The sequence below is a fragment of the Bacteroidota bacterium genome, from assembly GCA_039821555.1.
In the GTDB taxonomy this organism is placed as follows: Bacteria; Bacteroidota; Rhodothermia; order Rhodothermales; family Rubricoccaceae; genus JBCBEX01.
Genome location: JBCBNX010000001.1, coordinates 112,576 through 227,918, shown reverse-complemented (window position 1 = coordinate 227,918; position 115,343 = coordinate 112,576). Strand labels below are relative to the sequence as shown.

Here is a 115,343-nt window from a genome sequence, read left to right as displayed (position 1 = left end):
GATGAGCACGTCGCGGACGTACGCCTCTGGCTCCAGCAGCGAGAGATCGCGCGTGAACGGGAGCACGACGAAGCGGTCGAGGCCAAGTGCTTCGAAGGCGTCGGCGCGTTCAGCGAGCGTTGTCAGCAGCGAAACCGGCTTTGCGGCGAGCACCTCGCGCGGGTGCGGATCGAACGAGACAACGGTGGCCACACCTCCGGTTTGGCGGGCGTGCATGACGAGGTACTCCACGATGGCTTGGTGGCCCGTGTGGACGCCGTCGAACGTGCCGGTGGTGACCACGGAGCGGTCGTCGCGGCGGATCTGGGGAGAGCCGAATTGGCGCAGCAAAGCGAAGCGGTGGATTGGGTGGCTGAGCGCCGAGAAGGTACCGCGTCCGGTTGCGCTCCGACACCGGGCATTACGACCCGGCGGGCGGTTTTCCTACACGCTGCCGGTCCGAGAGCGTGGCGTGCGCGCCGACGTGGCTGAGTAGCCTGTCCCCTCACAGGTTTTCAACCTTTCTCGTACTCTCATGACACGTGCTCTCCGCCGACTTCGAGCGCCGCTGGCGTTCCTCGGCACCGCAGCCCTCGCGCTGCTGCTGGTCGTCGCCGCCCCTCAGTTTGGCGACGCCTCCAGTCACCGCGAAGCTCCGCTTATCGCGAACGATCCGCTCGCGGACAACACCGACCTCTACGCGTTCGTCTCCCCGGACGACCCCGAGACGGTCACCATCGTGGCGAACTACATCCCGCTCGAACTGCCTGAGGGCGGTCCGAACTACGTCACGTTCGGCGAGAACATCGCCTACGACATCCACATCAAGAACCAGGCGTCCTCCGGGCCGCTCGGCTCGGCGACGGATGACATCACCTACCGCTTCACCTTCGACCTCACCAACGAGGACCCGACCACGTTCTTCAACATCCGCCTCGGGCAGCAAAACCTGAAGGCGACCTACACGATGGAGAAGAGCACCAACGGGGGCGCTTCGTTCTCGACGGTCCTCTCCGACGGCATCGTGCCTCCGAACAACATCGGGCCGCGCTCCATCGAAGACCCGACCGTCGGGCTGGGCACCACGTACGCGCAACTGACGCAGGACGCCATCGCGACCTCGTCGGACGGCGTGCGCGTGTTCGCCGGGCCGCGTGACGATCCGTTCTTCGTCGACCTCGGCGGCATCTTCGATGTCGGCAACGTGCGGCAGGAGTTCGGGTCGAACCCAAGCAACGCGGCTATCGCGCGCGACGCCGTGGCTGGGTTCAACACCCACGCGATCGTGCTCCAGATCCCGATCTCGTCGCTCCAAAAGGACGGCCTCTCGGCTTCGCAGGCCGACGACATCCTCGACGGCGACTTCGTGATCGGCGTGTGGGCCTCGGCCAGCCGCCCCCGCGTGACGACGCTCTCGTCGGACGGCTCCGCGCCGACCGTCTCGGGCGACCTCGTGCAGGTCTCGCGCCTGGGCAACCCGCTCGTCAACGAAGCCGTCATCCCGATCGGCGACAAGGATCGGTGGAACGCCGTCACGCCCTACAGCGCCGAGGAGCAAGAGTTCGTGCAGTATTTCGCCAACCCAGAGCTCGCACTCTACATGGGCAACGGAGCCTTCGGCGCCGCCGTCCCTGCGCTCAGCGGCGACCTCGTCATCCCGACGAACTCCTACCCCGCCGTGGGCGACGTCGACGGCGATGGCTCCGACGGGTTCAACTTCAACAACGGCGCCGACGGCGTCTACGACCTCGTGGAAGCGGGCGTCGACTTCACCGGGACCGCGTTTGCCGTGCCGCTCCAGCCAGGCCTGGCCGGGCCGGGCCAGCCGCGCCTCGCGGACGTCTTCCCGATCTTCTACTACGGCGTGCCGAACCTCATCCCGTACCAGCTTGCGACGGGCAAGACGGGCGGGCCACTCTCGGCCGGGAAGCCGTTCATCAACAACTTCCTCCCGGTGACGGCAGCGCCAGACGGGGCCCTCTACGGCGGCGATCTGCTCCGCCTCAACATGGCCACGCCGACCACCGACCGCATTTCGGAGGAGTTCCGCGTAAACGCCCGGCAGGGCCTCATCCGCGCCGCCGTGCTCGGCCTCACTGCCGAGCCGTTCAACACGACGACGGACGTGGAATTCATCCCGCACATGGACGGCTTCCCCAACGGCCGCCGCCTGGAGGATGACGTGACGACGATCGCGCTGCAAGCGGTTGGCGGCCTCGTGCTCGCCGCCGTCGGGCTGCCCTTCGACGACGCGACGGCCGGGGACTACTCGGACCTGCTCTCGCCGACGCTGCTCTCCGAACTCGGCTTCGTGGCTGGGCCGACGCAGAACGACCTACCGTTGGACGACACCTTCCCGTATCTCGCGGCTCCGCACAACGGGTTCAGCTATGTGAAGCAGCTCACGGCGTCTGAGCCGCCCATCGCCAACGCCATTGACGACGTGGGCATGAATGTGCCGGACGGCTTCATCCTGGAGCAGAACTACCCGAATCCGTTCGCGCCGTCCACGACGATCTCGTACCGGGTCCCGGAAGCGGGCGACGTGCGCCTCGACGTGTTCGACGTGCAGGGCCGCTTCGTGCGGACGCTCGTGGACGAGCGCCTGACGCGCGGCACCTACGAGGTGGACTGGGACGCCCAGGACCTCGCGAGCGGCACCTATGTCTACCGCCTGATGGTGGACGACCGCACGCTCACGACGCGCAAAGCGACGCTGGTTCGCTAGCCCGCTCTTCGAGAGGCGGGGCCGCTGCTTTGTCGTGCGGCCCCGTCCTTCTCTACTCGATTCGCTGTAGCTCTCTCCGCCTCATCCCATCGACCCATGAATCGCCCCCGTATGTACACGCTCGGCCTCGTCGTCGCGCTCATCGCTATCGCTGCCGCCGTACTTATAGCACTTCGCCCATCCGACGCTCCCGATCTAGCCTCGGCCGCTGAAGCCGCCGATGCCCTCCTTCCCTCCTCGAAATTCCTCGACGCCGCCGAAGCCGTCTCGTTCTACGAGGCCGCACTCCGCGCTGACGGCGACAACACCGCCTACCAGATCGCGCTTGCACAAGCGCACCTCCAACTCGCCCGGACCGGCGACGAAACCACCCACGTCCCCGCCGCCGAGGCTGCACTCGCCGTCGCGCTCGAGTGCGACCCCACCAACGTCCACGCCCTGCTGCTTCAAGGCGTTGTCCTGAACAAGCTGCACCGCTTCGAGGATGCACGCGACCTCGCGGATGGTTTGCTCGCGCAGTACCCATCGCTCGCCGACGCCCACGCCCTCCGCATCGACGCGCTCGTGGAGTTGGGCGAGTACGACGAGGCCGTTGCCGCGGCTGACCTGATGCAGTCGGTGCGCCCAGGCCTCCCGTCCTACGCCCGCGTCGCTTACCTCCGCGAACACTACGGCGACACCGACGGGGCCATCGCCGCGATGCGGATGGCCGTCGATGCCGGGGCCGCAGGCACGGAGGAGCGTGCCTGGGCCGTGACTGAACTCGCCGCGCTCTACCTCGGCAAGGCGAAGGTCGACATCGCGCGCTTCCTCTACGAGGGCGTCCTCGACGAGCGGCCCTCCTTCGCGCCTGCCGTGGCCGGGCTCGGCCACGTCGCACTCGTGCAGGGCGACGCCCAAGCATCCATCGACTATCTCAACCAGGCCTACCGGCTCACCCCGAGCGACGGCTTCCTAGAACTCCTCGCCGACGCCTACGAGGTGGTGGGCGACACCGATGCCGCCGACCGCACCCGTGAGCGCGTCCTCGACGGACTCGCCGCTGCCCGCGCAATGGGCGAGATCGTGGACATGGAAGAGGCCGACTACCTCCTCGACCTCGACCGCGACGTAGAGCATGCGCTCCGCATGGCCAAAGCACAAGTCGAGCGTCGCCCCGGTCACCTCCACGCCAACGAGACGATGGCCTGGGCGCTCCTCAAGAACGGCCGCGCCGCCGAGGGCATCCCCTACATCGAGCACGCGCTGCGCCTGAACACGGGCGATGCGATGGTGCATTTCCGCGCCGCGCGGGTCTACGAAGCCGCCGACCAGACCGCCGAGGCGCAACGCCACCTTCGGATCGCGCTCGACGGCAACCTGCACATCGAGTCGGGGGCATCGGCCGAGGAGGCACGACGGCTGCTGGCTAGCCTCTCCGGCTCCTCGGCACCCGTCCGCTCCGCTCGCCTCGACGGTTAATGTCCCGCCCTTGGTCGCTTCTCACTCTGCCCAAGCCCATGTCACGCTCGCTTTTACTCTGCCTTCTGGTCGGTGTCTTTTACCTGCTCGGATCGCCGCTCGCGGCCCAATCGCTCACCGGTCTTGTGACCGACCTCGACGGCGAGCCGCTTCCAGGCGTCAACGTCGCCGTGGTTGGCACCGCAATGGGTACGAGTACCGATGCAGCCGGGCAGTTCGGCCTCGATCTCGTGCCGGGGACCTACACGCTCGCGGCCAGCCTCGTCGGCTTCGAGACGGCGCGGCGTCCGGTCGCGATCCCGGCGGACGCGGCCGATGGGGACGTCGTCTCGCTCACGATCCGGCTAGCTACCTCGTCGGTGCAGCTCGACGAGGTGCTCGCCACGGCCGACCGGCCCTACTCGGCAGCCTCGTCTCGGGCAGTGCGCGCGTTCGATCTTGGCGTGCGGCCCACCCGCTCGACGCAGGACCTACTGCGGCTCGCGCCTGGCCTCGTCATCGCGCAGCACGCGGGGGGCGGCAAGGCCGAGCAGCTGTTCCTGCGCGGGTTCGACGCTGACCACGGTACCGACGTGGCGCTCGCCGTGGACGGGATGCCGGTGAACATGGTATCGCACGGACACGGGCAGGGCTACGCCGACCTCCACTTCGTGATGCCCGAGACGATCGAGGCCGTGGACGTCTACAAGGGCCCCTACTTCCCTGGCTTCGGCAACTTCGCCACGGCAGGCGCGGTCACGATGACGACCAAGGACCACCTCGACGAGAGCCTCGTGCGGCTGGAGGGCGGCAGCTTCGAGACGGGCAGCGTGACCGGCCTCGTGCAGGTGCCCACGTCCGGACAGCACCAGAGCGCGTACGTCGGCGGCCACTTCCAGCGGTCCGACGGACCGTTCGAGGCGAGCCAGGACTTCCAGCGCTTCAACCTCTTCGGCAAGGTGCATGCCCACCTCTCGCCCGCCTCCACGCTTGCGTTCAGCGCGGGCGGCTACGGGGCCGGGTGGGACGCCTCCGGGCAGGTCCCAGAGCGCGCCATCGACGACGGCAGCATCACGCGCTTCGGGGCCATCGACGCACTCGAAGGCGGCACGACGACGCACCAGCACGCCAACCTCGTCTACACGCTCGACGGCCAGGGCGGGAGCGACAGCGACCTCCGGCTGCAAGCCTATGGCATCCGCTACGGCTTCAAGCTTTACTCGAACTTCACCTTGTTTCTGGAGAACCCAGAGCAGGGCGACATGATCGAGCAAACGGACGACCGCACGCTCTACGGCCTCGACGGGCAACTCCGCTTCCGCCGCACGCTGCCCTTCGGGATGAGCGGCACGACGACGCTCGCCACCGGCTTCCGCGCCGACGACGCGACGGTGTCGCTCTGGCAGAGCCCCGACCGCGTGCGCGCTCGGCAACTCGTCGGCGCCGACATCGCCGAGCGCAATTTCTTTCTGTGGGCACAGGAAGAACTTGTCGTCAACCGCTTCGTGCGGATGCTCGTTGGCGTCCGCGGCGACTACTTCACGTTTGACGTGGAGGACCGCATGGAAGCGTTCGCGGACGAAACCGGCCTGCCGCACGCGTCCGGCTATGCGCAGCAGGTCATCGTCAGCCCGAAGGCCAATCTCGTCGTGACGCCGGTGCGCGGGCTCGACCTGTTCGCCAACGCGGGCCTCGGCTTCCACTCGAACGACGCGCGCAACGTAGTGCTTGGTCAGCGCATCGCGGACCTCGTGCAGGTCCGAGAACAGGACGGGCTATCGTCCGAAGAGATCGAGGCCGAACTGACGGCGCGCAACTACGACGCCGCCCAGGCCGAAGTCACGACGCTCCCACGCGCCATCGGCACCGAACTCGGTGCGCGGTGGACCGGCCTCGGCGACCGTCTCACGCTGGGCGCCGCCGCTTGGCTACTCGATCTGGAGCAGGAATACGTCTTCGTCGGCGACGCAGGCACGACGGAGCTTTCCGGCGCAACGCGGCGCGTAGGTATCGACCTCGAAGCGCGCGCGCAGGTGCTCCCATGGCTCGCCCTCGACGCCGATGTGACGCTCTCCACTGGGCGTTTCGTGGACGAGCCCGCCGACGCTGACGCCATTCCGTTGGCCCCGACCCGCACCGCGCAGGGTGGCATCGTCGTTCGTCGCGACGGCGTCCGGGGCAGCCTCCGCGTCCGGCACGTCGGCGACCGCTCGGCCAACGAGACCGGCAGCGTCACCGCCGAGGGCGCGACCGTTTTCGACGCCTTCGCCGCCTACCGCATCCACGACGTGGAGCTGTCGCTCAGCGTTGAGAACGTGTTCGACGCGGCCTGGAACGAGGCGCAGTTCGACACCGAGTCGCGGCTTTCGGGTGAGGCCTCGCCGGTGTCGGAGTTGCACTTCACGCCCGGCGCGCCGCGCACGCTGCGGCTCGGCGTGACCTATTTGTTCTGAGGCCTCCTATCCAACCACCCGTGGGGGCCACGCGACCACGTCCACGGCTTCAGCGTAGTGGGCATACGGTGCCACATCGGGCAGGTCGATGCCCCACGCGCTCACGAGCGTGTTCGCCTCAATGCGGGCCTCCGCAGGCCTAAGTGGCCACGGGCGGTGGTGGATGTCGCCCGTGACCAGCTTGCCAAAGCGTTTAGCGAACAGGGCGTACCGCTCGGTGAACCAGTGTGTGAGACTGCTCGGCTCTGCCGAGACGAGGCTGTTCATCGGCAGGACGGTAGCGCGGAAGGCTGCTTCGGGGGCGCCTCGGTGCGTGCGGCGGCTGAAGTAGCGCACCACGTCAGACTCGGCCACTGCTGGGTCGGTGAGTTGGCTTCCTTTCATCACCGCGACATCGTGGGCGACGCTGATCTCGGCTGTGAAATAGGGCAGCCCGAAGCTGGCGCGTGCCGCCCACACGGCGAGGAAGCTCGCCGCGTCGAGGCTGAAGAACCATACGCCTGCGCGGCCAGTGGGCGCGTGACGCACGTAGGTCCGCACGTTGAACTCGCCAAACGTGTGCGTGCCCGGGACGAGCGGGAGCCCGCGCACCTTGGTCTGCTCCATCCGAAATGGCACCACGCCGATCCACGCCTCGCCAGCGTAGGTATCCACCTCCAGCTCGTTTGGGATGAGCGGGCGAAGCGCGGCGACGGGCACCGGCCAATGTAGAAACGTCAACGACGCCCACCGCATCGACAGCACCCACGGCGAAGACGGAACCGTCCACGGACGGTGCGCGGTAGCCGGGGGAGACAGGTCGAGCATCGGGCAAGGAAAGCAGAAACGAACGGGTCTTCCCGCCAAACCCATTCGGATCCGTTCAGGTTGCGCGGTACCATTCTCCCTGCCTCATTGATTGATCGCCTCACTGCCCCGTGTTTTTCCGCGCCACCTGGGCCGTTTTCCGGAAGGATGTGCAACTTGAGTTGCGCAGCCGCTACGCTATCAACGCGCTCGGCATGTTTGTCGCCGCGTCGCTGGTGCTGGTCCTGTTCGCGCTTGGGCAGACGGAGATCTCGCCGCCGGTGCGGGCCGCGCTGCTGTGGATCGTGATCCTGTTCGCGGCGTGCGTGGGGCTCGGTCGTGCCTTCGTCGCCGAGGAGGAACGCGGCACCACGCTGCTCCTGCAGCTGCATGTGCCGCCGAGCGCCGTGTATGCGGGCAAGCTCCTGTACAATGCTGCGTTGACCCTTGCCCTCAACCTGGCGGCCGCGGCTGGTTTCTTGCTCGTCACCGGGGCGGAGATCGCGGCACCGGGCGTGCTCCTGCTCACACTCGTGCTCGGGGCCATCGGCCTCGCCGGGGCCACCACGCTCTTGGCGGCGATGATCGCGCGGGCGTCCGGAGGTGCGCCGTTGCTGGCGGTGCTCGCGTTTCCGGTGCTGGTGCCGCTGCTCTTCTCGGTGGTCAACCTGACCGAGCGCGCCACGCGCCCCTTCACGGCGGGGCTGTGGACGGAGGCGCTGCCCGACTTGACGTCGCTCGTGGGCTTTGCCGGCCTCCTCATCACGGCGTCGTCGCTCCTGTTCGAGTACGTGTGGACGGAGTAGCCTCTCGGCGCTGAGACTGCTGGTCGAAGGTCTGTCGAATCGCGAAACGCGGAAGCGTCCGGGAGGTTGGTAGTTCGCGACAGACAGCGGACCCACCACCTACGACCTGTGACTGCCCACGACCTCCCCACCCCGCGCACCGGCTGGCCCTACCGTCTCCTCACGATTGTCGCCGCGATCTGGGTGACGGTGGTGATCGTCGTGTCACTACTCGGCGACATCGCGTGGCTGCCCATCCTAGAGCACACGGCGCGCAACCTCTACTTCCACCTCCCCTTGTGGCTCGCGCTGTTCGTCTTCTCGCTCATTGCGGCCTACCACTCCGTCCGAGTGCTGCAAAGCGGCCGACGCATCCACGACGTGCGCGCCGAGCAAGCCATGGTCGTCTCCGTGGGCGCGGGGCTGATGGCGATGGTGACGGGCGTCGTCTGGGGGCGCTTCACGTGGTATGTCGGCACCGACATCTGGTGGAACGGCGACCCGCGCCAGGTGATGGTCGCGGTGCAGTTGCTCATCGGTGGGGCCTATTTCGTGTTGCGCGGCGCGCTGGAGGAGCCGCGGCGCCGCGCCCGCATCGCGGCGGCCTATTGCCTCTTCGCCGCGACGACGCTCCCGTTCTTGATCTACGTGCTGCCGCGCCGCATGGCGAGCCTGCACCCTGGCGCGGAGGGCAACCCAGCGTTCAGCGAGATGGACATCGCCCCGCAAATGCGCATCGTGCTCTACGCGTCGCTCATCGGCTTCCAGCTGCTGTTCTACTGGATCTACGTACAGCGCGTGCGGGTGCGCGTGCTCGAAGAGCGCCGTCGCGATCGCGAGGAGGCGCAACTGGTAGGTGCACTCTGATCACGTAGCGTTGCAGCCTTGCACAGCCGACTGGGCTCCGCGTCCCGAAATCGCTGTGAAGCCGCCGCCGAGGCCGTGCAGACGGGCATCCTTGACGCGATCCTTTGGTACACGCGGCCCTCACTCCACCGCCTCCGATGTTGCTCTCACCGTCCTACTCGACAGACTACGACGTGCCCGTGACCCTGGTCGCGCAGGCCGACACGAGCACGGTGCAGGGCGAGACGACGCCCCCTACCGCTGCAGCGGACAGCACGGGTCCTATCGCCACCCTCGAAGACATCCCAGTCCAGGAGTTTGAGGGGCTCGACCGCATCATGCTCGCGGAGGATCGCCTCCCGGTCGTGCTCGCGGTCGTGCTGGTGGTCTGGATCGGGGTGCTGCTGATGCTTGCCCGGACGGATCGCCGTCTGAGCCAACTGGAGCGCGACGTCGACCGCGACACCTCCTCGTAACCTTTGCTCTTCGGTTCCATGACCCCCAAGACCATCATCGGTATTGCGCTCATCGGCGTGTTCGGCTTCCTGGTTGTCCGCAGCTTCGGGCAACAGGTCGGCGGCTACGAAGACTTTGCCACGGCTGAACAGACGGGCAACTACGCCCACGTCGTCGGCGACTGGGTGCGCGAGCAGCCCGTGAGCTACGATGCGTCGTCCAACCAGTTTTCGTTTTACATGACCGACGAGATCGGCGGGATACGACAGGTAGTCTATTTCAACCCCAAGCCGGCTAACTTCGAGGACGCCGAACGCGTCGTCGTCGAAGGCCGCATGGACGGCGAGGTCTTCGTCGCGGAGAAGATCCTTGTGAAGTGCCCGTCGAAGTACAACGATGGCGAATTCAGTCCGGGCGCCATGCCAGCAACCGCTGCGAGCTGACGTGTTTCGAGACGGTCCTTCTGCCCTACCGCCGAGTCCGCTTCCGGACCTGCCGCCGACGCCCAACGGCCATACCGAGGCGCGCCGCTTCGGCGAAGACGCGGATACACTCTTCCGCCTCGTGGCCGACACCGTTCCAGAGGTGCGAGGCTGGCGCGTAGGCAAACCGCAGAGCATCGAGTCAAGCCAGGAGCAGCGGCGGATCTACGCGCTCTACCGCGTCGGCGTGTTCCAGGACGACGTGCTGATTGCCATTGAACCGCTGTCCGATGGCGGTGCCGCGCTCTACCTACGCAGCACGAGCCGGACCGGCTACAGCGACCTTGGCGTCAACCGCCGGCGCTGTGCGGCCTTGCTCCAGGCGACCGAGGCAGCCCTCAACCGCTGACGCGCCCGCTTACCGGCCGAAGGTGTAGGAGACGCCGACGTAGGGAATCGGAGAGATTTCGAGGCCGCCCTCGCCCCAGCCGAACCCGAGGGCAAGGTCCCCGGCCACGCGGTCCCCGAAAAACCGCACACCTGCCAGCGAGCCCCCGCCGAATCCGCCGGACCCAACCCCGATGTAGTTCTCGGAGATAAGCTTGATCGAGTTCGACACCTGCCGCTCGTAGCCCGCCAGCACCAACGCCCCCTCGCCGAAATCGACATCTTCGTAGTCACTGGCGTAGACCCCGAATACGCCGAACGTGAAGGCGTTCGTCGGCGAGCCTGCGGTCAGCGCCGCGTAGACGGTGCCCGCCACGCCGGTACCGTCCAGGTCGCTGCCGACCGGCACGAAGGCGTTGGCCCCGACTGAAAAAGCCATGTTCTCCCCTCGAACAAGTTGGCCCTTCACGTTGAAGTTGAACAGCGTGAAACCACCCGTAGGGATCGACGAGGCGAACGAGAGGTCGAGGCGGTCCGTCGGGCTGTAGGCGACGGATGGGAGGATGTAGTAGCCCGAGATCCGCCCCGTGCCCGCTGCCATGGTCCGCCCAGTCGGAGCGATAAACAGGCGTGACGGGATTGGATCGTAGCGGCTGAACCCACGCTCCAAGAGCGGTCCGACTTCTTCGATGTTCGCGCGCGGGATCGTCGTTTGTAGCCCGTCATCGGTGGCGAGCACGATAGTGTCCGGCGTCTCTTCGAGAATGACGCCGACGAGGACCGTGCCGTTGGTGAGCGTCACCCGCTTCTTTTCCGAGGGATCTGTTGCGAGGCTCGCGTCTGTGTGAGCGGGCTCTTGCGCCCACGCAGGTGCAGCGACGAGCAGAAGCAGGATGAGCCGAAGCGTAGCGTAGACTTGCCGCATCTGAAGAGCCAATGCTGGGTGGGACAGGCGTGATGGCAGGGAGCCGCAAAGAATACACTCTGGGTAACGCGGCCTCGGCACTTGTCAGCAGCAGCCGATCCGATCGCGTGCACGGTACCTCCCCCGCCGCTAGTTTCTCGGTCCCCACCCTACTAGACGCTCTCGATCTCATGGACAACGCGGAAGCCTACCTCGAATTCTTCCTCAACGACATCGTGCCCGTGCTCGGCAACCTCGCGGGTGCCGCTGCCCTCCTTGTGGTGGGGTTCTGGGTCATCAAGCGGGTGCGCAAACTGGCCGAGGCCGCGCTGAACCGAGCCGGGTTCGAGCGCGCGATCGTGTCGTTTCTCTCGTCCTTCTTGGACATCGCGCTTAAGGTGTTTCTGCTGCTCATGGTGGCCGGCATGGTTGGCATCGAAACGGCGGCACTTGTTGGGGTGCTCGCCGCGGCGGGCTTTGCCGTGGGCCTCGCGCTCCAGGGCAGCCTAGCGAACTTCGCCGCAGGGATCCTCATCCTCGTCTTCAAGCCGTATCAGGCCGACGACTGGATCTCGGTCGAGGACCAGTTCGGCCGCGTCGAGACCATCCAGATCTTCTCCACGATCATCGTCACGCCGGGACTCAAGACGCTTGTGATCCCCAATGCGAAGGTCATCGACGGCATCCTGACCAACTTCTCGAAGAAGGGCCGCGTGCGTCTGGAACTCAACGTGACGATGCCCTACAGCGAGAGCTTTCCCAAGGTCGAGGTCCTCATCCAAGAGGTGCTCGCCGAAACGCCGGGCGTACTGGACGACCCCGCTCCGGAGATCGGCATCGAGGCCTTCGACAGCCACAGCGTTGTCCTCGCGGTGCGGCCCTACGCGGAGCCGGACGACTACTGGCCGGTGACGTTCGAGGTGCACCGCCGCATCAAGCACGCCTTTAGCGAAGCTGGGATCGAAGTCGCCTACTCTGAGGGCGTCGAACTCGGTCGCATCGGGCAGTGACGATGCACGATGCAGAATGTGGAGAGCGTCGTCAACAGCACCGATCTGCACGCGACCCTCGCACTTCGCGCTGAACCTGGTGCAGTGCCTGGGGTACCACAGCTCTCATCCTCGCACCCACTGCACAGTCCCCGATGTACCGCGACTTTCTAATTGACGGCCGCGACGACCTCGACCACCTCGCCCCGCACGAGCGCGAGGCCGTCGAGGTGTTCCAGAGCGTCTACGACCCCGAAATCCCCGTACCCATCTGGGACCTCGGCCTCATCTACGGCCTCGACACCAATGTGGAGGGCCAGACGGCGCACGTCAAGATGACGCTCACGGCGCCCAACTGCCCTGCGGCTGAGTTGCTGCCTCAGCAGGTCCGCTACGGCCTCGAAGCGCTCGACTGGTGCGACGACGCGACCGTCGAGATCGTGTTCACGCCACCCTTCAACCAGGAGATGATCTCCGACGAGGCCAAGCTCACGATGGGCTTGATCTAGGTGTGGAGGCGTGAACGTATGGACGTGTGAACGTGCGTACTCCTACACCTCCACACGTCCACTCCCGCATATCTCGCCATGCCTGCCCTCCCGCTCCCGCCGTCCGAGATCCCGCTCCTCGATGTCTCTGAGGACGAACGGCCGTGTTACCTCGACTCGGCCGCCACGTCGCTGAAGCCGAGGGCCGTCGTAGACCGCCTCGCCCGGTTCTACGCGTACGAGAATGCGCCCGTGCACCGCGGCGTCTACGAACTGAGCCAGCGAGCGACCGATGCCTATGAACAGGCTCGCCGCACCGTTGCAGCGTTTGTGCACGCCGAGCCGGAGCAGGTCGTCTTCACGCGTGGCACCACGGAAGGGCTCAACCTGATCGCGCACGCCTGGGCGATGGAGCAGCTTCAGCCGGGCGACGAACTCCTGGTCAGTCCGCAGGAGCACCACTCGAACTTTTTACCGTGGCAGGCCGTCGCCGAGCGGACGGGGGCGACGCTCCACTACTTCCCCCTCACGCCAACAGGGCTTGTGGACCTCGACGAGGCTCGTGCGCTGATCTGCCGCCGTACCAAGCTCGTGGCGATGGCGCACGTCTCGAACGTGCTCGGCGTCGAGAACCCGGTCCGCGAAGTGTTTGGAGCGGCCCGCAAAGTCGGCGCGATCACCGTGCTCGATGGCGCGCAGAGCGTCCCCACGCGCCCCGTCGACCTCGCCGACCTGCACTGCGACGCGCTCGCGTTCAGCGGCCACAAGATGCTCGGCCCGACGGGCATCGGCGCACTCGTCGTCGATCTTGCGCGGCTCGGACCGATGCAGCCCTACCAGACCGGCGGCGGTATGATCGAGCGCGTCTCGCTCTCAGCCCCAGTCTACCTCGACGGCGTCGCGCGTTTCGAAGCGGGGACTCCCCACGCCGCGGGCGCCATTGGCCTCGCCGCCGCGTGCGACTACCTGTCGAGCCTCACCTACGACGGCAAGACGGGGATGGCCGCCGTAGCCGCCTACGAGCACGCATGGGGCCTGCACGCCATGGAGCAGATCGGCGACATCGACGGGCTGCGGCTCATCGGGCCGCCTGAGGGGCACGAGGCCGAGGGCGGCATCGTGGCGGTCCAGATGGACGGCGTGCACCCGCACGACCTCGCCGTGCTGCTCGACGCCCAGGGCGTCATGTGCCGGGCCGGGCACCACTGCACGATGCCGCTCCATGCGCACCTCGCCAACGAGCCCGACGCGCCGCAGGTGGAGACGTCGCTGCGGGCGTCGGCCTACGTCTACAACCCGCTCGCCGATGCCGACCGGCTCGCCGATGCGCTTCGCTTCGCCGCCCGGGCGCTGAGGGGCGACCGCACGACCGTGTTCGCTTGAGCGCACCCCTGCCTCAGTGCGTGTCGATGTAGGACGCAGGCGCGGTCGGGAGCCCGCAGGGAGCCGGCACAGCCGGTGAAGAACACGGGCCGTGGGTTACGTGAACGCCGTCTATACAGGCTGACACCGACACGGCACGACGTATGGGAGTGTTGTCCTGGCCCTGCGTGACCAGCGCCGCTCGACCTTGCTGACTTCCCCCGACTCGATGTTCGATCCCTCCGCTTTCAGCCGCCGCCACCCCGATCCCGCCGCCGCTGAACGGGCGTTCCGCAAGCCTTCCACGACGGTGTGGCTCGGCAGCATCGCGCTGTGCACGGACTGCTTCGACGAGGCGATCGCCTTCTACGTTGGGACGCTGGGCTTCCACCTTCGATCGATGGCCCCGCACACCGCCGACAGCACGTTCATGCAGGCCTTTCTCGTGGACGCCGACGGCCAGGACGTGCTCGAACTCATCGAGGTGCCGCCGATGCCGCTCGGGGCTCGGTCGGTGACCCAGCTCGGGTTTCGGCTCCCCCAGCGAACGTGGCAGCTCCTCCGCGTACGCCTGCTCGCCCAGGAGTACCCGTTTACCGAAGTTGGCGACGCAGTCTTCCTCGAAGACCCGAACGGCGTCATGCTCAAGATGCAGTCGATGGGCTAGCGTAGTCGGTTACGTTGACCACGTGCGCATTGGGCTGGTCCACGCGTCCGTGCGATGCACCGCGAGCCCGTTGAATCGCGCGGCTAGATAGTCCACGAGGATGCGTTCGGTGACGCGCTCCGTCTCGTAGTGCCCGGCGTCGATGAGCGCCATCATTGGGGTGCCTTCGAGGTCGAGCACGTCGAAGAACGTGTGGTAGGTCACGTCGGCAGTGACATACGCATCGGCTCCCGCACGAAGCGCGTGTGGGATGAAGCGACTGCCCGACCCGCCGCACACCGCGACCGTGGACACCATCGCGGTATCGTCACCCACATAGCGCAGGGCCCCCGCATTCAGGCGGGCTCGCACGATCGCGAGGAAGTCGGCCAGGGGAATCGGGGTCGGGAGCGTGCCGACGACGCCGTAGCCTGCTCGCGTCGCCGGTTTTTCGAGCGCGAACACGTCGTAGGCCACCTCTTCGTAGGGGTGCGCTGCCTTCAGCGCCGCCACAACGCGCCCGAGGTCCCATCGCATGACTTCCACTTCGAGGCGCACCTCGTCCACGGCTTCTAGCGGTCCGCCCGCCGTGCCGATGGCTGGGTTGGCGCGCTCGGTAGGCCGGAAGTAGCCACGGCCAATGGAGGTGAATGCACACGCCTCGTAATCACCAATGCGCCCGGCGCCTGCCTCGGCCATTGCAGCATGGACTGCCATGGCGGCCTCGTTCGGAACGAACGTGACGAGCTTCACGAGGGCGTCGTCCTGCGAGACGAGAATCCGTCCGTCTCGGACCCCGAGTTGCTCCGCGAGCGCAAACGAGACGCCTGCCGGTGCCGCGTCGAGGTTGGTATGCGCGGCGTAGTAGGCGATGCCGGACTCGGCTAGCCGTAGCACGAGCGCGCCGACCGGGTCTGAGGCCACGAGTCGCTTCTGCGGCTTGAAGAGCAGCGGGTGATGGGTCACGATCAACTCCGCACCCAGCTTCTGGGCCTCCGACACGACGGCGGGCGTCAGGTCGAGCGCCACGAGCACGCCGGACACCTCGCGCGCGGCGTCGCCCACGAGGAGCCCCACGTTGTCGAAGTCGGCCGCCATGCCGCGTGGGGCCCACGCTTCTAGGGCGGCGGCGATGTCAGAGACGGTAGGCATAGTCGTGGTACACGAAGCAGGTGACGCAAGCGATGGTGCCTCAGTCGATTTCGCCGGTGTTGGCGGGGCGTCCGGCGAGTTCGATGCCTTCGCGTTCGTCGACGAGCGTGAGCAGCGCCGCGCCGATGACGAAGAACACGAGCACCACGGCGACGCCCGCGCGCTGGCTCTCGAACGTCGTCGTGAGGATGCCGAAGAGGAGCGGCCCCATGAACGCGGTCAGCTTGCCCGAGAACGCGAAGAAGCCATAGAACTCGGTCTCCTTGTCGTCCGGGACGAAGCGGCCGAGCAGCGAGCGGCTCGCCGACTGGTTCGGGCCGGCCGCGAGGCCCACGAGGATACCTGCCGCCCAGATCATTGCTTTGGTCTGCCCGAACACGGCCACGAGCGTGGCCACGCACAGGAGCGCGAGCGAGGCGTAGAGCGTCGTCTTGCCGCCGACCTTGTCGTCCACGAAGCCGAACAGGAACGCGCCGAGGCCTGCCGCCACGTTGAGGGCCATGCCGAAGAAGATGATCTCGTCGGTCTCGAAGCCGAACGTCCCCGCCGCGTAGATGCCGCCGAGCGCGAAGATGGTCACGAGGCCGTCGTTGTAGAACAGCCGCGCGAGCAGGAGACGGACGATCATCCGGTATCGCCCTAGTTCTCGAACCGTCTCCCCCATTTCGCTGAAGGCGGACGAGAACAACGCGGCCGTGCTCGGGCGATCCTCGGGCTTCGCCTCCTTGATGAAGAGGAACAGCGGGATCGAGAACACAGCAAACCACACGGCCACGAGCAGATTCGTCGCCCGGACATGCTCGGCGGTCTCGGTATCGAGGCCGAAGACATTGCCTTGCACGAAGAGAAACAGACCGAGCGCCAGGGCAATGAGACCGCCGAGGTAACCAAGCGCCCAGGCCGTCCCCGAGACGCGGCCGATGCGGTCGGGCGGTGCGAGGTCCGGGAGAAAGGCGTTGTAGAACACCAGTCCCATCTCGTAGGCGATGTTTGCGACAACGATGCAGACGAGGGCCGGGAGTACGTCGCCCGCGCCAAAGAAGAACGACGCCGTCGTGCCTCCAATGCAGACCACCGTGGCGATGCCGAGGTAGCGCTTGCGATGCCCGCCGCGATCGGCCATCGCGCCAAGGAACGGCGATAGAAGGGCCACGGCGACGGCGGTAATCGTGATACCGCGCGTCCAGAGCGCTGTCCCCTCGATCTCGTTCTCCGCGATGCCCTGCGTGAAGTAGGTGGCGTAGACAAAGGTGACCACGAGGGTGGTAAAGGCGCTGTTGGCGAAGTCGTAGAGACTCCACGACCAGACGGCGCGGCGATCGTGAGTGCGGGCCATGGGCGGGGGTGCGGGTGAGAGTGCCGAAACCAAAGTAGACGCCCGAGCCGGAGCAGGCCAAGCGCGTTCTTTAGAATGCGAAAGGAGTGTGGGCGGGTGCGTCGTCCCCTGCGCTTTCCATTGTGACGCATGCATACCTTGCGGCGGCCTCGCTATTGTCGCTCGCTCTCCCCACCGCAACGCTCCTTCCAGTCGCATGCTCACGCGCGAAGTCACCGTCCGTAACCGTGCGGGCGTCCACACCCGTCCCGCCTCAATGATCGTCCGCACGGCAGCGGGCTTCGAGTCGGAGTTCTTCATCCGCAAAGATGGCTACGAGATCAATGGCAAGAGCATCATCGGCGTGATGACGCTGGCCGCTGAGCAGGGGGCCACCCTCGAGCTGCTCTTCGACGGACCGGACGAGACGGCCGCCGCCGACGCCATGGAAGCCCTCTTCGAAGGCAGCTTCGGCGAGGAGAAGTAGTCGCCGTCCGCGCGCGGGCACTTCCTGGAGCCTGCACTGGGCTCTACGCCCGCCACGACGAGTGCAGCGCGCATGGTCGAGGCTGGCACGGCGCGTCACGCTGCTGGCTTGAACAATTAGGACGAGGCTAGGAGCGAACATCCAAGCAGTCCGGGCATAGACAGGGACCCTTCCGCACCCCACTTCTGTGTTCTATGCCGCTGGCCTTCGCCTCGTCGGAGTCTCGTCCGCCTGCCTCGCCCCGCGATCCTGAGGGTGCGCTGGTGGTGGCGCCGCCCGAACCTCACGTGACCGCGAGCGGGATGAGGGTGCTCAACGGGCTCGCCGTCGCACCAGGCATTGCCATGGGACAGGCGTATGTCTACGAGGCAGGCGCGTACCAGGCCACGCAGGAGCACATCGAAGACGGCGATGTAGAGGCCGAGGTGACGCGGTTCGAGGACGCCGTGGCGCGCTCCGAGCGCGAACTCCGCAAGGTGCTCGTCGTCGCGAACGAGAAGATCGGTTCTGAGGGTTGTGCCCTGTTCTCGGCTCAGCTGCTCATGCTGCGTGACTCGTCGCTCTACGACGCCACGATCGACCGCGTGCGTCGGGAGCACACGGGGGCAGGCTTTGCACTGCAAGCGACGATGGACCGCTTCCGCAACCGCCTGCAGGCCAGCAGCGACCCGCGCTGGCGAGAGCGCGCGGCCGAACTGCTCGACGTGCAGAACCGGGTGCTGCGCAATCTGAACCAGGACCGCGCCGTCTCGCACATCGACCCCGACCGGATTGTGGTGGCGGAGAACCTCACGGCCGCTGACATCCTGCTCTTCAGCCGCCAAGGCATCCGCGGCTGCGTGCTCGATTTCGGCGGCCCGACGTCGCACGTGTCGCTCATGGCGCGCGCTCTAGGGGTTCCGGCTGTCGTTGGCCTGCACGGCTCCGCGGCGGCCATCCGCGGCGGCGATACGCTCATCCTCGACGGCTTCTCAGGCCGGGTCGTCATCAACCCCGACGAGGAGACGCAGGGCTATTTCGCTCAGAAGCGCGCGCGCTACGAGGCCCTCCTCGAAGGCCGGGCAGACCTGCTGCCGCTCCCCGCCGAGACACGCGACGGATGCCCGGTTCCCCTTCGGGCCAATCTCGAATTCCGCGAAGAACTCCCGCAACTCGACGAATACGGCGCCGAAGGCATCGGCCTCTTCCGCACCGAGCTGCTCTTCATGGCGCAAGGCCAGGCGCTCGAGGAAGAGGAGCAGGCCGCGATCTACCGCGAGACGATCCGCACGGCTGCGCCGCACCCTGTCACGATCAGGCTCATCGATCTCGGCGGCGACAAGGTCTTGCACGTGGCTCGACGCGAGCCAAACCCGTTCCTCGGCTGGCGTGGCATCCGGTTGCTGCTCGACCGCCCCGAACTCCTGAAGCCGCAACTCCGCGCGATCCTGCGCGCTGCCGTGGAAGGCCCGGTGCGCATCCTGCTCCCGATGGTGACGGTGATCGAGGAGGTGCGCGCGTTCAAGAAGGTGATGAACCAAGTACTCGTTGATCTTGCGGGCGCTGGCATCCCCCACGGCCGCGACGTGCAGGTGGGCGTGATGATCGAGGTGCCCGCTGCGGCGCTCCTCGCCCCGCGCTTCGCCCAGGAAGTCGACTTCCTCTCGATCGGCACCAACGACCTCACCAGTCTGACTCTGGGCGTCGACCGCGGCAACGACTTGGTCGCCAACCTCTACCGCGAACTGCACCCCGGCCTCTTGATGCTTATCGCTCGCACCGTGGCCGCCGCCAACCGGCACGGCATCAGCGTAGGCCTGTGCGGTGAGATGGCGAGCAAACCGCGCATGGTGCCGCTGCTCGTAGGCCTCGGCGTGCACGAACTCAGCATGTCGCCCGCCTACCTCCTCGACGTGAAGCGGGTCATTCGGGCCATGACGCAGCTCGAAGCCGAGGCCCTCGCGCAAGAAGCCCTTGCGCAACCCAACGCCGAGGCCGTCGGCGAGCTGCTCGACCAGTGGCTCCGCACGCACAACCGCGAACTCGCTTCGCTCTTCGACGACGACGTGGTGTAGCTGTCCGGCGTGGTCTCTTCGAGCGCAGGTTGAAGCCGACGCAAAGCCGAACGTGGGCGGAAACGACGGCCCGGGGTGGCTGTTTGGGCGTTCGCATCGCCGACCATTTCCTCCACCGCCATGTATACGTCCGCCGACAGCTGTCCCGAATGCGGGGCGCGCCTCACGCCCCGCGCTACCCGCTGCGACCTCTGCGGGCACGACCTCACCGCCGGACGGATCGTACACTCCTCAGATTTGGACGCGGATGCGTCATCGAACGCCGTCGAAGCCGTGCCTCCAGCCCCGGAGAGCGCTGGCATTCCTCCCACCACACCGGTTCCCATGGACGCGCCCCTCGAACGCCCCGCTTCTCCTCCCGAGCGCACGGTGCAGTATTGCGGGCAGTGCGGTGCTGAGAACCCCCTCTCCGGGCGCTTCTGCACGATGTGCGGTGCCCCGCTAGCTGAAGGAGTTGTCCGGTTCGTTGCGCCACCCTCTGGTCCGCCGTCGGCGGCCACGAAACCAGCGGGCTCCAAGAAGCTGCTCGTCATGGTCGGGGCGGTCGCCGCTTTTGCCCTCGTGCTGTTTGCCGTGGACCGCCTCAGCGGTACACCTGAATCGCCTGTGGAGACGGAGGCACCGCCAGCGACTGCATCCGGAGCGGCCGGAACACCGCCCCCTGCGGCACCGGCACCCGTGACGGCGGACCCCCAAACCGAGACGCGCGCGGCGCAAATCGAAGCCGACATTGCTGCCGCAGAGACAGAGGCAGGACGCATCGGCAAGCGCATCGAGCTCGTGGAGACCTATGCTCGTGCCGGTCTGTACGGCCGCGCGGCCGAGGCACAGTCCGCGCTCGCCGAGGTCACGCAGACCGCGGCAGCCTGGGCCACCGTCGGGACGCTCTGGCTCGACCACATTCCGCAGGTCGGCGCAGACGAGCAGGCACCCGTCGCCCTCAGCGCCATCGACGCCTATCAACAGTCGCTTGCCATCGAAGACGACCCCGACGTGCGCGTTAATCTCGCGCTCGCCTACCAGTACGACCCCTCCACGCCGATGGGCACGGTCGAGCAACTCCAGACGGTGATCGAGGGCTACCCGGACCACCCCGAGGCCAACTTCAACATGGGGCTCATGCGCGCACGCATCGGCCGCCTCGACCAGGCAATCGAGTCGATGGAGCGAGTGATCGCGGTCACGGACCACGACAATCCCGTGCATCAGCGGGCCGAGCTAGAACTCGCGCAGCTACGCGGCCAGGCCCAGCAGCAAGGCAGCTAGCGTCCCCACTGCCCACAGAATCCATCGCGCATCGCCCTCGCTACCATGTGCACCTCTTCGCTGTCTGCTTCGCTCTCCCGTTCCTACGTGTTGGCTGTAGCGTTGGCCTTCGGAGCAGGCTGTGCGCCCGCTGTAGTGGTTACCGATGCGGAGGCGCCTGCCGAAGAGCCCACGTTGGTCGCTGGGCCGCTCCTCGCGCCGCCCGTGACAGAGGCACCTGGCACCCCGCTGCCGATGCGTCCTGACCTCCTCGCGGACACGCTGGACAATGGCCTCGCCTACTATGTGCTCCGCAACGCCGAGCCGCAGGACCGCGCTGAACTGCGCCTCGTCGTCAACGCAGGCAGCATCCTTGAAGCCGACGACCAGCAGGGCCTCGCGCACTTCCTGGAGCACATGGCCTTCAACGGCACCGCGCAGTTCGAACGCCAGGAATTGGTGGACTACCTCGAAGGCATCGGCATGCGCTTCGGCCCTGACCTCAACGCCTACACCTCGTTCGACGAAACCGTCTACCTCCTCCAGGTACCGACCGACTCCACGGAGATCGTAGAGACCGCGTTCGACATCCTCCGCGAGTGGGCCAGCGCCATCACGCTCGACCCGGCGGAGATCGACAAAGAGCGAGGCGTGATTCTGGAGGAGGAGCGGCTCGGCAAGGGCGCGCAAGATCGCATACAGCGCCAGCAGCTGCCCGTGCTCTTCAACGGCTCCCGCTACGCCGACCGCCTGCCCATCGGCACATCCGACGTGATCCAGAACGCACCCTACGAAGCCATTGAACGCTTCTACGCCGACTGGTACCGCCCCGACCTCATGGCCATCGTCGCCGTGGGCGACTTCGACCCGGCGGAGATCGAAGCCGAGATTATTGAGCGGTTTGCGCCGCTGACCAACCCCGACGACGCGCCGGAGCGCGTGGGCTACGGCGTGCCCGACGGTACCGAGCCGCAGTTTGCCGTTGCCAGCGACCCTGAAGCCACGGCCTCCGTCGTGGGCGTGCTCTACGGCCGCACTGTGCAGCCCGCCGGCACCGACTCGACGTTCCGGCGCGACCTCATCGCGGCGCTCTACAACCAGATGCTCAACGACCGGCTCCGTGAGATCGTGCGGCAGCCGGATGCGCCGTTTGTTGCTGCCTTCTCGTTCGAGGGCGGCTTTGTGCGCACACGCGAGCTTTACGGACTCCAGGCGATCGTGCCCGAGGGCGGCATAGAAATGGGGCTCCGCGCGCTGCTCACTGAAGCGGCGCGCGTCCGCCAGCATGGCTTCACCGCGACCGAATTGACGAGGGCGAAGACGGAGCTGCGGCGCGCCTACGAGCAGGCTGCCCGCGAAGCCGACAAGCAGGAATCGGGACGCATCGCCGGCGCTCTGGTGAGCTTGGCGCTCGGAGGTGGCCCCGTCGTCGATCCCGCGACCGAATTCCTGTTTGCTGACAACCTGCTGCCGGGCATTGCCCTCGCCGAGGTCAACGCCAAGGCCGAGACGCTGATGCCAGAGCGCAACAGGTCGGTGCTCGTGAGTGCCCCGGAGACTGAAGGCGTGGCCCTTCCCGACGAGGCTGCGCTCGCAGCGGTGTTTGCCGTGGTCGATGCGCTGTCCGTTGCGCCCTACGAGGACGGCGCCGCGTCCGAGCCGCTCCTCCCGACGCTGCCCGAGCCCGGGGCCATCGCCACACGCACCCGCTACCCGGCGCTCGACTACGCCGAGTTCACGCTCGACAACGGCGTCCGTGTCGTCCACAAGCAGACCGACTTTCAGAACGATCAGGTCCTCGTGCGGGCCTTCTCCCCAGGCGGCACGGGCCTCGTCGACGACAGCACCTACCTCGCCGTTCGCAGCGCGGTCGCGTTTGTGAGCCAGAGCGGCGTGGGCGCGTTCAGCGTCACCGATCTCGAAAAGAAGCTCGCGGGGCAGGTGGTAGGCGTTGCGCCCTACATCAGCGAGCGGGAAGAGGGCTTCCAGGGTAGCGCCAGCCCCGACGACCTGGAGACGCTCTTCCAACTCGTGCACCTCTACGTCACGGCCCCACGGCTCGACGCCGACGCCGTGACTTCGCTCACCCAGCGAATCCGCGCCTCCATCGCCAACCGAGCCAACAGCCCACAGGCAGCCTTTGCAGACACGCTCTCCGTCACGCTTCAGCAGGCCCATTCCCGCCGCCTGCCATTTGACGAGGCGGCCCTCGACGCGCTCGATCCGCAGGCGTCGTTCTCGTTCTACCGCGACCGCTTCGCCGACCTCGACGACTTCACGTTTGTGGTGGTCGGCAACGTAGACCTCGACACACTCCAGCCGCTCGCGACGCGCTATCTCGGGAGCCTCCCCACGCTCCCCCGCACAGACTCGCTCGTGGTGATCGAGACACCACCGCCACCCGGGGTCGTCGAGAAGACCGTCGTTCGCGGCGTCGAGTCACAGAGCCGGGTCGCGCTCGTGTACACCGGCTTCTTCGACGAAGACGACCCGGAGGCGCGCCGTGCTGCGGTCTTGCAGTTTGACACGATGGGGAAGGTGCTCAATACGCGGCTGCGCGAGGAACTGCGTGAAGAGCGAGGCGGAGTCTACGGCGTCGGCGTGAGCACGAGCGCAGACCGGGAGACGGGGGAGTATGCGCTGCAGATCGGATTCGGCTGCGACCCCACGCGCGTAGACGAACTCGTCGCGGCGGTGCAGGCCGAGGTGGCGGCACTCCGCGCAGCGCCTCCTGCCGCCACCTACCTCCAGCGCGTGCAGGAGCAGGCCCGGCGCCAGCGGGAGGAAAACCTACGGGACAACGGCTACTGGCTCTCCGTCCTCGAAAACGCCTACCGCTACGATGAATCCCCCGAACAGCTCCTCGGCAGCGTCGAGCGCCTGCACGCCTTGACCGTCGGGGATATCCAAGCAACCGCACGCCGTTTCGTCAACCCCGATCAGGTTGTGCGCGTGGTGCTCGTCCCTGAAGCGACCAGCGAAGAGGCGTCCGGCCGCGAGTAGCGTCACGCCAGTGCGTCTGAAACGAGGTCAAGGACACGTCGGTCGCGGGCCATGAGCGCATGCAGCGCGACAGGCACGGCTTCGTGGGTGCCAACGGGCAGGACCGAACTTCGCGCCGGGACGATCATCAAGTCGTAAGGCGTCCAGATCGAGTGCATGTCTACGTCGGCGAGCGTGTCGATATCACGGTCCAGATCGCGGAGGAAGGCACTCCCCGGCCGCATCTGCGCGATGCCGCGATTAAGGGGGAGGCGGCTCCAGAGCGTACCGCCGTGCGGGGTCGAAATCGTGACGAGGCGCCGCGTGCGATCGAGACCACCAAGGCGTTGGACGTAGTACCGCGCGATCAGCCCGCCCATCGAAAACCCGACGAGGTCAATCTCTGTAGCCGACGCGAACGTGTCGTCCAAGAAAAGGCGGAGGTGCTCCGCGAGCCGGTCGAGGCCGCCTCGTGCGGTTCGCGGCGTCAGCAGCGGCACATGCGTGGTGTGCCCAGCAGCGCCGAGGTGCGCCTGCATGTGGCGAAAGAGCCGGGGCGAGTCGAGGAAGCCGTGGACGAGCACGACGGGCGGGGCGGACGCGGTCACGGTTCCGAGCGAAGTAGTGGCGAGCGAAGTGGTAGTGAGCCAAGTAGTGGTGAGCCGAATCGCGGTGAGGCAGTATGTTGGAAACGTACTTCCGTGACCCCTCCCGGTGCCGCTCGGCGCTGAAGAAGGTGGGGCCATGATCTACCATCTGAACCGCCTCCTCACCCATGACACCGACTCTCTCCGACGCGGACCTCCAGCGTATCCGCGAAGCCGTCGCCACTGCAGAGACCCAGACGGCTGGCGAAATCGTCCCGTACGTCGTAGGTCGGTCCGGCAGCTACGACGTGGCCGTGTGGCGCGGGGCCTCCGTCGCGGCCGTCCTGGCGATGCTCTCTGGGATGATCGTGGCGGCGCTCTACGACGGTTGGGGGCTCGGCTGGCTCTACACCGGGTGGGGCATGGTCCTCGTCGCGCTCACGGCGGGCGCACTCGGAGCCTTGGCCACGGCCTACGTCCCCGCCCTGATGCGTCTCCTCGCGGGCGACGGCCTGCTCACGCTCAACACGCACCGACGCGCCATGCAGGCCTTCGTCGAAGAGGAAGTCTTCGACACGCGCGACCGCACCGGTATCCTCCTGTTCGTGTCCATGCTCGAACACCGCATCGAGGTCTATGGCGACGCAGGCATCAATGCCAAAGTGGACCAGTCGGACTGGGCTGAGGTCGTCGCGCGCGTCCGCAAGGGGATTGTCGAGCAGCGGTTCGCCGACGGCATGGTGGACGCCATCGCGCTCTGCGGCGAGCTACTGCACCGCCGTGGCGTCGAGATTCGCCCGGACGACACGGACGAGCTTTCGGACAACGTGCGCTTGCGCGATGAGTAGCACCGCGCACCGTATGGGGCGGCTGTGCAGTCTCGTGACCGCCATAGCGGTGGTGCCGTCGCTACTCGCCCAGGTCGCCGTCCCGCCCCTGACGGGACGCGTCGTGGACCTTGCCGACGTCATGGATACGGCCTCGGAGGCCCAGGTGACCTCGACGCTTGCGGCACTCGAAGACTCGTCGTCACACCAGGTCGCGGTCCTTACGATTCCTGACCTGGACGGCGAGTCCGTGGAGCGCGTAGCGACGCGCGTGTTCAACACGTGGGCGCTTGGGCAGCAGGGCCTCAACAACGGCGTCCTGCTGGTCGTCGCGCGAGACGACCGGCGGCTGCGCATCGAAGTCGGCGTCGGCCTCGAAGGCGTCCTGACCGACGCGGAGGCCGGCCGCATCATCCGCAACACGATGGTGCCGCGCTTCCGCTCAGGCGACTTCGCTGGAGGCATTCGTGAAGGCGTGCTCGCCATCGAGCGCGAACTCGTGGGGCAGATGCCGCAGGCCGGTCCACAGGCCGCGCTCGGCCGCGACTATGTCCCGTTCGAGCGACCGGCCACACCATGGGGCCGCATCTACTGGTTCGTCGCGCACGACACGGGGTGGTTCGGCCTTCTCCTGCTGCCGATCATCGGTCTCCTTCTCTATGGCCTCGGCTACGGGTTCTTCGTTGGCTCCTTCTCGATGGAGCAGCGCTGGCCGATGCTCCTCTTTCTCCTCGGGTTCGGCTCGTTGAGCCTGCTCGTTCTTTTCGTCTTTCTCGGCGAAGTCCTCTGGATTGCCCTCTACGACCGGAGCGTATCTGAGGGCGCCTGGTTGTGGAGTGCACCCGTTTCGCTCATGGTACTCGTCTTCTTGGTCGAGCGCTGGTTTTCATCTGCACCCGTGTGGCAGCGCTGGCGCGAAGCCAAACGCCGCGTGGTGCGACTGAAGGCCGAGGCCCGTGCCAACAAAGAGAACGTCACGATCTACACATGGGGCGAGACCATCGTCTACGATGGCAAGCGCGCCGCGGCCCGTGCGAACTCAAGGGGCGGCTCATCCTTCGGCGGTGGCTTCTCGGGCGGTGGCTTTTCTAGCGGCGGCTTCTCGGGTGGCGGCGGTTTTTCATCCGGGGGCGGTGCCTCTGGCGGCTGGTAACGCATTCAGATCTATGATTCAGCTTCGATTCGTGCTCGTTCTCGTGTTTGCGCTGCTCGGCGCCGCCGACGCCTGGGCGCAGCCCGATATCCAGCGCTTGCGTGACCGCGTCATGGACGACGCCGATATCCTCGCCCGTGCCACCGAGGACGGCCTTCGCGCTCGCTTGGCCGCGCACGAGGACTCGACCTCCAACCAAGTCGTCGTGTGGACCGTCAAGGCGTTGGGCGCCACCACCGTCGAGGAGTTGGCCAACCGTGCCTTCAACACCTGGGGGCTCGGCCAGGAAGCCACCGACAACGGGGTGCTCCTCCTCGTTGCTCGGGACGACCGCGAGCTTCGCATCGAAGTCGGTCAAGGCCTCGAAGGCGCGCTGACCGACGCGCAGGCCGGCCGCATCATCCGCAACGAGATCGTGCCCCGCTTCCGCAGCGGCGACTTCGACGGCGGTGTCACTGCGGGCGTCGACGCCATCCTCGGCTCCCTCGACGGGACGTACATCGCCCAAGACGAAGACTACTCGGACGACTTCAGCGACATGCCGCTCTTCTTCCGCCTGGTCTTCGGCGGGCTGTTTTCGGGTATCCCGCTCACGATGGCCTTCCTGGGCGGCCTGTTTGCGCCGGGCTGCGCGCGCTACTTCATGATGCTATTCTTCATCCCCTTCGTCGGGATCGGCACGACCGTGCTCTTCGGCTCGCCCACCGCAGGCATCGTCTGCGTGGTCATCTACCTGATCGTATTCCTCGTGTTGGATCGCTGGATCGCCAGCACCGAGTGGGGTCAAGACGCCCGTGAGAAAGCCAAGCAAGGAAAGTCGTCCAAAATCTACATCGGCGGCATTCCGATCACCGTCGGCGGCTCTTCGTCCTCGGGTGGCGGCGGTGGCTTTTCGAGCGGCGGCTTCTCCGGCGGGGGCGGCTTCTCGTCGGGCGGCGGCGCGTCGGGCAGTTGGTAGACACGTGTTGCCGGCGCCAGAGAGAGCCTGCCCCCAACGGCGACTCACCAGCCAATGATCTCCGGCGCGTCGCGGTCGTCACTGCGGCGGCCGCGGCGGCCCTCTCGCGCTTCTTGGTCTGAGCGGAACGCTGGGGCGACGGCGTCGGACTCGGTGGCACAGCCGCTGACGCTGCCCTCGAAAACCGTGTCCCAGCCGTTGTCTACCCGCCCCAGGATGCGGTAGCGGTTTGTGCCGAGCGGGCCGGACTGCCGGATCACGACCTCCGCCGCACCGACGCCGTCGAGGTCCAGGGCACCCAGCAACGAAAGCTGCCCTGGCGTGCGCGCAGGCCCCGAGTCTTCCCTCGTGACCTCGGCGAGGGGCGTGAGCACCTTGCCCGACACGTCCGGACGGGCGATGACGAACAGTCGCCAGGTTCGAGGCCCCACGTCGCGCTGCTCGGTAGCGTCGAATGTGCCAAGAAGTTCGTCGATGCCGTCCGCGTCGAGGTCAGCAGCGAGCAGGCGCCCCGGCCGCAGGCGACGCAGCGCGGCTTCGGGGGCATCCACAGCACGGAGCCGTTCGCGGGCGAAGGCGAGCATGAGCCGCTGCTCTTCGCCTGTGGGCAACCGCCCCACGAGTCCGCCACTGTAGACGCTAGACGTCGCGGCCAGCGTAGCCTCGGGCGATAGGGGCTGGCTGGCCCTCGACCGCCCCTTCACCGTGCGGCACTTCACCAAATCGAGCTCGGCCTCCCGAATCGGTGCCGGGACGCTGCCCTGGGCAGGGTCGATGACCCAGAGTCCGCGCCGCTCGTTGAGCAGCGCCTCACGGACGCCCCCGTCGAGCCGTGCTGATCGGACGGAATCACGGAGCCAGCTTGGTCCCAGCGTGTCCAACGAGTCGAGGTCGCGTGCGAAGGGCGCGAGCGGATCACCAATGCGCCCCTCGTAGACTACGGCGATGGGCTCGACGAACACACTGCGGTCGTCGATGGGAGGGCGTTCGTCCCGGGTGACGGCGTAGAGCCGGACGAAGCGGTCGCGCGCCTCGAAGTTGCCGCGTGCGCGGGCCAGCTCGACGAGTTGCCATCCGTCTGCCCCGCCGAGCGAGTCGGCGGACGTGTCGACGCGCTCGTAGTAGGCGAAGGCTTCGCCCTCGATGGTACGGTTGCGACTGGCGAGCGTGAGCGCCAACCGGCGGCGTAGCGTCCCCGCCTCCGCACTCACAGCGTCGTCTAGGATCGTAGCGGCTTGCACCTCGTCGGCCTCGACAGTCCACCGGCGCTCTCCGGTCTCGTCGTGGAAGAACACAAAGGCTTGCCCTACGATGTCAACGCGGGTCTGCGCGAGCGTCGGCGTGTCCGGTTCCCGCGCGTCCGGTTCTCCACAGCCGAAGAAGGGCAGCACCAGGAGGGCAATCAATAGGGAACGCACGGCGGTGGGAGTCGAGACGGTGGCGGAGACTAGACCAACGTCTCGGCGTCCGGTTTCGTGCTAGACGCGCACCTAGGCGACACGGCGGAGGATGGACTCCAGCCGCTCATGATCGTCGCCGAGGAGGCGAGAGAGCGTGCGCCCAGCGCTGCGGAGCGCGGCGACCGCCTCAGCGCCCTGGCCATAGGCACGGTGCAGGTGGCGCAGCACCGCCACAATGAGGTCGTCGGCGGGCACAGCCGGATCCGGGTGGCGGGCGAGGCTGCGGAGAAAGTCGAACGGCTCGCCGAGCGCGCAGACGGTGGCGTCGTGGCACGGGTGGACCATGTCGTGGAGGTCGGCAGGTCGTGGTGGGAGCGTCTGGCGGAGTCGGGCAGCCTGCTCACCTGGACGCGGCGCTTCGCGGTAGGCGAGGATGAGCGCGCGGAACGTCGTACGGATGAGTTCCTGAAGCTGCGGCATCTCGCGCTGGAGGGTGGCGCGGTCCATACCCAGCGCCATCGCTCTCCGACCCAGCTCCACGCTGCCCGTCTCAACGTGCGAGACGAGCGCATAAAGCACCGTGCCGTCCTGCGCGGGCACCTCGACCCAGCTCCCGAACGCTGGCGCTTGCCGCCCTCGGGCCACTTCAGCCACCACGTGCCTGGTGCTGGACTCAATGACTTCGGCGATGCTGTCCATGGTTGGGTGGTCGTCTCTGGGTGCACTATGCTGGTGTGGGGTGCGCCCAACTTACGCTTGCGCTCCACCTGCACTTTCCGCGTGTATACACGGTAGCCCCCCTCCCTATCGTTTCTGGTGCACACCCGCATGCCCTACCACTCATCCGTCCATTCCCATGCGCTCCCTCGCGTACGCTTTTGCGCTTCTCTGTGTCGCCACGCTCTCACTCGGAGCGGGCTGTTCGAGCCCGAGCACCGAGTCGGCGTCGCTTCCATTCGATGATACAGGTGCGGCCTTAGATGCGGCCGAAGCTATTCCGGTCTCGAGAGCAGAGGCACCTGCGACCCCGCCTCAACCTGAGCGGCAGCTCATCAAGACGGGGCGGCTCTCCCTTCGCGTGGACGACTACGACGACGCCATGGCCGCGCTGCGCGACACCGTGGCTCGATTCGACGCCTACCTCGCAGGCGAGCAGGAGCAGCGCCGCACCTACCGCATCGAGAACACCGTCACCGTCCGCGTCCGCGCCGCTGAGTTCGACGCCATGGTGGCCGCCCTCGCTGCGATCGCCCGCACCGTGGAGTCCCGTGCCATCGACGTGCAGGACGTGACGGAAGAGTTCGTGGACGTCGAGGCGCGCCTCCGGTCGCGCCGCGCGGCCGAGGAACGCTACCTCGCCATCCTCCAGCAAGCCGACGACGTAAATGACGTACTCGCCGTGCAGCGCCAACTCGACCAGGTGCGCGAGGAGATCGAGCGCGTCGAGGGGCGGCTGCGCTTCCTGCGCGACCGCGTCGGCTTCAGTACGCTCACGGTAACGCTTTTCGAGGAGACGGAATATGCCCTCACCGAAGGGCCTGGCTTCTTCTCCCAGGTCGCCGACGCGGTCGTGACGGGTTGGCGTGCCCTTCTCGACTTTGTGCTCGCTCTGCTGTCGGTGTGGCCGTTCGTCCTGCTTTTCAGTAGCGGCCTCTGGCTCTACCGTCGCTGGCGGCGACGAAACCCGCGCTCAAGGAAGCCGCGCCGTTCGGCCAAAGGCATCTCGGAAACTCCGATGAGCGCAGGCTAGCGCATTGAACCGGTGGGGGGCGCGGGGCTATCCTTCGGCACCACCAACCCACTCCCCTACTTTTTCGGATCATGGTTCAATGGCGCGGCCGCCGCAAGAGCGGTAACATCGTAGACGTACGTGGAGGGCAGAGCGGCCGTAGCCGAGGCGGTCGCCGCGGTGCCGTGGCGGGCGGCTCGCTCGGCTGCGGCACGCTGATCGTTGTGCTCATCGCCGTGCTTCTGGGTGCTGACCTGCAGTCGATTCTCGGTCTCGTCGGGGGGTCGCAGCAGCAAGCGCAGGTGGATCAGCAGCCCACCGCGACCCCGCCGTCCGACGACGCGGGCGAATTCACCTCGGTGATCCTCGCCAGCACAGAGGACATCTGGAATCAGCTGTTCCGGGCGAGCGGCTACCAGTACGCCGAGCCGCGCCTCGTCCTCTACACCGACCAGGTCCGCTCGGCCTGCGGGATCAATGGGGCGGCGACGGGCCCGTTCTATTGTCCCGCCGACCAGCAAGTCTACATCGACCTGAGCTTCCTGCGCGAACTCCAGCGGCTCGGTGCTCCCGGCGACTTCGCCTTTGCCTATGTGGTCGCTCATGAGATCGGGCACCACGTCCAGACGCTCACAGGCGTCTCGCAGCAGGTCAGCCAGGCGCAGCGCCGGTCGAGCCAGAGCCGCGCCAACCAACTCTCGGTGCTCCTGGAACTCCAGGCCGACTGCTACGCGGGCGTCTGGGCGCACTATGCCGACCAGGACGGCTACATCGAGCCCGGCGACATCGAGGAAGGCATGCAGGCTGCCGCGGCTATCGGTGACGACCGGCTCGCGCGCATGAGCGGTCGCCCCATCCAGCCAGACGGCTTCACCCACGGTACCTCAGCGCAGCGGATGCAGTGGTTCCGCACCGGCTACCAGACGGGCGACACCGACTCCTGCGACACGTTTCGATAGTGAGGGGCCAGAAGAAATCGCTCAACCCGCGACGTTTAACCAAAAAGCAGGTCGCCACGCTCATCGCTTCCGAGGGAGTTTTACACCCTGACTAGACGGCACGTCTTGCGCATACGTACCGTTCAGGATCGAAGAGCCAACCGCAGGTTTTCGGCCTGCCTGGTAGCCGCATCCTCTGTGTCCACGACGACATCGGTTCAGCAAAGGGACGGGGCGACATCTATCCGGCAGAGTACTTCGCTCGGCATGTCAAATGGGTCGAACGTGTGCGAGACCCTTCTATCCCCAATGGATCGGTAGACCATTGGTATCACTTTTCACGGCACAAAGCTTCAATCCTAGACCACGAGACTGAACTCGTCGAAGAGTCGGAGCAGCTTGTTGGATGTGCCTTGGATGGATCGTAAAGAAGCCTCGACGCAGTCTCTGACTTCGCTGAAGCTCAGGGCTTTGAGGAAGTCATTACCCACATTTACGACCACCTTGTTATCTACACGGGTGTGGTTTTGATGGGTCGGGTACGGGGGAACTAGCACCTCGAACAATGTTTGGGACGGACGTCGCCATTCGTAAAAGCCGCCGACGGTCGAGTCTTGATGCCAATCAACATTGTCTGGGAAAATCTTGACGGCCTCGATCCCATAGACCTGCGACGCTCTGCGGCGAACGAAGTCAGGCGTACCGCAGCGAAGCGTTTGTAGCGCCCTCTCGAACAGTTGCCAGCTCACAAGTCCGATGCTCTCTTCCAGAGGCATCATCGCGGCCTTCATACTACGATGGCCGTGTTCTGTCAGCTCGGAATAATCTGCTGACTTCAATCTGAACGTCGTCGCAGGTATTCTGCCCGCAGGTGCGCTACTCGTCCCTTTGTAGCCAGTCGGGCTGAACTCGCGAACCGAAACAGTGCCTTGCCGCTGCTATCCGGTCAGAATACCCGCTGCGTCGACGTAGACCCGTCTCTGGTGTGGCTGGTTTCCCGAACGGCGTTGAAGCGCCCCGCAGCGTGGTCGTAGCGTCGCTCCAGCACGTGTGTTTCCGTCTCGTCGATACGGATCCAGTTGTAGTAGTTCGTCCGTTTGCCTTCGGGTTCGCGCGAACGGTTGCTCGTGGCCGTCCCTGCGCTAGCAATCACAATATGCTGGCTCCATTCAGCTTCGACGCTCTCAGGCGTGAAGTCCAACTTGACCGACGAGACCGTCGATTTATGGATGTGACCGCATAGGACAAGGTTGATCCCGGACTCTGCGGCTGTGAAGAGTGTCTCGAAGCCGCCATCCGACACATCGTGGTCGTCGAGTGATTGCACGCGCGTGAGATGGTGATGCAACACGAGCACGCGGAATGCCTCGGTAGGCTGCCCTTCGAAGTACGACGTGATCCGGGCGCGGTGCTGAGCTTGGACGAGGCCTCCCTTGACCGTCTTTCCGTGCGCCGAGTTGAGCCCAAGCACGGCGAGCGGCGGCAGCCCTGATCGCGTGGCTTCGAACGTGGGGGCGAGGTCGTCGGTGATGTAGTGCTGGTACTTCCGCACCGGGCGATAAACGCGCTCGATGGGATTGTGCCACCAAGCCGTCACGTCGTGGTTGCCGGGCACCACGAGTACGGGAGCCGTGAATCTGTCAAGGAAGGCGCGGGCGGCTACGAATTGCCATGCGCGCGCGCGCTGCGTCAGATCGCCCGAGACCACGACCAGGTCCATATCCGCGTTGTTCACCTCATCGACGAGCGCGTCAACGATGGTCGGGCTATCGATGCGCCCGAAGTGGACGTCCGAGAGGTGGGCGAGGCGGTAGACTGCGGGCTCAGGCATGGCGTAAACACGCGAACGCGCCGCCTACGATCCGCAGACGGCGCGTGAAGAGGAAGCTAGCGCGTCTAGTTTGCGACGGACAGCTGTACGGGAACGGCCACCGTGCCCCAGCGCAGGTGCAGGTCGGCCGAGCTATCGCCCACGTTCACGAACGAGTACGTCAACTGCTCGACGTGGTCCAGCGAGGCGGGGGCCACCTCGACGCGCAGCTGGTCCTGGCTGTCGTCGTAGTTGTAGGCCCCCCATTGGTCAGCGGTCTTGTTGAAGATCACCGTCCACGAGTCTTCCGTGGGAATGGTGAAGAGCGCGTAGGTGCCCGCTGGCAGTTCCTCGCCTTCGACCATCAGCGGCCCCGAGGTTCTGATGACGGTGGCCTCGTTGGCCCCGGAACGCCAGACTTTGCCATAGGCTTCGAGCGCTTCGCCTTCGGGGCCGAAGAGCGTGCGGTCCTTCACGCTGGGGCGACCGTAGAGGACGGTCACGTCTGTCGTGCCGATGGTCTGCATGACCATCGCGTTGGGGCTGACGCGCGCTTCGTCACTGGCGCGCGCGGGCATGTCCTGGGCGAACGAAGGTGCTGCAACGAGCAGCAGGAGAGAAAAGAGAGCTAGGAGGCGCATGGCGGTTGGGGCAGTGCCCCGGTTGAGTAGGGAGAAGTGAATCAGGCGGGAGATGTACTAGAGGAGCATCGTCATGGGCTGTTCGAGGTAGCCCTTGACGGTGTTGAGGAACTGCGCGCCCGTGGCCCCGTCGATGGCGCGGTGGTCGCACGAGAGCGTCACTTTCATGCGCTTGCCAGCGGCGAGTTCGCCGTCCTGAACGACGGGCACGTCGCGGATGCCCCCGATGGCGAGGATCGCCGCGTTCGGGGGGTTGATGATCGCGGTGAACTCCTCGATGCCGAACATGCCGAGGTTCGAGGTGGTGAAGGTGGAGCCTTCCCAGTCCTGCGGTTGAAGCGTGCGGTCGCGCGCCTTCCCGGCGAGCTCGCGCGTGTCGGCGGCGATCTCGGAGAGGCCCTTGCGGTCGGCGTGACGCACGACGGGCGTGAGCAGGCCTTCGTCGATGGCGACCGCGATGGCGACGTGGACCTCCCTGTGGTAGCGCATCACGCCCTCGTCTTCGAGGTAGGACGCGTTCATGGCCGGATGCTGGCGCAGCGCGAGCGCACAGGCCTTCGTGACGAGGTCGTTGAACGACACCTTCGCCTTGCCCTGTGCTTCGCCGAGCTTGTTCAGGCGCGAGCGGAAAGCCATTGCCTCCGCCATGTCCACGTCGATGGTGAGGTAGAAGTGCGGCGCAGTGAACTTGCTCTGGGCGAGACGGCGCGCGATGGTCTTGCGCATCTGCGAGAGCTTCTGATCCTCGGCCCCAGCCGTCGGCGCGGGTGCCGCAACGGGCGCAGGTGCGCTCACCGGCTGGGCGACGGGCTGCGCCACCGGCTGAGCGACGGGCTGCGCCAGCGGCTGGGCGACGGGCGCTGCCTTCGCTGCAGGCGCGTCGCCGCGCATGGCGGCCTCTACATCTCTCTTGACGATGCGGCCTTCCGGCCCGCTGCCCGAGAGCGCCGCGATGTCGATACCGCCTTCCTCCGCCATCTTGCGGGCCAGCGGCGAGGCCTTTACGCGACCGCCGTCGGCCGCGGTCGGTGCGCCGTCGCCGCCCGGTGCTACCACCTCGCTCACGGGTGCAGCCTCAGGAGTCGCCGCGGGCTCAGGCGCCGCTTCGGTCGCCGCGCCGTCGCCGGAGCCACCGTACTTCGCAAGCACGTCGTCAGCGCTCTCGCCCTCCTTGCCCAGCACAGCAATCAGACCGCCAATCGGCACGCCTGAGCCCTCATCGACCACCTTCTTGAGCAGCACGCCGTCGTCGTAGACCTCTAGGTCCATGGTGGCTTTATCGGTCTCGACTTGCGCGATCACGTCGCCGGCGGAGACGCTATCGCCTTCTTCAGCGAGCCAAGCGACGAGGACGCCCTCCTCCATCGTGTCGCTCATTTTGGGCATTTCTACGGCAATAGCCATGGGAAGTCAGAAGTGTGAAGTTAGAAGTGAGAAATTGGAGGTCGAAACGAGAAGGGATGCAAGCTTGGAGGTGCGAGAGTGCGACGTACTTCCTACTTCACTACTTCCTACTTCTCAGTTCACATACAGCGCGCGCTTGGCCGCAGCGATGGTGTCGTCCACCGACGGCATCCAGGCTTCGATGAGGTTCTTGGCGTAGGGTGCGGGCACGTCCTTGGCAGTGACGCGCTGAACGGGCGCATCGAGGTAGTCGAAGGCGCGCTGCTGGATCTGGAACCCAACCTCCGAGGCGATGCCGCCGAAGGGCTGGCTTTCATCGACGATCACAAGCCGGTTGGTTTTCTTGACCGAGTCGATGACGGCGTCAAACGGGAACGGGCGAATCGTGCGCGGATCGATGACCGTCGCCTCGTAGCCCTGCTTGCTAAGCTCCTCGGCCGCTTCCATCGCGAGCCAGTACGACTTGGAGTGCGCCACGATGGTCAGGTCGTCGCCTTCGCGGGCGATGCGTGCCTCGCCGATGGGGATCGTATAGTCGACGGCGTCCGACACCTCGCCCTTCATGCCGAACATCAGCTCAGACTCCATGAACAGCACGGGGTCGTCGTCGCGGATGGCCGACTTGAGTAGGCCCTTGGCATCGTCGGGGTTTGACGGCGCGACGATCTTGAGACCCGGCACGTTGGCGTAGAACGGCTCAGTCGAGTTGGAGTGCGTCGCCGCAAGCTGACCGGCCGCGCCGTTGCCGCCGCGGAAGACAATCGGCACCTTGAGTTGGCCACCTGACATGTAGCGCATCTTGGCCGCGTTCGAGACGATCTGGTCGAACGCCACGAAGGCAAAGTTCCAGGTCATGAACTCGATGATCGGCCGCAGACCCATCATGGCCGCGCCGATGCCGAGGCCGGAGAAGCCGTTTTCCGAGATCGGCGTGTCGATGATGCGCTTGGGCCCGAACTGGTCGAGCATGCCCTGCGACACCTTGTACGCGCCGTTGTACTCGGCGACCTCCTCGCCCATGAGGAAGACGTTTTCGTCGCGCTCCATCTCCTCGGTCATCGCCGCCCGGAGTGCCTCGCGGAATTGAAGTTCAGCCATGTCTGCTTTATTAGTCGTAGGTCAAAGGTCGAAGGTCGCAAGTCTATGAGGCTGGAAGCAGCAACGATCTACGACCTGCGACCTCAGACCTGCGACTTCCGCTAGGAAATAAACGGGTAGTCGTCCTGGACGTACACGTCCTCGTACATCGTCTCGACGGGCGGGTACGGGCTGTTCTCGGCGAACTCGACCGCACCGAGCACAACCTGCTTCACCTCGTCGTCGATGGTGTCGAGGGCGTCGTTCTCGGCGAGCTTGTGCTCCAGCATGTAGGCCTTGAGGCGGACGATCGGGTCCTCGTCCTTCTTCGCCTCCATCTCCTCCTTCGTACGATACTTCTGCGGGTCCGACATGGAGTGGCCGCGGTAGCGGTAGGTCCGCATGTCGACCATGAAGGGCTTGCCTTCGCGTGCCTCGTCGGTGATGTCCTTCATGGCCTTGTAGACAGTGAAGACATCCATGCCGTTGATGAGTACGCCCGCCATGTCGTAGGGGTAGCCCTGCTTGTAGAGGTCAACGCTGCCGCGCGAGCGCTCGACAGAGGTGCCCATCGCGTACTGGTTGTTTTCGCAGATGAGAAGCGCCGGGAGTTCGTAGAGGGCCGCGAGGTTGGCGGCTTCGTGGAAGCTGCCCTGGTTGATCGCGCCGTCGCCGAAGTAGGTCAGGCTGACGCCGCCCGTCTCCTTGTACTTGCACGCAAACGCGAGGCCGACGCCGACGGGGATCTGCCCGCCGACGATGCCGTGGCCGCCGTAGAAGTGCTTTGAGACGTCGAAGAAGTGCATCGAGCCGCCCTTGCCGCGCGACGAGCCGTCGACCTTACCGAAGAGTTCGGCCATGCAGGCGTTGGCGCTCATACCGCGCGCAAGGCCGAGGCCGTGATCGCGGTAGGCTGTGATGATCGGGTCGTCAGGACGCGTGGCCCAGACGGAGCCGGTGGAGACGGCTTCCTGGCCGATGTAGAGGTGGAGGAAGCCTGAGATCTTCTGCCGCCCGTACATCTGCGCTGCGCGCTCCTCGAAGCGGCGCTGCATCAGCATGTTGCGGTACATGTCAAGCAGCGTCTCGACGTCGAGACCCAGCTCTTCGTGCGTGTAAGCGTCGACCTCCGTGTAGAAGCGGAAGTCGGCATCTCCGGGCGCATTGATAGCTTCGGCATGCCCCAGGTTGAGGCTCTGTCCTTCGATGGGGCTCGGCGCCCCGTCGCCGCCGACGGCACCGGGAACCGGATTCTCGGCAGCGGCCTTCCGCGCAGTGGTCCGTTTGGCGGGCGCTTTACGAGGAGCTGGCTTGCGCGTCGTCTTCTTGGCCGTGGTCTTTTTGGCCGTGGTCTTGCTCGCCGTGGTCTTTTTGGCCGCGGTCTTGCTCGCCGTGGCCTTGCTCGCCGCGGTCTTGCTCGCCGTGGCCTTTTTTGCCGTGGAGGTCGTCTTCTTCTCTGCCATTGAGGGAGCGGCGCTAGGTGATAACCGGTACAAGGGTGGCGCCATCGGACGCCGTCGAACACTCACGCAATCGTGTCCGAGATGTTCGCTATGGGCGAAGTCTAAATATACGAGGCGGCGGCGGCCCCTTTCGTTCATGTCCGTACGCCAGACGGTGGCGAGGGCCTGTTGCGAGGGCGAGCCGCTTCTGGGAACGTTTTCACAGGCTGCGCCCAGGCCTCCAAGTAACTCACTTCCTATTTTGGGAGTTCGCTCGCTCTTGCCCTGCTTGCGCGCAACGCGCTGTGTCTGCTCCTGTGCCCGTTCCCACCGCATCGCCTACCCCGCCTGACGTGAAGGGCGAGCGTTCACTAGTCGTGGTCCCGACCTACAACGAGGCGGACAACATCGAGCGTCTGCTCACGTTCGTCTGCGAACTCAAGCCGAAGGCTGTGGCCGACTTTGGCCTGGCTCTCGTCCGCCCCGTGACGTTTGACGTTCTAGTAGTAGACGACGGCTCTCCAGACGGGACGGCGGCGCTCGTCAGGCGCGTGCAAGCGGCGTACCCTGGACGCGTGCATCTCGTCGAACGGACGGGCAAGCTGGGGCTCGGCACCGCCTACGTGCGCGGCTTTCGCTACGCGCTCGCCCACGGCTACGACCACGTCTGCGAGATGGACGCCGACTTCTCGCACAACCCGGACGACCTCCCGAAGCTCGTTGCCGCTATTCAAGACGGCGCTGACGTCGCCATCGGGAGCCGCTACGTCGGCGGCGTTCGCATCATGAACTGGCCGCTCTCGCGCCTCGTGCTCAGCTACGGCGCGGGCGTCTACACGCGGGCGATCACCGGCCTCCCCGTCCTCGACGTGACGGCGGGCTTTAAGTGCTTCCACCGCCGCGTGCTTGAAGCGATTGACCTCGACCGGGTCAAGTCGAACGGCTACTCATTCCAGATCGAGCTCACCTACCGCGCGTGGAGGCAGGGCTTCAAGATTGCCGAGGTGCCTATCGTGTTCACAGAGCGCACGGAAGGCCAGAGCAAGATGAGCAAAGCCATCGTCCGCGAGGCCGCCTGGAAGGTGTGGGAGCTGCGCCTGCGGCAACTCGTGGGCAAGCTGTGACGATGCGTGCCTGGTGGCATGCGATGGACGTTCCCAGCACACGCTGTCTATTCCCTATCACACATCGAAGAACTTGCGCTTGAGCGCCTCCGCAAGTCGGTCGGGGAGCAAGTCTGCGGCCCACGCGCTGACCCGGTCGGCGAGGCAACCTACCGTCTGTCGCGGCGGCGGCGATGACGTCGCAAGTACATCTGCTATGGCGTCGGCAACGACGGAAGGCGGCGGGCCTGTACGCTCCCCTTCGAGTGTGACATTGAGGGCACGAGTGAGGGCCTCGCGGTAGTGGGAGTCGTCGCTGTGAGCCGGGGTGAACCGACGTGCACTACTAAAGCCCGTTCGCACGTCGCCCGGTTCGACGAGCGTAACCCGGATGTCGAAGGCGACGAGTTCGAGGCGTAGGGACTGAGCCCAGCCTGCCAGGGCAAACTTGCTGGCCGAGTAGGCCCCCTGGAAGGGCAACCCGATCCGCCCGGCAATCGAGCCGACGAAGACGAGATGCGCACGCTTCCCGCCCACCGCGTTCTGCGCCCGCATCGCAGGGAGGACAGCGCGGACGAGGCGGTGCGGCCCGAGCAGGTGTGTGTTGAGTTGGGCTTGCAGCTCGCCGTCTGTGGTCTCTTCGAGCGGCCCGACGAGCGACCAGCCAGCGTTGCTCACGACAGCGTCGAGGCGTGGTCCCTGCTCCAGCACCCAAGCAATGCCATCGTTGACGGACGCCTCCTCGTCGACGTTCATGGGTAGCATCATGAGCCCGTCCCGCACCTCGCCGAACGCGGCGGTTCGGCTCGTGCCGAATACCTGCCAGCCGTCTCGGGCAAGACGCTGCGCGGTAGCCAGGCCGATACCCGACGATGCCCCGGTGACGAGTACCGTTTTTTTCATAACGCGAACGCCCAGATTGTCAGCGAGCAAGACAGAGCCGACTGGCACACCCGCGTACCTTCCCGGAGTTTCTACCGCCGGATCCCATGCCTATCCCTGCTCTCGCCGACCGTAGCGCCGAGGTCGTCTTTCGCGGCTTCGAGAGCTACCGCCGTCGCTACCGCGTCCTGACACGCCGAGCCCGCACCCGCTTCGAGACGCAAGACTGGGCCGGTATGGGCAAGGACGCCACCGAGCGCCTCGACCTCTACAAACGCACCGTCGCCGCCGTCGAATACGACCTCCGCAACACGCTCGGCGGGGATATCGAGAACCACTACCTCTGGGCCAATATGCACGGGGCCTACGCCCAACGCAACAGCCTGCGCGACGACTGGGAACTCGGCGAGACTTTCTTCAACTCGATCACCCGCCGCATCTTCGACACGGTCGGCGTAGACGAGGAGATCGAGTTCGTGGCAAGCGGCATCAAGACGCCGCCGCCGCGGCCCGTCGTGCGCGTGTTCGAAGGCGTCGGCACCGTGCCGCAGCTGTTTGCCTCGATCCTCAAAGCCTACCCCTTCGACCTCCCGTATCGAGACCTCCGTTCTGACGCGGAAACCCTCGCCACACGGGTCAAGGCGCACCTTCGCCAACAGGAGGCCGTGGGGCACGTGGACCGCTTGGAGCTCATCGAGTCGGTGTTCTTCCGCGACCGCCGCGCCTACCTCGTCGGGCGGATCTACTGCGGGGCGTACACCTCGCCCGTCGCTATCGCACTAGCAAACGAAGACGGCGAGATCGGCGTGGACGCGTTCCTGCTCACCGAGGACGCCGTGTCGATCCTCTTCTCGTTCACGCGGTCGTACTTCCTCGTGGTCGCCGACCGGCCATACGACCTCGTCCGGTTCCTGAAAAGCCTGCTGCCGCGCAAGCGCGTCGCCGAGCTCTACATCGCGCTCGGGTTCAACAAACACGGCAAGACGGAGCTCTATCGTGACCTGCTGCGGCACCTCGCCCAGGCCGAGCGCTCAGACCCCAACGACCGCTTCGTGCGGGCACCAGGCCAGCGCGGCATGGTGATGACCGTCTTCACGATGCCGAGCTACGACTACGTCTTTAAGCTCATCAAGGACCGGTTCGACCCGCCGAAGACGGTCACCCATCAGGGCGTGAAGGATGCGTACGCCCTCGTCTTCCGCCGCGAGCGTGCCGGGCGGCTTGTGGACGCGCAGGCCTTCGAGCACCTGGAGTTTGACCGCGCCCACTTTGATCCAGTGCTGCTCGACGAGTTGCTCGTCGAGGCAGGACACATCGTTTCCGTGGACGGCGATCGCGTTCGGATCGGGCTCGCCTACACCGAGCGCCGCGTGACGCCACTCGACCTCTACGTTCGTCGCGCGCTCGACGAGACCGACAGTGGCCTGCGCGTGGCGGACGCCGAGATGGCGGTGGTCGACTACGGGTGGTGCATCAAAGACCTTGCAAAAACGGGCATCTTTCCCGGCGATCTCCTGCTCAAGAACTTTGGCGTCACCCGCCACGGCCGCGTCGTCTTCTACGACTATGACGAGTTGCAGCTCATGGGCACCGTTAACTTCCGCAAGAAGCCGGTGCCGCGTACGCTGGAACAGGAAATGGCCTCAGAACCATGGTATTCCGTAGGCGAGCATGATGTCTTTCCCGAAGAGTTGATCTACGGACTCGGGTTAGTCGACCCCCTGCGCCGTACTTTTTTGGCTGAGCACGCCGACCTCTTCACCCCGGAGTTTTGGCAGGCCGCGCAGGCGCACCTTGCGGAAGGCGACCTCGTGCAGCCGCTCCCCTACACCGCGCAGCACCGCCTTCGCCGAGCACCGCTCGCCGAACCTGCGGGCGCCGTTCCGTCTTGACTCCCTGACCTACGTCCGATCCTTCCCTGCCGATGGCTAGCTACACGCACCTCACGCCTCCGACCACTGGTTCGAAAATCACCATCTCCGGTGGCAAGCTGCACGTCCCCGACGACCCGATCATCCCGTTCATCGAGGGCGATGGCATCGGCCCCGACATCTGGAAGGCCAGCGAGCCCGTCCTCGACGCGGCCGTTGAGAAGGCCTACGGTGGCACGCGCAAGATCCACTGGATGGAGGTCTATGCTGGCGAGAAGGCCAACAACCAGTTCGGCGAGTGGCTGCCCGAGGACACGCTGACGGCGATCAAGGACTACCTCGTCGCGATCAAGGGCCCGCTCACGACGCCCGTCGGCGGCGGCATCCGCTCGCTCAACGTGGCGCTCCGCCAGAAGCTCGACCTCTACGCCTGCGTGCGCCCGATCCAGTACTTCGACGGCGTCCCTTCCCCGGTCAAGCAGCCGGAGAAGGTCGACATGATCATCTTCCGCGAGAACTCGGAGGACATCTACGCCGGCATCGAGTTCAAGGCGGGCACCGACGCCAACAAGAAGCTCCGCGACTTCCTCATCAACGAGATGGGCGTCACGAGCATCCGCTTCCCCGAGACGAGCGGCCTCGGCATCAAGCCCATCTCTGAGGAAGGCACCAAGCGCATCGTTCGCTCGGCCATCGACTACGCGATCGCCAACCGCAAGCCCAACGTGACGCTCGTGCACAAGGGCAACATCATGAAGTTCACCGAGGGCGGCTTCCGCGACTGGGGCTACCAGCTCGCGAAGGACGAGTACGGCGCCGTGGACCTCGACGGCGGCCCCTGGCAGACGATCACGCTCGACGACGGCTTTGAGATCACCGTCGGCGACGTGATCGCGGACGCGTTCCTCCAGCAGATCCTGCTCCGCCCGTCGAACTACGACGTGATCGCCACGATGAACCTCAACGGCGACTACCTCTCGGACGCGCTCGCCGCGCAGGTCGGCGGCATCGGCATCGCGCCGGGCGCCAACATCAACTACGTCACCGGCGCGTCGATTTTCGAGGCCACACACGGCACGGCTCCGAAGTACGCCAACCAGAACAAGGTGAACCCGTCGTCGGTCATCCTCTCCGGGGAGATGATGTTCCGCTACATGGGCTGGACGGAGGCCGCCGACCTCATCATCGAGGGCGTCGCGGGCGCGATCCGTGGCGGGCGCGTCACCTACGACTTCGCGCGCGGCATGGACAACGCCACGGAGATCTCGACGTCCGACTTCGGCCAGGAGATCATCGACAACATGGGCTAGCCGGCGCTACCTGTTCGCTGTCGACACACAGCCGGCAGTCGCCCAGGGTCGTCCTTTCGGGGACACTCGTTGCGACTGCCGGCTTCGCTTTTTGTGGCACCCGCTCGCCATCGAATTGATAGGTCGGCTGGGAACCCCATCGCTCTCAGTTTGGATACCACGTCATCCTTGAAGCAACCGCTCTTCTCTGGCACCGACCTCGCCTCCTCCAATGAAAGCCACCTGGAACGACGCCACCCTCGCTGATTCTGACGACACGGTCGTCGTGGAAGGCAACCACTACTTCCCCGCAAGCGCACTCGACCAGGCGCATTTTGAGGCGAGCAGCCACACGACCCGTTGCCCGTGGAAGGGTACGGCGCACTACTATCACGTGGTTGTAGACGGCCAGCGCAACGAGAACGCGGCGTGGTACTACCCCGAGCCGAAGCCTGCCGCCTCCGAGATCAAGGACCGCGTCGCCTTCTGGAAAGGCGTGCGCGTCTCAGCTTAGCACTATGGCATCCGACAACCCACGTACCGGTGTATCGCGGCGCTCTGCGCAGCCTGGGCGCTCTCAGCCATAGTTGAGTGCTTCCGGTCTATTCGTAGCGGAGCACCTCCGTTGGGTTGACCGTCGCCACGCGCCAGATCTGGCGAGCTACTGTCAGCGCCGCGATGGCGAAGAGCAGCGTTATCCCCGCGAGGAACGGGCCGAACGACAGCCCTGCGTGGTACGTCCAGATGCTGTTGAGCAGGAGCGGCAGCACGAAGAGGCACAGGGCCGAGGCCAGGGCGACGGCTACGAGGAGCAAGACGACAAACTCGCGGTTCAGGAGAACGCTGATCTGTGAGACGGTCGCCCCCAGCACCTTGCGAACGCCCATCTCCTTGGTCCGGCGCGTGATCGTGAGCGACACCATGGCGAAAAGCCCAACGGCTGCGATGAGCACCGCACCAAACCCGCTGTAGGCAAACACGACCACGATACTCCGGTTGATGGCGCGCGGCTCGACGCGTATCGAACTGTGCTCGTAGCTCGAATACAGGACGTCGGGCGCGTGCGCCTTCCAGGCCTCCTCCATGCGCGTCTCGACGGCATCCGTGCGACCGGGCTGCGTTTTGACCACGAGGTAGGGATACACACCTTCGCGGTTGTCGTTGGTCCGCGCGCGTAGAATGAAGGGGTCGATGTCATCCCAGGGACCATCCGAGAACACGTTGGCGACGACGCCTACGACGACGACCGCCGTGCTGTCCACGAGGAACCGCTCGCCCAGCGCAGCCGCGGGTGTCGTCCCCAGACTGAGGCCGTCGACCAGCGCTTCCGAGACCACGACGCCGTCTGAGGCGTCTGAATCGAGTCCATCCTCGTGGAAACGACCCGCGAGCAACGTCAGGTTGACGAGCTCGGCATACCCGGGCTCAGCCGCGTAGACTTCAGCGCGCAGATCGCTCTCCGCGCCGAGCGCTGCCACGGGCAGCGTGTTGTAGCGGTAGCTCAGGTGGGCATTCGTGCCGACCACGCCCTCCACGTCCGGATCGGCAAGAGCCGCTGCTCGCATGGCAGTATAGTCGCTCGGCGTGTCCGTGTTGATCGTCAGGAGGGCCTCGGTAGCGTAGCCGTAGTCCAAGTTATCCTGGTACTCCGCGTTGCGCAGGAACACCGCGCTAGTGATGACGGCCATCAGCGCTGCTGCGAACTGGAAGACGAGCAGCGTGCGTCCGAGCCAACCAAAGCGCGCCATCGGCTGCTGGCCCTTGAGGATCTCAACGGGACGAAAGCGGCTCACATAGGCGGCCGGCCATCCGCCGGAGAGGAGTCCCGTGAACAGCACAAGCCCCGCCAGGAACAGCAAGAACATCGCATTGTCCGCATACGAGATCTGGAGGTCAATGCCGAGCGTAGGCCACAGCGCGTTGTAGCCCGGCACGATCAGATGCGCTAGCAAGAGCCCGAGCCCCAGGGAAAGCGCGCACAGGATGAGGCTCTCGCCGAGGAATTGCAGGATCAGTTGCCGCCGCCCGCCGCCCAGCGACTTGCGTACGCCGATCTCTTTCATACGCCGCCCGGCGAAGGAAATCGAGGTGTTCATGAAGTTAAAGCACGCCATGAGCAAGACCAGGATCGCAATGATGCCAGGCGAGACAATGGCCGCCGGATGGACGCCCTGCTTGAGCCAGTAGTTGCTCTTCGACGGGGACGTGAGGGCTACATCGAGCAGGGATTCAGGCGCCACGGCGCGCAAGGGCCAGTTTTCGTTGGCCGCGTTCTGCGTTGGCACAAACCGACCGGCCGCTGCAGCGATCTGCGCAATCGCAGCGTCTTCTGCTTGAACAAAGGTCAGCGCCCATTGCGACCAGTCGTCCGCGGCGGTGTTATAGATCCGCTCCAGTTGCACGTACGGGATCAGCAGATCGAACTGGAGGCTCGACGCCGCCAGGATGGGCTCGGTCACTGCCCCTACAGTGAACGTCACGAGCGAATCGTTTCGGAAGCGGAGCTCGATGTCGGACCCGATGGGGTTGGCGTCCCCGAAGTACTTCTCGGCGGTCCGGGCTTCCAAGACCACCTGCTGTGGATCGTCGAGGGCTGCTGGACTGCCGTAGCGCAGCGGAAAGTCGAACATGGCCATCACCGACGACTCGGCGAACCGCCCGTTTTCCTGAAATACCTGGTCGCCCACGCGCATGTTCACGCCCGCCCAGTTTAGCCGCGCAGTCCGCTCGATGCCCGACACCTCAGATTCCAGCGTAGGTGCCATCGGCATGGGCACGACGCCCCACGTCCCGTCCCACCCGCTCGTCTCAACTTCGGCGTTGAGCAGGTAGATCTCGTCCGCGTTCTCGTACTGCGCGTCGAAGCCGTAGGCGAACTCGAAGTTCACGTAGGCCAGCACGCAGCCCGCGATGGCAAACGCCAGGCCGAGCACGTTGATGACGGTGTAGTGCGGGTACTTGCGGAGGGTGCGCCAGGCGAGGACGAAGTAGCTCTTCAGCATGGGACGAGCGGGGTGGCAGGCGTGATCGACACGAGAGGTGTGCGGGGCTATTCGGAAGGGGTGACCCTCAAGTTGCGCTGCGGTTGCTGTCGATCGTGTCGATGGCTTGCTCCGCTGCGTACCGCGCCGCATCTTGTCACACCCTTACCCACATATCTACGCCATGCGTTTCCCCTTTCGCCTCGTCGCCTCAGCGCTTGCGCTGCTCCTCGTCTCCGCGTGCGACGAGCCCGCCCCCGACAGTCCGGAGCTCTCTGGCCCGATCGTACTCGCTGACACGCCCCATGACCTCGTAGCCGTGATCGACTCAGCGGGATTGCGCGCTCACATCGAAGAGCTCGCGAGCGACGCCTACGGAGGGCGCGGCACAGGCACCCCGGGCGAGCAGATGACCATCGCCTACATCGCGTCGCAGATGCAGGCCACCGGGCTCGAACCTGGTGCGGCTGATGGGACCTTCTTCCAGCAAGTCCCGCTCCTCGGCTCCACGCCCGTCTCGGTCGGCAACCTCGCGCTCGTCCCCGACGACGGCGAGCCGGTCCTGCTTGACTTCGTGAACCAGTTCATTGCCTCCACTGACCACGACACGACCGCCATCAGCGTCGAGGGCGCCGAACTCGTCTTCGTCGGCTACGGCATCTCAAACCCCGGATATGAGTGGGACGACTACAAGGACGTGGACCTCACCGGCAGGATCATGGTCAGCTTCGTGAATGACCCGCCTGCAACGGAGGCCGAGCCGAACCTCTTCCAAGCCGACACGCTGACCTACAATGGCCGGTGGACCTATAAATATGAAGAGGCGCGCCGCCGCGGTGCCGTCGGGGCGCTGCTCATCCACACCGGACCGACGGCCGGCTACCCATTCCTGGTGCTCTCCGGCGGCGCCCGCGGCGAGCAGATCTCGCTCGCCACGCCCCCAGAGAACGCGCTCGACGTGAAAGGCTGGATCACGCAGCCCGTCGCTGAACAGTTGCTCGCCGCAGCAGGTCTGACACTGGACGATGCGTTCGCGATGGCCGCAACGCGCGAGTTCGAGCCGGTACCACTCCCCGTGCGCGCCTCGCTAGAGATGACGTTCGAGACGCGTCGCTTCACGGGCACCAACGTGATCGGCAAAATCACGGGCGATGCCGCGCCGGACGAAGCCGTCATCGTGACAGCCCACCACGACCACCTCGGCATCGATGCTGACCGCGTGGCGGCGGGCGACGACGGCATCTACAACGGCGCCGTGGACAATGCCTCGGGCGTCGCGATGCTGCTCGAAATGGCCGCTGCGATCGCGTCCGGCCCCACGCCCGACCGCAGCGTTTACTTCCTCACGCTCTCGGCGGAAGAGTCGGGCCTGCTCGGCGCGGCGCACTACGCTGAGAACCCCGTTTTCCCGCTCGTCAACACGATCGCCAACGTGAACGTGGATTCTGGCAACATGTACGGACCAACGACGGACATCGTCGGCATCGGCGCGGAGCGGAGCGAGATGCTTCCCTTGCTCCGGCAAGCTGCAGCGGGCGAGGACATGACCGTCACGCCGGACAACCAGCCCAATCAGGGCCTGTTCTTTCGTTCGGACCAGCTTGCCTTCGCCCGTGCAGGCGTTCCTGCCGTGTTCATCAACACGGGCGTGGACTTCGTTGGAAAACCCGAGGGCTATGCGGCCCAGGTCAAAGCCGATTACCGCCGCGAGCGCTACCACCAGCCTGCCGACGAATACGACCCCGAGACGATGCCTCTCGGCGGCCTCGTGCAGCAGACGAAGGTCGCGACGCGCCTCACCTACGGGATCGCTGACAGCGGCATCCGCCCGGCGTGGAAGCCGAGTGAGGCCTTTGCCGAAACTCGCGCTCGGGCCGAACGCCTAGCCGACATGTAGCGAAAGCCAGCGGCACCGGGCGCGCTTAGCTCTGCTCGCGTTGCCGCTGACCCGTCGTAGCCTGGTCCGAGAGCGGATCGAGCGGATCGAGGTCTAGGAGCGGCTCGTCGAGTTCGTCTAGCAGTTCGCCGGACGGACCCGCGAAGATGTCCTCGATCTCTTCGACGGACGCCTGCGTCTCCTCGACTTCGGAGACGAGTGTGTCGAGTTGAAAGGAGAGTTCTTCGGGGTTGCGCATCGTGAGCGACTGCTCGTAGATGTACTTCGTCACGTCCTCGATCGTCTCCAACTGCGCTTCGATGATGGCAAGGTTCTCGTGCGCCTTTTTGAACTTGCCGAGGCGCTTTTCGAGGATGCTGAGGCGGCGCTTCTTGATCGCGGCTACGCGCGGCGGGTCGTCCTCCATGTCCCGGCGCAGCCGCGCGATCGCGTTCACGACCTCGTCTTCCTCGGTGCGCCGCGCAAACTGCTTGTAGCGGTCCTGCAGCATGAGCAGGTTGAGGTAGCTATCGAGGAGCCCGTCGAGCTTGCCGAGGTGGTTGTCGAGGAGGCCCTGCGATGCGTAGGGCAGCTTCTTGTAGGACTCCTTGATCTGCTTCTCCAGCGTGCGGAAGCGGACGTAGCGCTTCTGGTCGTTTTTGCCGAGCGTCTTGAAACGCTCCGTGTCGGAGAGCGGCTTGCGCTGCTCGGCGATCTCGCGCGACTTCACGGCCCGTTGGAACCGATCGTTGCGCGGCATGATGCCGAGGTAGAGCAGTTCCATCGCCGCGGTGAACGTGAGGATGATCTCCGGCAATGCCGCGACGTCGTTGAGGAGGAAAGCGGCCACCATCGCCCCGATGAGGAACACGAGGTTCCAGGGCAGCATGAAGGCTTCCTTCGTGTAGTTGATCTTGTCGCTCATCGGATGAGGACGGTGCCTCCGTGGAGTGAGAAGGTGGTGGCGGGCGGCGTGTTAGCCCTAGTCTCGCTTGCGCCCGATGGTCTTTTCGGACGTGTTGGTAGCCTCCGGCGCGGCCGGTTTGGCCGGCTTCGATGCAACGTCTGGCTCGGGCCGTGCCGGTGCTGGCGAACGCCCAATGGTCCGTTCGGCCGGGTTGCTCGGAGCCTCATCGGACGTTTCGTTAGTCGGCGTCATCTCCGACACGGGCGTGCCCATCTCGGCTTTCATTTGGCGAATCAGCGCCGCCGCCTCGTCTTTCCGCAGCTTCTCGCGGTCGGCCTCGGTGAGGGCCTCCGGCTTCGGCGCACGCGCATGGGCGTCTTCCATCGCGATTTCGAGGCGCGCCTCCGTCATCGCCGCGTCTTCGGTGAGGCCGCGCATGGCCTCCTCGTACGTCGCGTCGAGGTCGGGACGCTGCATTGCGTTGAGCGCGTCGAGCACCTTTTTCTGGCGGGTCACGCCTCGGTGCTCATGCTTCAGCGCACGGAGCTTGCGCAGGTGCTCCTTTTCCTCGGCTTTGATCCGCTCGAATTCCTTCTTGTCCATCGGTTCGGCATGCTGCGTTCAGCTAGCGGCGGTCGGTCGTGTCGCTGACGACGCGTGGCCGTCAATAGACACCATACTATCGCCACTTAGGCACTATCGCCGCCGGCGGTACGCTGACGGCCGAGGGTCTTCTGTCCTTCGGAGGACACGGGCTCTTCCGGGATCTGTAGTTCGGGCTCCGTCGCAGCAGCGGCAGGTTCGCCGAGGCCCATCTCTAGCTTGAACTGCTTCACCAGTTCAGCGGCCTGGATGTTTTGCGCGTCCTCCTCGATCTGCATCGCTTCGGTGTCGATGGAGTCGAGGGCAAGCTCCATGCGCGCCTCGTTCTTGGCCGTCTCCTCGTTGATGCGCGTGAGCATCTCGTCGTGCGTCTGGTCGACCCCAGCCACTTCGAACTGCTCCAGCGTGTCGGCGATCTTGCCCTGCCACTGCGCACGCTCGTGGGCCCGGAGGGCTTCGCGGGCCTCGTTGATCTTGCGCTCGCGCTCGCGCATGAACGCCTTCTTGACCTCCAGAGCCTTCTCGTAGGCGCGCTTGGCATAGTCGAGTTGCTCGCCCGTGCGGGCCTGCGCCTCCTTGGTCTGTTGGAGCTGCATCGCGTAGTTCTGCGCGATGTCGTCACGCCCGGCCTGGATGGCGGCCTTGATCTTCGCGGTCAGGTTCTCGACCTGCTTAACGTACTTGTTATTTTCCTTTTGGAGGAGCACCACATTGGCCTTCACTGTCGCGATGTTCTCATTCATCTGCGGGACCTGGTCGTTCAGTTCCCGGATGTTCTGCTCCAGGATGAGACGCGGGTCCTCCATGGACGAGATCGCGCCGCCGAAGAGCGACTTGATGAGGCGAGTGAAGCGTTTCCAGATCGACATGGGGCAGGGATCGTGGGTCGATGGTCGTGGACGAGGGTCGGCGTCGGGGGTCGCCGCGCCGGAATGTACGGCGAGGGACGATGTGCTTCGAGGTTTTGCGCCCGTTGTTTCGCGTCAAGCGTCGGAAGAATCCGACCCCCAGCGCACGCCGTCGAAGCGGTCGAGCAACAACGGGAGCGGTCCAGGCGCGGCATCGGCGAACGCAAACGCGGCACCGATGGCGTCCTGATCCACGCGCGCGGTGTCCGCAGCATGGATCGTCGCAAGCAGTTCACCCGCTTCTACGGGATCGCCGACCTGTTTGTTTAGGGCGATACCTGCCACCGGATCGACGGCGTCTTCTTTGGTGCGCCGCCCGGCTCCCAGCCGCACGGCCGCCCAGCCGAGGGCCAGCGCGTCGATGCTGCTCACGAATGTGCCCCCGGGCAACGTATCGGGCGCCCTGACCTCCGCGACGGGTGCATTGCCGGGGCGCCTCTCAGGCGCTTCCAACGCGGCGACGTCGGCGCCCTGCGCGTCGGCGAGGTGGAGGAGTTTCTCGAACGCCGACCCATCCGCGATCGCCGCCTCGGCACGGGCGCGTCCGGCTTTTGGCGTGTCGGCAACGCCGCCGAGCGCGAGCATCTCCCCCGCCAGTTCGAGCGTCACGTCGAGGAAGCGCTGGTCGAGCCGGATAGCCTCGCCGCGCAGGCAGCGGAGCGCGCAGACGACCTCCGGCCAGTTGCCGGCTGCGGGCGCGAGCGGCTGTTCCATCGCGGTGAGCCGCGCCACCGTCGGTGTGTCGAACTCGAGTCCGATGCCCACGAGCGTCTCGGCGAGACGCCGCGCATCCGCCTCCGTCTTCATAAACGCGCCGCGCCCCTGCTTCACGTCGAGCACCAGCGCGTCGATGCCCTCAGCGAGCTTCTTCGACATGATCGAGGCTGCGATGAACGGAATCGACTCGACCGTCGCGGTCACGTCGCGGAGCGCGTAGAGCTTCTTATCAGCGGGCGCAATCTCGGCGGTCTGGCCGATCATCACCACGCCGATGCGGGCCAGTTGGTCGCGGTAGTCGGGGATGGAGAGGTCGGTCCGAAAACCCGGGATTGACTCCAGCTTGTCGAGCGTGCCCCCGGAGTGACCGAGGCCTCGCCCCGAAATCATCGGGACCGGCACGCCGCATGCTGCCACGAGCGGCGCTAACACGAGCGAAGTCCCGTCGCCCACGCCGCCCGTCGAATGCTTGTCGACCTTCACACCCGCCACGTCGCCGAGGTCGAGGACGGTGCCTGAGTAGAGCATCGCGCGCGCCAGCGCCGCCGCCTCCTCGCGGTCGAGCCCGTTTAAAAACGCCGCCATTAGGAACACCGCCATTTGGTAGTCCGGGACGCTCCCCTCGGTGTAGGCTGCGATCAGCGCCTCGATGACGTCAGGGTCGAGCCGGTGACCGTCACGTTTTTGGACGAGCAGGCGTACAGTGTCGAGCGGAGCATCCATGGGAAGCATGAGCGAGGCGAAGGTGGCAGGGCTAGAAGTGGAGTCAAAGCTACCCGGTTCTTCGTCGCAGCGTTTCGGCCTTGCAAAGGTCTCCGATTCATGGCATCCTCGGTTGGTGCCAGCCCGGAACGACTGTAGCTTTCGGAAGCGCTTTCAGGTTCACTTCCCCTCTGCAGATCTATGGCTACCGCACTCACGGCTTCTGACGCCGCACGTCCCGACACAGACGCGGCCGACTTCCTTCCGATCAATGGCACGGACTACGTTGAGTTCTTCGTCGGCAACGCGAAGCAGGCAATGCACTACTACGCCTCGGCGTTTGGCTTCGAGGTGATCGGCTACCGCGGCCCCGAAACGGGCGTCCGCGACCGGGCGAGCTACCTCCTGAAGCAGGACAAGGTTCGGTTCGTGCTCACCGCACCACTCGGTCCTGACGGCTTCGTGGCCGACCACGTGCACCGCCATGGCGACGGCGTGCGCGATATCGCTCTGTGGGTGGACGATGCCCGGAGCGCCTTCCACGAAGCCACGACGCGCGGCGCTATGCCCGCTCGCGAACCTGAAGTGCTCACGGATGAGCACGGCGAGGTCGTCGTGGCCGCGATCAAGACCTACGGCGACACGATCCACACGTTCGTCGAACGGTCAAACTATCACGGTCTCTTCCTGCCCGGCTTCGAGCCCGTCGACAACCCATTCTGGAAGCCTGCCCCGGTTGGCTTGAAGTACGTGGACCACTGCGTCGGCAACGTCCACCTCGGCGACATGAACACGTTCGTGGACTACTACGCCACGACGATGGGCTTCCGCAACATCATCGCCTTCACCGACCAGGACATCTCTACGGAATACTCGTCGCTGATGTCGAAGGTGATGTCGAACGGCAACGAGCGCATCAAATTCCCGATCAACGAGCCCGCCGTCGGCAAGCGCAAGAGCCAGATCGACGAGTACCTCGAGTTCTACCACGGGGCCGGCGTGCAGCACGTCGCGATGGCGACCGACGACATCCTGCACACCGTCACCGAACTGCGTCGCCGCGGCGTCGACTTCCTGACCGTACCGACGACCTACTACGAGACGCTCCAGGAGCGCGTCGGCACCATCGACGAGCCCGTGGATGAACTCGCCAGGCTGGGCATCCTGGTGGACCGCGACCCGGACGGCTACCTCTTGCAGATCTTTACCAAGCCCGTCCAGGACCGCCCGACGGTGTTCTACGAGATCATCCAGCGCCGCGGCGCGCGCACCTTCGGCGAGGGCAACTTCAAGGCGCTCTTCGAAGCCATCGAGCGCGAACAAAAACGACGGGGCAACCTGTAGTGTGAACGTTTGGAAGTATGAACGTGTGGACGTGAGCGTCCGTACTTCCACACCTTCACACGTCCACACTTTCACACCTGACCACATGGCTTTCTACGTTCGCCTCGGCGACGTCCCGCAGAAGCGGCACACGCAGTTCCGGCGGCCTGACGGCGCGCTCTACACCGAGGAGGTGATCGGCGCCGAAGGCTTCTCCGGCATCCAGTCGATCGCCTACCACCTCCACCCGCCCACGCTCGTCGACCGCGTGTTGGAGCCGGAGCCCTACGGCGTGGAGTACGTCGAGCAGGACTTCCTACGGCACCGCCACTTCAAGGGCGCCGACGTGCAACCGGGCGGCGGCTGGCTCACGGGCCGCCGCTACGTCATGGGCAACGCCGACGTCGACCTCGCACTGTGCCTGCCGACCGAACCGATGGGCGAGGCAGAGTTCTACAAGAACGCCTCGTGCGACGAACTCGTCTACGTCCACGACGGCGAGGGCCGCGTCGAGACAGTCCTGGGCACCGTGGCATTCCGCCAGGGCGACTACGTGCATATCCCGCGCACGCTCACGCATCGGTGGGTCTTCACCGGCGACGTCCAGCCCCGCCTGCTCGTCATCGAGGCGCCGACGCAGTTCCGCCCGCCCAAGCGCTACCGCAACAACTTCGGGCAGCTCCTGGAGCATAGCCCCTACTGCGAGCGCGACTACCGCCCCCCCACCGAACTCAACACCATCGACCAGGAGGGCGAGTTCGTCGTCAAGATCAAGAAGCACGGGCGGCTGCACCCGTTCGTCTACCGCTACCACCCGTTCGACGTGGTGGGCTGGGATGGCTACATGTACCCCTATGCGATCTCGATTCACGACTTCGAGCCGATCACGGGGCGCGTGCACCAGCCGCCGCCCGTCCACCAGATGTTCGAGGCGCACAACTTCGTCGTGTGCTCCTTCGTGCCGCGCCTCTTCGACTACCACCCGCTGTCGATCCCGGCGCCCTACAACCACTCCAACATCGACTCGGACGAGGTGCTCTTCTACGCCGAGGGCGACTTCATGAGTCGCAAAGGCATCGAGCGCGGCAGCTTCACGCTGCACCCCGGCGGCATCCCGCACGGGCCGCACCCAGGCACCACAGAAGCGTCTATCGGCAAGACCGTCACGCACGAGTTGGCGGTGATGGTCGACACGTTCCGCCCGCTCAACCTCACGAAGACGGCACTCCAGATCGAGGAGGACGACTACCAGCTCTCCTGGCAGCCCGAGCGGCACGACCACCCGCTTCCCGACGCCGCACCGATCCCTCCCGACACCGCCGTGTCCGGCGACGGCGCGATGCAGGAGGCCAAGCCTACCTCGTAGGCGAGACGTTCTCAGACGCGACGTTCTGAGACGCAGCGAGGGCGGCACCGCAGTTGGGTGCCGCCCTCCTACTGTCGGCCGTATCGGCTCAGGAGCAAGCACTATTCCCGTTCGTGCGCGCCGATGTCGTAGCCGGCCCCCTGCGGCCGGGCTGTGCCGTCGAAGTCGACAGCCGGGACCGCGTCGTACTGCGCAGGCGTGGCGCCAGCATTGAGGGCAAGGCTTCCAGCGCCGAGTTCGAGCAGGTCGCCCGTGAGCCGCGGATCGCTGCCCACGATGTTGTTGGTGCCGGTCGAGGATGAGCCCCGCTCGAACACCGCGCTGAAGTTGAAAAACACGTTGTAGTCCACGTCGAGTTGACCCTCGTCGAAGAAGTCGATCCCGTTGGCCTCGCCCTCGCCGACGAACACGTTGTTCGCCACCGAAAGCAGGTAAGGCCCAGGCTGCCCATTGGCCTGGAGCGTGATGAGCGAGCTCGTGTTTCGGGCGCGATCGTCCGGGGCCACGCGCACCGTGTTGTTCACGAAATCGAAGGGCCCAGTCCAGAGGGCGAGGTTGGTAAAGAAGAACCCCTCGAAGTGGGAGGCACCGTCAAACACGTTGTTGCGGACCACGAGCGAGCCCGAACCGTCGGTGCGACCAGGGCTGGCCAGCAGCACCCGCTCGCCGCGATCGGCCGTCGTCCGCACGAGGTTTTGCTCAAAGAGTAGCGACGAGGGCGCGTTGCCGACGCGCAAGCTGACCCCTTCGGCAGTGGTCACGAACGAGTTGCCGCGAATCACGCTTGGGCCGTCGTCCCCAGAAGTCACGGGTTGGATATCGACGTTGGCTACCGTGTTGCCGGAGAACGGCGTGCTCACACCAAAGTCGTTGTCGAGCACGGTCGCACTGCCCCCACGGACCGTCAGGCCGACGGGGTTCGACGGTGACCGCACGACGTTGTCAGTTGCCTCGATGCGGTCGCCCCGCAGCGTGAGGCTACCCACGAGATCGTTGTTTCGCACGACGACATCGTCCGCCTGAATCGACAGGCTCTCCCGCGCATCCTCGACGCGGCTGTCTTCGATGGTCGATCCGTCGCCGCCGAGGAAGATGCCTTGTCCCGTCACATCGGTGACGTCATCGCTCAGCCGCGCGGTGACGCGGCGCAGCACTGTCCTTGGGATGGTGCTCGTGAATGGCGTTCGGCTGCTGAACTGCGACTCGATCGTGAGGTCTTCGACGGTAGCCCCTTCGAAGCCGGACGAGGGAACGAAGGCACTGAAGAGGTTGATGACGTTGTTTCGAGTCGTGAGCACCACCTCGTCCTGGTCGGCACCGCTGAGGGTGACGTCTGGCGCGAAGAAGCGATAGCCGAGCACCGTATCGTACGTGCCCGCACAGGCCGTGATCGTGGCCCCCGTTGGGGTGGCGAGCAGGGCTGCGTCGAGCGACCGGCCCGTGGCGTTGGCACAGTCGGCCCCGTCGTCGTCCACGACGTAGGTGGCCTGCGCGTCTACGCGGTCGACCTTTAGCCGATAGGAGCCAGGTTGCCGGTCCACTTGCGCCCCGGAGGTCGCGTTGTTGACGACGAACAAGAGCGCAGGCCGGGCCGTCTCGCTTCGCACGCCGAGTGCCTGGACGAGATCGATGTCGTCGTTGCGTTCGCGAATGTTCGGGCCGATCGGGACTGTCGGGTTGGCCACGTCGGCGTCGGTGCCCTCGAACAGGAAGAGGCTGTAGAACGACCCGAGCGGCGTATCTCCCTCCGCCGTCGCCTCCACAACCAGACCGCCCTCGGGCACGTCCACAGCAAAGACGCCGACGTCGCTCGGCAGGTCGAGGTCCGCGACGAGCGTCGCCGTGCCCAGGGCGTCGAAGGCGAGCCGTGTTGGCGTGGGCAGCTGGGAGACGGCCAGGCGATAGGTCCCGCCCGCTGTCGGTGAGAAGCTCGCCGCCACGCGCACGTAGGCCGGGCTCCGCTCGCCGAAGCTCACCAGCCCTGAGTTGGCCCCAGACGTGCTGAACGGGAAGACGGGGCGCTGGTAGATGCCCTCGCTGTCGAAAAAGGTGGGGAAGGCGCCGTTGTATTGTCCACCGTCCGAGTCCGTGAGGAAGGCTCGATAGGTTCCCGGCTCTGCGTCGAAGCGGAGGTATTGGACCTCGTAGGCGTCCAGCGCGCCCTCGGTGAGGGCGCCCACGCCGAGGGTCGCCACGGGCTGAAGTGACAGGCGGACATCGCCGGTCTCCCGCTCGCTAATGAGGAACACCGAGTAGGTCCCCGTCTCCGGGAAGCGCAACAGTCGATCCTGCTGCGACCCGGTGGCCGAAGGCGAGAGCGAGAACTCACCCTCCGTAAGCAGTTGTGCGCTCGGCGTACGCACCACGAAGCGACCAGTAGAGCGGCCCGATACGCGCGGAACGAAGATGCTCGCTTCTTCGCCGGCCTCGGCTTCAAAGGTGTAGCCGAATGCTTCGCCTTCCGTCCCGATGGTGACGGGCTGGCTGATGGGGAGCGCACCGAGGTCCGTGCCCGCCAGCGTAGAGGCGGTCACGGTGAACTCTCCGACGCCGTCCGGAGCCACGAGGAGCTTATACGAGCCAGTCTTGGGGAGCCGAGTGAAGCTGGGCTCGGTGGTCGAACCGAACTCGAACCCGGCCACGGGTACGTTGTCTGGGTCGCGCAGCACGGCGTTCCCCCCCACTCCACTCGTCCGCGTGGCGTTGAGGAACACCGAGGTGCCTTCAGTGCCGTCGAACGTGTAGACGGTGATCTCGCCTCCGCTTTCGGCAGAGGCGCCGGTCTCGGTGAACGGGAGCGTGACCTGGACGGGCGTGCTCGTCGGCTGGGCAGGCAGCAGGTCAATCTCGAAGCCATCGCCGGTGCTCGTGACGGAAATGGAGCCAACGAGAAGGTCGCCGTTTTCGCCGAGGGCGGTGGAGGCAAGCACGACCTCCTCGTCGGTGGGCAGCAGCAATTCGGTGCCACCGGGGGGAATGAAGGTGCGGACCTCAAACACGGGCCCATCCTGGGACGCGCGCGCGGCTCCGCTGCGGCGGCCCCCTTTCGTCCAACACCCAACGGGGACACGCACGCATTGGCCGGTCGTGCACTGGAGCTCCCAGCACAGCCCAGTCTCGGGGTTCTCGTCCAGGAAATCGTCGCAGTTCCACCACGAGAAGTGGGTCACCTCGGCGCGCAGCGCGAGGCCCGTCGGGCTGGCGCTGCTCTCCACCACCGTCCCGAGGCCCTCTTGCACCCACAGCCCCGTCTCCTCGTCAACGCTCCAGAGCGCGATCTGCTCGCCTTCCTCAGCGCCCCCCGTGTAGATGGGTATTTCGACCGTGGCGCTCTTGCCGGGGGCGAGCTGTAGCTCCTGGCCGTTTTGCTCGAAGACGTATTCGACCGTGCCGTAGCTGGCGATGAGGCCGCGCTCGCCGTCCGGTTGGACCCCAGCGAACTGGCCAGGGAAGCCGGCCCGCTCGTTGTCGTCGGCCACGTCCACCGGGGTGACGAAGACCTCGATGTCACCGGAGACCGTGTTGCCTGCGCCGTCGACGAGCCCCTCGACCGGTAGCGAGACCATAGCCCCATCGGAGGCCATCATCGTCCCGCCGAGTTCAGCGCTCGTCATCGAGCGGCCCGACGCACGTCGGAAAAGCGTAGCCTCCACCAGACCTGTCGTTGTGCCAGCGGGGAGCGTCACCGGTAGCGTCTGCGCGGCGAAGCCGTCGGCGCGGACCCGTATGGAGCGCGGTACGCCCACGTCGAATGCGGCGAAGGCGGACTCGCCGAGCGCGTTGGTCTGCGCGCGCAGCACGGTGCCCACCACCTCAACCGTGGCTCCTTCAACCTCGTCGCCGTTCGTATCGACGACGCGGACCACCGTGGGCACCTGCGCTACCGGCGTCGGAAGCGCGCCTACCGTCACGGCCTGGGTGGTGCTGGACGTAGCGCCGAAGCGCGACGCCACGGTGAGCGTGACCGAGACAGATCCGCCGACGGCAAAGGTCTGGCTGACCTGCGGGCCGCCGCCCCGTCGCGTGCCGGTTGCCGTCTCGAACGTCCAGGAGTAGGTCAGCGGGCCCTCCCCCGTAGAGCCACGTCCGTCGAACGAGACCACCTCGCCCGCTTGCGGGCTCGCCGACACGGTGAAGGTAGCCGTCGGTGCATCGGCTGACGCCAGAGAGATCGCGAGACCGGTCGTCTGCCCGTTGAGGTCGAACGACTGCTGCGCGGAGACGAAGCCAGCCCGTCGGACCTCCAACGTAACGACACTGCCCACGGCCTGGCTGAACGCCCGCAGCGCTGCCCGCGATGCCGCTGACACTTCCTCTTGAGAGGCCGCCGCCGGGGAGCCATCGGCGGCGAGCGCCTTGACCTGTTCCATCGTCACATCGAGACGCCCGCCCACGGCGAGCACGAACCGCTGAGGCGCTGTGACCTGGCCGTCGTCGAGGCGCAGGCGCACGAAGTAGAGCCCTGCCGCAAGCGTCCCGCTCACACGCCGACCAAGCACATCGAAGACTTCCAGTTGAGGCTCCGTGCCTTGATTCAGGGGCAGCGTGTAGCGAAGCGTCAGCGCCTGCGTCGCGGCGAACGGGTTCGGGTAGATCGGCAGCACTGAGAATTCGGTCGGGACTGCGGCGGCCTCGTCCTCGCCATCAACCACGATGTCCGGGTCTGCACTGAATTCCCCCGCGGCGTCCGTGAAGATGCGGTCGGCGAGGACCTCGCCGGAGTTGGCGTCGAGGATGCGCACTTCAGCGCGGGCGACCGGCTGATTCCCTGACGTGGTGACGGTACCGCTGATCGGGATCGGCGCCGCGGATTGCGCGCGTAGGTGCGGAGCGAGGGTCAGCAGGCCCGCCACGAGAGAGAGGCCATACAGGGTTCGTCGTGCGCGCATGGATCGACAGGGTATGCTGGAGGGGGGTGCCGCTAGAAGGCGACGCTCATACTCTATGTACGCACTCTGCGAGGTGCCCGGGTCATAGCTGGCAAGTTTGGAACCGCTTTCGGATAGGTAGAGACCCAACGCTGCGGTCTGTCTGGCAGCGCGGTTCTGGTCCGAATTGGCACGGTGTCGTATTCTTGCCGCTCCCCCGGACTACCCGCTTCGTTCGCCTAGCGCCACCCATCGGTGGTTCTGCCCGTGTCCGCCGTTCCCACCGTCGCCATCGACATCGTCGTCGCTGGTCCCGACCACCTCGCCTACGCCGAAGAGATCTGCACCGTCATCGAGGAGGCGGCTCAGGCGCGACGTACGGGGATTGCCAAGCGGGATCCAGCCTACGTGCGCAAGAAGATGGAGGACCGCCGCGCCGTGATCGCACTCGCCCAAGTGGAGGGACATGACCGCCCGGTCTTCGCTGGATTCTGCTACATCGAGGCATGGACGCACGGGAAGTACGTCGCCAACTCGGGGCTCATCGTTCACCCGCGCTTCCGCAAGCTCGGCCTCGCCCGGCGCATCAAGCGCGCCATCTTCGACCTCTCCCGCGAGCGCTTCCCCGACGCCAAAATCTTCGGGATCACGACGTCGCTCGCGGTGATGAAGATCAACGCCGACCTTGGCTACCGGCCCGTCACGTTCAGCGAACTCACGCAAGACGAGGTGTTCTGGAAAGGGTGCCAGAGCTGCCCCAACTTCGACATCCTCACGCGCACGCAGCGCTCGATGTGCCTCTGCACGGGCATGCTCTTCGACTCGGACGACCTCGACATTCTCGATCCGGACGAGGACGGCGAGACAGGGTAGCGCCATGCGGATCGTCGTCAAACTCGGCACGAGCGTTCTGACCGGCGGGACGCCGCGGCTCGACCGGGCGCACCTGGTCGACCTCGTGCGGCAATGCGCCGCGTTGCAAGCCGAGGGCCACGACGTGCTCATCGTGTCGAGTGGCGCCGTGGCGGCGGGGCGCGAGGAACTCGGGCTCGGCGCCGGCGAGCATCCTGGCGGGGTGGTCGAGAAGCAACTCCTGGCAGCTGTCGGGCAGCCTCGCCTCATGCGGGTGTGGGCGCAACTCTTCGACCTCTTCGGCCTGCACGTAGGACAGGTGCTGCTCGCGCGCGACGACGTGGAAGACCGCCGCCGGTTCCTCAACGCCCGCGACACACTCGACGCCCTGTTTGCGCGGCGCATCGTGCCGGTCGTAAACGAAAACGACGCCGTGGCGACGGCCGAGATCAAAGTCGGCGACAACGACAACCTCTCAGCCTACGCTGCCGTGCTCGCCCGCGCCGACCTCCTGTTGTTGCTCACCGACCAGCCGGGCCTCTTCACGGCCGATCCCCGCACCGACCCCGACGCCGAACTCATCCCCGAAGTCCGCACCATCGACGTGACGCTCAAGATGCTCGCGGGCGGCGCAGGAACCACGCAGGGCACGGGCGGCATGGCTACCAAGTTGCAAGCCGCCGATGCTGCCCGACGAGCAGGCACGGACGTAGTCATCGCGGCGGGCCGAGCGCCGGACGTGGTGCTCCGCATCGCACGGGGCGAGGCTCTCGGGACGCGCTTCCCTGCGCTAGCAACGCCGCTCGCGAGCCGCAAGCGCTGGATCTTCGCGGGCCCTCCCCCGTCGGGTACGCTCGTGGTAAACGCCGGTGCAGCGCGGGCCTTGACCAAGGATGGCGCTTCGCTACTTCCCGTGGGCATCGTGGCCGTCGCAGGGACCTTCCGCCGCGGCGATGCCGTGCGTATTGTGCACCGAGCGTCCCGCGCCGAACTCGCTCGCGGCATCGCACGCTACGACGCGCACGAACTCCGCCAACTCGCGGGCCAGCAGTCTGCCGCCATCGTCGACCTCCTCGGCTTCACCCTCGGCGACGAGGCCGTCCACCGCGACGACCTCATCTTGGTCTAAACATCTTGGTGTAAAGGAGCCGCCCTCATTTGCTTTCTGACCTCCAAACGTCGATGTCGATTCCCATCCCAGAGATCACGCTCCACAAGCACGTCGACCCGCAGGCCCTCGGTCGGGCCGCCCAGGAGGCAAGCCGGGCCCTCGCTGTCGCCACCACCGAGGAGAAAAACGCGGCCCTCCACGCTATCGCGGAGGCGATCGAGCGGCATGCCGACACGATCCTCGCGGCCAACGCCCAAGACGTCGCCCGAGGCCGCGCCAACGGGCTGACCGACGCGCTGCTGGACCGCCTCCTGCTCACCCCCTCGCGCCTCCAGGCCCTCGCCAACGACGCCCGCAAGGTCGCCGACCTCCCTGATCCGGTTGGGCGTGACTTCGACCAACGGACCCTCGACAATGGGCTGCAGCTGAAGCGGCGGACTGTGCCCCTCGGCGTAGTCGGCGTGATCTACGAAGCGCGGCCCAACGTCACGGTCGACATCGCGACGCTGTGCCTCAAGGCAGGGAACGCCGCGCTGCTCCGGGGCGGCTCGGAGACGATCCGCTCGAACGTGGCGTTGGCCCGAGCGCTCGCCGAAGCGCTCGCCAGCGTCGGCCTCCCTGAGGCGTGCGTGCAACTCATCGACAGTACCGACCGCGCACTCGTGCGGGAACTGTTGCGCCTGGACGACTACGTCGACATGATCATTCCTCGCGGCGGCGCGGGCCTGCATCGGCTGTGCAAGGAGCAAAGCACCATCCCGGTCATCACGGGCGGCATTGGCATCTGCCACCTCTTCGTAGACGCCACGGCCGACCTCGACCGGGCGATCCCGGTGATCGTGAACGCCAAGGTGCAGCGCCCGAGCGTCTGCAACGCACTCGACACGCTGCTCGTCCATGAGGGCATCGCTGCGGATTTCCTACCCCGCGTCGCCGCTGCGCTCGCCGAGCATGGCGTTGAGGTTCACGCCGACGAGGCGGCGCTTTCGCATCTGGCCAACGTGGACGGCCTCGCGCTCGTGCCCGCAGGCGCTGACGACTTCGATCAGGAATGGCTTGGCCTCACGCTTGGCCTCCGCGTCGTCAACAGTCTAGACACGGCCATCGCCCACGTCCATGCGCACTCGACGCAGCACTCCGACGGTATCCTGACCGAGACGCCAGCGCACGCCGCGCGCTTCCTCAACGAGGTCGACTCGGCGGCAGTCTACGTCAACGCCTCTACGCGCTTCACGGACGGCGGGCAGTTCGGGCTCGGCGCCGAGGTAGCCGTGAGCACGCAGAAGCTGCACGCCCGTGGCCCGATGGGGCTCGACGCGCTCACGACGTTCAAGTGGATCGCCGAAGGCGACTACCACGTGCGCGCCTGAGGCTCAACCTCGCGTGGGCTGCGGGGCTAGCTCCGCGTGAGTTGCCGGTGGCGCACGCGCTTCGACGGGTCGGCGGCGTCGCCGAGGCGGGCGCGGCGGTCCTCCTCATATTCGGAATAGTTGCCCGGGTACCAGCGCGGCTCGATGGTGCCGTCGGGCTGCTCCTCGAACGAGAGGATGTGCGTCGCCACGCGGTCGAGGAACCAGCGGTCGTGCGAGATCACGACGGCGCAGCCCGCGAAGTTGAGGAGCGCCTCTTCGAGCGCCCGCAGCGTGTTCACGTCGAGGTCGTTGGTCGGCTCGTCAAGCAGCAGCACGTTGGCCCCCTCCTTCAGCGTCGCTGCGAGGTGTAGGCGGCCGCGCTCACCGCCGGAAAGCTCCGTGGTCTTCTTCTGCTGGTCTTGCCCGGCGAAGTTGAAGCGGCCGACGTAGGCTCGCGCGTTGACCTCGCGGGTGCCGAGTTGCACGAAGTCGCCGCCGCCGGTGATGGCCTCGAAGACGGTCGCGTTGGGGTCAAGCGGGCGGTTTTGGTCGACGTAGCCGAGTTCGACGGTCTGGCCGACGGTGAACGTGCCTGCGTCGGGATCTTCCTGCTCGGTGATCATGCGGAAGAGCGTCGTCTTGCCCGCGCCGTTCGGTCCGACGATGCCGACGATGCCTCCGGGCGGGAGGCTAAACGAGAGGTCGTCGTAGAGCGTGCGGTCGCCGTAGGCCTTCGCGACACCCTTCGCCTCGATCACCACGTCGCCGAGGCGCGGACCGGGCGGGATATAGATCTCCAGCTCAGCCTGACGTTTCTCCTGCTCCTCGGAAAGCATGCGCTCGTAGTTGGCGATGCGCGCCTTGCTCTTGGCGCGGCGGCCTTTCGGGTTCTGGCGCACCCACTCCAGTTCCTGCGCGAGCACCTTCTGGCGCTTCGACGCCTGCTTCTCTTCGGTGGCGAGGCGTGCATGCTTCTGCTCCAGCCACGACGAGTAGTTGCCCTCGAACGGGATCCCGCGTCCGCGGTCGAGTTCGAGGATCCACCCTGCGACGTTGTCGAGGAAGTACCGGTCGTGCGTGACGGCGATGACGGTGCCGGGGTAGCGGTCGAGGTGCCCTTCGAGCCAGGCGACGGACTCGGCGTCGAGGTGGTTGGTCGGCTCGTCGAGCAGCAGCACGTCGGGCTGCTGTAGGAGGAGGCGGACGAGGGCCACGCGGCGGCGCTCCCCGCCCGAGAGCACCTCGATCTTAGTGTCGCCGGGCGGGCAGTGCAGCGCGCCCATCGCCATGTCGAGCTTCGAGTCGATGTCCCAGGCGTCCATCTGGTCGATCTTCTCCTGGATCCTCGCCTGCTCCTCCATGATGGCGTCGAAGTCGGCGTCGGGCTCAGCGAACTTAGCGCTGACCTCTTCATAGGCCTTCATCAGCCCGACGGCCTCGGCGGCCCCTTCTTCCACGATCTCGCGGACGGTCCGGTTGGGGTCCAGTTCGGGCTCCTGCGAGAGGTAGCCGAAGGTGATGCCCTTTTCGGCCTGGATTTTCCCCTCGTAGTTCTCGTCCTCGCCTGCGATGAGGCGGAGCAGCGTCGACTTGCCCGCGCCGTTGAGGCCGAGCACGCCGATCTTGGCGCCGTAGTAGAACGAGAGGTAAATGTCCTTGAGGACGTGTTGGCCGGGGCGGTGGGCTTTACTCACGCCGACCATCGAGAAGATGATCTTCTTGTCGCTCACGAGAAGGCGGGGTTGTGTGCAGAGGGACGAGCCACACAAGGTAGCTCGAACAGCCGTGGAGCCGCGTCGAATACGGCACAGCCTGGGGCGAGCGCTGAACCTTCCGCTACCTCATTGCCTCATGCCTCTTCACGCATCCCGTCCACCCCGCGCGAAGAAGGCACGTAGTTCCGCCAGCGTACCAGGCTCAGCGGGTGTGTCGCGCACCACGCGGCCGTCGGCCATGACGAGGACCCGCGTGCACACGTCAACGACGTTGTCGAGATCGTGGCTGGACACGAGGACGGTGGCTCCCCGGTCCCGCTCGGCCCGGAGGAGCCCTTCTAGGTGGATGCGCGCGCCCGGATCGAGGTTCGCGAACGGCTCGTCGAGCACGAGCAGATCGGGCCGGCACAGCAGGGCCGCGACGATGCCGACCTTGCCCGCATTGCCGAGCGACAGATCGCGCACCAACACGCCTGGCTTGGCGACCGTCGGCCCTAGAAAGTCGGCGTAGGCCTCCGCGCGACGGTCGGCCTCAGCCGCGCTCAGCCCATAGCTCCCGCCAACGAGGCGGAAAAGCTCGCCGGGCCGCAGGTAACCGATCAAAAAGCTCGGGTCGAGGAAGGCGCTCACACGGGGCTTCCAGGCCGTCGTCTGGCTGACCACCATGCCATCGAGCGTGACCGAACCGGCCGTCGGACGGATGAGGTCGAGGACGAGCCGTAACAGCGTCGTCTTGCCCGCTCCATTGTTGCCGACGAGCCCGACTGTTTCGCCGGGTGCCACGTTGAGACGGTCGAGGCGCAAGGCTTCGGTCGCCCCGTACGTTTTCACTAGGTCTGAGGCGATGACCTCGACGCCACGAACCGGCGGCCCAGTGCCGCGTGGTCCCGCCAGTGCATACGCCGCGGGCCTGGGACTGGGGTTCTCGGTATCGGTAAGAACGTCGGCAGTTTGCGTGACCATCGGTATTGGAAGCGAAACGAGAGCAGTCGTCAGAGGACGGAGCGGAATCGGTTGGCGACAGCGTAGCGTTGCCGCGTGACCCGTGCCACGATGCCGCGCTGCCAGAGCGGGAGGACCAGCACGCCGATCGCGCCGAGTCCACCCATGGCTGCGAGTCCTACCTCGGGACCCATCAACACGTAGGGAGCCACGCCCATGCCGCTGGCTATTGCGAGGACGACCTGGGGGAGCAGCGCGTGGACGCGGGGACTGTTCATGAACTGGTCGTCCACATCGATGGGCTTCGGAGCCAGCGTGGAGCCTACCACGGCAACGGGCGCGAAGACGCCCGCGCCGAAGAGCACGGCGCACGCGAGCGGGCCGAGCACGCCTGGATCGACCGCGAGCATGGGCACGGCCAGTAGCACTCCGAGCACCACTACCGACCCGACGCCCAGTGCCAGTTTCGCCCGAACGAATGCCGAGAGCGCCCCGGGCAGCGTCAGAAGGCGGTCGTAGTGTTTGCTCGCAAACGGGAGGGCAAACTGCCCCGCCGAGATCGCCACCGTGGCCGTCGCGAAGAGCAGCATCGGCGCGGTAGGCGCGTCCGCGAGGAGGACGGCGCCAGCAAGTCCAACCGTCATCGCCACAGCGTTGAGTAGGATACCGCGTGGGTAGCGCGTGCGCCGCACGAGCCTCCATTCGAGGTCGAGGAACGCGCGGACACCTGGTTGCTCGAAGCCACGCAACGGGGCTGCTTCCTTACTCCGCTTCGCTTTCGTGGGCAGATCGAGGTAGAGGGCGTCCCGGAGGGTGCGATACGCGTAGCCGTTGATGAACACCGCTACGGCGCACAACATCGCGCTGGACACGAGGGCGTGGGGCCCAAGAATACCTCCTAGGCCGAGCTGAGCCGCTGCCATCGCGCAGAGCGTGCCGCCGACGACGGTCACGGTTTCCCGAGGCGCCACACCCAGTCGGGTCTTCCAGACCACCACAGCCCCGTGCGAAACGGCGATGCAGGCCGCCATGCCTAGCACAAACACGAGGGCCGCCTCACTGCCGTCGGTGTTGCGCACGGTTCGGAGCGCAAAGGGCACCACGAACGCGAGCGGTGCTGCGTTGAAGACGGTCACCGCCGAGCGGACCATCACGGCCCGCGCCACCTGAGGCCGCGACACGGGGAGCATCAGGAATGCTTCTATGCCCCGTGTGGGTACATCTTGGAAGAGGACACGGCCCATCGTGAGCATCACCAGGGCGGGCACGAGTGCGCGTTCCACAGCAACACGGGCCGAGAGCTCTGGGGCCCAGACCGAGAGCGTATCGGGGATCAGGAACCCGAGCGCCGCCGCTGTCAGCACGGCGTAGGCCACGCCGAGCGCGCGCAGGCTCGCTAGGACTAGGCGGCCCGAGCGGAACGGAGCACGCCAGAACGCGAGCGCCTGAAGGCGGAGAAGGGTACGAAACACGGCGGCGGCTTCCTGTTGGACCAACTACACCGGTATCGGCACCCGCTTGCCCAGATTTAGCCCCGACTGCCCTGGCCACCCTCCTCGTTCTTCGTGCCCGCCGCAGCCTTTGACCCACTCGTCCCGTAGAGGGCGGCATGCTCATCTCCTCGCTCGCCTTGCGCCTGTCTCCTTTGCTGACGTTCACTGCGTTTCTGCTCATTGCAACAGGCTGCGACGAGACCGACTCACCACCCCGGAATCTGCCGGTCCCGCCTCACGAAGCGTATCGGGATGCCTTGCTTGAGGCCGGACTCGGCTCGTCCTTGCTCGTACAACGCTGGCTTGACGCGGCCGAGGCCGCCCTCCTCGCCGACGATAGCAGCCCGCTTCCCTCGGCCCCGGGCCTGTCGTTTGGTTCAGCAGAACCGACAGCCTGGAGTGCCCGCCTTGACCTGAAGCGCGGCGAGGTGCTCCGCCTCGAAATCGTCCCAGTCCTGGATACCGACTCGGCGCGCGTGTTTGCCGACCTCTTCTTCGTCCCGCCCGCCGATTCGCTCCCGGTGTCGCAGCGGCTCTGGTCCGATGTCGCGTGGACGTACGCCGACTCGGCAGGGGCATCGCAGTCCGACACACTACGCTTGGAGCGACGTGCTCGGCGCGACGAAGCGCTGATGCTCCGCATCCAACCCGAGTTGCTTGCCCGTGGAACGGTAGCGGTGCGACTCGAAACGGCTCCGTCGCTGGGCTTCCCCGTGGCTTCGGTGAACGAACGGGCTATCCGCAGCCTGTGGGGCGCTCCGCGCGACGGTGGTGCCCGCCGTCACGAGGGCGTGGACATCTTCGCCCCCCGTGGCACGCCCGTGGTGGCATCGATGCATGGCCGCATCACGCGGGTTCAGGAGACCCCGCTGGGCGGTCGCGTCGTGTGGCTGCGCACCCGTGTCGGCTCGCTCTACTACGCGCACCTCGAAAGACAACTCGTGCAACGTGGCGAGCGTGTACAACCCGGCGACACGCTCGGCACGGTAGGCAACACAGGAAACGCGCGCACCACGCCGCCCCACCTGCATTTCGGCATCTACACGGGCGCAGGGGCCGTCGACCCTTATCCATACATCGTAGGGCGGCGTTCTTCCCCGCGAACCACTACACCGTAGCCCCAACGGAAACGATACCGTAGCCCCAACGGAAACCATACCGTAGCCCCAACGGAACCACTACACCGTAGCCCCAACGACTGCGGGCATGCCCCCCAAGGACGCATGCCCGCTCCGCCATCATCATGTGGGGCGCTAGTTGGTGCCCTCGGTCCCGGTGCGCGGGGCGAGAGAAAAGGGCTTGCGCGGGAGCTTCTCGTCGCGCTCTGCCGTGTGGTAGGCGAAGGTTGCGATCAGGGCTGCTGCCTGCTCCAGGTCGTCCTCAATGAGGTGATCGTAGGTGTCCATGGAGCCGTGCCAGGTTTGCTTGAAGTAGGCAATGCCATCCTGGATAAACTGGAAGCCTGGTAGGCCCACGCCGTCGAATGCCTGGTGGTCGGTGCCACCCGTGTTCGAGATGGTGAGCGTCTGCGCGCTCTCGTCGTCGAAGGCATCGAGCCAGGCACGGAAGAGCGGGCCAACGCCAGGGTTGTTCTGCTGATAGACGCCCCGGATGCGTCCGGTGCCGTTGTCGAGGTTGTAGTAGGCCGAGAAGTTGTCGTAGTCCGGCTTCGTGCCGACGACAGACCGGCCCTCCATCTCGGCAAAGTGGTCGGCAACGTAGCCGCGGGAACCATAGAGCCCCTGCTCCTCTCCTGTCCAGAGCGCGATTCGGATCGTGCGGCGCGGGCCCTCACCACGCTCGTCGTAGTATGCTTTAAGCAGACGCCCGACTTCCATGGCGACAGCCGTGCCGGAGCCATTGTCCGTAGCCCCTGTGCCGCCGTGCCACGCGTCGATGTGCGCACCTACCATCACGATCTCGTCGCCGATCACGGGGTCGGTACCACGGATCTCGGCAATCACGTTGTGTTCGGTGAGGTCTTCGTCGTAGAACGACGCCTCGAATTCAATGTCGACGGAGACATTCTGGTCGGCTTCGACGAGGCGGAGGAGGCGGTTGTAGTGCTCGTCCATGAGCACGAACTGCGGGATTGTCTCAGCGCCTACGTCCCACGGATTCGGGCGATCGTACCACGCGACGGAAGCGGGCGCCGGGACGCGGGCCGACATCACGCGGATGGAACCCGTGCCCCCGAGGTTCGACGGCTCCAGGATAGCCATCGGCGCTTCGCTGAGCACGAACACGAGTTGCTCCGCGCGGAAGCGGTAGCGGGCCAGTTGCTCGGCAGAGTAGGTACGCCCGCCTCCAGGACCCCCGGCAGCATTGGCCATCTTGAGCAGCCCCTCGGCATCACGCCGCACCGCGACCGGCTCGAAGCCGACCTCGATGTCACTCCGGCTGCCCATCAGGACAACCTTGCCCGCGAGCGTCCCCCGGTAGGCTTCCATCTCGTCGCGGTTCTCAGGGTTGAAGACGACAACCTCGCCTTGGGCGTCTCCGATGCTGGGGCTCCAAGCTTTCGGCAAGGCAAAGACAGGCATCGTTTGCGCGGCGACGTCCGGACCGTCGATGCGGGCCTGCATGGTGAAGCGCTCGATCTGCCAGCCGCGACCAAACTCGCCCCACGGCTCCTGCTCAGCCTCATAGCCCCACGACGCGAAGCGACCCTCCGCCCAGTCTAGAGCGGCGGCGAGTTCGGGCGAGGCGGTGAGCCGGCCCCCGTGCATGTCGGTGAGCCAGAGCGCGTGGTCCATGACCTGACCGCGCTCGGTGGCTTCGGTCTTGAAAAACGAAACAGCGGTGGTGTCAACAGGCTCTGGAGCCGTGACGGCAGGCTGGGCAAGCGCGAGGGGCGCTGCCACCGCCAGAGCGATGAGAAGCAGGCGATGCATGGTGTTGATTGGACTGTACAGAATGCGCGTGAGCGTTCGCACCGCCTGTCCGGACGGCAGAACGGGCCATGTACGTGAGATCGCGAGTTGCGGGCACTACGCTACCGTACCGGGCAGGCAGGGCACTTCGCAGGAATCTCTCCTGGCGTGCCGAGCCTGGCTCCAAGATTGTCCTGCGGGGACCTATTTGCGCGTGATCTCGATCTCGACGCGGCGGTTCGCTTGCCGCCCCTCAGCCATGTCGTCTGAGCCTACAGGGTCGCTATTGGCGTGCCCGACCATCTCAATCTGGCTACGTGGAACGCCCTGGTAGACTAGGCGCTGCCAGACACAGTGGGCGCGGAGTTGGGAGAGCGTCATCGAGCCACGTGGGTTTGGCCCCGTGTACGTTTCGCTCTCCATTCCATCGATGTGCCCGTGAATCGTCGCGCGGACGTTCGGGAAGCGCTTCAGAATCTCACCGACGAGGAAAGCCTGCTCGGCTCCGCTCGCGTCGATGGGGTGATCGCCTGAGGGGTAGTTGACGCGGGAGAACACGAACGAGCGCCCGGCAGGCTCGCTGCCATTGAGGTAGGCGAGCAGCTGTGCTTCCATCGAGCCTGGCGTGAGCGTGTAGTTGTCGAGGTCGAATCCGGAGGCCGCCGCACGAGGCACGACCGCGCCCGACACGTCAGGCGCGCTCGGCACCGCAGCAGCAGGCTCCGGCTCCGGCACGGGGGCTGGCGCAGGCTCCGGTTCGGGCGCTGGCGCAGGTTCGGGCACTGGCGCAGGTTCGGAAGTCGGCTCAGGGGCAGGCTCAGGCGTTGGCTCATCGGCGGCGGTCGCCGTCGTATCGATGCCCATACCGAGTTCAGCGGTGGTGGTGTCGACCTCCATCGAGTCGGCGGGCAGCGGGAGCGGAACCGCATCGGTGCTGCCCTCGGCCGCATCGCCATCGACGATGCCACTCGACTCTTCCCCGGAAACATCACCACACCCGGCGCACCCACGCAGGAACCACAGCAGCAGGAACAGCAGCAGAAGGGCGAGCAAGAGCGGCAGGAGCCACTTCATGCAGCCGCCGCCAGCCGCCGCACCACTCGTCGCGCCCGCTGCGGCTCCTGAGACTCCTCCTCCTCCGGCAGCAGCCACCGGCGTGACACGCTCGCGCGGGGCAGGCGCAGAAGATGCTGCTGCTGCAGTGCCACCAACGGCAGCAGCACCGGCTAGCGGGACCGCAGCGGCCCCGGTCTCCTCGTCGTCGTCTTCACTCAGCGGCACGCCTGCCACGCCAGCGCCAGTCCTGGCACTGAGACCCGTTGCCACAGCGCCGGCTACGGCGCTATCGCCGTCGGCGCTCTCAGTCTCCTCAGCTTCGTCGTCGCCCCCGGACAGGGCGGCTCCGGCGAGTCCCAGTGCGGCCGCGCCGAGAGCCCCACCTACTGCTTCACGCGGATCAGCGCGGACCGTAAAGGACTCCGTATCCGTTCTCGTACGCGTTTGATCTGCCAGGACAATGCCATACTGGTCGGCGAACGTCGGAGCTTGGCGGCGCAGAAACGCCATCGCTGCGAGCGCGGCGGCGGCACTCGGGAAGACGCGGCTGCGAGCAATCTCGCGGCGGTTGCCCGCTCGGAGGATGAAAAAGTGTTCCCCGTTCTCTTCCTTGAGTTCGTAGCGTCCCTCCTCCCCGGCGTTGCGGATCACGGCCTTGATGCCGTTGTCACGCGAAGAGCGGCCCGAATAACCCTGACTGAACAGAATGGGCTGGCCGCCCTCGTCGTTGAACAGGAAGACGAATTGGCCGGGACCTGCGCGGTAGGCGTCGAAGCCGGGTTCGTTGGTGGTACTGGTGAGCGTGAAGTCGTAGTCGTTGGCGTCAGAGCCGCCGCCGCGCCGCCTTGTCGTCTTCACATCCTGGTAGGCGGCTGGCGCGTAGCCTTGGAGGTAGCCTATCGCGGCGGTCATCGCGGCCGCCGAGGTGAACGCCCGGCTGCGGGCGATCTCCATGCCGTTGCGCGCCTTCACGATGAAGTAGGTCTGCCCACCCTCCTCAACCGTCTCGTAGCGCGAGTCGCGGCCCGCGGCTTCGAGCACCGAGCGCATGCGTTTGTTGCGCGGCCCGGCGGTGGCGTAATGACGCGTAAAGAGCAAGGGCTGGCCGTCGCCGTCGTTGACGACATAGTAGTACTCGCCGCCGTCTTCGAACGATTGTCCGCCCGTTGCCCGGCTCGCTCCGATGGCGTCGAAGTCGTAGTAGCTGGCGGGATCGACCTCGCGCATGGAGCGGAACGCGAGCGGCACCGACGCCGCGTCCGTCGTGGTGGTGGTGATCGTGACCTCGTAGTCGTCGCTGCGAGCGGCGCCTTCGAGGAGGGCGGCACCCAAGGCGTTTGCCTCGGTCTCACTCGCGGACGCTGGGCTCTCGGCCAGCACGCCGCCGTCCGCGTCGTAGACGCGTTGGATGTAGCCTGCGTCCGACTGGACGGCATCGTAGCCCTCGGCCTCTTCGATGGCATCCACCGTGGCCTGCACCGCATTCACGACAGCTTCTCGGTCGGCAAAGGGGCGGCTGGTCAGGAGGAGGCGGTCCTCGTCGCGCAGTTCGAAGACGAACTGCGCATCGGCACGTTGGCGGATTTCGAAGCGCATGAGGGCGGTATAGGCAGTGGGATGGTGGTATCCCCCAAACCTAGTGCTCCCGCCACAAAAATCGAAGCGGTGTTGGACTTAGCCCAACGATTGTGCGATTTCAAGCCAGACCGAGTTCCAATTGGGCCGAGCTAGGTCGATTCGGCGGAGCCGATGTCCGCAGGGTCGCCCTCCCGCGCAAGCGTTCTGTTCCAAAAGAAGACCATCGGAGCGAGCCCAAGGAAGCCAACGAGCGCCATCGCCGCGTTGATGAACGTAAGCTGTACCTGCTGGCGCTGGTACGGGACGAGCACCACCTGCTCGCTACCCGCTGTCATCACGATGTCCATCGTCTCTGGATCGCGCGCCTCCACGTCCTTGAGGAACGTGAGCGGCAACTCGACGGCGAGGCTCTCGGGCTGTGTCGCCTCCGGCGGTGTGGCCACGAGGCGTAGTTCGCCGTACGTGATCTCGGCACGTTCACGGGTGAAGACCTCGACGACCTCGGCGCTGACGGTGGTTCCCTCCCGCAGCACTTCCAGTTGCTCCATGCCAGCGCGCACGAGTGAGACGCAGATCGTCAGCAGCAGGAGCGGCAGCACCCACAGCGCACGAGCGAAGAGGCGGTTGGAGAGGATGTTCATGGGGTAGGCTGTCAGCGGTGGGCAATCGGCTTGCGGCTTCCTGTATGCCCACCCACGACCCCGGTGCCACCTCCACGGCTTTTTCAGCCTTGTGCTCCAGCATCTCAGTGGTCCAGCACTTCGGAGAGGCGGCGAATCCCACCGAAGCCCTGGACCACCGAACCACTGAGGAACACCGGCTAGGCTAGGTACAAATACGGCTTCCACGCATCGTCAAGCGACCCGAGGAAGTCGCGGATGAACATGACGTGGCTTGGGCGGAACGGCTTGCGCGCGAGCGGCATCTCCGCCTCGTCAGGCGTGCGGTTGCCCTTGCGGTTGTTACAGTCCACGCAGGCCGTCGCAAGGTTTTCCCACGTGTCCTTACCCCCACGCGACTTTGGCAGTACGTGGTCGATGGTGAGCTTGTCGCGGCGGCCGCAGTACTGACACGTGTGACGGTCGCGGCGCATCACGTTCTTGCGCGAGAGCAGGATGCGCTTGTAGGGCACACGGACGTAGACGCGCAGCCGGACGATGCTTGGGCACGGAAACTTGCTGCGCGCGGACCGCAGCGACATGCCCGAACGCACCTCGACGAGTTCGGCCTTTTGCAGCATCACGAGCACGACAGCGCGCTGGACGCTGCACACCGAGATGGCGCGGTAGTCGGCGTTGAGCACCAGGACGTGCCCGCCGAGAACGGTCGCGGATGAGAGCGTGCTACTCATCGCCGTGTCCCCATCGAAGGCCTCGCGAGCGGCGAGGGCGTGCAGGACCGACGTGGTCGAGAGCGGGAGCGAAGACGTAGAGGTCTGAGAAGAGTGGGCCTCCATCGTTAGAACGGGTGGGTTTGCGGAAGATACCGTCGGGTTGCCCCGTGGCAAGGGTCCGCGTGGATTATCAGAAGGTTAGCTAGCGGCGCGGTCGGGCAAAAAAAGACGCCCTCCGCACCGAGTCGTGCGGGGGGCGTCGCAAGCTGAGTGCGTCGCGCTTACTCCGTCGCGTCAGGCGCGGCGGGTTCCCACACTTGGGTACGTCCGAGCAACGAGATACCGAGATACCCCCGGACTTCGAGGTGGCCGTCGTCGTTGAGTTCCATCTTGGCCTTGTAGCGCTTGCCGCTCTTCGGGTCGGTGATGCGGCCTCCGGTATACTCACCGTCGCCGTCGTCGTCGGACATGCCGGTCAGGATGACGACGCCATCGAGTTCGAGTCCATCGAAACCCTCGGCGCAGTCGATGCAAAGCTGGTCAGTGTTGCCTTCTTCGCCGATGAGCGTGATGATGCGGCCGTTGAGCTTGCCATCGGCCTCGTAGACCTCGACGATGGACTTTTTGCGACCGTCCTCGTCATCGATGGTGTACCAGCGGCCAACCGGCGACTGGGCGAGCGCGGGGAGCGAGACGCCGAAGGCGAGCGCGGCGAGGAGCAGTGCGCGGAAAGAGAAACGCATGGGGGTGTTCGGTGGTGTCGAGAAGTCGAGGGAGCGCGTGGAGAACGCTGTCCCGCCGCAATCTAGTACGCGCGGCGGTCCGTCTCCAAGCAAGCCGCCCGCCCGTGCTCGAAAGCAACACGCGCCGCATGTCTCAGCATGGGCTCCATGTTCACCCTGCCACAAACCTATTCTCCAGCACCGGTCGCGCACCGCGAGCAAGGCTAGCGATGGATGGTCCACTTCTGCCGCTGGTCGGGCGCCGGGATGCGCCGCGCCCACCTCGGGCGCCGGATCGCGTTGACGAAGAACGTCGTCCCGTCGTAGCCCGCCCGGTACCACTGCCGCGTGTTGCGCGACTGGTAGTAGTCCACGTACGACGCCAGGCGCGTCGAGGCGACGAGTTGGTCGGCGAGCATTGCCTTGACGTGCCCCAGGAGGGCTTCGTGCTTGCGGTCGCCCGCCACGAGCAGACCCATGCCCTCCGGTCCGTTGCGGTCAAGCACCATGAGCGGGATGGAGTCGTTGACGACGAACCAGTATTCGAACTGGACGAACTCGCTGCCGCCGTACTGCTCTTGCTCCACCGCCGCAGCGTTGCGGGTCGGCGTACCGTATTGCATGGCTAAGCGCCCGCGCAGGTACAGCGTGGCCACCGAGTCCATTGGCGTGGGTAGCGATGTCGACATCCAATACGCTTCGATGTTTTGATCGAGGAACTCGCCTTGCTCGTGCGGCTCCACTTTGCGGAAGCGCACCTCCGTAAGGGGGGGTAGTGCCGCTAGCGAGTCTTCGATGGCCTGCAGCGAGTCTGCGACGCGCTGCGCCCGCGCGATCCGCTCCGCTGCGATCCACCCCGTCACCTCGTCTTCGTGAAGCTCCGGCGCGTCGATGGACACGGGCTCTGCCGAGGCTCCTTTCTCGTCGAGCACCTCGATCACACGCGCGCGCTCTCGTTGCTTCTGGAGGACCTTCACCACATCCTGCGCGGCTAGCGGCGTGGCTAAACCAACGGCAAAGATAGCAGCTAGAACACAGCGTCCCGAGAACGGCATGAGCAGAGAGAACAGCATGGTGGTGGAAGGTCGAGCGCGCTTCGGATGCCTACGGAGCACCCACCCATGTGGTCCCGCAAAACTCCGTCCATTCTCGACCGAAGGCAAGCCTCTGGAGTGCAAACGTAGCGCTGGGTACGCGCGTACGGACACCAACCAGACGAGCCGCACTCAACACTACACGCATGGGCTCGCTAGAGCACACGCCAGGCGTCACTCGTCTCCCATGGAGAGCACGGCGAGGAAGGCCTCCTGCGGCACGTCCACCGAGCCGACCTGCTTCATGCGCTTCTTGCCCGCTTTCTGCTTTTCGAGCAGCTTGCGCTTGCGCGAAATGTCGCCGCCGTAGCAGCGCGCGGTCACGTCCTTGCGGAGCGCCTTCACGGTCTCGCGCGCAATCACCTTGTTGCCGATGGCCGCCTGGATCGCCACGTCGAAAAGCTGGCGCGGGATGAGCTCGCGGAGCTTCTGGCCGAGCTTGCGGCCCATGTGGTAGGCCTTGTCGCGGTGGACGATGGTCGACAGTGCATCGACGGCGTCGCCGTTGAGGAGCACGTCGAGCTTGACGAGGTTCGAGGGGCGCTCGCCGATGAACTCGTAGTCGAAGCTCGCATACCCGCGCGAGAACGACTTCAGGCGGTCGTAGAAGTCGAAAACGATCTCGGCTAGCGGGAGGTTGTACTGCAGGCCGACGCGCTCCTCGTCGAAATACTGCGTGTTGATGTACTCCCCGCGGCGCTCCTGGCAGAGCTGCATCAGCGGGCCGATGTAGTCGGTCGGCGTGATGATCTCGGCCTTGACATACGGCTCGCGAATCTCGTCGATGCGGCCTGTCTCCGGCATCTCGGACGGGTTTTCGACCATCTCCTCCGTGCCGTCGGTCAGCGCCACCGTGTAACGCACGTTGGGGAGCGTCGTGATGATATCGAGGTCGAACTCGCGGTCGAGGCGCTCTTGGACGATCTCCATGTGGAGCATGCCGAGGAAACCGACGCGGAAGCCGAAGCCGAGCGCGGCGGACGTCTCAGGCTCGTAGCGGAGCGCTGCGTCGGAGAGTTGGAGCTTGTCGAGCGACGCGCGGAGGTCTTCGAAATCGGCGGAGTCGGTCGGGTAGATGCCCGAGAAGACCATCGGCTTGACGTCGCGGTAGCCGGGCAGCGGCTTCTCGGCGCCCTTGCGGCTGTGCGTGACCGTGTCGCCCACGCGGGTGTCCTGCACGTCCTTCACGCTGCCGACGATATAGCCGACCTCGCCGGGGACGAGCGTCTTCACGGGCGTCCGCCCGAGCGTCAGGTGGCCGATCTCCTCGGCGTTGTAGCGGGCGTCCGTCGCCATGAACGTGATGCCGTCGCCGTCGCGGATCGTGCCTTCGACTACGCGGACGTAGACGACGGAGCCCCGGTAGGTGTCGAACGCCGAGTCAAAGATGAGGGCTTGCAGCGGCGCCTCGGGATCGCCCTTCGGGGGCGGCACGCGCTCGATGATGCGCTCCAGCACCGCCGGGACGCCCTCCCCCGTCTTGGCGCTCACGTGTAGCACGTCGTCCGGGTCGCCGCCGATGAGGTCCGTGATCGACTTGGCCACGAGTTCGGGCCGGGCACTCGGCAGGTCGACCTTATTGAGGACCGGGATAATCTCCAGGTCGGCGTCGAGCGCGAGGTAGAGGTTCGAGATCGTCTGCGCCTCGATGCCCTGCGCGGCGTCGACGACGAGGATCGCGCCCTCGCAGGCCTGCAGCGCCCGGCTGACCTCATAGGTGAAGTCGACGTGCCCCGGCGTGTCGATCAAGTTGACCACGTAATCCTGGCCATCCTCCGCCGTGTAGTTCATGCGGATGGCGTGGCTCTTGATCGTGATGCCGCGCTCGCGCTCGAGGTCCATCGAGTCGAGGACCTGGTCCTGCATCTCGCGCTGGGTGAGCGTGCCCGTGGCTTCGAGCAGCCGGTCGGCCAGCGTCGACTTGCCGTGGTCGATGTGGGCAATGATGCAGAAGTTGCGGATGCGGGACTGATCCACGAGGCTAGAGACAGGCAAACGGAGAAAACGCGGGGTCCGAAAGATATCTCGGACCGCCGGACGGAGCCTCGTATCTACGATGTGAACCGAGGGAAGTTTGCGGCCTATCCCTTCCTTCTCTGAAGCCCTGCTGTCTGCGAGATCACTGCACAATCATCCGCCGTATCACGGCGTCGGTTCCAACTTGCAGCCTCAGTACATAAAGGCCAGCCGGCTGCGCTGCCCGGTCCCACCGTACTGCGTGCCTGCCCGTCGCGTGCATGCCTTCGGCGAGTCGGGCGACGGTCCGCCCCAATGCATCGTAGACCGTGAGCGTTGCCTCAGCCGGTGCATCCAACGCGTACGTGATCTGCGCCGCGTCCGCGATGGGGTTCGGATAGTGCTGCAATTCAAGGCCCATGTCCCGCGCGTCCGGTTCAGTGGAGACGGCCCCGTCGAGCGTGATCATGCGGATGCGGTTGACGGCGCCGATGTACTCACTGACGTAGAGCGTGTCCCCCGTGACGGAGGCGGCGATGCCGTTGGGGCTGCTAAACGTGGCCTCGGCAGCGGGGCCATCCTGTCGACCGTTTTCGCCACTACCGGCGAGTACGCGGCCGGTGCCGTCGCGCTCGAAGACGTGGATCTGGTTGGCCCCGAGATGGGTCGCGTAGAGCCGTCCGTTGGACCAAACAAGGTGCCCGATCGTGAAGGGCGCCGTCACGGGCAACGAGGCAAAGAGCGACTGCGTGCCGTCGGGCGTCATTTTGACGATAAGGCCATCGAAGATGTTGGCCGCATAGAGGTTACCCTCGTCGTCGAAGTCGAGCCCGACAGGGGCCGCGAGCAAGCCGCCTGCCGAGAACACGGAGACGGTGCCGTCGGGCGTGATCTTCGTGATGCTATCGCCGTTGCCGTTGGTGCTCGGATCGTTGCTCACGATGCCGAATTGCGAGACGTAGAGGTTGCCCTCGGCGTCAGCCACGATGTCGCTCGGCCCAGCGGGGACGACTGCGAACTCCGTGACATCGCCCGTGGGCGTGACACGGCTCACGGTGCCGTTCTGCGTATTGAGCGGCGTGAACTCGGTCACGTAGTAGTTGCCGTCCGGCGCGCGGGTCAGGTGAATCGGCCCAGTCAGCCCTGTGGCGAATACGCTCAGCCCACCCGCTGGCTCGACGCTGTAGACATTGGTCCCGATGAAGCCGCCGACGGCGAAAAGCTCGCCGGTGACCTCGTCCACATAGAGCCCGTCCATCGTTTGGGACGAGCGGAAAGAGATGCTGCTCACGGTCTGAGCGAGCGCGGCCGGAGCGAGAAAAACGAGGAGAAGCAGGAGACGCATAGTGGTCACTACGTAGGTGGTCGAGCATGAGCGCGGGCCACCTCGGCCCCACGCGCCGCGCAACGTAGGCGACTCACTCCCCAGCGACCCTCGCGCAGGGCCGAGCCGGACCCTGCTGGTGTAAACCGGCACGACAGGCCTCTGAAACGACAGGCCCATCTCCCGACCGCCCCGTGTGGCGTGTCGCTTAAAAACCGAGTTCGAGCACGCGCTGAAGGTGCTCGCGGTAGGTTCGGCTCATGTTCAACGTCGTGCCGTCGCGCAGAACCACCGTGTAGTCGCCGTGGGAGGCCGGGACTAGAGACTGCACGCGGTCGAGGTGGACCACCGTCGAGCGATGGATGCGGAGGAAGCGCCGCGGGTCGAGCCGGGAGGCCACACGCGTGAGCGAGGTGCGGATCAGATGTCGAGTTCCCCCGGCATGCACCGTCACGTAGTTGCCGCTGGCCTCGATCCAGTCCACGTCGGCGACCCGCACCAGGTCGACTCGGTCGGCGAGGCGCACGGCGAGGTGGTCGAGGTAGGGCTCCTGGGGGCGTACCGCGTCGAGCAAGGACGCTAGGGCCGCCTGGGTGTGCGCCTTGGCCTCGCCACTCGGCGAGCGCCCTCGGTGTTGCGCCTTGGCATGAGCGAGGGTCGAAGCGAACCGAGCCCGATCGTACGGCTTCAGCAGGTAGCCCGCGGCGTGGTGCTCAAACGCCTGGATGGCGTAGGCGTCGTAGGCCGTCGCGAAGACGACAACTGGCTCAGGACCCGGCGGGCGTCGCCGGAGCACGTCGAAGCCTGACAGTTCGGGCATCTGAATGTCGAGGACGAGCAGGTCGACGCGATGCTGTTCCAACACGTCGAGCGCCTCGAAGCCGTCGGCGCAGGTCGCCACGACTTCGATGTCGGGGTCCTCGGCCAGCCATCGTGCCAACTTCCGCAACGCAGGCGGCTCGTCGTCTACGGCCACGGTTCGGAGGCGACTTGTCGCGGAATACGCAGCGCTACCCATCGGCCGCGACCACGTCTGCGGTGACTGCCGTGTCTTTGACGGAGCGGTATGGAAAGCGGAGCCGCGCCACCACGCCTCCCTCAGCGGGCGCGAGCACGACTGAGGGCGCTACCTGAGCGGAGCCAGCGAACGCGGCCTCCAGGCGTGCCCGCGTGTTGGCAAGCCCGAGTCCCACCTCCCTTCGCTTCGAGGCGTCGGCCAGCCCTCCAGGAGGCGCCGAGTTGTACACCTCGATCGTGACCGCTGCATCGTCCCTTCGTCCTCGCACCTCAACGGTGGCCGGGCCGGCATGCCGCGCCACGCCATGCTGCACGGCGTTCTCGACGAGCGGTTGCAACAGCAGGTAGGGCACCGCCGCGTCCTCCACCACCGGATCGACATCGAAGTCCACGGTCAGGCGCGTCTCGAAGCGGTCCTGGACGATGCCGAGGTACTGCCTGCAAAAGGCGAGGTCGTCGCGCAATGGCACCACGGGCCGGTCTACTTGGTCGAGCGTGCGCCGAAGAAAACCGCCGAGCCGGCTGAGCATCCGATCCGCCGCCGCCGGGTCTTCGTGCAGGGTCGCCGAGATCGTGTTGAGCGCGTTGAAGAGGAAGTGCGGGTGCAGTTGCCGCGCGAGTACGTCGAGGCGGGCCTCAGCGAGTTGGGCGCGTAGGGCCGCCGACTGCCGCTCCTCGTTGCGGAGCCGACGCAGGTAGCCCTGGGTGAGCCCGACGCCGATCAGCAGGACGTAGACGAGGAAGCCGAACGGGATCCAAAAGCTCACGAGAATCTCCGAGCGTTCCGCGATGCGCGCGCCCAGCGTCTCGCCGAGGGGCATTCCTCCCGCCTCCACTAGCACGTACGCCGCTGCGTAGAGCCCGGCACCCAGAGCGTAGGCAGCGGCTCCCACGAGCAGGCCGAGCGGCAGGTGCAGGGCCCACTGCCACGACGGGCGGCGAAAAGCGTTGACGGATCGATGGGCCAGCCAGACGATCACAGGCGTGAGCATCGCCCATCCATTCCAGTAGGTCACCTCGGGCAGCACGAGATCGACAGCCAGCACGAACGACATGTCTGTCTGCGTCGAGCCGATCCACAGCCCACCCCACACCAGCGACAACGCCGTGAACAGAAGGGGCAGACGAGGCCAGTAACTACCCAGAAATGAGGAGAGCATAGACGTACGATTACGGAGCGCGGTAGGATACTGCCGTTGCTGATCCCTCGCGTCCAGGTCGTCCCGTATTGCCCTGCAGCTACACTGGGTGCTCATCCCGAGCCGAACAGATCCAACTGACCCCGTTGCCTGTCACCAGAGTCAGGGGGCATCGCAGCCCCCTGGACTGTGCGCCCGCCGTGCTTCCAGCTATCGCGGCGCTCGCGCTCAACGGCCTCGTCGAAAAACGGACGCGGAGTGTAGCCGTCTTCGAGCTTCTGCGCAAGGCGCGTGAGGTGGCGGGGTGCCTCCGCCCTATCCGTCTGCCCCAGCTTGGCACGTTCCACTGCGCCGCGCGCTGCGGTCGGCGGGCCTCATGCCCTGCTGGATCACCGTCCACTCCTCGTCGGCGATGGCGATGAATCCGTGGATGTAGAGTTGGAAGCCGTCCTGCGCCGCGGTGCTGTCCGCCTTGGCGCTGAGCATACTCGCGCGGGCGAGCGCGTCGCCGTCAAGGCCCGTCCGGTCGCCGTAGCAGACGAGTTCGTGCGGAGTCTGGAGCGAGCGCTTGCCCTTGCCGCCGCACACAATCAAGCCGAGGTCGTCCGCGCGCGGATTGAGTGCGGTCTTAAGCGCGCGAAGCACGGCGGTTGTCACGCCCGACGAGTTCCAGTCCATCCCGATGACCGCGGCAAAGCTCTGGAGCCAGAACGGATCGGAGAGCCGCTTCAGAAAGCCCTGCGTCCCATAGTCGGCAACGATCGTTTCGGTGACGTGCAGGCTCAGCTTCGTCATCCGCCGGAAGAGCCACGGCGGAATGCCCCCACCCTTGAGAGCGAGGTCGGCGGTCCCGGAACGTTGAGACGTGATGTTGGCCATCGGTGCGGTTACCGGGCGCATTCGCGCTGCCACGCCTTCCAGGCGAGCAGAAGCCGCACGACGCGCGACCGCTCGGGCCGCCACGCCTCGGCCATGTCCCTCATCCGCCGTTTCTGGCCGTTGCCCGGCTCGATGCCGTAGAGCGTGCCCATGATCTGCTTGAGGTGGTAGTCATCCGCGGGAAAAATGTCGGGGCGCTCCAGCGTGTAGAGCAGCACCATGTCGATGGTCCAGATGCCGACGCCGCGAATCTTTTTCAGCATGTTGCGGACCTCGGCATCGGACAACGCGGCCCAGTCGATGGCATCGCCGTCACGGATGAATGTGACGGTGGCTGCTAGCGCATCGCGCTTCTGGCGAGACAACCGCACGTCGGCGAGTCCGTCCTTTTCGAACACGCCGAACGTGTCGGGGGTGACACGGTCGAGGGCGCGGGCGAAGACGTGCTTTGTGCTTCGGTAGTGGATCTGCTGCTCGACGAGGCAGCTCACGAGGTCGTGGAAGACATCGCCTGTGCTCTCGTGCGGCAGGTGCGGCACAGTCTGTTCGAAGCGGGCGACGACGGGATCCGGCACGGTGCTAGGTAGCAGGCGTCCAACGACGCAGCCGGAGCGCGTTCGCGAGGACGAAGACGCTTGACAGCCCCATCGCAGCCGCCGCGAAGACGGGAGAGAGCAACGTCCCGGTGAGTGGATAGAGCACGCCCGCCGCAACGGGGATCAGGACGACGTTGTAGGCAAACGCCCAGAACAGGTTTTGCCGGATCGTGCGCAGCGTGGCCGTAGCGAGTCCAAGTGATCGGGTCAGTCCACGGAGATCATCGCCCATCAGCACCAGGTCCGCCGCCTCGATGGCGATGTCGGTGCCCGTCCCGATGGCAACGCCCACGTCGGCTTGCGCGAGCGCGGGCGCGTCGTTGATGCCGTCGCCCACGAAGGCGACACGGCGCGCCCCATGTTGCAATGCTTGCACGGCCTCAGCTTTGTCGGCGGGCAGCACCTCAGCCCGCACGTCGTCGATGCCAAGTCGGGCCGCGATCGCGTGCGCCGTAGTCGCGGTGTCGCCCGTGACCATCGCCACGCGCAACCCGAGGCCACGAAGCGACGCGATGGCGGCGGGCGTGGTCGGCTTGACTGGATCAGCCACCGCGAGGATGGCGGCGAGGTGCCCGTCGATGGCGGCGTAGAGCGGCGTCTTGCCCTCGGCGGCGAGGCGTTCGGCGACGGCCGCGAACGCATCCACGTCGAGTCCCTGCTGGGCCATGAAGCGGTCGGCCCCCACGACAATCGCTTGCCCTTCGATCGCACCGGCTACACCGAAGCCAGGCGTTGCCGTGAACCCGGAAACATCCGGAGCGTCCAGACCGCGCTCCTCGGCGGCCCGCATGAGCGCGGCAGCGATGGGGTGCTCGGACCGTGCTTCGACCGCCGCCACGAGACGCAGCACCTCGTCGTCCTCGAAGCCGGAGGCTGTTACCACGTCGGTGAGCGTGGGCCGCCCCTCCGTGAGCGTCCCCGTTTTGTCGAGCGCGACGACCTCGACCTCGGTGAGCGTCTGCAAGGCCTCGCCGCGACGGAACAGCACGCCGAGTTGGGCGGCTTTGCCCGTGCCGACCATCACGGCCGTTGGCGTCGCGAGCCCCATCGCGCAGGGGCACGCGATAATGAGCACTGACACAGCCGCCACGAGCGCATACGTCAGCGCGGGGTCAGGTCCGACGGCGAGCCATACGGCGAACGTCGACGCAGCGATGATGAGCACGATGGGGACGAACACGGCCACGACGCGATCCGCGAGCGCCTGGACGGCGGGCTTCGAGCCCTGCGCCGCCTCGACCATGCGGATGATCTGCTGCAAGACGGTGTTGGCTCCTACTTGTGTCGCGCGGAGCGTGAAGCTCCCGGCCTGGTTGACCGTTCCGCCCACAACTAGGTCACCCTCCCCTTTCTCGACGGGTACGGGCTCGCCTGTCAGCATCGCCTCGTCCACAAATGAGCGGCCCTCAACCACCGTCCCGTCCACAGGGACACGCTCCCCAGGTCGTACCTGCACGCGGTCGCCAACGACGACCTCGGCGATTAGCGTTTCCACATACTGCCCGCTTCGTTCGACTCGTGCGGTGTCGGGCTGAAGACGCAGCAGCGCGCGGATCGCCTCGGAGGTGCGGCCTTTGGCGAGGGCTTCGAGGTACTTCCCGACTAGGATCAGCGTGATGACCGTCGCCGACGCCTCGTAGTAGACGTGGTTGGCGCCCGGCGGCAGAATCGACGGGAGGAACGTGGCGACGACGGAGTAGCCGTACGCCGCGCTCGTGCCCAGCGCCACGAGCGTGTTCATGTCCGGCGCGCCGTGGCGGACGGCGGCCCAGCCGGTGCGGTAGAAGCGCAGCCCCGGCCCGAACTGCACGACGCTGGCGAGCGCGAAGAACACGAACCGCCAGGTCTGCATCGGGAGCAGCGCCATCAGCGCCTCGTGGACGGGTGGCACGAGCATCGCCCCCATGTCGAGGAGCACGATGGGTAGCGTGAAGCCCGCCGCGATCCAGAGGCGACGCTGAAGCGAGCGGCGTTCCTGCGCCCGCGCTTTTTGCTCGGCGTCATCTCGTGCTGGGACCACGTCGCTCACGGCCTCAGCGACCGAGATCACGTCGTAGCCCGCGTCCCGGACGACCTGGTCGAGGTCGAGGCGGGCGACCTCGGCGGGGCGAAAGCGTACCGTCGCGCGCTCCGTGGCGAGGTTGACCGTCGCCTCCACGACGCCCGGCACCTTGCCCAAGGCGCGCTCGACACGGCCAGAGCACGCAGCGCAGGTCATCCCCTGCACCGAGAGCGTGGCGGTCGCCGTGCCTGCATTCGGAGCTGTGACGCTCGTTGCATCGCTCTCCGTGACTGGCGACTTTGGTAGGGCGACAGGACGCATCGTGCTAGACTGGACCTGCGCTACTGCTTGACGGCATAGCCCTCCTCCTCGATCAGCGCCGCGAGTTCGGGCAAACTCGTTTTCGCCGGGTCGAAGTGGATGGTCGCCGAGCCAATCTCGACCGACTCGATCTCGACGCCGTCGCGCCCCGTGAGCGCGGACTCAACGGCACGGACGCAGTGGGCACAGCTCATGCCATCGATGTGGAGGGTCTGGACGTGCTTGGCGTTCATCGTGCCGAGGGGTAAGCGGAAGATGGCGTAGGTACCGAGACTGAACCGCTGCGACGCTGTCAGGGTCCATGCACATTCGGCTGGGCAGACTGTCGCGCATACGTTCCTGCGCGGGAGGTTGATTGGTCGTGGCGAGGCCTGGCTTCCTCTTCGCTGTGAGGGTCGTTCGCTGCGGCTGTGAAGCTTTCGGGCACCCCCCAACCGTGTGTCGTCTTTGGGGATATTGCGCCAACTCGCTGCCGCGGCACCACAGCCGCACCCTACCCTCCGCACCCCTCCCATGCGCTCGACGGGCACGTACCGCAAGCTCTTTCAGGTGCTCACGCCGAGTGAGCGCCGCCGTGTCTACCTCCTGGTTCCAGCCATTATCGGGATGGCGCTGCTGCAGGTGGCCGGCATCGGCTCCGTAGCCCCGTTTCTCCAGGTCGTCGCCGACCCCAGTTCGGTCGAGACGAATGTGTGGCTCGCGCGGGTCTACACCTACTTCGGCTTCGCGACCACGGAGGGCTTCCTGATGGCGCTCGGCTGCGTGACGCTCACGCTGCTGGTGCTCGGCAACGTGTTCAACACGCTCGTCGCGTGGGCGATGGCGCGGTTCACACAGATGCGTCGTCACTCGCTCTCGATGCGGCTGCTGAAGTCATACCTCTACCGCCCCTACCTCTATTACCTCCGCACCAACTCGGCCGAGCTTGGCAAGAACCTCCTCTACGAGGTCAACGAGATCGTCAACGGCATCCTCCAGCCGTGCATGGTGCTCGTCGCCCGTGGCGTGGTGAGCGTGTTCATCTTCATCCTGCTCATCGCGGTGGACCCGCTGCTCTCGGTGGGGGCGTTCGTGGTATTTGGCGGGGCCTACAGCCTGATTTACCTCTCGGTCAAGCGCAAGCTGCTTCGCACAGGCAAAGAGCGCGTGGCGGCCAACGGGCAGCGCTTCAAGATCGCGAGCGAGGCGTTCATGGCCGTCAAGGACGTGAAGCTGCTCCATTTGGAGGAGCCGTTCCTCGACCGGTTCTCGAAGCCGTCGCGCACGTTCGCCGAGCGGCTCGTCACCCAGAACGTGATCGCCAAGATCCCGCAGTACGCGATGGAAACGCTTGCTTTCGGCGGCATCCTGCTGATCGTACTCTACTACATCGCGCTCGAAAAGAACGTCGCGGAGATCATCCCGCTGCTCGGCGTCTACGCCTACGCCATCCTCCGGCTCAAGCCGAACCTCCAAGAGGTCTACATCTCGATGGCGAAGATCTCCTTCAACGACGCCGCGCTCGCCCGCATCTACGACGACCTGAAGGGCCAGGGCGACGCGATCAACAACCAGCGCCGCCGCCGCAAGGAGGTCGTCCGCGACAACGCCGTCCCGTTTGAGGGCGCCGTCGCGTTGCGCGGCGTGACATTCGGCTACCCCGAGAGCGCGCCACTCTTCCGCGATCTGTCGCTCACGATCCGCAAGGGCGAGTCAGTCGGCTTCGTCGGCCCGACGGGCTCGGGCAAGACGACGGTCGTGGACCTGCTCCTCGGGCTGCTCCGCCCACAGGACGGCGCGCTCGTCGTGGACGGGCAGACCGTCACCGACGACCTCCTCCCCGCCTGGCAGAAGCACTGCGGCTATGTCCCCCAGAACATCGTCCTCATCGACGACACGGTGGCCTCCAACATTGCCTTTGGCGAGGCCGAAGTCGACATGGACGCCGTCATCCGCGCGGCTAAAGCGGCCAACATCCACGACTTCATCAAGGACGGCCTCGAAGAGGGGTACGAGACGGTGGTCGGGGAGCGCGGCATCCGGCTCTCGGGCGGCCAGCGGCAGCGCATCGGCATCGCACGGGCGCTCTACCACAACCCACAGGTGCTCGTGTTCGACGAGGCGACCTCAGCGCTCGACAACGAGACGGAGCGCGCCGTCATGCACGCCATCGAGGCGCTGCGCGGCGAGCGGACGCTCATCACCATCGCCCACCGCCTGAGCACGGTTCAGTCCTGCGACCAGCTCTTCTTCCTCGAAAAGGGCACGCTCACCGCCTCCGGCACCTTCGACGAACTCGTCGCCGCGAACGAGCAGTTCGAGCGCATGGCACTGGCGAATGCATAGAAGCAGCGAACGCCGAAGGCCGAACGTCGAGCCTCTAGTTCCGCCTTCCCACTTCGACCCTCACACTTCGAAATGCCCCCTCTGAAGCAGACGTTGAAGTACCGCGCCGCGATCTTCCGCGAGCGTCACCTCCAGCCGTTCGTCTTCATCCACATCAACAAGACGGGCGGCAGCAGCGTCGAGAAGGCGCTTGGCGCGCGGTTCGAGCACAAGACGGCGCAGGAGAAGATCACGATGCTCGGGCGCGGCGTGTGGGACCGGAAGTTCACGTTCTGCATCGTGCGCAACCCGTGGGACCGCGCGGTGTCGCTGTTCCACTACCGCAAGATGACCGACCAGACGGGCCTCGCGGACACGGAAACAGGCTTCCAGACGTGGCTCTGGCAGACACTCCAGGACCAGGACCCGGCGTTTTACGACAAGCCTCGGATGTTCATGCCCCAGCACGACTGGATCGCGGACGGCGACGGCAAGCTCCTCGTCGACTACATGATGCGGTTCGAGAACCTGCACCAGAGCTTCGAGGAGGTCGCCCGACGACTCGGCAAGGACGTGCAGCTCCCCCACCTCAAGAAGTCGAAGCGCCGCGACTACCGCACCTACTACGACGACTCGAGCATCGACCTCGTCGCCGACTTCTATGCGGTGGACCTGGAAGCCTTCGGCTATACCTTTGAGGGCGTGACGGAAGCTAGCGCCACGAACGCATAGAGCCCCCTTATGTGTCATCCTGAACTTGATTCAGGATCTCTGACGACTGCAGTTTGACTAAGCATCGCTGAGATGCTGAACCAAGTTCAGCATGACAAGGGTGGTAGCTCCCCGCTTCGACGAGTAGACGTGCCGGATGCTTCCTTGACGAGTTCCGTCCCTATTCAAGTGTGTAGACGTCTGGGCGGCGGTCGCCGAAGAGGTGGTTGGTCGCCGTGAGTTGGCGCTCACGGGAGGCGTGCGGGTCGAACTTGGCGGTGAGCACCGTCGTCTCCTCGCGCCCGGCGCTGGCGATGGGATGGCCTTCGGGCGAGCAGATCACGCTCTGGCCGATGAACGTCAGCGTTTCGTCGCCAACCGACTCGGTCCCTGTCCGGTTGGCTGTGATCGTGACGACGTGGTTTTCGAGCGCGCGGATCGGCATCGAGCGCGGGCAATCCTTGCGCACGAGATTCGACGGGTGCGCGATCACATCGGCACCTTGCAAGGCAAGCGAGCGGGCGGCTTCGGGGAAGTACCAGTCGAAACAGATCATCACGCCAAGTCGATACGGCATGCCGTCGCGCGTGGTCGCGTCGAAGACACGGAAGCCGAGGTCGCCGGGGGCCGCCCAGTCCTTCTCGCGGTAGAAGAGGTGCACCTTGCGATACGTCTCCGTCGAGCCGTTGGGGCGCACGACAACGGCGGAGTTGTACCGCTTACCATCGTCGCCCAATTCGGGCAGCCCTGCCACGAACGTCGCACCCGTCGCAGCGGCCCATGTTTGCAAACGCTCCGTCGTCGGACCGTCTGGGATCGGCTCCGAAACGCTAGCTGAATCCTCGAGCGAGCGGAAGAAATAGCCCGTCGCGAACAACTCCGGCAGCACAACGAGGTCCGCGTCGACGCCGTCTAGCAGCGCCTCGACGCGGTCGAGGTTGCCCGCCACGTCGAGGTAGGCGGGGCCGAACTGGAGCAGCGCAGCGATCATCCGTCGGCCTGCAAGGCGGTGATGCAGACGACGTTGACGATGTCCTCGGCGTCGGCACCGCGCGAGAGGTCGTTGGCAGGCTGTGAGAGGCCAGCGAGGATCGGCCCGATGGCCTCGGCGCCCGACGTACGCTGGACGGCCTTGTAGGTGATATTGCCCGCCGCGAGGTTCGGGAAGACAAACACGTTGGCGTCGCCTTGGAGCGGCGAGTTCGGCGCTTTGCGGGCGGCCACGCTCGGGACGTAGGCGCTGTCGAACTGGAACTCGCCGTCGATTGTCCAGTCGGGGCGGCGCTCCCGGGCAAGTTTCACGGCGCCGCGCACGCGGTCCACGTCGGGGTGCTCCGCCGAGCCGATGGTCGAGAACGAGAGGAAGGCAATGCGCGGCGTCTCGCCCGTGAGCTGCTGGTGCGCGCGCCCCGCATCAAGGCCAATGGAAGCGAGTTGCTCGGCCTCCGGCTCGACGTTCACGGCACAATCGGCGAACGTGCAGACGCGCCCGTCGGGCATCACCATCAGGAAGAAGCTCGATACCAGCGCAGAGGCCTCGCCGACGCCGATCATGCGAATCGCCGCACGGATCACGTCGGGACTAGGGTGCGCCGCGCCGGAGACGGAGCCATCGACGAGGTCGTGTCGGACCATCAGCGCGCCGAACACGAGTTCGTCGGCGACGGCGGCACGAGCCTCGTCCTCGGTCGCGCCTTTGCGCTTGCGGAGGTCGTAGTAGGTCTGCGCGAACGCGTCGCGGTGCTCCGAGGCTGCGGGGTGAATGAGCGGAACGTGATCCGGGATCGTGACGCCCTCCTGCTTGGCGAGCGGCAGCACCACGTCGGGGTTGCCCAGGAGCACCGGCTGCGCGAGTCCCTCGTCGACGATCCACTTCATCGCATGGAGCGTGCGAGCATCCTCACCTTCGGGCAGGACGATGCGTTTGTTGAGAGCTTTGGCTTTCGCTTGAATCTGGTCAATCATATCAATCGATAGACGTATCGAAACCATGCGTATTGCGTGTTACGTGTTGCGTGTGTTCTTACTCAACACGTAACACGCAATACGTAACACGCAACAACGTGACAGCGCAGCGCTAGAGGCTAGCTAGCACACCCTGGATCGCCTCAAAGTCAGGCTGCACACCGGCGTTGGCCGTGATCTCGGCGTAGCGGATCGTGCCGTCCTGCGCGATCACGAAGGCCGAGCGCTTCGAGACGCGGTCGAGGTTCATCGACGTGAAGTCGTTGTCATACTTCGAGTCGTAGAGCGCCGACACCTCGGCGTTGTGGTCGGTGAGGAGCGGAAACGTCAGGCTGTTCGCCTTCTTGAACTCCTGCAGCACGAACGGCGAGTCGGTCGAGATGCCAAAGACCTGAGCGTTCGCGTCGGTGTAGGTCGCGAGGTCGTTGTTGACCGTGTTGAGTTCGGTGGTGCAGACGCTCGTGAAGGCACCCGGGAAGAAGAGCAGCAGCACGTTGCCGTTCTTCAGCGCGTCGGAGAGGGTGACGGCCTCCATGCCATCGGAGTAGAGCGTGAAGTCGGGGGCGGCGTCGCCAACAGAGAGGGCCATGGGGAGAGACGAAAAAGGAAAGGGAGACGGAGAAAGGAAGTGATAAGCGATTCGATATCTGGAGTCGCCCCCAATCGAACATCACCCATCAAAATTTATCATCGCTACCCGCCGAAGCGGATCGTGCGGATGGGCTCGACGCGGGCCGCGGCGCGCGCGGGCAGATAGGCGGCCAGCACGCACAGCACGAGCGCCAGCGTCGTCACTATGACGAAGTCGAGCGCGCGAAGTTCGACGGGCGCTGTGTCCAGATAGTAGGCGTCCTGTGGCAACGGAATCACGCCGAAGCGCTGCTGGACGAGCCCGAGCACCAGCGCGAGGCCTGCACCGAATCCAGCCCCGGCTCCACCGATGAGCAGCCCGAGCCAGAGGAACAGGCGACGCACCCGCTTGCGGCTCGCCCCCATGCCAAGGAGGATGCCGATCTCGCGGCTCTTTTCGAGGAGCAGCATGAGGAGCGCGCCGATGATGTTGAACGCGCCGATGAGCACGAGCGTCCCGATGACGAGCGGGATGATGCTCTGCTGGAGGTCGACCCACGCGAAGAGGTTCGGGTAGAGGTCGTAGACCGAGCGCACGCTGTAGGGCACGCCGAGGTCGAGCGAGAGGGTGCGGGCGTACGACTGCGCGAGGTCGGCGTCGCGGAGACGGACGTCGAAGCGCGTCACTTCGTCGTCGGCGAGGCGGAAGAGGCGGCGGGCGGCGTCGAGGTCGGTGTAGGCGAACAGCTCGTCGAATTCGGCGAGGCCCGTCTCGTAGATGCCCGCGACGTAGAACTGGCGAACGGCGGGCCGGGCGGCGAGACCCGCTGCAATACTCCCGACGGGTGGCTGGCTAAGGCTACGTGTCGAAAACGCGGTCAGCGGCTGGCCAACCTCCGCGCCGAGGAGCGCCGCGAGCTTGCTGCCGATGACCACGCCGGGCCGCCCCGCGCTGTCGGGCGCGAACGAAAAGCCTCCGGCGTCGTCGAGTAGGCGCTCTTGCAAAAACGGCTGCCCGTCCTCAGGCATACCGAGCAGCTGCACTCCGTCGATGTCGTTCGACGACCGCAAGAGCGCGAAGTCCGCCACGATGGGCACGGCCGACGCGACCTCGTCGCGGGCCGCCAGCGCTGTCTGGAGCGAGTCGGCGCGGTCGAGCGGACGGCTCAGGTAGGTCGTCACCTGGATGTCGGCCCCCACCCCGATGATCTTCGCGCGGATCTCGCGGCTGAAGCCGTTCACGATCATGAGCGCGAGCAGCAATGCCGCCACGCCAACAGCCACGCCCCCCACCGCGATGCCGGTCACGAAGCGCAGGAAGCCGCGCCCGCCCGCTCCCTCGGAGGTCGGGTCCCACAGGTAGCGCGCGGCGACGGTGCGTTCGAAAGACAAGTCGGTCGAAGGTCGAAGGTCGAAGGTCGAAGGTGGAAAAGGTGCGGCGCTTTGTTAGACAGATCAAGCCCGTCACCAATTCTCTCCGGTTCTCCCTCTCCCCGGTCCCCCTCAGCCTCCGCGCCCCCGCCGCTCCTACTATCTTTCGGCTCCCCCAATCCAGCCGCACCTCCGATGAACAACACCTTTTCGCGTCCGCCAGCTCCGACCAACGAACCAGTCCGCAGCTATGCGCCTGGAACGCCGGAGCGGGCCTCGCTCCAGAGCGCCGTACTGGCGATGCGCGATGAGCACCTCGAAGCTGGGCCTATCGTAGGTGGTGAGCACCGGACGACAGGGCGCCTTGGCGAGATGCGGCCCCCGCACGAGCACCAGCGCGTCATCGGCACGTTCCACAAGGCGCGCCCCGGCGATGTCACCGACGCCATCGAAGCGGCCCTCGACGCGCGGCACGACTGGATGCGCATGGCCTGGACCGACCGCGCCGCCATCTTCTTGAAGGCCGCTGAACTGATCGCCGGGCCCTATCGCAACACGATCAACGCGGCCACGATGCTCGGGCAGAGCAAAAACGCGATGCAGGCCGAGATCGACAGCGCGTGCGAGTTCATCGACTTCCTGCGGTTCAACGTCCACTTCATGACGCAGGTCTACGCCGACCAGCCCGTGAGCGGCCCCGGCCTCTGGAACCGCGTGGAGTACCGCCCGCTCGAAGGCTTCGTCTTCGCCGTGACGCCGTTCAACTTCACCGCCATTGCGGGCAACCTCCCGACGGCCCCGGCGCTGATGGGCAACGTAGCGCTCTGGAAGCCTGCGCCCACGCAGATGCGCGCCGCGACCGTCATTATGGACGTGCTCGAAGCGGCAGGCCTTCCCCCCGGCGTCATCAACTTTCTTCCCGGCGACGGCGCCGACGTGGGCGACCCGGTCCTCGCCTCGGAGCATCTCGCCGGGCTTCACTTTACGGGCTCGACGGGCACGTTCCAGCACCTCTGGAAGACGATCGGCAACCAGATCGGGCACTACCGCACCTACCCGCGCATCGTCGGCGAGACGGGCGGCAAGGACTTCATCGTCGCCCACGCGTCGGCGAACCCGGCAACCGTAGCGACGGCCATCGTGCGGGGCGCGTTCGAGTACCAGGGCCAGAAGTGCTCCGCGGCCTCGCGCTGCTACATCGACGCGGCGATCTGGCCTGCCGTTGAGGAGCACCTCCTCGCGCAACTCGCCGAGATCAAAGTCGGGCCGACGCACGACTTCACGAACTTCGTCAACGCGGTCATCGACCGGAAGGCGTTTGACAAGATCACGGGCTACATCGACCGCGCGAAGGCCACCGACGGCGTGTCCATCCCGGCTGGTGGCACCTACGACGACAGCGAGGGCTACTACATCGACCCGACGGTCCTCGTCGTGGACGACCCGATGTACGAGACGATGCGCGAGGAACTCTTCGGCCCCGTCGTCACGATCTACGTCACGCCGGACGGCCAGCCGTTCGCGGAGACGCTTGATCTCGTCAACCGGACGTCGCCGTACGCGCTCACGGGAGCCGTCTTCGCGCGCGAACGCGCACTCCTCGCCCAGGCCACCGACGCGCTGGCGGACAACGCGGGCAACTTCTACCTCAACGACAAGCCGACGGGCGCGGTCGTGGGCCAGCAGCCCTTCGGCGGCGCACGCGCCTCGGGGACGAACGACAAGGCGGGGTCCTACGTGAACCTCCTCCGCTGGGTCAGCTTCCGCACGCTGAAGGAGAACTTCAACCCGCCGACGCACTTCGCCTACCCATTCCACCAGGCGGACTGAGGGTAGGCCGTGAGCGACCCGGTTCTGCTCGGCCACCCTCCACCATAGTCATCCCCGCGCATGCGGTGACCCACGAGATCAGATCAACAGGGAGCCTGACCCGATGGCACCCAACCGGCTCGATCTCGCAGCTTTCTATTTCTGGCGCGCAGCTTCGCGGCTCTCCGAGCCACCGCGTCAACCGTGTGGGTCCCCGCGTTCGCGGGGATGACTGCAGAGTGGATTTGATTCTCCAGCCCGAAGCTCTATGGGAAGAGGTTTTCTGGACGTAGCGGGTCCAACAGCCCTGGCGGTGGCTTCCCCAGCGTCGCAATCAAGATGCGCGACCTCGTCGGTTCGACAGGATCGTACAGCACATCCACACGGGAGCCGATCCAGGAGCGGCAGGCGTTGTACCGTTTACGCTCGCTCCGAAGTGTGTGCACGCGTCCATCGACTTCTACGTCGAAGTCAGCAACGAGAACGCGACTCCAGTGACGCCCCACGCGCCTCAGCTCACAATCCACGACCAGGCCCGTTGCGACCACGCCTCGTTCATTCAAGATCCGAACATCTTCGCTGTCCGTAATGATACCTAGGCCGATGATCCAGCAAAGCCCGGCTAGTATCAGGACTCCAAGCAAACCGACGGCCCATTGAAGCGACTTCGGCCATGTCCCAATCTGTAGGTTCTGAATGAAGCGGTAGCGTGAGGGTAGCCACCCATCGGAGTTTCGGTCCTTGAGGAGTCGCATGGCGGTAGGTATGCACTTCGATTTACTCCGCTATCACCTCGTCCATCAGGAGCCATGTCGTCGCATCGATCTCGACCTCTGCATCGTCAGGGAGCGCGAGGAAGCCCTCGCCACCGGGCATCAAGACGCGCTGGGCTTCGCCGTTGACGGTGACTTCGACGGGCACCTCGAACGTCATGCCCTCGGGGAGCGGGCCGTCGGGGAGCACCCAGCGGAGAGCGAGTCCTCGGTCACGGGCGCGACTCACGCGCTGCGTCTGGAGGCGCGGCAGCCCGGCGCGGCGCAGGTAGACTTCCACGAAGCCGTCGAGGTCGAGGCCGCTCACCTCCTCGGCGATGCGGAGGAACTCGTCGGTGTCGGAGAAGCGGCACTGGCTGCCGTCGGTGACGAGCTCCATCGCAGGGTCGGGGTAGGCCATGCGGCGCAGGATGTGGTGGAAGACCTCGTCGTCGCCATCGGTGCCGCGCGTGAGCCAGCGGAGCGTGTGCATGATCCACGCGCCCTTGTAGTAGATGTCGCCGTCGGATTGGCCGTCTTCGGCGAAGTACATCTGCTTCGTCGTCCGGCTCTCGCGCGGCGCGACGGGGCGGCGGTTGTTGATGAGGCGGCGTTGCTGGAGGAGGTAGCGCCGGTAGCCGTCGAGGCCACCGTGGCGCTCGGCGGTGAGCGCCTGCGCATAGGTGCCGATGCCCTCGTGGATCCAGAAGTCGTTCCAGTCACGCGCGGTGACGAGGTTGCCCCACCACTCGTGCGCGAGTTCGTGGTTGTGCAGCCAGTCGAAGCCGAAGGCGTTGGGCTCGAACGTAGAGCCGTAGGAAATCATCGTCTGGTGCTCCATGCCGAGGTAGGGCGTGTGCCCGATACCGTACTTGTCGGCGCGGAACGGGTACGGGCCAAACAGTTCTTCGAAGGCGCGGAGGTCGTCTTTGAAGTAAGGCAGCAGCGCCTCGGCCTCTTCGGCGCGTTCGGGGAGCACGTAGAACGTGACTGGGATAGTCTCACCCGTCACGCTCGTGTAGGTGTCCGAGAGCACGCGGAACGGCGCGACGTAGGCCGTCACGGTGTAGTTGTTGATCGGCGTAGAGACGAACCAGTCGAACGTGCGCGTGGCCGGGCCGGCTTGCGGGTTCCCCTCGGCTTCGGTCTCGGTCGTTTGCCGCAGCTGCCCGTTCGAGGCGGCGATGAGGCCCTCGGGCACAGTGAGCGCGATGCGCATCGAGTCGGGCTCGTCCGAGGGGTGGTCTTTCGTCGGCCACCATAGGTCTGCGCCCTCGCCCTGGCATGAGACGGCCACCCAGGGCTGCCCGCCCACGGTCCTCGCCCAGGTGAACCCACCCTGCCACGGGGGGCGCTCGGCGACGTGCGGCTGGCCGCCGTACACGACCTCGACGACCAGCGAATCGCCGGCGACGAGGGTGCGTCCGAGGTGCAGCAGCAGGTGTCCGGCATCGCGCTGGATGCCGAGTGCGACGGGGCCCGTCGCCACGAAGTCGGCGCTGTGATCGAACGCCGCGCGCACCGCTAGCTTCGTGTCGAGGTCAAGGACCAGCACATCTACCGAGTCGCGGACGGCGGCGTGCACGGTCAACGTCCCTTCGATGGCTTCGGCCTCGGGGTCGATGGCGAGATCGAGGTCGTAGTAGTGGACATCGTAGGCCGACTGGCGCGGGTCAAGCAGGCCACCCGACGTGTTGCGCGGGTTGCTTTGCGCCGCAAGCGAGGCCGAGGCCGCCACGGCAAGGGTGATGAGCAGGCTGAAACGAGCAAACACGGGCAACGAAGTAGCAGCGAACAATCCCCGAAGGTACATCGTCGTCCTTCGCCCACTTTTGCGGCCCGGTAGCTAGGCGACCGCCGAATTGGTAGCCGACGTGCTAGACGTAGGGAGCCAAAGCGAGAACGTCGAGCCGTGCCCGAGGCCTTCGCTCTCGGCCCAGACGCGGCCGCCGTGCACCTCGGCGATGCCGCGCGCGACCGTCAAGCCGAGGCCGAGACCGCCGTGCGTACGGGTAAGCGCCTGCTCGACCTGGTAGTATTCCCGGAAGACCGCTTCCAATTGCTCGTCGGCCAGCCCACAGCCCGTGTCGGTGACCTGGAAGAGCACACCACCGTCCGCGGCAACGGCCCGCAGGCTCACCGAGCCGCCGTCGGGCGTAAACGTGACGGCGTTGGTGACCAGGTGTTGCAGTGCGCGCTCCAGCTTTTCCGGCTCCGCGTAGACGTGCAGGTCGGCATCAGGTGGCTCGACGGTGACCGTCTGCTCTTTCATGGCTGCGTGAGGCTCCACCGAGGCTCGGGCTTTCCGCAGCATGCGGCTTGCTCGGACGAACCGCATCGACGGCAGCGTCCGACCAATCCGCAGCTCGTTGAGTTCGCCCATCACGTCGACGACTTGCCCCATACGCTCGGCCGACTCGACGATGACGGCCGCGTGGGTGCGTGTCGTCTCGTCCTCGGCGTCGTCGCGCAGGATCGAGGCGAAGCCGCGGATCGTGGCGAGCGGCGTCCGCAGCTCGTGCGAGGTGAGCGTGACGAAGTTGCTCTTCATCGCCTCGATCTGTGCCAGGCGGTCGTAGGCGTCGCGCAGGGCGGTGCGCTGGCGGACGTTGCGGATGGTGACGGCGGTCTGGTCGGCTAGGAGCGCCAGCAGGTGCTCGTCGCGCCGGTCGAAGTCACGGGGCCCGCCGTCGGCCGCGCGCTTGTTGAGCGCTTCGAGTACGCCCACGACCTGCCCTTCGATGTGCATCGGCACGCCCAGGAGCGACTGCGTCTGGAAGTTGACCTTCTTGCCAACGTCGCCGTAATGGCGCTCGTCGTCCTGCGCACGAGCCGTGTTGACGACGCGCCCCTCGCGGAAGATGGCTCCCGCGATGCTCCCGAAGAGCGGCACCGGGATCTCTGCGAGCGTAGCTGCATCCGAACCGGTCGCGGCCACGAAGCGCAGACGGTCGGTCGCGTCGTCGTAAAGCAGTAGCGAGGCAGCGTCGCACTCCAACAGGTCCGCCGCCGTCTCGATGATCGAGGTCAGGAGGGCCTGGGGGTCCCCGACCGCATTGAGTTGAGAAACGATGTCGAGCAGCTGTCGGAGGTCAGAGACAGAGAGCAGGCCTTCGGCGTGCTCAGCGGTAGCTTCCCCTGCGGCTTCTCCTGCTGCTGAAGCATCGCCTTCTACTACCCCAACAGCGCCTGCCTCCTCTTCTAAGGCAACGTCATCGAAGCTGAATGGCATGAAATCGTGGGTAGACATAGTCCCGGTGGTTCGGTGCAGGAGTTAGTAGCCGGCTGCTGTGGGCAGACACGCGGTGGCGACGGCAACGCGACGGAGGACCGTGCGGAACGGACCGTCGAGGTGAACCCAGCGGTAGCCCGGCAGCTGGTCGTCGAGGCCGAAGTCAAAGGTGCCGGGGGCAAACTGGAAACACGTCGCCGGAGTGGCCATCACGCGGACGGCGCGTCCGCTCGGGCCCGAGCGCGTCACGTCTAGTTGTTGGTGCACGTGTCCGCAGAGCACCGCTTCGACGTGTGGGTGGCGGTCGAGGACGCGCCAGAACGCGGCGGCGTCGTGCAGTCCGATGGCGTCGAGCCAGGCGGCGCCGACGGCAACGGGCGGATGGTGCAGCGTGACGAGGGTCCGGCGTCCGGGCGCGGCCCGTAGCGCTGCGTCGAGCCGCTGCAGGTCGCAGGCCGAGAGGCCACCGTGATCACCGTCGCGTACGCTCGAGTCCACCGTCACAATGCGCCAGGCATCGCGCTGGTTTGCCCCGCCTCGGCCCAGGTCCAGGGTGCCACCACGCATCCAAGGGAACGGAGCGAACGCGGCGGCCATGGCCTCGGCGTGGTCGTGATTGCCGGGGAGCCAGAGGCACGGACATCCCAGCGGGCGCAGCCGCAGGGCAAGGCGCGCGTAGGCTTTCGGCGACCCGTCCTGCGCGAGATCGCCGCTCAACATGACGGCGTCGGGGCGGCGCTCGGCGAGCGCAGCGGCGAGCACCGTCTCAAACGACGCCTCGGTCTCCCACCCCATCAAGGTGCGACGCGGATCAGCGAACAGGTGCAGATCGGTAAGGTGAAGTACGATCAAGGGGACACAGGGCTGCCCTCCGTCGCGGAAGGCGCGGAGTGGACCCCGTCCTCAGACAAAAACAGGGCCAAGCCGCGCGGCCTGCCCCTGCCGTGCCCGTGGCGCATGGCTTGGCCCGCTGCGCGAGCGTCACTGGGGGATATACACGCCCTTGCGCGTCGTGCCTGCCGGCAGACCGTGGCGCCAGATCGAATTGAGCGCGTTTCGTACAAGCTGCTCCCGCACCTCGGCGGGCGACGCGCCCGGGTTCTCCCAGAGGTACGTCAGGGCCGCGCCCGACACCGACGGAGTGGCCTGCGAGGTGCCATCGATCTCAGCGAACTGCCCCTGTGCTACGGACGAGAGCACGTCCACGCCCACCGCTACGATGTCGATGCGGTCGCCGTAGTTCGAGAAGGGCGCGTACATCCCGAAGCCCATCGCTGCACCGACCGTGATCGCGTCTTCGACATGCGCGGGCGAATAGAAGCGGGCGTCCGAGCCCGTATTGCCCGCCGCAATCACGACGGTCACGCCCAGATTGATCGCGTGCTGCACCGCCTCGTCCAGGGCGTTGTAGTCCTCGGTGCCCACGTCCGCACCGACGCTCATGTTGAGCACGACCGGCTTGTCGGGATTGCTCGTCTTGAACGCGATCACGTGCTCCACGGCCGTCACGAGGTCTGACATGAGCGCGAAGCCCTCCGGGCCGATCACGTCGAGCGAGTGGATGCGCGCTCCGGGAGCGACACCGACGATGCCGAAGTCGTTGTCCTTCGCCGCGGCGATGCCCGCGATGTGGGTCCCGTGCGTGGGGTCGAACGTCGTCGCGCCCTCGTGGATGCGGATCGCCTCGACGATGTTTAAGTCGGGGTTGTCTTCGATGGCCGTGTCGATGATGAACAGGTCGACGTCCACGCTGCCGCGGCCGTTGCCAGCCTTCGCCGGGCCCTTGTGGGCGTTCGCTGTGTAGACCTGCCACGGCGTAACCTGACCGCTGGACTCGCTGAGGTCGACCAGGGCCTCCTCGAAGTCGAACACGAGCGGCACGTCGGGCTCGATGAACTTGACGTAGGGCGTGCCCTGGAGCACATTGATGAGCGCATTCACATCGTCGGCTGACACGACGATGGCAGCACCTTCGAATCCATCGCGGTAGTATTTGCGACCGCGCACAGCCAGGGTGCCGAAGACCTGATCGAGCTCGGCCTCGGCTTGGTCCACGTTGGTCCCGTCTTCGAACGTGACCATGACACCGACGGAGTCCTGCTCGGCGCTGGAGAACGCGCGCAACACGGGGCTCGTGCCGGACGCATCGGTGCGATCGAGCAGGTCCCAGTGGCGCAGTTTCGACGTGGACGCGAGCGCTTCAGTTTGGGGTTCGATGCTTGCCATGTCGCAGCCGACCGCGACAAGCAGACCACCGATGAGGAACAGACGTACTGCGTGTAGGGGGCGCATATCTGTGGTGTGGTAGTAGGGGGATTGCGGAGCAACTCACTCCACCTCTCTCGCAAGCGTCTGGCCTGTCTCTCGCGCTGAGGGGTAGCCGGTCGCACCAGGCCCCGTATCCGCCATTTACTCGCACCGTTTGGAACGTCTGCTCTGGAGGGTCTCGCTTTGAAACCCGCCAGTCTCGAAGTGATATCGCCCTGTAGAGCGCTGGTGTACGGTGTTTTGAAACGATGAGGGTAGAATTGTGCACGGCGGCCACATCGTTCTCGCATGCGTTGGCCGAGTCGAGCGCCCTCCCAAGTTCTCAAGAGCCCATCGGATGCGAAGACGACGATCCCTAGCCCTCGGTCGGGATCGGCATCGTCCTTGTCCTCCCGATCGTTGATCTAGGAGCCTTTCGCCTCGCGTCGTGCACTGCTGCCCCGTATTGCCTGTCCACCAACCCGCCCGCGCTGGTCGGGTTTGGGTGTGGTATTTCCTGTGGCGGGGCTTCGGGTGGGCTGGGGCTCTGCTCACGCTTGGAGCAGTCGCGCTCGCTCCGGATCTGGCAGGGCAGCCCATGCCGACCTCGGCCCAGCCACGCACCAACCTGCTCAGCCCTGACAAGCTCCCCTCACAGTACCGTGCCACGCCGTGGACAAGCGACGACGGGCTTCCGCAGAGCAATGTGGACGCGCTCGCCCAGTCTACGGACGGCTATGTGTGGGCCGCCACCCTGGCTGGAGTCGGCCGCTTTGACGGGGTCGCGTTCGAGACCATCTCCACGCGCACGCACCCCTCGCTCCGTTCGAATAACGCCAACGCTCTTACTGGAGATGCGGCGGGAGCCCTCTGGATCGGCACGAGCGATGGGCTCGCTCGGCTTCTACCCGACGGCGAGCTCGCTGTCTTCGACACCACCCACGGCCTTCCTTCCGCTTCGATCTTCGCTCTGGCGGCGACTGACGCGCAGCTCTGGGTAGGCACCGAGGCGGGCCTCTGCTGGAGCGCACTCTCCGCCGACGTGCCCGCCTTCACATGCCGCTCGGAGGGACTAGCGGACCCTTACGTTGGCGTCCTCCTGCCCGCGACCGATGCAGACGGTCGCGACGGCGTGTGGATCGGCACGGGCGCTGGCCTCGCCTGGTTCGATGGCCGCAGCGTGACGACCTATGACCACCTTGGCGATAACCTGGCTGCCCCGGTCCTCGCGCTCGCTCTCGATCCCCAAGCGCCGCAGCGCCTGTGGGTTGGCGGATTGGACGGCCTCGCCCGGCTCGACCTGAGCGGCACCCAGCCGCGCACCGCCACGCCGATCCCTCAACTGTCCGCCGCGCGCATCGCCGACCTGGTCTTTGACACGGCGGGCTCTCTGTGGATCGGCACCGATGGCGATGGGCTCTTCCGATGGAGGGACGACGACGGGCCTGAGCTAGACCGGCTGACGGAGACTGCAGGCGAGGCGGTGCGTGCTATCGGCTCGTTGCTGCTGGATCACGAAGGCGGGCTGTGGGTGAGCGTGCTCGGCACAGGCCTTGTCCACCTACGGGACGCCAAGATGACGCCGTTCGGAGAGCCAGAGGGGCTAGAGGCGGCCGTCGCCTACTCGATTGCCGAGGGGCGCCGCGGACGCGTCTGGGTAGGCACCGACGGGGGCGGCGTGAGCCGAATCGAGGACGGCCGGGTGGTGGAGACGCTCCGCGCCGACGGTCCGTCAGGCCTCGCGAGTGACTTTGTGAACGCGGTCGTCGAGACGCGCGACGGGACGCTGTGGGTGGGCACCAACGGCGACGGCCTTGCCCGCTGCGCTCGCCCTCCCAGCGCAGAGGCGGGCCGTTGGCGATGCGCGTCCTTCACCATGGACGACGGCTTGCCGGACCCGTGGGTGCTCGCTCTCTTTGAGGCAAGCGACGGGACGCTGTGGATCGGCACCGATGCCGGGATCGTGCGCGCCCGCGGCGAGCGCCTGCTCCCCGGCGTGCTCACCGAAGCCGACGGGCTCGGTCGCTCCTCGGTCAACACCTTCGAGGAAGACAACGCTGGCGTGCTCTGGGCGGGGACCTACGGCGGCGGCCTCAGCCGGATCGAGGTCCGGGACGGCCTACCGACGGTCGCAGAAACCATCACCACCGACGACGGGCTCAGCCACGACCTCGTGCTGGACCTCCTGGCAAGCCGCGATGGGTGCCTGTGGATCGGGACCTACGGCGGCGGCCTCTCACGCCGCTGCATCGGTGACGACGGCGTGCCCTCCTTCGCCACCTTCTCCACGCGGGAGGGCCTCCCCTCCGACGGCATCTTGAGCCTGCTTGACGACGACACGGGCGCGCTTTGGGTCAACACTGACCGGGGCCTTGCCCATCTGCTCCGCGCGGACCTTCTTCCAGACGGAGACGGGCGCGTCCGCCTTGACCCTGACATTCTTGGTGTGGCCGACGGTGCCCGCAACGCTGAGGGCACAGGTGGTGTCGGCCCCGCTGCACTGCAGGCGTCCGATGGACGGCTATGGTTTCCCACCATCGACGGCGTTGTCGTGCTCGATCCGTCGGCGCTACCGTCGAACCGAGTCGCGCCTCCTGTTGCGGTGCAGCGGGTGCTCGTGGGCGGAGCGCCTCAGCCGCTCGGGGCGGCACGCGCGGGCACCCTGTCGCTGCCCTCCGGTAGCCGCGAGTTCGAGTTCGACTTCGCCGCGCTGTCGTTCTTCGCGCCAGCCGATGTGCGCTATCGCTATCGCCTCGACGGCCGCGACGACACCTGGAGTGAGCCGGTAGCACGACGGCAGGCGTTCTACACCGACTTGCGGCCCAGCACCTACACGTTTCGCGTGCAGGCCATGAACAACGACGGCGTCTGGAACAACCTAGGCGCCTCCGTCTCGTTCACCCTGCAGCCCTATTTCTACCAGACCACCTGGTTCTTCGTGGTGTGTCTCCTGCTTGGCGTCGCCGTGCTCTACGGCGGCTTCGCCATCCGCGTGCGCCAACTGCGCCGTCGTGCGGAGCACCTCGAACACGTCGTCACAGAGCGGACCCGCGAACTTGCCGAGGAGAAAGAACGCGTCGAGTTGCAGAAGTCTGTGATCGAGGAGCAGGCGGGCGAGCTCCGCGAACTCAACGAGCAGCTAGAAGAGCGCGTTCGCGACCAGCTCGCAGAGATCGTGCGCGGCTCGCGGCTCCGGAAGTTCTTCTCCAAGAAGGTCGTGGACCGCATCCTCACGGCCGACGAAGACGTGAGCGTCGTCAACGAACGGAAGCGCGTCACGGTCCTGTTCTCCGACCTCAAGGGCTTCACCCGCTTCTCGGACACGACCGACCCAGGCGTGGTCACGGGGATGCTCAACGCCTACCTCACCGAGATGGTCGCCCTCATCGAAGACCACGGCGGCACGCTCGACAAGTTCATGGGCGATGGCATCATGGCCCTCTTCGGCGCAGCCGACCAGATGCCACCGGAGGAACAAGCGCGGCAGGCCGTGCAGTGCGCGGCCGCCATGCAGCACGTGTTTCGTCGCCTGCGCAGACAGTGGGCGGCGGCGAATCTTCCGGCAAGCCTTGACCTTCGTGTCGGCGTCAACCAGGCCGAGGTCATGGTGGGCAATTTCGGCTCGGAAGACCTAGTGGAGTACACCGCCATTGGCCAGGGGGTGAACTTGGCGGCCCGCCTCGAGGGTGCCTGCACGCCAGGCCAAGCGCTCGTCTCGTTCCCTGTCTACGCGCTTACGAAGGCGGCCTTCCCCTACGCAGGAGAAAAGGCCTACCAGCTGAAAGGCATCGAGCGTGCTGTACCGGCCTATACGCTGCAGACGCACAAGATGGACGAGACGACGAGCCCCCAGCCTTAGACGGTCGACATAGCGCACCCGAGGCTCCCCAAGCAGGCGTCTGAGCGCGTTTAGTAGATCCGCACGTAGGAGGTGGCTGGCGCGAGTTCAGCGAGGGTCGCGGCCTCCTCGTCGCCCGAGTCCAGGGCCTCGCGCAATGCACTGAGGTCGGCCTCTGGTGGGCGGACCTTGACGAAATGGTCGGGGAGGTCGTCCACGTCCACGCGTAGTTCCACCGCTCGGCGCGAAGCCTGCTGGACGCGGACCGTGCCCAGACGTGTCTGCTGCTGCGTCTCGCCCCGCCGCTGCATCGAGTCGAGAAGGCGGTCCTTCATCCGCTGCGCCGAGTTCTTGAGGGCGCGCTCGGCACTCTGCAGCCGCTTGCGCTCCGCTTCGATGGCCTCCGCGCTCACACTCAGTCGACGGATCACAGCCACACACGCTTCGATCTTGTCCTCGCGGGCATCGAGGAGCGCGTTGTGCCGAGCCTCGGTTTCGTCGTCGACCTCCCCCCCGGCTTCCACCAACTCGCGTTCGAGGTCAGCGAGGTCGGCGTCGAGGTCGTACAGGTTGAGCGGACGGACTGGGTCGGGCACGGGTCGAGAGGCGTAGCTAGTACGATGCGGGTGCACCTAACCTACGCGTTCCTCGTCCTCGCGAGACACGGTGGAGGGTGGGAGCAAGGTGAAGACGGTCGGCAGGCCGATAAGCTGGATGCGGCGTGCCTGACTGGTCACTTCGCGGACGACGGTGTGGAGGGTGTGGTGCAGGGTGTTCATGCAGAACTGGGTGGATGGCACAGGTGCATCGCCGTCGGGTCGCGGACCCGGGTGCGGGACGATGCGAGCGAGTCACCCGAACCGGCACCTCCTCCGTGTCGGATCCGCTGACGGCCCCGCGCAACCGCTTCCATTACGTCGAATTAATCTGTCAGCGCTTCCGGCGCTACTTTTCTCCTTCCTGCCTTCGCATTTCCTCTGGTTTCGACGCGGACTGCGTTCCTACATATGGCGCCCTTCATCGGCATCACCACCTCTCTCAACGACGGCGAGCAGCGCCTTGACTCGGCCTATGTGCGTGCCGTCGAGACGGCGGGCGGCGTCCCCGTCATCGTCCCCATGGCTGGCGATGTGCGGGCGATGGCCGACCGCTACGTGTCACTGCTCGATGGCCTCGTGGTGACGGGTGGTCCCGCCGTCGTGCACGGGCTCGTCACCGACCGTGCTTGCCCGACGCTTCCGACCGACATCGACCCGACGCACCCGATCCGGGAGGCTGCTGACCAGGCGCTTCTTCAGCGCTTTCTTGCCACCTCGAAGCCCGTGTTGGGTATTTGCTACGGGATGCAGCTGATGAACGCGCTTCTCGGCGGGACGATCTACGCCGATGTCCAGCGGCAACGCACAGGAACAGCCGCGCACAGCGTGAAACGTGGCGGGACCATGCACGCCGTGGAGCATGCGAGCGGTTCGACCATGGCGGACGTGCTCGGCGAGCAGGTGGAGGTCAACACCCGGCACCTACAAGCCGTGGCAACGTGCGGGGACGGATTGGTGGCGACAGGCTACGCACCAGACGGTGTCGTTGAGGCGTTGGAAGGAGACGACGGGCGACTGCTCGGTGTCCAGTACCATCCCGAGCGACTCGGCGCGGTCGGGGCCCCACTCTTCGCACACGTGGTCCGGCGCGCTGCTGGTGCTGTCTAGCCCACCGTGCAGCCTCGCAGAGCGCGGGAACGGACTGGATCGCTCTGCCGTCCACGAATCACCTCGGAGAGCATGCCGTTTCGGCTCCGTTTTTTAGGCTCGGTACTGAATTTGCACGTACGAACGCTGGAGGATTCGCGTAGATTTCTGCCAGCAGGATAGCCCTCCCGACCCGCTCGCCTGCCCTTTCCTTCTCCTTCCGCATGCACCACGACGCTCCCGCGCCTTCGGACGCCCCATCTCCTGACGCTTCCGTCCCATCGTCCGCCGCGTCCCCGGACCCCTCTGCATCGGCTCCCTCGATTAGCCTGCCTCTGGTGCTCATCGTGCTGGGGCTGTTGGTCGGCATCGGGGCCTTCGCGGCGCACTTCGGCCAGTTTGACCTGAGCGCGGCCCTCGCTGCGAACCTGGGCGAGGATGGCATCTTCGAGGACGACGACGACGAGCCGCTCCCGCTGATCGGTTTCGACCCGGACAGTCCGTTCATGTTCAGCGGCCTACCTCTGCATCCGGACCAGATGTACCCGGCGGTAGCAGCGAGTGTCTTCCTAGCCGACCCCAACGAAGCGTCCTTCGCCCAGCAACCGCGGTCGGTCCGCGAGTTTCGACAACTGCTCGACCTGTACGAAAAGCGCCAGGGCCAGGACGACAACTTTACGATCCGCGTCTTCGACGGACGCTCGAATGAGACGTTGGAGTTGCACGAACTGGTCGCCGAGCGGACCCGCTACGAAGACAGCGGCTGGGCGAACTGGGACCGTATCAACCAGGTGCGTCGCACCGAGACGCGCCGACTCGTTGACAAATATGTCCGCCGGGGCGTCCCGCGCGAGGAGGTCAAGATCCGGTGGGGCTACGCCAACCAGGTCGCCGAGGCGCGGGCGCGCGAGCTGAGCACAATCCAGTATGAGATCGCCCTTGCCGACCAACTTGGGCTGAGCCTGCTCGCGACGGAGATAGGCACGGTGGAGACATTCAACCAGGACATGCTCGTTTCCCCTGCCGGGGCACGCTCGCGGTATCAGATGATGCCGGATGTGCTGCGGCGCTTCGATGTCCGTCGCTATCAGCTACCCGCAGGTGAGGGCCGCGTCGATGTGCGCGAGGAGCATCACCCGCTACTCACGCTCGAACCAGCGTTCGTCTTCCTGCGCGGCTACGTCAACAGCGTCGGCCATGAAATCCCGGGCATCTCGGCCTACCACACTGGCCCGGGCAACATCTTTCGGCTCTACCAAGCCTACATGCAGTCGCAGGCGGGTCGGTCCCTCGACCACAAGTCGGTCGTCGATGCGTACATGTGGGGCGTGACTGACGGCTTCGAACGCGTGAAGCGACAGTCGAGCTTCGGCAACCACTCGCGGGCGTATGTCTTACAGGCGTACGGTTCACTCCGCGCCACCGAGGACGAACTGATCGACCCCACACACACGCTGGAAGCGGAGCGCGTACGCTTGATCGACGGCGAGCGCATCACCCTCGCGGACTTACTCGCCCGCCTCGCTGCGCACAGCGACCGCCTGGACTGGAGTACGGTCGCCGACCTGGGCTCGTCCTACGAACGCTTCCGCGCGCTCAACCCGCACATCGACCTTCCGGCTTCCGACGATGGCGCTGTTCCCCCACGGGGCAACCTGAGCTTGACCGCAGCCGTCGGTGAGGCTCCGGTGCAGTTCTTCCTCCCACTTGGCGCCTCCGACCTGCTGGCCCGGACCGGCCGCACCCTCCTCGACCCAGCCGCCACGTTTGTCTTCGACCGGAACGCCTTCCGTACGAGCGGTGCCGACCGCACGGCGGCCGACGACGCCTACGACCGACTCGTTGCCGACATCGCGGCGTTCGGCTTCACGGAGTCAAACCTTGCGCGGCTGCGTACGCTGCGGGGCCAGTTCTACGCTCTCGCGGAGGCCACCCCGACGGCGTATCGCCAGCGCCAGGCAGAGATTATCCGCATCCACAGCCAGGTTTGGGGCACCCGCGCTTGGCGTGACCTCGTCGGCTCGGTGAGCACGGTGATGGGCGCTGAAGCGGGCCTGCCGTTCGCAGACGACGTGGCAAGTAACTAGCACAGCACCGTCTCTACGCATGGCTGTCCTCCGCGCTCTGCTCGCCGAGTGGCGCTCGCTCGACACGGGCCGCGCCACACTGCGATCGTTCGGACGCGTGGTGGGCACGGTTGTCCTCGGCATCGCACTGGTCGTGGCGTGGCGCCGCGGCTGGGCATGGACCTCGGCCGTCATTACGCTCACGAGCCTCGGCGGCGCGCTCGTAGTCCTCGGCCAACTCACACCGATGCTGCTCCGGCCGGTCTACCAAGCGTGGATGCTGCTAGCCCTCGCGCTCGGCGCCGTCGTCTCACGGATCCTGCTGACGCTGGTTTTCTTCCTCGGCGTCTTACCGATTGGCTGGGGACGCCGGACGTTTTTGGACAGCCCCATCCTCACGCGGCCAGACCCCCAGGCGGAAAGCTACTGGCAAAAAAAGCCGCCCCCGACGCTGAGCGAACGGGAGCGGCTCGAAAAGCTGTACTGACGGCCAGTACGGCGGTCGTGCTCGGCGCTTACGCTTCGAGCTTCGGGATGACAATCTTCTGGCCGGGGTAGATCTTGTTCGGGTCCTTGATCACCTCCTTGTTGGCCTCGAAGATGGTCGGGTACTTCATTGCATCGCCATACTTCGCCTTGGCGATCTTCGAGAGTGAGTCCCCACTCTGGATGGTGTAGTACTCCACGACCGGCTCAGGCGGGGCTTCGGGCTCGCCGGTGTCCACCTTGAGATTGTCGTCATTGACCTTGTCGATGCCCTTGACGTTGCCGGCCATGAGGACCGCCTTGTTCTTGGTCGAATAGGAATCCGCGGTGCCGTGGAGCGACACGGTCCCGTCGTTGATCATGACGCCGGTGATCTCGACGCCAGGGAGGTCGTCGTTGAGCATCGTCTTTACGTCTTCCGGCTGCGGATTGTCCTTGCCGAAGAGCTTCTCGCCGGTGTCTTTGAGGAAGTCGAGCAGACCCATGGGGCTACCTACAGGATTGATGAGGGAGTGCGTTCGAGTGGGTGGCGCCTCTATCCGCGAGGCGAACGCAAGTATACGCAGCGGGGCCCACTATGGTAATCCGATAGCGTGAGCACGATCACCAACCCAAGCGATCAGCCAGTGCGCAAGGCTGCGCCCCGCGCATGTCGCCTGGAGCCACGTCGTCAGCAAGGCGAAGTTGGTCAGCTTAGTCAGTGATACGGCGGAGCGCAGGCTCGGGCTTGGGGTCGGCCGCTGCACGATTGAGGACGCATCCCTGTCTATTCCCGATCTTGGCTGTTTGATACACGATCGCTCGACACTGCCACCGTGCACTTCGCTCGATTTCGCTTGCCCTCGCCTCTGTGGGACGCCGCACGACAGATCCGTCATGCGGTGTTCGTCGTCGAGCAAGCATGCCCCCCTGAAGAAGAGTGGGACGCCTTCGACTCCGAGGCCACGCACCTGCTCGGCTTTCTTGACGACGAGCCAATGGCCACAGCACGGTGGCGGACGGTGGAGACGGCCGACGGTCCCACAGCGAAGTTGGAGCGGTTTGCTGTGCTCGGCTCGCACCGTGGACGCGGTTTGGGTCGCGGCCTCGTCGCCCAAACGCTCGCAGATGCTGAAGCCGCTGGGTGCCGCCGCTTTACGATGCACGCGCAGGCGCACCTCGCCGACTTCTACGCCTCGATGGGGTTCCAGCGTGTCGGCCCTGAGTTTGACGAGGTCGGCATCCCTCACGTCATGATGGTGCTGATTCGCTAGGGAGTGGTGACATTCATCAGGTCAGACGCGCACGCCGCAGCGATTTCGTTGCCGCAAGGCGGATGAGGAGTGCGATCCTGAAACGTGCGATCCTGTAGGATCGGGCGGCGGGTCGAACGCAGCGGGAGCGGAATCGAAGCCGTGAGCGGCCCTCGGCTTGAATGTCACTACGCACCAGCACATGCATACACGCAACACTCTGCATCGAACGGCTTCGCATGTCTTTAGCGAATCTTGCCGCGCAGTGCTGCGTGCAACTGTGCTGCAATCGCTGTTCCCGCTTACCCTGCCCACGCATGCCCGCGACTACCGACGCCCCCAGCACGATCCTGGACCAGTTGAAGGCGCTCATCCGCCTCCAATACATCGACAGCCGCATCGACCAAATCGAGAAGCTGCGCGGTGACCTCCCTGAGGAAATCCGCGACCTCGAAGACGAACGCGCCGGCCTTGCCACGCGCATCGACAAGGCCAAGCGCGAGATCATGGAGGGCGAGGCCCGCCAGAAAAAGCTTGCGCTCGATGTCGTTGAGAGCGAGGCCATGATCAAGAAGTACGAGGAGCAGCAGCTCCAAGTCCGCAACAACCGCGAGTACGACGCGCTCACGAAGGAGATTGAGGCTCAGCGCCAGAAGATCACCGCCGCACACCTGGAGACGGAAGAGCTCACCGCCACGATTGAGCGCGACAAGGAGGCCATCGTCGGTGCCGAAGAGCGCCTCGGAGAACTAGTGTCCATCCTTAAGGAGAAGCAGGCCGACCTCGAACAAGTCGTCGAGGACACCAAGAAGGAGCAGGAGGGCTTCCAGGCGAAGCGCAACGAGGCTGCCGAGGCTATCGAGGGGCGCTATTTCCAGGCCTACGAGCGCCTACGGAGCCGCCTGCGCGATGGCCGCGCCGTGGTACCGCTCGAGCGCGGGGCCGCCGGTGGCTTCCAGGTGCCGCCGCAGCGCCAGGTGGAGATCCGCCAGCGCAACCGCATCATCCCCTGCGAGCACACCGGCCGCATCATCGTCGACGATGCCCTCTTCCAGGAAACGGTCGCTGAACTGGACTTCTAGCCAGGGCCAACGGTGAAACGAACAGCGGGTAGGCTTCGTTGAGGAGCCTGCCCGCTCTCACTTCGAGAGCGTTTTCCACACGCGGGGCGGCGGGACCGTCGCCTCGGCGAGCCGACCCCTTCGGGGACCCGTGCGGCGCCGGGGAGGAAAGTCCGAACACCGCAGAGCGCCGTGCTTCCTAACAGGAAGGCGGGCCGCGCCTCCGGGCCTGGCTCGACAGCACGTGCAACAGAGAACAGACCAGCCGATGGCGTGCCCGGGATCGGCAACGATCCTACACGCACAGGTGATGGGTGAAACGGTGGGGTAAGCGCCCACCAGCGTCCCTGGCGACAGGGGCGGCTAGGCAAACCTCACGGGGTGCAAAGCCAAACAGCCACGCTTCGACCGCTGCTCGCGGGAGCGCCTCTGTGCGCAGCGTGGCGGGTAGGCTGCTACAGGCGTCCGGCGACGGGCGTCGCAGATAGATGACGGTCGCCGACGGCTCTCTACCAGGGCCGCCGGTACAGAATTCGGCTTACACGCCGCCCCGCGTGTGGAAAGCGGCAGGGCTCGGCCCGATATGCTGCTCCTCGAACAGGCGCGCGAGCACAACGCGCGCCACCGCATAGATCCCTGGCACCGTGCTCTCTCGCGGGCCGGCAACGTTGAGCACGGTAACCTGTCGCTCGGTCAACCAAGCACGCACAGGGGCAAGATTCAGTATCCGCGGGTTGGAGGCGGCGTTGATAGCCAAGTGGAACACCGGCACATTGAGCCTCTGTGCAACGCGGGCGGTGTACGCTGTCCCTCCGACGAGAGGCAAGGGCGCCACGATGAGCGTTGCCTCGGCATCGCGCACGTTGAGGCGGGTGCGGACGCGGTAGGCTTTGGAGGGTGTCTCACGAAGCGGGTACTGCGCTGGGATGGCTCCGTCTTCGGCGCGGCGCCCGACCGGACACCACCCACCCACGCGGAGCCCGGCTGCCATCGCGGCATCCAAGGCCGCACGGTCTACGCCGGATTGTCCGCCCGACATGACATGATGAATCACAGGCTTGATTATAGTTAGGTTTGGACTGACAGGTTGGCACGCGAACTATGCTGGCATGGGCTTAGCTAGGAGAAACCGCACAATCAAACCACATGGATGGATTTGTGCTTCAACACGCCTCATTCCACCCACGTGCCCACTTACACCACTAGCCACGACCAAGCTAAGCCATGAGTACGCTTCTACGCTACGCCCAGCCCCGCGAGTTCGACAGCTTTCGTCGCGAGATGAGCCGTCTGCTCGACGACTTCTACCCCAACCGCCGCGCCGACACCTCCGAGGCGGACTCGGCTGTGTGGAGCCCACGCGCAGACCTCGCCGAGAACGACAACGCGTTCGTCCTCTCGCTGGACCTCCCCGGCATCGACAAAGACACGCTGACAATTACCCTCGACGAGGGGCAGCTGAAGATCAGCGGCGAGCGCCAGTTTGAGAACGAGGAAGCAGGTCAGTTCCACCGCATCGAGCGGACCTACGGGAAGTTCTTCCGCGCCTTTCGCGTCGGCAACGCCGTCACTCCCGAAGGTATCGACGCCTCATTCGTGAACGGTGTGCTGACCGTCACCCTACCCAAGGCAGAGGAGCGCAAGCCGCGCCGCATCGAGGTGAAGTAGGCACCGAGCCGAATACGCCGCCGCCGTCTATCTGCGCGGTCTGTCGAATTCGCTGCGAACGCCCCGACCGGAGCAATCCGGCGGGGCGTTCGTGCGTTTTTTGTGGCGTTGCGGTTTTTCCATTTCCTAGCGCCTCCATGCGACTGCTCGTCGGCATTTTTCTCTTCACCATGGCGCCTGCCTTTGGGCAGACTTCCTCGCAGATCCCAGACGCACAGGCTGTCTTGGATCGGATCGACCGGACGTATCAGACGCTCACGGCGGTACGCGCCTCGTTCTCCCAGGAAATCGGAGGCCAGACGCTAGAGGGGACCCTTACGGTGCAAGGGGATCAGTTCCGTGTGGAACTGCCTGGCCAAACCATCGTCAGCGACGGCGAGACCGCGTGGTCCTTCTCCGAGGCCGACAACACGGTGCTGATCAGCCGTGTGGCCGACGACCCGGCCTTCTTCTCCCCTGGCGAACTCTTCCTTCGCTACCCCGAGCGCTTCGATATCGAAGTTACCGAGCGCACGACCTGGAACCAGGTGCTCATGGACGTGCTCGCGCTCTCGCCGAAGAATCCGGTGGACGAGGTCGAAGCTGCGACGCTCTACGTCCGGGCGTCAGATGGCGTCCCCGTCCGCGTTGAGGTCCAGAGCCTCGGCCAGTCCGTGACGATCACCCTTGCCGATATCCGACTCAACCCGCGCCTCGACGACACCCAGTTTAGGTTCCGGGTGCCGCGAGGAGTCGATGTCATCGATTTGCGCTCCTAGCCCGACTTGCACTCTTAGCCCGACTTGCACTCGCAGCGTAGCCTCTCCCCTTTGACACCTGCACCCGGCCCATGTCACCCCGCCTAAAGACCGTCCTCACGTTCGGCGGCAGCCTGGTGTTGGGAGGCGGCCTGCTTTTCGTAGCGTTGCGCGGCGTCGACTTCAGCGCCGTCGGCGAAGCGCTGAGGACGGCCGACTACGCGTGGCTCGTCCCCCTGCTGGCGGTGTCGTTGCTCTCGCACTACGCCCGTGCCTGGCGCTGGCGCCTGCTCCTCGACGTGCTCCCCGAAGAACCCGACACGTCTTCACGCAGCACTCCGACCGATATAGCCAAGCCCCGAGCCTCGACGCTTCAGGCGTTCTACGCCACAATGATCGGCTACATGGTAAATCAGGCTGCCCCCCGTCTCGGCGAACCGGCGCGTGCGGCGAACCTGGCCGCAGTGACCCGCCATCGATTTGCGTCGGTCTTCGGCACGGTCGTCGTGGAGCGCCTGGTGGACGTGGTGGTGTTGCTGGCAGCGCTCGCCAGCGTGCTGGTTCTGTTCTGGAGCCGACTTGGCGCCCTGCTGGGCGAGTTTGCAGGGGGGGCACGGGCCGTCGTTGAGGGGCTGCGTGCCCAGAGCGGCATGCTTCTGGTGATCGGCGGGCTTGGTCTAGCGGCGGCACTGGGCGCCGTTTGGTGGTGGCGCGCGAGGCGACACGCAGGGACGGGCGGCAAGATCCAGGCAATGCTGCTCGGCTTCGGCGAAGGGCTACGCAGCCTCGTGCGTGTCCGCAACAAAATCGGCCTCGTCTGGTCCACCGCCGCGATCTGGATCTGCTACGCTGTGATGACCTACATCCCGCTGCAGATGATCGGGATCGCCTCCACCTATGGGCTGACCCTGTTGGACGCCTGGGCGATGGTGGCGCTCGGTGCTGTTGGGATGGCTCTGCCGTCGCCGGGCGGGACCGGGTCGTACCATTACGCCATCATCGTCACCATGACGCTCCTGTTGGGCGTCCCAGAGACGCCCGCGGCGACCTACGCCCTCCTCACGCACGCAGTGCAGCTTGTCTTCCTTGTGGTAGTCGGCGCCCTATGTCTGTTCGCTCAGGGCGCCTCTATCGCCCCCCCCAGCGAGACGGACCCGGACGCGACCCCAGCAGACGAGCCTCCACAGCATGTCCCGGCTGACGCGGAATGAGGCGGTGGCGGATCAAGCCCCTGGCCTACGCTCTTGGCGCCGTCGTATGCCTGTACACCGGCTGCATCGACGAACTCCCACCGGACGTCGACGAGTGGCCTGTGACGATCACGTCTGTAGCGGAAGTGCCAGAGTTTGCTGAGCGCTCCACGCTCGTCTCCCTGACTGGACGCGTCGAAGCACAGGGGGATTTACACGTGCTGCTCTCCGACGGAACTGGCCAGGTGTGGGTCGAAGTCACGGCTGCGATGCCTGATGTCGGAGTTGGTCCCGTCGGCGTTCGCGCCGTCGTGCAACGCCGTCGAGACAGCGTGCGCGTCCGCGCGCTAGAGTGGGCCCACGACGCCAGCGAAGCAGACGCGGCACCATCACGGGGCCACACTGGGACTAGGTAGAACGCTGGCCTGGGGGCCGAACGCGGCTCCGTTCGGACGCAGGCGAAGCCCGTTCAGCCAGGGTTTTCACCGTTCACCAAGCAATGACAGGAGCGGCGGAGCGACTCTGCCTATCGTCTGTTGCGGCTCGTTCCCTGCAAGTCGCCCATCGTTGACCAGTCCTCTGGTGCCCTCCTGCCACCATTCTCACCATCCGTCATGATGCCCCACAACGCTTCCCGGAACCCTCTCGAAGGCCTGATCAGCGCCGAAGTCTTTGCGCTGTTGAGCGAGCACCAGCTGCTGAGTGAGAAGGGCGTCCGGGACTTCCAGATCCGCCGCCGCTTTCGCGCCATGCGTGCCGAGGATGTGCCCGCCTACGAGGCTATCGAAGAGCTCCGCGAGGAGTACCCGTACCTCCAGTTTGACACGATCCGCAAGATCGTCTACGGGCTGCGCAAGCGCTAGGAACGCGAAGGCTAGACGCGCACCCGGGCTGCTGCAAACAGGGCGATGCCTGCTGCGACAGAGGCGTTGAGTGACTCCATCGGCCCGGGCATCGGGATCGAAATGAGCGTATCGCACACGCTACGAACGCGGTCCCGCAGGCCGCGCCCTTCGTTGCCAACCACGAGGCACAGCGGCCTGTCCCAGTCGTACGCCCACACCGTAGCCGCTTGCTCACCCGGTTGCGGATCGCCTGCCAGCCCAGCGACCCAGTAGCTCCGCTCCTTAAGTCCGAGGAGCGACTCAGCTAGGTTGGGTACGCGTGCGATCGGCAAGCGCAACGCCCCCCCCGCGCTTGCCTTCACGGTCACGGCCGAGAGCGGAGCCATACGCCGCTCCGGAACGAGGACCCCGGCTGCACCTGCCGCCAGAGCGCTGCGGAGGATCGCACCGTAATTGTGCGGGTCCTCGACCTCGTCTAGCGCAACGAGCATCGGCTTCGTCGCCTTCACGGCATCCCGATCAGGAGCAATGCTGTGCAGCATCTCGGCGACATCGGCATAGGACACCGGCGCGGCCACTGCCACAACGCCCTGATGGACGGCATGCGGGGCGAGGCGGTCCAGCTTCTGAATCGGGACCGTTTGCACAGGAACACGGACGGCTTTCGCCGCGGCGCGCACATCACCGACCTGGGCACCTTTTTGGACGTACACCTTCTCGATCCGCCCGTCGTCTAGGGCGAGGGCTTCCCGAACGGGGTTGCGACCGGCGATGACTTGGGACTTCACAGCGTGCGTGGCAGACGGAGGGGTTGGAGGTCGCTGTCAAGGTATCGTATCCCCATCAACTCGTTGCGGTCGCGCTGCTGGCGCGAGACCGGTGACAAGCCGTGCGATCGAGCCGTCTTCTTTCAGCTGCCACGGTCCGCCTTCTCGATGCCGATGCAACACG

Annotated in this window: 94 protein-coding genes, 1 other RNA gene and 2 pseudogenes (1 of these 97 running past the window's edge); 46 read left to right on the top strand and 51 right to left on the bottom strand. The window is 65.9% G+C overall.

Going from position 1 to position 115,343, the window contains the following annotated elements:
• Positions 1-330: the 5' portion of a bifunctional riboflavin kinase/FAD synthetase gene (locus tag AAFU51_00930; GenBank protein ID MEO1569810.1), read on the bottom strand. Its footprint begins 627 nt before the window's first position; the window shows 330 of its 957 coding nt (coding positions 1-330); it begins with the start codon at positions 328-330; its stop codon lies off the left edge, out of view.
• A 184-nt stretch (positions 331-514) separates the two neighbouring features.
• On the opposite strand from AAFU51_00930, the gene AAFU51_00925 reads away from it, so the two are divergent.
• From AAFU51_00925 to AAFU51_00915, 3 genes are all read left to right on the top strand, one after another.
• A complete protein-coding gene (locus tag AAFU51_00925) occupies positions 515-2,707 on the top strand; it encodes a DUF4331 family protein (GenBank protein MEO1569809.1) in 2,193 nt (730 codons plus the stop codon).
• 96 nt (positions 2,708-2,803) lie between these two features.
• Complete coding sequence (locus tag AAFU51_00920; GenBank protein ID MEO1569808.1) at positions 2,804-4,168, top strand: tetratricopeptide repeat protein; 1,365 nt, start codon at positions 2,804-2,806, stop codon at positions 4,166-4,168.
• 38 nt (positions 4,169-4,206) lie between these two features.
• Positions 4,207-6,600 carry a TonB-dependent receptor gene (locus tag AAFU51_00915; GenBank protein MEO1569807.1) on the top strand — a complete coding sequence of 798 codons (2,394 nt, stop codon included), beginning with the start codon at positions 4,207-4,209 and terminating at the stop codon, positions 6,598-6,600.
• Between the two features lie 6 nt (positions 6,601-6,606).
• Here AAFU51_00915 and AAFU51_00910 read toward each other — a convergent pair whose 3' ends face one another.
• A complete protein-coding gene (locus AAFU51_00910) occupies positions 6,607-7,407 on the bottom strand; it encodes a DUF2071 domain-containing protein (protein ID MEO1569806.1) in 801 nt (266 codons plus the stop codon).
• A 110-nt stretch (positions 7,408-7,517) separates the two neighbouring features.
• On the opposite strand from AAFU51_00910, the gene AAFU51_00905 reads away from it, so the two are divergent.
• The 5 genes from AAFU51_00905 to AAFU51_00885 all read left to right on the top strand — a co-directional run bounded on the left by AAFU51_00905 (position 7,518) and on the right by AAFU51_00885 (position 10,304).
• Positions 7,518-8,192 carry a heme exporter protein CcmB gene (locus tag AAFU51_00905; GenBank protein MEO1569805.1) on the top strand — a complete coding sequence of 225 codons (675 nt, stop codon included), beginning with the start codon at positions 7,518-7,520 and terminating at the stop codon, positions 8,190-8,192.
• Positions 8,193-8,300: 108 nt separating this feature from the next.
• Positions 8,301-9,038: a cytochrome C assembly protein gene (locus AAFU51_00900; GenBank protein ID MEO1569804.1), complete on the top strand. Its 738-nt coding sequence runs from the start codon at positions 8,301-8,303 to the stop codon at positions 9,036-9,038.
• Positions 9,039-9,175: 137 nt separating this feature from the next.
• Complete coding sequence (locus AAFU51_00895) at positions 9,176-9,493, top strand: CcmD family protein (GenBank protein MEO1569803.1); 318 nt, start codon at positions 9,176-9,178, stop codon at positions 9,491-9,493.
• 18 nt (positions 9,494-9,511) lie between these two features.
• Positions 9,512-9,916 (top strand): cytochrome c maturation protein CcmE, encoded by a 405-nt coding sequence (locus tag AAFU51_00890; protein MEO1569802.1) that lies wholly within the window; start codon positions 9,512-9,514, stop codon positions 9,914-9,916.
• 1 nt (position 9,917) lies between these two features.
• Positions 9,918-10,304: a DUF1499 domain-containing protein gene (locus AAFU51_00885; GenBank protein ID MEO1569801.1), complete on the top strand. Its 387-nt coding sequence runs from the start codon at positions 9,918-9,920 to the stop codon at positions 10,302-10,304.
• A 9-nt stretch (positions 10,305-10,313) separates the two neighbouring features.
• Here AAFU51_00885 and AAFU51_00880 read toward each other — a convergent pair whose 3' ends face one another.
• The gene (locus AAFU51_00880) at positions 10,314-11,207 is read right to left on the bottom strand and encodes a hypothetical protein (GenBank protein MEO1569800.1); all 894 of its coding nucleotides are present in this window, start codon (positions 11,205-11,207) and stop codon (positions 10,314-10,316) included.
• Positions 11,208-11,377: 170 nt separating this feature from the next.
• On the opposite strand from AAFU51_00880, the gene AAFU51_00875 reads away from it, so the two are divergent.
• From AAFU51_00875 to AAFU51_00860, 4 genes are all read left to right on the top strand, one after another.
• Positions 11,378-12,196, top strand: coding sequence for a mechanosensitive ion channel family protein (locus tag AAFU51_00875; GenBank protein ID MEO1569799.1), 819 nt, complete (start codon positions 11,378-11,380; stop codon positions 12,194-12,196).
• A 134-nt stretch (positions 12,197-12,330) separates the two neighbouring features.
• Entirely contained in the window at positions 12,331-12,684 is a 354-nt protein-coding gene (locus AAFU51_00870; protein ID MEO1569798.1) for an iron-sulfur cluster assembly protein, read from the top strand.
• A gap of 78 nt (positions 12,685-12,762) precedes the next feature.
• Positions 12,763-14,046: a cysteine desulfurase gene (locus tag AAFU51_00865; protein MEO1569797.1), complete on the top strand. Its 1,284-nt coding sequence runs from the start codon at positions 12,763-12,765 to the stop codon at positions 14,044-14,046.
• Positions 14,047-14,233: 187 nt separating this feature from the next.
• Positions 14,234-14,692 carry a VOC family protein gene (locus tag AAFU51_00860; protein MEO1569796.1) on the top strand — a complete coding sequence of 153 codons (459 nt, stop codon included), beginning with the start codon at positions 14,234-14,236 and terminating at the stop codon, positions 14,690-14,692.
• Positions 14,693-14,701: 9 nt separating this feature from the next.
• Here AAFU51_00860 and AAFU51_00855 read toward each other — a convergent pair whose 3' ends face one another.
• Together AAFU51_00855 and AAFU51_00850 are read right to left on the bottom strand one after the other, a co-directional pair.
• Entirely contained in the window at positions 14,702-15,823 is a 1,122-nt protein-coding gene (locus AAFU51_00855) for a Nif3-like dinuclear metal center hexameric protein (GenBank protein ID MEO1569795.1), read from the bottom strand.
• Between the two features lie 40 nt (positions 15,824-15,863).
• Positions 15,864-17,159 (bottom strand): MFS transporter, encoded by a 1,296-nt coding sequence (locus AAFU51_00850; protein ID MEO1569794.1) that lies wholly within the window; start codon positions 17,157-17,159, stop codon positions 15,864-15,866.
• Between the two features lie 196 nt (positions 17,160-17,355).
• Between AAFU51_00850 and AAFU51_00845 the strand changes: the two genes are divergently transcribed.
• The 4 genes from AAFU51_00845 to AAFU51_00830 all read left to right on the top strand — a co-directional run bounded on the left by AAFU51_00845 (position 17,356) and on the right by AAFU51_00830 (position 23,927).
• Positions 17,356-17,625 (top strand): HPr family phosphocarrier protein, encoded by a 270-nt coding sequence (locus tag AAFU51_00845; GenBank protein ID MEO1569793.1) that lies wholly within the window; start codon positions 17,356-17,358, stop codon positions 17,623-17,625.
• 194 nt (positions 17,626-17,819) lie between these two features.
• On the top strand, positions 17,820-19,679 hold the full coding sequence (gene ptsP, locus AAFU51_00840) for a phosphoenolpyruvate--protein phosphotransferase (GenBank protein MEO1569792.1): 1,860 nt from the start codon (positions 17,820-17,822) through the stop codon (positions 19,677-19,679).
• 324 nt (positions 19,680-20,003) lie between these two features.
• Positions 20,004-20,945, top strand: coding sequence for a zinc-ribbon domain-containing protein (locus AAFU51_00835; protein MEO1569791.1), 942 nt, complete (start codon positions 20,004-20,006; stop codon positions 20,943-20,945).
• A 45-nt stretch (positions 20,946-20,990) separates the two neighbouring features.
• Positions 20,991-23,927 carry an insulinase family protein gene (locus tag AAFU51_00830; GenBank protein MEO1569790.1) on the top strand — a complete coding sequence of 979 codons (2,937 nt, stop codon included), beginning with the start codon at positions 20,991-20,993 and terminating at the stop codon, positions 23,925-23,927.
• Positions 23,928-23,929: 2 nt separating this feature from the next.
• Here the strand turns inward: AAFU51_00830 and AAFU51_00825 are convergent, their stop codons facing one another.
• Positions 23,930-24,514 carry an alpha/beta fold hydrolase gene (locus AAFU51_00825; GenBank protein ID MEO1569789.1) on the bottom strand — a complete coding sequence of 195 codons (585 nt, stop codon included), beginning with the start codon at positions 24,512-24,514 and terminating at the stop codon, positions 23,930-23,932.
• Between the two features lie 167 nt (positions 24,515-24,681).
• Between AAFU51_00825 and AAFU51_00820 the strand changes: the two genes are divergently transcribed.
• Genes AAFU51_00820 through AAFU51_00810 form a run of 3 tightly spaced genes read left to right on the top strand, consistent with a single transcriptional unit; the run spans position 24,682 to position 27,431 of the window.
• Positions 24,682-25,341, top strand: coding sequence for a hypothetical protein (locus AAFU51_00820; protein ID MEO1569788.1), 660 nt, complete (start codon positions 24,682-24,684; stop codon positions 25,339-25,341).
• Positions 25,334-26,473 carry a TPM domain-containing protein gene (locus tag AAFU51_00815; GenBank protein ID MEO1569787.1) on the top strand — a complete coding sequence of 380 codons (1,140 nt, stop codon included), beginning with the start codon at positions 25,334-25,336 and terminating at the stop codon, positions 26,471-26,473. Before AAFU51_00820 ends, AAFU51_00815 begins: the two co-directional genes overlap by 8 nt.
• A gap of 13 nt (positions 26,474-26,486) precedes the next feature.
• Entirely contained in the window at positions 26,487-27,431 is a 945-nt protein-coding gene (locus tag AAFU51_00810) for a TPM domain-containing protein (GenBank protein ID MEO1569786.1), read from the top strand.
• 44 nt (positions 27,432-27,475) lie between these two features.
• Here the strand turns inward: AAFU51_00810 and AAFU51_00805 are convergent, their stop codons facing one another.
• Positions 27,476-28,849: a hypothetical protein gene (locus AAFU51_00805; protein ID MEO1569785.1), complete on the bottom strand. Its 1,374-nt coding sequence runs from the start codon at positions 28,847-28,849 to the stop codon at positions 27,476-27,478.
• A 72-nt stretch (positions 28,850-28,921) separates the two neighbouring features.
• Positions 28,922-29,530, bottom strand: a complete 609-nt coding sequence (locus tag AAFU51_00800) for a hypothetical protein (protein MEO1569784.1) — start codon at positions 29,528-29,530, stop codon at positions 28,922-28,924.
• On the opposite strand from AAFU51_00800, the gene AAFU51_00795 reads away from it, so the two are divergent.
• Complete coding sequence (locus tag AAFU51_00795) at positions 29,508-30,581, top strand: DUF4349 domain-containing protein (protein ID MEO1569783.1); 1,074 nt, start codon at positions 29,508-29,510, stop codon at positions 30,579-30,581. The two genes, AAFU51_00800 and AAFU51_00795, sit on opposite strands and share 23 nt — an antisense overlap.
• Before the next feature lie 71 nt (positions 30,582-30,652).
• Positions 30,653-31,519, top strand: coding sequence for a neutral zinc metallopeptidase (locus AAFU51_00790; protein MEO1569782.1), 867 nt, complete (start codon positions 30,653-30,655; stop codon positions 31,517-31,519).
• Positions 31,520-31,857: 338 nt separating this feature from the next.
• On the opposite strand, the gene AAFU51_00785 is transcribed toward AAFU51_00790, so the two are convergent.
• The 6 genes from AAFU51_00785 to pdhA form a co-directional block, all read right to left on the bottom strand.
• Positions 31,858-32,289, bottom strand: coding sequence for a hypothetical protein (locus tag AAFU51_00785; GenBank protein MEO1569781.1), 432 nt, complete (start codon positions 32,287-32,289; stop codon positions 31,858-31,860).
• A 155-nt stretch (positions 32,290-32,444) separates the two neighbouring features.
• Positions 32,445-33,329 (bottom strand): metallophosphoesterase, encoded by an 885-nt coding sequence (locus AAFU51_00780; GenBank protein ID MEO1569780.1) that lies wholly within the window; start codon positions 33,327-33,329, stop codon positions 32,445-32,447.
• A 65-nt stretch (positions 33,330-33,394) separates the two neighbouring features.
• Positions 33,395-33,949 carry a DUF2911 domain-containing protein gene (locus AAFU51_00775; protein MEO1569779.1) on the bottom strand — a complete coding sequence of 185 codons (555 nt, stop codon included), beginning with the start codon at positions 33,947-33,949 and terminating at the stop codon, positions 33,395-33,397.
• A 57-nt stretch (positions 33,950-34,006) separates the two neighbouring features.
• Positions 34,007-35,353 (bottom strand): dihydrolipoamide acetyltransferase family protein, encoded by a 1,347-nt coding sequence (locus AAFU51_00770; protein ID MEO1569778.1) that lies wholly within the window; start codon positions 35,351-35,353, stop codon positions 34,007-34,009.
• 114 nt (positions 35,354-35,467) lie between these two features.
• Positions 35,468-36,451, bottom strand: a complete 984-nt coding sequence (locus AAFU51_00765) for a pyruvate dehydrogenase complex E1 component subunit beta (protein MEO1569777.1) — start codon at positions 36,449-36,451, stop codon at positions 35,468-35,470.
• A 101-nt stretch (positions 36,452-36,552) separates the two neighbouring features.
• Positions 36,553-37,893 carry a pyruvate dehydrogenase (acetyl-transferring) E1 component subunit alpha gene (gene pdhA, locus AAFU51_00760; GenBank protein ID MEO1569776.1) on the bottom strand — a complete coding sequence of 447 codons (1,341 nt, stop codon included), beginning with the start codon at positions 37,891-37,893 and terminating at the stop codon, positions 36,553-36,555.
• A gap of 296 nt (positions 37,894-38,189) precedes the next feature.
• On the opposite strand from pdhA, the gene AAFU51_00755 reads away from it, so the two are divergent.
• A complete protein-coding gene (locus AAFU51_00755) occupies positions 38,190-38,996 on the top strand; it encodes a polyprenol monophosphomannose synthase (GenBank protein ID MEO1569775.1) in 807 nt (268 codons plus the stop codon).
• Between the two features lie 57 nt (positions 38,997-39,053).
• Here AAFU51_00755 and AAFU51_00750 read toward each other — a convergent pair whose 3' ends face one another.
• Positions 39,054-39,878 (bottom strand): SDR family oxidoreductase, encoded by an 825-nt coding sequence (locus tag AAFU51_00750; GenBank protein ID MEO1569774.1) that lies wholly within the window; start codon positions 39,876-39,878, stop codon positions 39,054-39,056.
• 86 nt (positions 39,879-39,964) lie between these two features.
• Between AAFU51_00750 and aceK the strand changes: the two genes are divergently transcribed.
• The 3 genes from aceK (at position 39,965) to AAFU51_00735 (ending at position 43,531) form a co-directional block, all read left to right on the top strand.
• Positions 39,965-41,749 (top strand): bifunctional isocitrate dehydrogenase kinase/phosphatase, encoded by a 1,785-nt coding sequence (aceK, locus tag AAFU51_00745; protein MEO1569773.1) that lies wholly within the window; start codon positions 39,965-39,967, stop codon positions 41,747-41,749.
• Between the two features lie 32 nt (positions 41,750-41,781).
• On the top strand, positions 41,782-43,038 hold the full coding sequence (gene icd, locus AAFU51_00740; protein MEO1569772.1) for an NADP-dependent isocitrate dehydrogenase: 1,257 nt from the start codon (positions 41,782-41,784) through the stop codon (positions 43,036-43,038).
• A 211-nt stretch (positions 43,039-43,249) separates the two neighbouring features.
• Entirely contained in the window at positions 43,250-43,531 is a 282-nt protein-coding gene (locus AAFU51_00735) for a DUF427 domain-containing protein (GenBank protein ID MEO1569771.1), read from the top strand.
• A gap of 88 nt (positions 43,532-43,619) precedes the next feature.
• Here the strand turns inward: AAFU51_00735 and AAFU51_00730 are convergent, their stop codons facing one another.
• Complete coding sequence (locus AAFU51_00730; GenBank protein ID MEO1569770.1) at positions 43,620-46,019, bottom strand: ABC transporter permease; 2,400 nt, start codon at positions 46,017-46,019, stop codon at positions 43,620-43,622.
• A 163-nt stretch (positions 46,020-46,182) separates the two neighbouring features.
• Between AAFU51_00730 and AAFU51_00725 the strand changes: the two genes are divergently transcribed.
• The gene (locus AAFU51_00725) at positions 46,183-47,895 is read left to right on the top strand and encodes a M28 family peptidase (GenBank protein MEO1569769.1); all 1,713 of its coding nucleotides are present in this window, start codon (positions 46,183-46,185) and stop codon (positions 47,893-47,895) included.
• A gap of 25 nt (positions 47,896-47,920) precedes the next feature.
• Here AAFU51_00725 and AAFU51_00720 read toward each other — a convergent pair whose 3' ends face one another.
• From AAFU51_00720 to AAFU51_00705, 4 genes are all read right to left on the bottom strand, one after another.
• A complete protein-coding gene (locus tag AAFU51_00720) occupies positions 47,921-48,799 on the bottom strand; it encodes a hypothetical protein (GenBank protein MEO1569768.1) in 879 nt (292 codons plus the stop codon).
• 57 nt (positions 48,800-48,856) lie between these two features.
• Positions 48,857-49,384, bottom strand: a complete 528-nt coding sequence (locus AAFU51_00715; GenBank protein ID MEO1569767.1) for a hypothetical protein — start codon at positions 49,382-49,384, stop codon at positions 48,857-48,859.
• Positions 49,385-49,470: 86 nt separating this feature from the next.
• Positions 49,471-50,253: a PspA/IM30 family protein gene (locus tag AAFU51_00710; GenBank protein MEO1569766.1), complete on the bottom strand. Its 783-nt coding sequence runs from the start codon at positions 50,251-50,253 to the stop codon at positions 49,471-49,473.
• A gap of 114 nt (positions 50,254-50,367) precedes the next feature.
• Positions 50,368-51,732 (bottom strand): thymidine phosphorylase, encoded by a 1,365-nt coding sequence (locus AAFU51_00705; GenBank protein MEO1569765.1) that lies wholly within the window; start codon positions 51,730-51,732, stop codon positions 50,368-50,370.
• 180 nt (positions 51,733-51,912) lie between these two features.
• Here AAFU51_00705 and hppD point away from each other — a divergent pair, with 180 nt between their 5' ends.
• Both hppD and AAFU51_00695 read left to right on the top strand, forming a co-directional pair.
• A complete protein-coding gene (hppD, locus tag AAFU51_00700; GenBank protein MEO1569764.1) occupies positions 51,913-53,055 on the top strand; it encodes a 4-hydroxyphenylpyruvate dioxygenase in 1,143 nt (380 codons plus the stop codon).
• A gap of 85 nt (positions 53,056-53,140) precedes the next feature.
• The gene (locus tag AAFU51_00695; protein MEO1569763.1) at positions 53,141-54,400 is read left to right on the top strand and encodes a cupin domain-containing protein; all 1,260 of its coding nucleotides are present in this window, start codon (positions 53,141-53,143) and stop codon (positions 54,398-54,400) included.
• 101 nt (positions 54,401-54,501) lie between these two features.
• On the opposite strand, the gene AAFU51_00690 is transcribed toward AAFU51_00695, so the two are convergent.
• On the bottom strand, positions 54,502-59,289 hold the full coding sequence (locus AAFU51_00690) for a carboxypeptidase regulatory-like domain-containing protein (GenBank protein MEO1569762.1): 4,788 nt from the start codon (positions 59,287-59,289) through the stop codon (positions 54,502-54,504).
• Positions 59,290-59,559: 270 nt separating this feature from the next.
• Between AAFU51_00690 and AAFU51_00685 the strand changes: the two genes are divergently transcribed.
• Genes AAFU51_00685 through AAFU51_00675 form a run of 3 tightly spaced genes read left to right on the top strand, consistent with a single transcriptional unit; the run spans position 59,560 to position 62,601 of the window.
• On the top strand, positions 59,560-60,141 hold the full coding sequence (locus AAFU51_00685; protein MEO1569761.1) for a GNAT family N-acetyltransferase: 582 nt from the start codon (positions 59,560-59,562) through the stop codon (positions 60,139-60,141).
• A gap of 4 nt (positions 60,142-60,145) precedes the next feature.
• Positions 60,146-61,249, top strand: a complete 1,104-nt coding sequence (gene proB / locus AAFU51_00680; protein MEO1569760.1) for a glutamate 5-kinase — start codon at positions 60,146-60,148, stop codon at positions 61,247-61,249.
• A gap of 53 nt (positions 61,250-61,302) precedes the next feature.
• Positions 61,303-62,601, top strand: coding sequence for a glutamate-5-semialdehyde dehydrogenase (locus AAFU51_00675; protein MEO1569759.1), 1,299 nt, complete (start codon positions 61,303-61,305; stop codon positions 62,599-62,601).
• Between the two features lie 26 nt (positions 62,602-62,627).
• Here AAFU51_00675 and ettA read toward each other — a convergent pair whose 3' ends face one another.
• The 3 genes from ettA to AAFU51_00660 all read right to left on the bottom strand — a co-directional run bounded on the left by ettA (position 62,628) and on the right by AAFU51_00660 (position 66,712).
• A complete protein-coding gene (gene ettA / locus AAFU51_00670) occupies positions 62,628-64,313 on the bottom strand; it encodes an energy-dependent translational throttle protein EttA (protein MEO1569758.1) in 1,686 nt (561 codons plus the stop codon).
• A gap of 129 nt (positions 64,314-64,442) precedes the next feature.
• Positions 64,443-65,261: an ABC transporter ATP-binding protein gene (locus AAFU51_00665; protein MEO1569757.1), complete on the bottom strand. Its 819-nt coding sequence runs from the start codon at positions 65,259-65,261 to the stop codon at positions 64,443-64,445.
• Positions 65,262-65,290: 29 nt separating this feature from the next.
• A complete protein-coding gene (locus AAFU51_00660) occupies positions 65,291-66,712 on the bottom strand; it encodes a DUF5687 family protein (protein MEO1569756.1) in 1,422 nt (473 codons plus the stop codon).
• Positions 66,713-66,849: 137 nt separating this feature from the next.
• Between AAFU51_00660 and AAFU51_00655 the strand changes: the two genes are divergently transcribed.
• A complete protein-coding gene (locus AAFU51_00655) occupies positions 66,850-67,851 on the top strand; it encodes a M23 family metallopeptidase (protein MEO1569755.1) in 1,002 nt (333 codons plus the stop codon).
• A gap of 135 nt (positions 67,852-67,986) precedes the next feature.
• Here AAFU51_00655 and AAFU51_00650 read toward each other — a convergent pair whose 3' ends face one another.
• The 14 genes and pseudogenes from AAFU51_00650 to AAFU51_00585 form a co-directional block, all read right to left on the bottom strand.
• Positions 67,987-69,627, bottom strand: a complete 1,641-nt coding sequence (locus AAFU51_00650) for a M28 family peptidase (GenBank protein MEO1569754.1) — start codon at positions 69,625-69,627, stop codon at positions 67,987-67,989.
• 183 nt (positions 69,628-69,810) lie between these two features.
• The gene (locus tag AAFU51_00645) at positions 69,811-72,258 is read right to left on the bottom strand and encodes a DUF1508 domain-containing protein (GenBank protein ID MEO1569753.1); all 2,448 of its coding nucleotides are present in this window, start codon (positions 72,256-72,258) and stop codon (positions 69,811-69,813) included.
• Positions 72,259-72,389: 131 nt separating this feature from the next.
• Positions 72,390-72,881, bottom strand: coding sequence for a hypothetical protein (locus AAFU51_00640; GenBank protein ID MEO1569752.1), 492 nt, complete (start codon positions 72,879-72,881; stop codon positions 72,390-72,392).
• A 179-nt stretch (positions 72,882-73,060) separates the two neighbouring features.
• The gene (locus tag AAFU51_00635; protein MEO1569751.1) at positions 73,061-73,696 is read right to left on the bottom strand and encodes an HNH endonuclease; all 636 of its coding nucleotides are present in this window, start codon (positions 73,694-73,696) and stop codon (positions 73,061-73,063) included.
• Between the two features lie 158 nt (positions 73,697-73,854).
• Positions 73,855-74,316: a DUF2147 domain-containing protein gene (locus AAFU51_00630; GenBank protein MEO1569750.1), complete on the bottom strand. Its 462-nt coding sequence runs from the start codon at positions 74,314-74,316 to the stop codon at positions 73,855-73,857.
• Positions 74,317-74,519: 203 nt separating this feature from the next.
• Positions 74,520-75,368 carry a hypothetical protein gene (locus AAFU51_00625; protein MEO1569749.1) on the bottom strand — a complete coding sequence of 283 codons (849 nt, stop codon included), beginning with the start codon at positions 75,366-75,368 and terminating at the stop codon, positions 74,520-74,522.
• 195 nt (positions 75,369-75,563) lie between these two features.
• Positions 75,564-77,384: a translation elongation factor 4 gene (gene lepA, locus AAFU51_00620; protein MEO1569748.1), complete on the bottom strand. Its 1,821-nt coding sequence runs from the start codon at positions 77,382-77,384 to the stop codon at positions 75,564-75,566.
• 124 nt (positions 77,385-77,508) lie between these two features.
• Positions 77,509-78,690: a T9SS type A sorting domain-containing protein gene (locus AAFU51_00615; protein MEO1569747.1), complete on the bottom strand. Its 1,182-nt coding sequence runs from the start codon at positions 78,688-78,690 to the stop codon at positions 77,509-77,511.
• Positions 78,691-78,877: 187 nt separating this feature from the next.
• Positions 78,878-79,645 carry a LytTR family DNA-binding domain-containing protein gene (locus AAFU51_00610; protein ID MEO1569746.1) on the bottom strand — a complete coding sequence of 256 codons (768 nt, stop codon included), beginning with the start codon at positions 79,643-79,645 and terminating at the stop codon, positions 78,878-78,880.
• A 34-nt stretch (positions 79,646-79,679) separates the two neighbouring features.
• Positions 79,680-80,846 carry a histidine kinase gene (locus AAFU51_00605; GenBank protein ID MEO1569745.1) on the bottom strand — a complete coding sequence of 389 codons (1,167 nt, stop codon included), beginning with the start codon at positions 80,844-80,846 and terminating at the stop codon, positions 79,680-79,682.
• A gap of 354 nt (positions 80,847-81,200) precedes the next feature.
• Positions 81,201-81,704, bottom strand: a pseudogene (locus AAFU51_00600) (DUF763 domain-containing protein).
• 8 nt (positions 81,705-81,712) lie between these two features.
• Positions 81,713-82,279 (bottom strand): hypothetical protein, encoded by a 567-nt coding sequence (locus tag AAFU51_00595; protein MEO1569744.1) that lies wholly within the window; start codon positions 82,277-82,279, stop codon positions 81,713-81,715.
• Positions 82,280-82,283: 4 nt separating this feature from the next.
• Entirely contained in the window at positions 82,284-84,623 is a 2,340-nt protein-coding gene (locus AAFU51_00590) for a heavy metal translocating P-type ATPase (GenBank protein ID MEO1569743.1), read from the bottom strand.
• 20 nt (positions 84,624-84,643) lie between these two features.
• Positions 84,644-84,856, bottom strand: a complete 213-nt coding sequence (locus AAFU51_00585; GenBank protein MEO1569742.1) for a cation transporter — start codon at positions 84,854-84,856, stop codon at positions 84,644-84,646.
• A gap of 280 nt (positions 84,857-85,136) precedes the next feature.
• Between AAFU51_00585 and AAFU51_00580 the strand changes: the two genes are divergently transcribed.
• Together AAFU51_00580 and AAFU51_00575 are read left to right on the top strand one after the other, a co-directional pair.
• A complete protein-coding gene (locus AAFU51_00580) occupies positions 85,137-86,948 on the top strand; it encodes an ABC transporter ATP-binding protein (protein MEO1569741.1) in 1,812 nt (603 codons plus the stop codon).
• 72 nt (positions 86,949-87,020) lie between these two features.
• Positions 87,021-87,659, top strand: a complete 639-nt coding sequence (locus tag AAFU51_00575) for a sulfotransferase family 2 domain-containing protein (GenBank protein ID MEO1569740.1) — start codon at positions 87,021-87,023, stop codon at positions 87,657-87,659.
• 160 nt (positions 87,660-87,819) lie between these two features.
• On the opposite strand, the gene AAFU51_00570 is transcribed toward AAFU51_00575, so the two are convergent.
• The 4 genes from AAFU51_00570 to AAFU51_00555 all read right to left on the bottom strand — a co-directional run bounded on the left by AAFU51_00570 (position 87,820) and on the right by AAFU51_00555 (position 91,565).
• On the bottom strand, positions 87,820-88,629 hold the full coding sequence (locus AAFU51_00570) for a nitrilase-related carbon-nitrogen hydrolase (protein MEO1569739.1): 810 nt from the start codon (positions 88,627-88,629) through the stop codon (positions 87,820-87,822).
• On the bottom strand, positions 88,626-89,603 hold the full coding sequence (gene pta / locus AAFU51_00565) for a phosphate acetyltransferase (GenBank protein MEO1569738.1): 978 nt from the start codon (positions 89,601-89,603) through the stop codon (positions 88,626-88,628). The genes AAFU51_00570 and pta overlap by 4 nt, the downstream gene beginning before the upstream one ends.
• Positions 89,604-89,715: 112 nt before the next feature.
• Positions 89,716-90,192, bottom strand: coding sequence for a redoxin domain-containing protein (locus tag AAFU51_00560; protein ID MEO1569737.1), 477 nt, complete (start codon positions 90,190-90,192; stop codon positions 89,716-89,718).
• A gap of 104 nt (positions 90,193-90,296) precedes the next feature.
• Positions 90,297-91,565, bottom strand: coding sequence for an ABC transporter permease (locus tag AAFU51_00555; protein MEO1569736.1), 1,269 nt, complete (start codon positions 91,563-91,565; stop codon positions 90,297-90,299).
• A gap of 174 nt (positions 91,566-91,739) precedes the next feature.
• On the opposite strand from AAFU51_00555, the gene pruA reads away from it, so the two are divergent.
• Positions 91,740-93,374, top strand: a complete 1,635-nt coding sequence (pruA, locus tag AAFU51_00550; protein MEO1569735.1) for an L-glutamate gamma-semialdehyde dehydrogenase — start codon at positions 91,740-91,742, stop codon at positions 93,372-93,374.
• Between the two features lie 756 nt (positions 93,375-94,130).
• Here pruA and AAFU51_00545 read toward each other — a convergent pair.
• The 4 genes from AAFU51_00545 to AAFU51_00530 all read right to left on the bottom strand — a co-directional run bounded on the left by AAFU51_00545 (position 94,131) and on the right by AAFU51_00530 (position 99,629).
• The gene (locus AAFU51_00545; protein MEO1569734.1) at positions 94,131-95,879 is read right to left on the bottom strand and encodes a M1 family metallopeptidase; all 1,749 of its coding nucleotides are present in this window, start codon (positions 95,877-95,879) and stop codon (positions 94,131-94,133) included.
• A 72-nt stretch (positions 95,880-95,951) separates the two neighbouring features.
• Complete coding sequence (locus AAFU51_00540; protein MEO1569733.1) at positions 95,952-97,355, bottom strand: ATP-binding protein; 1,404 nt, start codon at positions 97,353-97,355, stop codon at positions 95,952-95,954.
• Between the two features lie 24 nt (positions 97,356-97,379).
• Positions 97,380-98,189: a metallophosphoesterase gene (locus AAFU51_00535; protein MEO1569732.1), complete on the bottom strand. Its 810-nt coding sequence runs from the start codon at positions 98,187-98,189 to the stop codon at positions 97,380-97,382.
• A gap of 129 nt (positions 98,190-98,318) precedes the next feature.
• Entirely contained in the window at positions 98,319-99,629 is a 1,311-nt protein-coding gene (locus AAFU51_00530; GenBank protein MEO1569731.1) for a S8 family serine peptidase, read from the bottom strand.
• Between the two features lie 553 nt (positions 99,630-100,182).
• Between AAFU51_00530 and AAFU51_00525 the strand changes: the two genes are divergently transcribed.
• Positions 100,183-103,443 (top strand): two-component regulator propeller domain-containing protein, encoded by a 3,261-nt coding sequence (locus AAFU51_00525; GenBank protein MEO1569730.1) that lies wholly within the window; start codon positions 100,183-100,185, stop codon positions 103,441-103,443.
• A 50-nt stretch (positions 103,444-103,493) separates the two neighbouring features.
• On the opposite strand, the gene AAFU51_00520 is transcribed toward AAFU51_00525, so the two are convergent.
• Positions 103,494-104,018, bottom strand: a complete 525-nt coding sequence (locus tag AAFU51_00520) for a siphovirus Gp157 family protein (protein ID MEO1569729.1) — start codon at positions 104,016-104,018, stop codon at positions 103,494-103,496.
• Between the two features lie 36 nt (positions 104,019-104,054).
• Positions 104,055-104,201 carry a hypothetical protein gene (locus AAFU51_00515; protein MEO1569728.1) on the bottom strand — a complete coding sequence of 49 codons (147 nt, stop codon included), beginning with the start codon at positions 104,199-104,201 and terminating at the stop codon, positions 104,055-104,057.
• Positions 104,202-104,429: 228 nt separating this feature from the next.
• Between AAFU51_00515 and AAFU51_00510 the strand changes: the two genes are divergently transcribed.
• The 3 genes from AAFU51_00510 (at position 104,430) to AAFU51_00500 (ending at position 107,660) form a co-directional block, all read left to right on the top strand.
• The gene (locus AAFU51_00510; protein ID MEO1569727.1) at positions 104,430-105,128 is read left to right on the top strand and encodes a gamma-glutamyl-gamma-aminobutyrate hydrolase family protein; all 699 of its coding nucleotides are present in this window, start codon (positions 104,430-104,432) and stop codon (positions 105,126-105,128) included.
• A gap of 317 nt (positions 105,129-105,445) precedes the next feature.
• A complete protein-coding gene (locus AAFU51_00505; protein MEO1569726.1) occupies positions 105,446-107,194 on the top strand; it encodes a hypothetical protein in 1,749 nt (582 codons plus the stop codon).
• A gap of 19 nt (positions 107,195-107,213) precedes the next feature.
• Positions 107,214-107,660 carry a hypothetical protein gene (locus AAFU51_00500; protein MEO1569725.1) on the top strand — a complete coding sequence of 149 codons (447 nt, stop codon included), beginning with the start codon at positions 107,214-107,216 and terminating at the stop codon, positions 107,658-107,660.
• 28 nt (positions 107,661-107,688) lie between these two features.
• Here AAFU51_00500 and lysM read toward each other — a convergent pair whose 3' ends face one another.
• Complete coding sequence (lysM, locus tag AAFU51_00495) at positions 107,689-108,144, bottom strand: peptidoglycan-binding protein LysM (protein ID MEO1569724.1); 456 nt, start codon at positions 108,142-108,144, stop codon at positions 107,689-107,691.
• Positions 108,145-108,495: 351 nt separating this feature from the next.
• On the opposite strand from lysM, the gene AAFU51_00490 reads away from it, so the two are divergent.
• From AAFU51_00490 to rnpB, 3 genes are all read left to right on the top strand, one after another.
• Positions 108,496-108,912, top strand: a complete 417-nt coding sequence (locus tag AAFU51_00490) for a GNAT family N-acetyltransferase (GenBank protein MEO1569723.1) — start codon at positions 108,496-108,498, stop codon at positions 108,910-108,912.
• 296 nt (positions 108,913-109,208) lie between these two features.
• A complete protein-coding gene (locus AAFU51_00485) occupies positions 109,209-109,973 on the top strand; it encodes a hypothetical protein (GenBank protein MEO1569722.1) in 765 nt (254 codons plus the stop codon).
• Between the two features lie 82 nt (positions 109,974-110,055).
• An RNA gene (rnpB, locus tag AAFU51_00480) (RNase P RNA component class A) lies at positions 110,056-110,509 on the top strand.
• Positions 110,510-110,562: 53 nt separating this feature from the next.
• On the opposite strand, the pseudogene AAFU51_00475 reads toward rnpB, so the two are convergent.
• Positions 110,563-110,991, bottom strand: a pseudogene (locus AAFU51_00475) (putative molybdenum carrier protein).
• A gap of 185 nt (positions 110,992-111,176) precedes the next feature.
• Here AAFU51_00475 and AAFU51_00470 point away from each other — a divergent pair.
• The 4 genes from AAFU51_00470 to AAFU51_00455 all read left to right on the top strand — a co-directional run bounded on the left by AAFU51_00470 (position 111,177) and on the right by AAFU51_00455 (position 114,410).
• Entirely contained in the window at positions 111,177-111,620 is a 444-nt protein-coding gene (locus AAFU51_00470; protein ID MEO1569721.1) for an Hsp20/alpha crystallin family protein, read from the top strand.
• Between the two features lie 137 nt (positions 111,621-111,757).
• Entirely contained in the window at positions 111,758-112,378 is a 621-nt protein-coding gene (locus AAFU51_00465; GenBank protein ID MEO1569720.1) for an outer-membrane lipoprotein carrier protein LolA, read from the top strand.
• 71 nt (positions 112,379-112,449) lie between these two features.
• Positions 112,450-113,568, top strand: coding sequence for a lysylphosphatidylglycerol synthase transmembrane domain-containing protein (locus AAFU51_00460; GenBank protein ID MEO1569719.1), 1,119 nt, complete (start codon positions 112,450-112,452; stop codon positions 113,566-113,568).
• Positions 113,569-114,161: 593 nt separating this feature from the next.
• Complete coding sequence (locus tag AAFU51_00455) at positions 114,162-114,410, top strand: hypothetical protein (GenBank protein MEO1569718.1); 249 nt, start codon at positions 114,162-114,164, stop codon at positions 114,408-114,410.
• A gap of 11 nt (positions 114,411-114,421) precedes the next feature.
• Here AAFU51_00455 and rlmB read toward each other — a convergent pair whose 3' ends face one another.
• On the bottom strand, positions 114,422-115,180 hold the full coding sequence (gene rlmB, locus AAFU51_00450; protein MEO1569717.1) for a 23S rRNA (guanosine(2251)-2'-O)-methyltransferase RlmB: 759 nt from the start codon (positions 115,178-115,180) through the stop codon (positions 114,422-114,424).
• Positions 115,181-115,343 lie beyond the last annotated feature (163 nt).

What these genes read in the sequence shown, in the direction of transcription:
- AAFU51_00925 (MEO1569809.1), top strand. Translation starts at nt 515, where the DNA reads ATGACACGTGCTCTCCGCCGACTTCGAGCGCCGCTGGCGTTCCTCGGC.
- AAFU51_00920 (MEO1569808.1), top strand. Translation starts at nt 2,804, where the DNA reads ATGAATCGCCCCCGTATGTACACGCTCGGCCTCGTCGTCGCGCTCATC.
- AAFU51_00915 (MEO1569807.1), top strand. Translation starts at nt 4,207, where the DNA reads ATGTCACGCTCGCTTTTACTCTGCCTTCTGGTCGGTGTCTTTTACCTG.
- AAFU51_00910 (MEO1569806.1), bottom strand. Translation starts at nt 7,407, where the DNA reads ATGCTCGACCTGTCTCCCCCGGCTACCGCGCACCGTCCGTGGACGGTT.
- AAFU51_00895 (MEO1569803.1), top strand. Translation starts at nt 9,176, where the DNA reads ATGTTGCTCTCACCGTCCTACTCGACAGACTACGACGTGCCCGTGACC.
- AAFU51_00890 (MEO1569802.1), top strand. Translation starts at nt 9,512, where the DNA reads ATGACCCCCAAGACCATCATCGGTATTGCGCTCATCGGCGTGTTCGGC.
- AAFU51_00880 (MEO1569800.1), bottom strand. Translation starts at nt 11,207, where the DNA reads ATGCGGCAAGTCTACGCTACGCTTCGGCTCATCCTGCTTCTGCTCGTC.
- AAFU51_00875 (MEO1569799.1), top strand. Translation starts at nt 11,378, where the DNA reads ATGGACAACGCGGAAGCCTACCTCGAATTCTTCCTCAACGACATCGTG.
- AAFU51_00870 (MEO1569798.1), top strand. Translation starts at nt 12,331, where the DNA reads ATGTACCGCGACTTTCTAATTGACGGCCGCGACGACCTCGACCACCTC.
- AAFU51_00865 (MEO1569797.1), top strand. Translation starts at nt 12,763, where the DNA reads ATGCCTGCCCTCCCGCTCCCGCCGTCCGAGATCCCGCTCCTCGATGTC.
- AAFU51_00855 (MEO1569795.1), bottom strand. Translation starts at nt 15,823, where the DNA reads ATGCCTACCGTCTCTGACATCGCCGCCGCCCTAGAAGCGTGGGCCCCA.
- AAFU51_00850 (MEO1569794.1), bottom strand. Translation starts at nt 17,159, where the DNA reads ATGGCCCGCACTCACGATCGCCGCGCCGTCTGGTCGTGGAGTCTCTAC.
- AAFU51_00845 (MEO1569793.1), top strand. Translation starts at nt 17,356, where the DNA reads ATGCTCACGCGCGAAGTCACCGTCCGTAACCGTGCGGGCGTCCACACC.
- ptsP (MEO1569792.1), top strand. Translation starts at nt 17,820, where the DNA reads ATGCCGCTGGCCTTCGCCTCGTCGGAGTCTCGTCCGCCTGCCTCGCCC.
- AAFU51_00835 (MEO1569791.1), top strand. Translation starts at nt 20,004, where the DNA reads ATGGACGCGCCCCTCGAACGCCCCGCTTCTCCTCCCGAGCGCACGGTG.
- AAFU51_00830 (MEO1569790.1), top strand. Translation starts at nt 20,991, where the DNA reads ATGTGCACCTCTTCGCTGTCTGCTTCGCTCTCCCGTTCCTACGTGTTG.
- AAFU51_00820 (MEO1569788.1), top strand. Translation starts at nt 24,682, where the DNA reads ATGACACCGACTCTCTCCGACGCGGACCTCCAGCGTATCCGCGAAGCC.
- AAFU51_00815 (MEO1569787.1), top strand. Translation starts at nt 25,334, where the DNA reads ATGAGTAGCACCGCGCACCGTATGGGGCGGCTGTGCAGTCTCGTGACC.
- AAFU51_00810 (MEO1569786.1), top strand. Translation starts at nt 26,487, where the DNA reads ATGATTCAGCTTCGATTCGTGCTCGTTCTCGTGTTTGCGCTGCTCGGC.
- AAFU51_00795 (MEO1569783.1), top strand. Translation starts at nt 29,508, where the DNA reads ATGACTTCGGCGATGCTGTCCATGGTTGGGTGGTCGTCTCTGGGTGCA.
- AAFU51_00800 (MEO1569784.1), bottom strand. Translation starts at nt 29,530, where the DNA reads ATGGACAGCATCGCCGAAGTCATTGAGTCCAGCACCAGGCACGTGGTG.
- AAFU51_00790 (MEO1569782.1), top strand. Translation starts at nt 30,653, where the DNA reads ATGGTTCAATGGCGCGGCCGCCGCAAGAGCGGTAACATCGTAGACGTA.
- AAFU51_00785 (MEO1569781.1), bottom strand. Translation starts at nt 32,289, where the DNA reads ATGAAGGCCGCGATGATGCCTCTGGAAGAGAGCATCGGACTTGTGAGC.
- AAFU51_00780 (MEO1569780.1), bottom strand. Translation starts at nt 33,329, where the DNA reads ATGCCTGAGCCCGCAGTCTACCGCCTCGCCCACCTCTCGGACGTCCAC.
- AAFU51_00775 (MEO1569779.1), bottom strand. Translation starts at nt 33,949, where the DNA reads ATGCGCCTCCTAGCTCTCTTTTCTCTCCTGCTGCTCGTTGCAGCACCT.
- AAFU51_00770 (MEO1569778.1), bottom strand. Translation starts at nt 35,353, where the DNA reads ATGGCTATTGCCGTAGAAATGCCCAAAATGAGCGACACGATGGAGGAG.
- AAFU51_00765 (MEO1569777.1), bottom strand. Translation starts at nt 36,451, where the DNA reads ATGGCTGAACTTCAATTCCGCGAGGCACTCCGGGCGGCGATGACCGAG.
- pdhA (MEO1569776.1), bottom strand. Translation starts at nt 37,893, where the DNA reads ATGGCAGAGAAGAAGACGACCTCCACGGCAAAAAAGGCCACGGCGAGC.
- AAFU51_00750 (MEO1569774.1), bottom strand. Translation starts at nt 39,878, where the DNA reads ATGAAAAAAACGGTACTCGTCACCGGGGCATCGTCGGGTATCGGCCTG.
- aceK (MEO1569773.1), top strand. Translation starts at nt 39,965, where the DNA reads ATGCCTATCCCTGCTCTCGCCGACCGTAGCGCCGAGGTCGTCTTTCGC.
- icd (MEO1569772.1), top strand. Translation starts at nt 41,782, where the DNA reads ATGGCTAGCTACACGCACCTCACGCCTCCGACCACTGGTTCGAAAATC.
- AAFU51_00735 (MEO1569771.1), top strand. Translation starts at nt 43,250, where the DNA reads ATGAAAGCCACCTGGAACGACGCCACCCTCGCTGATTCTGACGACACG.
- AAFU51_00730 (MEO1569770.1), bottom strand. Translation starts at nt 46,019, where the DNA reads ATGCTGAAGAGCTACTTCGTCCTCGCCTGGCGCACCCTCCGCAAGTAC.
- AAFU51_00725 (MEO1569769.1), top strand. Translation starts at nt 46,183, where the DNA reads ATGCGTTTCCCCTTTCGCCTCGTCGCCTCAGCGCTTGCGCTGCTCCTC.
- AAFU51_00720 (MEO1569768.1), bottom strand. Translation starts at nt 48,799, where the DNA reads ATGAGCGACAAGATCAACTACACGAAGGAAGCCTTCATGCTGCCCTGG.
- AAFU51_00715 (MEO1569767.1), bottom strand. Translation starts at nt 49,384, where the DNA reads ATGGACAAGAAGGAATTCGAGCGGATCAAAGCCGAGGAAAAGGAGCAC.
- AAFU51_00710 (MEO1569766.1), bottom strand. Translation starts at nt 50,253, where the DNA reads ATGTCGATCTGGAAACGCTTCACTCGCCTCATCAAGTCGCTCTTCGGC.
- AAFU51_00705 (MEO1569765.1), bottom strand. Translation starts at nt 51,732, where the DNA reads ATGGATGCTCCGCTCGACACTGTACGCCTGCTCGTCCAAAAACGTGAC.
- hppD (MEO1569764.1), top strand. Translation starts at nt 51,913, where the DNA reads ATGGCTACCGCACTCACGGCTTCTGACGCCGCACGTCCCGACACAGAC.
- AAFU51_00695 (MEO1569763.1), top strand. Translation starts at nt 53,141, where the DNA reads ATGGCTTTCTACGTTCGCCTCGGCGACGTCCCGCAGAAGCGGCACACG.
- AAFU51_00690 (MEO1569762.1), bottom strand. Translation starts at nt 59,289, where the DNA reads ATGCGCGCACGACGAACCCTGTATGGCCTCTCTCTCGTGGCGGGCCTG.
- proB (MEO1569760.1), top strand. Translation starts at nt 60,146, where the DNA reads ATGCGGATCGTCGTCAAACTCGGCACGAGCGTTCTGACCGGCGGGACG.
- AAFU51_00675 (MEO1569759.1), top strand. Translation starts at nt 61,303, where the DNA reads ATGTCGATTCCCATCCCAGAGATCACGCTCCACAAGCACGTCGACCCG.
- AAFU51_00665 (MEO1569757.1), bottom strand. Translation starts at nt 65,261, where the DNA reads ATGGTCACGCAAACTGCCGACGTTCTTACCGATACCGAGAACCCCAGT.
- AAFU51_00655 (MEO1569755.1), top strand. Translation starts at nt 66,850, where the DNA reads ATGCTCATCTCCTCGCTCGCCTTGCGCCTGTCTCCTTTGCTGACGTTC.
- AAFU51_00650 (MEO1569754.1), bottom strand. Translation starts at nt 69,627, where the DNA reads ATGCATCGCCTGCTTCTCATCGCTCTGGCGGTGGCAGCGCCCCTCGCG.
- AAFU51_00645 (MEO1569753.1), bottom strand. Translation starts at nt 72,258, where the DNA reads ATGCGCTTCGAAATCCGCCAACGTGCCGATGCGCAGTTCGTCTTCGAA.
- AAFU51_00640 (MEO1569752.1), bottom strand. Translation starts at nt 72,881, where the DNA reads ATGAACATCCTCTCCAACCGCCTCTTCGCTCGTGCGCTGTGGGTGCTG.
- AAFU51_00635 (MEO1569751.1), bottom strand. Translation starts at nt 73,696, where the DNA reads ATGGAGGCCCACTCTTCTCAGACCTCTACGTCTTCGCTCCCGCTCTCG.
- AAFU51_00630 (MEO1569750.1), bottom strand. Translation starts at nt 74,316, where the DNA reads ATGCGTTTCTCTTTCCGCGCACTGCTCCTCGCCGCGCTCGCCTTCGGC.
- AAFU51_00625 (MEO1569749.1), bottom strand. Translation starts at nt 75,368, where the DNA reads ATGCTGTTCTCTCTGCTCATGCCGTTCTCGGGACGCTGTGTTCTAGCT.
- AAFU51_00615 (MEO1569747.1), bottom strand. Translation starts at nt 78,690, where the DNA reads ATGCGTCTCCTGCTTCTCCTCGTTTTTCTCGCTCCGGCCGCGCTCGCT.
- AAFU51_00605 (MEO1569745.1), bottom strand. Translation starts at nt 80,846, where the DNA reads ATGCTCTCCTCATTTCTGGGTAGTTACTGGCCTCGTCTGCCCCTTCTG.
- AAFU51_00590 (MEO1569743.1), bottom strand. Translation starts at nt 84,623, where the DNA reads ATGCGTCCTGTCGCCCTACCAAAGTCGCCAGTCACGGAGAGCGATGCA.
- AAFU51_00585 (MEO1569742.1), bottom strand. Translation starts at nt 84,856, where the DNA reads ATGAACGCCAAGCACGTCCAGACCCTCCACATCGATGGCATGAGCTGT.
- AAFU51_00580 (MEO1569741.1), top strand. Translation starts at nt 85,137, where the DNA reads ATGCGCTCGACGGGCACGTACCGCAAGCTCTTTCAGGTGCTCACGCCG.
- AAFU51_00575 (MEO1569740.1), top strand. Translation starts at nt 87,021, where the DNA reads ATGCCCCCTCTGAAGCAGACGTTGAAGTACCGCGCCGCGATCTTCCGC.
- AAFU51_00570 (MEO1569739.1), bottom strand. Translation starts at nt 88,629, where the DNA reads ATGATCGCTGCGCTGCTCCAGTTCGGCCCCGCCTACCTCGACGTGGCG.
- pta (MEO1569738.1), bottom strand. Translation starts at nt 89,603, where the DNA reads ATGATTGACCAGATTCAAGCGAAAGCCAAAGCTCTCAACAAACGCATC.
- AAFU51_00560 (MEO1569737.1), bottom strand. Translation starts at nt 90,192, where the DNA reads ATGGCCCTCTCTGTTGGCGACGCCGCCCCCGACTTCACGCTCTACTCC.
- pruA (MEO1569735.1), top strand. Translation starts at nt 91,740, where the DNA reads ATGAACAACACCTTTTCGCGTCCGCCAGCTCCGACCAACGAACCAGTC.
- AAFU51_00540 (MEO1569733.1), bottom strand. Translation starts at nt 97,355, where the DNA reads ATGTCTACCCACGATTTCATGCCATTCAGCTTCGATGACGTTGCCTTA.
- AAFU51_00530 (MEO1569731.1), bottom strand. Translation starts at nt 99,629, where the DNA reads ATGCGCCCCCTACACGCAGTACGTCTGTTCCTCATCGGTGGTCTGCTT.
- AAFU51_00525 (MEO1569730.1), top strand. Translation starts at nt 100,183, where the DNA reads ATGCCGACCTCGGCCCAGCCACGCACCAACCTGCTCAGCCCTGACAAG.
- AAFU51_00515 (MEO1569728.1), bottom strand. Translation starts at nt 104,201, where the DNA reads ATGAACACCCTGCACCACACCCTCCACACCGTCGTCCGCGAAGTGACC.
- AAFU51_00510 (MEO1569727.1), top strand. Translation starts at nt 104,430, where the DNA reads ATGGCGCCCTTCATCGGCATCACCACCTCTCTCAACGACGGCGAGCAG.
- AAFU51_00500 (MEO1569725.1), top strand. Translation starts at nt 107,214, where the DNA reads ATGGCTGTCCTCCGCGCTCTGCTCGCCGAGTGGCGCTCGCTCGACACG.
- lysM (MEO1569724.1), bottom strand. Translation starts at nt 108,144, where the DNA reads ATGGGTCTGCTCGACTTCCTCAAAGACACCGGCGAGAAGCTCTTCGGC.
- AAFU51_00485 (MEO1569722.1), top strand. Translation starts at nt 109,209, where the DNA reads ATGCCCGCGACTACCGACGCCCCCAGCACGATCCTGGACCAGTTGAAG.
- AAFU51_00470 (MEO1569721.1), top strand. Translation starts at nt 111,177, where the DNA reads ATGAGTACGCTTCTACGCTACGCCCAGCCCCGCGAGTTCGACAGCTTT.
- AAFU51_00465 (MEO1569720.1), top strand. Translation starts at nt 111,758, where the DNA reads ATGCGACTGCTCGTCGGCATTTTTCTCTTCACCATGGCGCCTGCCTTT.
- AAFU51_00460 (MEO1569719.1), top strand. Translation starts at nt 112,450, where the DNA reads ATGTCACCCCGCCTAAAGACCGTCCTCACGTTCGGCGGCAGCCTGGTG.
- AAFU51_00455 (MEO1569718.1), top strand. Translation starts at nt 114,162, where the DNA reads ATGATGCCCCACAACGCTTCCCGGAACCCTCTCGAAGGCCTGATCAGC.